This window comes from Pseudomonas sp. PD9R (genome assembly GCF_019200975.1).
In the GTDB taxonomy this organism is placed as follows: Bacteria; Pseudomonadota; Gammaproteobacteria; order Pseudomonadales; family Pseudomonadaceae; genus Aquipseudomonas.
In genome coordinates this window covers 1-95,897 of the sequence record NZ_JAHTMR010000019.1, presented here as the reverse complement: position 1 = coordinate 95,897, position 95,897 = coordinate 1, and the positions used below count along the sequence as shown (strand labels likewise).

Genomic DNA, 95,897 nt, shown 5'->3' with positions numbered 1-95,897 from the left:
GATCCAGCAGGCTCAACTGCCACCCGGCATCGACGCTGTCCGTCAGCAGCGGCTGAGCGCTCAAACCATAGACCGTGGCCAGATTCGGTTTCAACGCCGTACCCCACAACCGAGGGTCCCATGACTCACTTAACCGCCCCGCCGCATCAAAGCGTTGCCGGGTGATGCGCGGATCAATCACCGGGCTATCGGGATGCCGGCAATAGCCCACGCTGCGGATCGCGAGGGTGCGCGGATCGATGACCGACAGTGTTGGCGTGGCTGCGTGGTGGTTAGCGTTCACGGTATGGACGGTCCTTCGCTCTGGACGAGGGAAGACTGAGCCTTTTTCATGCTGATCGATACTGTAAAAAATAACAGGTCGGTGTTTTTGAAACCGCCAAGATCAACAGATCGCAGCCTTCGGCAGCTCCTACATGGGTAGGCGTGCAACTGTAGGAGCTGCCGCAGGCTGCGATCTTTTGAAGCGCGAAACCGCTTATAGTCTGCACATCTCTTTTTCCCTGCGCAGCCGACCATGAAACAGACCCCCGACGACCTCCAGCAGATCACCGCCACGACCCTGGGCCACTACAACTCGGTGGCCGAAGGTTTTCGTGAAGGGACGCGCGATCATGATGTCAGCCAGAACATCGATGCGCTGCTTCGGCATATTCAAGGCCAAGCGCCATTCGACCTTCTCGATTTTGGCTGCGGACCGGGTCGCGATTTGCAGACGTTCACGCGCATGGGCCACACGGCCGTCGGCCTCGACGGTTCGGAAAAATTTGCGCAGATGGCGCGTGAGGACAGCGGTTGCGAGGTCTGGCAGCAGGACTTTTTGAAACTCGACCTGCCGGCCGAACGCTTCGACGGGATTTTTGCCAACGCGGTGCTGTTTCACATTCCGCGCCAGGAGTTGCCTCGGGTGTTGAAGGAGTTGCGCGAGGCGCTGAAGCCGGATGGCGTGTTGTTCAGTTCCAATCCCCGTGGCGAGAATCAGGAAGGCTGGAACGGGCCGCGTTATGGCGCGTATCACGATCTTCAGGCATGGCAGCAATTACTGACTGAAGCGGGGTTTGTGGAGCTGGAGCATTACTATCGGCCGGCGGGGCTGCCGCGTGAGCAGCAGCCTTGGTTGGCGAGTGTCTGGCGGCGTGTCGAGATTGGTTGAAGATCAAAAGATCGCAGCCTGCGGCAGCTCCCACAGAGTTTCGTGTTGGCGCACATGCTCCATGTAGGTGCTGCCGCAGGCTGCGATCTTTTTTTGCCCTTATTCTTTCTTCGGCTCGCGAATCTTGTACCAGGCCACATAAAGCGCCGGCAAAAACAGCAGCGTCAGCAGGGTGGCGATGATGATCCCGCCGATCATCGCGTAGGCCATCGGCCCCCAGAACACTTCCCGGGCAATCGGGATCATGCCCATGCTCGCGGCCGCCGCCGTCAGCAGGATCGGCCGACGCCGGTGTTCCGTGGCTTGCACCACGGCCTCCCACGGTGAAAGGCCCTCCTTCTCCATGGCATCGATCTGGGTCACCAGAATCACCGAGTTGCGGATGATGATTCCAATCAGCGCCAGAATGCCGAGGATCGCCACAAAACCCATCGGCGTGCCGGTTGGCACCAGCGCCAGCACCACGCCGATCAGGCCCAGCGGCGCGACGCTGGCCACCAGAAACATCTTCTGCACGCTGTGCAATTGAATCATCAGGAACGTCGCCATCAGGAACAACATCAACGGCACAACCTTGGCGATCGGTCCCTGGGCCTTGCCGCTCTCCTCCACCGTACCGCCGGTGGCGACCTTGTAGCCTGCCGGCAAACCGGCGGCGAATTTTTCGATGTCCGGTTTGAGGATGGTCACCAAATCGGTTGGCTGAATCTCGCCGACCACCGCGGCCTTGATGGTAATCGTCGGCCTGCGGTCGCGACGCCACACCAGCGGCTGCTCCAACTCATAACGCACGGTGGCAAACGCGAGCAGCGGAATCGAGGTACCACCGGGCGTAACGATCTGCAGGTTTTGCAGGGTTTCCGGCGAGCCACGTTCGGCGTCTACAGCACGGCCAACCACGTTGATCAGGTAGATATCATCGTCGACCTGAGTCACGGTCGAGCCGCTGACAATGCTGTTCATCAGGTTCGCCACGTCTTGGGAGGACAAGCCTAGCTGCCGCGCCTTGTCCTGGGCGATGTCGATGCGCAGTACCTTGCCCGGTTCGTTCCAGTCGAAAATGATCTCGCCGATGTGCGGGTTTTTGTCCAGTTCGCTGGCCAGGTCGATGGCGTGCTTGCGCACTTGATCAATGTCCTTGCCGCTGACCCGGTACTGAATCGGCCGCCCGACCGGCGGGCCCATCTCCAGTGCTTGCACGTAACTGCCAATGCCGACGAAGTCTTTGCGCAGGCGTTCACGCAGCCGGTCGCTGAGACCCGTTCGCTCCTCGAAGCCTTTGCTGACAATCACCAGTTGCGCGTAATAGGGGTTCTGCAATTGCTGGTCGAGGGGCAGGTAGAAACGGATCGCGCCCTGGCCAATGTAGGTGCTCCAGCGCACGATGTCCGGGTCGCCCTTGAGCGTGGCTTCAAGCTTGTCCACGGCTTTGCGGGTTTCATCGATGGAGGCGTTTTGCGGCAGGTTCAGGTCCACCAGGATTTCCGGTCGATCCGAGGACGGGAAGAACTGGTTCTGCACAAACCCCATACCGAAAATCGACAGCACAAACAGCAACACCGTAATGCCGATGGCCCACCAGCGATTGCGCATGCTCCACAGCAAACCACCATTGAAAGCCCGCCCGAGACGCCCCGGCTCCGCCGAATGCGGCTTCACATTGGCGCTGAGGATGTGCACGCCTATCACTGGGGCAAACAGCACCGCGACAATCCACGAGACGATCATGGCCACCGCAATCACCGCGAACAGGGTGAAGGTGTATTCGCCGGCAGAGCTGGCGTTCAGACCGATCGGCACGAAACCGGCGACGGTCACCAGCGTCCCGGTGAGCATCGGGAACGCCGTCGAGGTGTAGGCAAAGGTCGCGGCCTGCTCCTTGGTGTCGCCCAACTCCAGGCGCGAGACCATCATCTCGACGGTGATCATCGCGTCATCCACCAGCAAGCCGAGGGCGATGATCAACGCGCCGAGGGAGATCCGTTGCATGGTGATGCCGCTGTATTCCATGAACACAAACACCATCGCCAGTACCAGCGGGATCGAACACGCCACCACCAGCCCGGCGCGCACGCCAAGGCTGATGAAGCTGACCACCAGCACGATCACCACGGCCTCGAACAATGCACTGGTAAAACCGCCGACGGCCTCTTCCACCACCACAGCCTGATCGGACACGTTGTGCACGCCGACACCCACGGGCAGGTCGGCGGTCAATTCATTGATGCGCTGGTGCAGCGCCTTGCCGAACACCTGAATGTTGCCGCCCTTCTGCATCGCGATCGCCAGGCCGATGGCTTGCTGGCCGTTGTAGCGAAACTCCGGTGTCGACGGGTCGACATAACCGCGCTGGATGTCGGCGATATCGGCCAGGCGATAGAAGCGATCGTTGAGTCGCAGGTTGACGTTGGCCAGATCTTTTTCCGAGATGAATTTCCCGGACGTGCGCACGGAAATCCGTTCCGGGCCGGCCTCGATCACCCCGGCCGGGGTCACCGCGTTCTGGGTTTGCAGGCTCTGCACCACTTGCTGCTCATTGATGCCCAGTGCCGCGAGTTTGCGTGTCGAGAAGTTGAGGTAGAAGACTTCGTCCTGCTGGCCGACCATCTCGATCTTGCCCAGCCCCGGCACACCGCGTATCTCGGCGCGGGCCTGCTCGACGTAATCGCGTAGCTGACGCATGGTCAAGCCGTCGGCGGTAAAGGCGTAGATCGAACCGAATACGTCACCGAACTCGTCGTTGAACGACGGGCCCTGAATGCCCTGGGGGAACGAGCCACGAATGTCGTTGATCTTCTTGCGCACCTGGTACCAGATTTCCGGAATGTCCGCAGCCTTGGTGGTGTCGCGCAGGTACACGTATACCGTGGACTCGCCGGGTCGGGTGTAGCTTTTCACGTAGTCGAGCGAATCCAGTTCCTCGAGTTTTTTCTCGATGCGGTCAGTGACCTGCTTGAGGGTTTCTTCCTGGGTCGCGCCGGGCCAGCGGGTCTGGATGACCATGGTCTTGATGGTGAACGAAGGGTCTTCCTCGCGGCCCAGGTTCATGTAGGAGAACACGCCCATCAGCAGCGCAACGAACATCAAATACCAGACGAATGACTGATGCTTGAGCGCCCATTCCGATAAATTGAAACTCCCTTTCATTGCGGGCTGCCCTCGTCGACTTTTACTTTCTGCCCCGGTTTGAGGCTATTCACGCCGGCAGTGACGATCCGCTCGCCGGACTTCACACCACTGGCCACGACCACCGTGCTGTCCGTGCGACTGATGATTCGGACGTCACGCGGGGCAACGGTTTGCGTGCGCACATCGACCAGCCAGATACGCGGTTTGCCTTCGACCTCCTGCAGTGCGCTCAGGGGCAGTTCGATACGCGGCTTGATCGCGGAGCTCAAGGTCACGCTGATCGCCGTGCCAAGACGAAAGGCGGCCGGTGTTTCGGTCAGGGTCAGGCGGGCGCGTCGGGTGCGGGTGGTGCTTTCGGCCTGCGGCTCGACTTCGCGAATAGTCGCCGTGGTGGTGATTTCCGGATTCAGTTGCGAGGCGACCTGGAACACCACGTCCTCAGGCAACTGGTCGACCAAGGTGTCGGGCAGGTCGATCACCGCTTCCTTGATGTCGGGTTGTGCGAGGGTCACTACCTGCTGGCCGGCGGTGACGACTTGCCCGGCTTCGGCATTCCAGGCGGTGACCACGGCCTTGTGGTCGGCGCGCAACTCGACATAGTTGAGCTGGTCCTTGGCCTGATTGACCGCGGCCACGGCCTGATCGAGGGAAGCCTGGGTGGTTTTGAGGTCGGTCTGCGCGCTGTCGAGCTGCGCCTGTGAGCCTACGCCACGATCGAACAATTCCTGCTGACGCCGGGCGCTGGCCTGGGCGTTGATGAGTTGCGCCTTAATACTCGCCAGATTGCCCTCCGCCGAGCGCAACTGGTTCTGTTGGTCGGTGGGGTCGAGCGTGGCGAGCAAGGCACCTTTATCGACTTCGGCACCAACGTCGACGCTGCGGCTGGCGATGCGCCCCGGCACCCGGAATCCGACATTGCTTTCGTAACGGGCCTGGATATTGCCGGCGAAACGCCCGAGGTTTTCCTCACCCAACGCCTCGACCTTGATCGACAACACCGGGCGCACGGGCTCCGGCGCAGGTTCTTGTTTCGAGCAGGCCAGCAGCATCACACCGGCGAAAACCAGTAACAGGCGCTTCATGGCTGGCTCCCCACGGACAGGTCCTTGTAGGTGTTTTCGGCGATGTCCACCTTCACACCGGGGTGCAGCAACTGGCCGCCAGCGATCACGACTTTTTCCCCGCCATCGAGCCCGGAGCTGATGATGACTTTACCCGTTAGATAGCGGCCAACCGTGACGTTGTGCAATTGCGCTTTGCCCTCGTCATCCACCAGCCAAACGGCCGGATCGTGGAGTTTTTTAGTCAAGGCTGACCACGGCAATTCCACGGCTGATTTGCTCCGGCTATGGGCGGTGGCACTGACTACCGAGCCCAATTGCATGCCTGGCGGCAGACTGTCGAGACTGACTTTGACTTGCACCGTGCCGGTCTGCTCGGAGACTGCCGGCGTCACTTCGCGAACGGTTCCCCTGGTTTTGATCTCCGGGTTATCGAGCAGGCTGACCATGACCGACTTGTCTTCCGGCGGTTCAGCCAGCAGCGCTTCGTAGACATTGAACACCGCATCGCGCTCACCGTCCCGGGCCAGGCTGAAAATCGGCACCGTGGCCTGTACCACCTGCCCGACTTCGGCCTGACGCGCAGTAATCACACCCGGGGCGTCGGCAATCAGCGCGGTGTAGCTCAGTTGTTCACGGGCATTGGCCAACTGCGCCTGGGCTGCCGCCAGCGAGCTTTGAGTGCTGCGCAAGGCGGCCTGCGCGGAATCGAATTCGCTTTGACTGGTGTAGCCCTTGGGCAGGAGTTTCTGCTGGCGCACGAAAGCGGCGGCGTTCTGTTTGACCTTGGCCTGTTCGGCGACGACCTGAGCCTCGGCGGAGTCAACGTTGGTTTGCAGGTCCTTGGGGTCGAGCCTGGCGAGCACTTGCTTGGCGGAAACCCGGTCACCGACATCGACGGTGCGCTCGATGATCTTGCCGCCCACACGGAATGACAATTCGGTCTGCACCCGTGCCTGAACATCACCACTCAAGGTAACGCTGATGGCATAGTCGGCCGGCTTGACCACTTGCACGAAGACCCGTGGCAGGTCCTTCTCGACCGGCTTTTTTTCGTCGCAAGCGCTCAGTAAAACCAACATGCTCAAGCCAAGCGCTATTTTCAATCCGGGACCAGCCATGCAGACTCCTTTGCGTTGTGCGGGCGTAATACGCCTGTCAGCTTAGAACAGGCTTGCACCTTCGCCCACGCATTTCACCTGTAGGAGCTGCCGCAGGCTGCGATCTTTTGCTTTTAATGGATCAAGATCAAAAGATCGCAGCCTTCGGCAGCTCCTACCGGGTCGGTCACAGGGAACGTTTTTATGCTCAAGATCCTTGCGGTGGCCAACTACCGCTCGATCAACAAACTGGTGATCCCGCTGGGTCGGTTGAACCTGATCACCGGCCCCAACGGCAGCGGCAAATCCAATCTCTATCGCGCGTTACGCCTGCTGGCTGAAACCGCTCAGGGTGGCGTGGTCAATGCGCTGGCTCGCGAGGGTGGGCTGGATTCCACGTTCTGGGCTGGCCCGGAAACCATTACCCGGCGCATGCGCAACGGTGAGGTGCCGATCGAGGCCAGCGTGCGGCACGGTGTCAAACGCCTGCGCCTGGGCTTTGCCGGCGAGGATTTCAGCTACTCGATCGGCCTTGGGCTGCCTGATTCCAATGGCCACTTCATGCTACCCGAGCACAGCTCACCCATTCCCTCACGCTTCAGCCTCGACCCACAGATCAAGCGCGAATGCATCTGGTCCGGGCCTTTCTATCGTCCGGCGGCCCTGCTGGTAGACCGCGATGGCCCGATGATTCGCGCCCGAGCCAATCGCAGCTGGGACGTGCTGGCGCAGCACACACCGAACTTCGACAGTCTGTTCGATCAGGTCGGAAGCCTGCGCACTTCGCCTGAGGTGCTGGAGCTGCGCGAATTCATCCGCCGCTGGCGTTTCTACGATCACTTTCGCAGCGACGCCGATGCCCCGGTGCGTCAACCGCAACTTGGCACCCGCACGCCCGTGCTACACCACGACGGTCGCGATCTGGCGGCAGCCTTGCAGACCATCATCGAAATCGGCGACGCCGATGCATTGCGGGCGGCGATCAGCGACGCCTTTCCCGGCGCACGATTGAACATCGCACCGCTGCCCGGCGGACGATTTGCCATCGAGTTTTATCAGGAGGGTTTGCTGCGACCGCTGTCGGCAGCCGAGTTGTCGGACGGGACATTGCGTTATTTGTTATTGGTGGCAGCACTGCTGACGCCTCGGCCACCGACATTGATGGTGCTGAACGAACCGGAAACCAGTCTGCATCCGGATCTGCTGCCGGCGCTGGCGCGATTGATTATCCGCGCGTCGGGGCAATGTCAGGTGTGGGTGGTGTCCCATGCACGGCGGTTGATCTCGGCGTTGCAGCAGGACCCGGAATGCAATTGCATTGTGCTGGAGAAGATTCTTGGGCAAACCGGGATTGTCGGGCAGCGCACGCTGGATGAGCCGGCGTGGTATTGGCCGGATTGATTTAAACGCTGAAAAGATCGCAGCCTCGTTTCACTCGACAGCTCCTACATCGAACGCATTCCCCTGTAGGAGCTGCCGCAGGCTGCGATCTTTTAGTCGTTACCGACTGTTGAGATTACTCACCCCTGCCACTTCCCACCCTCGACAATCACGCTCTCAGGCTTGGTGTCGTCGCTCAGTTCCTTGCGCACGTACTGGTCGTACAGCTTGAGCAGATACTTGTCCTCACCCAGCTTCGCCAACTCGGCATTCACCCAGTCGCGCAGTTCGATATTGCCCTTCTTCACCGCTGGCGCGATTGGCGCTTCGGCGCCCAGGGTCTGGCTCAGTACGCGATAGCCAGGGTTCTGCTTGGCCCAGCTGAACAGCACCAGATTGTCTTGTGCATAGGCATCGCCACGACCATTGGCCAGGGCTTGCAGGGACTCGGAGTTTTTCTCGAACTTCAGCAACTTCCAGTCCGGGTGATTCTTGGTCAGCCAAATGTCGGCAGTCGTACCGGTGGTGACGATAGTGGTGCGGGTCGCCAGGTCATCGAGATTTTTCACCCCGCTTTTCTCTGGCACCAAGGCCTGCACCGCAACCTTGAGGTTCGGGTTGGTGAATTCCACCGCTTCTTTGCGTTCTGGCGTCACGGTCATGTTGGCCAGGATCAGATCGACCTTGTCACTTTGCAGGAACGGAATCCGGCTCGCCGGCTCCACCGCTACGAACTCGACCTTGTTTTCATCACCCAGCAGATCCTTGGCGAATTGCCGGCCGATGTCGGTATCGAAACCGACGTAGCGCCCGGCTTCATTGACGAACCCGAACGGCGGCTTGTCGGTGAACACACCCACGATCAGCTTGTCCCGCGCCTTGATTTTTTCCAGATAACCGGACGGTGCGGTGCTTTCGCTGGCGACTTTCGGTTTTGCAGGTTCTTCGGCTTTGTTGCAGCCGGCCAACAGTGCAAGGCCCAGCAGTGGGAGTGTCAGCAAGAGTGAAGACTTGGCAGTTTTCATAGCAGTTCCAGTTCCTTTGTTTGAGTCGTTTTGGGTAGTGCGGCGACGTAGGAGAACTTCTCCAGGAACTGCTGCGCTCGTGCGGTTTGCGGGTTCGTAAAGAAAATCTCGGGCGGGTTTTGCTCAAGGATACGTCCGGCATCCATGAACACAATGCGGTCAGCCACTGCGCGGGCGAAAGCCATTTCGTGGGTGACAATCAGCAGGGTCATGCCTTCGCGGGCCAACCCTTGTATGACTTCCAGCACTTCCTTGACCATCTCAGGGTCGAGGGCAGCGGTGACTTCATCGAAAAGCATGACCTTGGGGTTCATGCACAACGAACGGACGATGGCGATGCGTTGCTGCTGACCACCGGAGAGCTGGCGCGGGAAGGCATCGCGCTTGTCCGCCAGGCCCACGCGTTCGAGCAAGGCCTCAGCCTGGGCGCGGGCTTCACGGGGTTCGCGTTTCTGCACTTTGAGCGGGCCGAGCAACAGGTTGTCGAGCACGCTCATGTGCGGGAACAGGTGATAGCTTTGGAACACCATGCCGATCTGCTGCCGCACTTCGCGCCAGTCGGTGCCCTTGCTCAGCAACTCGCGGCCGGCAAATTGGAGGCTGCCGCTGTGGGCGACTTCCAGGCCGTTGAGGCAGCGCAGCAACGTGCTTTTGCCGCAGCCGCTGGGACCGAGAATGACGATGACTTCGCCCGACTTCACCTGCAAGTCGATCTCTTTGAGGACCTGCTGTTCACCGAAGAATTTGTTGAAATCCTTGAACTCGATCAATGCGCTCATGCTTGCGTCCAGCGCCGCTCCAGCACGCGCGAGGCGGCCGACAGCGGGTAGCAGATGAAAAAGAAAAACAGGAAAAGAGCGCCGTAGATCAGCACTGATTCGTAGGTGCGCTCGATGATCTGCTGGCCGACCTTGATCACGTCCACCACGCCGATCAGTACCGCCAGGGAGCTGGTCTTGATGATTCGGGTGTAGACGTTGATGGTCGGCGGCGTCATGCGTTTCAACGCTTGCGGCAGCAGCACGTAGCCGTAGAGTTGCGGATCGTTCAAACCAATCGACAGCCCTGCTTCACGCTGCCCGCGTGGCAACGAATGCAAGGCGCCACGCACCACCTCGCCGACCTCGCTGACGCCCCACAGCGACAACACCAACACCGCGCACCAGAAGCTCGGGATGCTCAGCCCGAAGAAGATCGGAAGACCGAAGAACAACAAGTACAACCAGACCAGTACCGGGATCGCCCGGAACAGCTCCAGATACACCCGCAGGATCGCGTTCAGCCACTTCACATTCAGCGTGCACAACACGCCGTAGATCACGCCGCCGACGGTACTGATCGCGATGCTCAAAAAAGAAATCGACAGGGTTTGCGCAGCGCCCTTGCCCAATTGCGGCAACGACACCCACAGCAATTCAAGACCCGAACTGGCCATGCTGGAGCCTCCTTTCCAGACGGCTGAGCAGCAGCGACAGCGGCAAAAACAGCAGCACGCAGATCAGCGTCAGCACGGCGAGCATTTCGTAGGTTTTGTAGTAGAGCGCGATGTAGCTCTTGGTGGTGTAGAGAATTTCCGGCACCGCCACCGCCGAGACCACGGTGGTCTCCTTGAGCAGGAAAATGAAATTGGCGAACAGCGACGGCAGGCTGAGAATGCCGGCTTGCGGCAGGATCACGTAGCGCAGCAATTGCCCATGGGACAGGCCGATGGAGCGGCCGGATTCGAGTTGCGCCTGGGGCACGGCGTCCACGCCAGCGCGCAGCACTTCGGTGAGGTAGGCGCCGCCGAGAAAAGTCATGGTGATGATTGCCGCCGCAAATCCCGAGATTTTGATACCGAGTGCCGGTAAGGCGAAGTAGACGAAGAACAGTTGAATCAGCAGCGGCGTGTTACGCGCCAGTTCGACATAGAGCCCCACCAGCCGCTGCAAGTACGGTGTGCGAAACACCAGAATCGTCGCGTTGACCAGTGCCACCAGCAACGACGTGCCGATGGCGATCAATCCGACCTCCAGCGTGACGCCCACGGCCTTGAGAAACGCCGGCAGGGTGCTGAGGATAAAAGCGTAATCGAAGTTCATTGAACATCCTGGACGCCGCTCGGTAAGCGACGGTGGCGCAGTCCAAGGGCCGTGGATAACGACCCTGCAAGCACCGACTTTAAAGGTATAAAAACAAGAATTTAAATACCGTTAAAGCATATTGATATCACGCAAAAAACTATCCCGTGAATTTGCCGAGGCGACGGAAGACGACTATTTTCCTTTGCGCCGTAGGAAGGATCTTTTTTTCAAAATGCCCCTCCAAGGACGGACCGCTTTTGGCCAGACTCCCGGCCGAACCATCACAAGGACGAAAAAATGGCAGACGCAAAAGTGCTACAACCCATGAATCCGCAGGACATCGTGAAGTTATTGGTGGCGTTGCGCAGGGCGTTGAAGGCCAGGGTGGCTTAACCCCCTAAATCAAAAGATCGCAGCCTTCGGCAGCTCCTACAGAGATCAATGTAGGAGCTGCCGAAGACTGCGATCTTTTGATCTTCTGACGTATAAAAAAACGCCGACGCTGTATCAGCCGTCGGCGTTGGAAACCTTGAAAGGGTTTACCTCGCGAATCAGAACGCAGGCAGTACCGCGCCTTTGTATTTCTCTGCGATGAATGCTTTCACTTCAGGGCTGGTCAGGGCTTTGGCCAGTTTCTGCATGGCAACGCTGTCCTTGTTGTCTGGACGAGCCACCAGGAAGTTCACGTAAGGCGAATCGGCACCTTCGATAACCAGAGCGTCTTTAGCCGGGTTCAGACCCGCTTCCAGCGCGTAGTTGGTGTTGATCATGTCCAGGTCGACCTGATCCAGCACTCGCGGCAGCATCGCGGACTCAAGCTCTTTGAACTTGAAGTTGTGCGGGTTCTTGGCGATGTCTTTCGGGGTGGCCAGGGCGTTTTTCGGGTCTTTCAACTCGATCAGGCCAGCCTTCTGCAGCAGGATCAGGGCGCGGCCGCTGTTGCTGCCTTCGTTCGGGATGGCAATGGTCGCGCCATCTTTCAGCTCAGCCAGGGTTTTGACTTTCTTCGAGTAGCCACCGAACGGTTCAACGTGAACACCAATCACGGTGACCAGGTTGGTGCCTTTGCCTTCGTTGAAGCTTTTCAGGTACGGCAGGGTCTGGAAGTAGTTGGCGTCCAGACGCTTCTGGTCGACCTGCACGTTCGGCTGAACGTAGTCGGTGAAGACTTTGATTTCCAGGTCCACGCCTTCTTTGGCGAGGGTTGGCTTGATCAGTTCAAGAATCTCGGCGTGAGGAATCGGGGTTGCCGCAACCACCAGTTTCTCGCCAGCCTGGGCCAGGCCCGCAGCCAGGGCAGCCGCCAGTGCGGTGAACAACAGAACCTTTTTCATGCAGTGTCCTTATCGACATTCGCGATCGTCATCGACGACGGCTTCAAGTGAGGTGCCAGTGAAGTGCTATCGCTGGCGTGACGCGGACAATACCGGGATTTTTTATTCCCGGACAATAACGTTTATTCAGCTTCATATTCCATTTTGCTCAGGTAGGAGCTGCCGAAGGCTGCGATCTTTTGATCTTGGCGGATTTAAGGCCGCCCAAAAAACCAGATCAAAAGATCGCAGCCTGCGGCAACTCCTACAGGAGCGAGGCGTTTTTGAGCAATTGTTTCAAGGCTGTTTGCTCAGCGGCTGATCCACTGCCCAGGATCTTTTTTATCTGGTCAGCGATCTGCGACAGCGAAACAGGCGCCTCCGGCAAATTCAAATGCTCCGGCAAAATCTCCTCACCGGTGCTCACCAACAGCGCAAAGTGAATGACGTTTTCCAGCTCACGGGTATTGCCGGGCCAGGTGTGTCGCTCCAGCGCTACTTGCGCGGCTTCGCTGATCAGTGGCACCGGCAAGTCCAGGCGTTGGCTGTAGATGCCGAGGAAGTATTCGGCCAGCGACAGAATGTCGCCGACTCGCTCACGCAAGGCCGGCAGTTCGAGCTGACCTTCGCTGAGGTAGTGATAGAGCCGTTCATGGAATTTGCCGGCGGCCACCGCTTGTGCCAGATCGATGCTGGTAGCCGCGACGAGACGCACGTCCACCGGGCTTGGCTGGTGGGCACCGACGCGGGTCACTTCGTGGTTTTCCAGGGCAGCGAGCAATTTGATCTGGATCGGCAACGGCAGGTCGCCGATCTCGTCCAGGTACAGCGTGCCGCCGTTGGCCGAGCCAAACCAGCCTGCACGGCTGCTGGCTGAACCGCTGTAACTGCCGGCAGCATAGCCGAACAGTTCCGCGTCGGCGTAGGTTGGGCTGATCGCCCCGCAATTGACCGATACAAACAAGCCGCCGCGATCACTGGCTCGGTGGATGTGCCGCGCCAGCAGTTCCTTGCCGCTGCCGGTTTCGCCGCGAATCAACACCGAGATCGAGCGTGGTGCCAGTTGTTCCAGTTCCTGGCGCAATTGCCGCGAACGCGGATCGACGAACACCAGCGCCTTGGCGCGGATGCTCAGGGGACTTTTTTCGGCGTCGGGAAAGGTCAGCAGCGGCTGACCGAAGGTTTCAAAGCTCATGGCAGACTCCCGCCCAAAACCGCCGGTAGACGGGGGCGTTGAAAAAATAAAAGACTTCAGGCGCGGCGCAAGGCGTGATGTTCCATGCGGTTTTGCAGGCGATAGAGATAGGCAAAACCCTGCTCCCAACGCTGATGACCTGACTTCACATTGATGTGCCCGGCACCCGCGAGAATCCCCGCCTCGGCGCCCCAGTTACGTGCCAGTTCCAGAGCGCGTGGTGCGCTGACGGCGGCATCGTTATCGGAGCTGACGACCTGACTCGGGAAGGGCAAAAGAGTCGTCGGGATCGGCGCGAAATTGCGCAGGGCGGGCGCACAGGCCGGGCGTTCGACGTCCGCCGGTGCGACCAGCAACGCACCGCGAACCTGACGCAAAAACTGCACGGGCGCGGTCGCGGCCCAATGCGCGACGGTGATGCACCCCAGGCTATGGGCGATCAGAATCACAGGAGTGCTGTCGGCAGCAATCGCCTCGGCCAATGCAGCAACCCAGTCTTCACGACGCGGCGTCAGCCAGTCGGCCTGCTCCACTCGTGCGCTGTTTGGCAGGCTGTTCTGCCAGTGGCTTTGCCAATGATCTTCTGGCGATCCTTGCCAGCCCGGCACAATCAGGTAGCGAATTGATTCGTTGCGCATGGGGGAGCTCTCCTGCTGCGTGTCTGTTCCTGAACGAGTATAGGGACGAGAGTTATATTCGTTAAGGAATAAGAAGCTATTTATTAATACCCATATCGAATATCACATATCGCTGTAGGCGCTGCCGCAGGCTGCGATCTTTTGATCTTGATTCTAAAAAACAAGATCAAAAGATCGCAGCCTTCGGCAGCTCCTACAGGGTTGCGGTAGAGGGTGGGTGTTGTAGGCAATGGGGGTTTGTGTTTTCAGGAATAAAAAAGGGGCCGCACCCTGCCAAGGAGACGGCCCCGGAAAATCGAAAATCTGTCAGCGCGCGGTGATCACCGACAACTTGGTAATCCCTGCGCGCTCAATCGACGCCATGGCCCGCGCCACTTCGCCGTAATTCACCCCATCGTCCGCCTGCAGTTGCACCCGCACTTCGGGGTCCTTGGCCTTGGCTGCCTGTAGCTTGAATTCCAGCAAATCCGGCTGGATTTCATCCTTGTTGATAAACAGCTTCCCGGCACCGTCGATGCTCACCACCAGTGGGTCTTTCTGCTCCACCGGCGCCACGGCTTCGGTCTTGGGCAGGTTGATCGGGATCGCGTTGGTCAGCAGCGGCGCGGTGACAATAAACACCACCAGCAGCACCAGCATCACGTCCACCAGCGGTGTCACGTTGATCTCGCTCAGTACCTCATCACTGTCTTGCGTGGAGAAGGCCATATCAGGACGCCTCCTTCACTTTCTGCGCATTGCCCTGGGCGGCCACTTTGTGTGCAGTCGGGTGGATCAGGACGCGAAACGCACTCTTCTGCGCCAGGCTGTAGAAGTCATGGGCGAAGTCGTCCAGATCCGCCGCCGTCAACTTCAGACGCCGCAAAAAGTAGTTGTAAACCAGCACCGCCGGCACCGCGACGGCGATCCCTACGCCGGTGGCGACCAGTGCCGCACCAATCGGTCCGGCCACCGTCTCCAGGCTTGCCGAACCCGCCGCGCTGATGCCTTTCAACGCTTCCATGATTCCCCACACCGTGCCGAACAAACCAATGAACGGCGACGTACTGCCAATACTCGCGACCACCGCCAGCCCGGTTTCCAGCGAGCGGCGTTCACGCACGATCTGCTGACGCAAGGCCCGCTCAAGGCGATCCTGATGATTGATCGCCTGGCTCAAGTCCGCAGCTTGCGGCGCCTCGCCCACCTGAATCGCTGCATAACCGGCCTGCGCCACCCGCGCCGCAGCGCCGGGTTGCGTATCAGCCAACTCCGCCGCCGAATCCAGACTCGACGCGGCCCAAAATTGCTTGTGAAACTTTCTATCCTGAGCTTTCAGGCGGCCGAACTGCACACCCTTGAGCAACGCCAGGCCCCAAGTGGCGACAGAAAAAACCACCAGCAGCCAGATCACCGCGCTTTCGATGGATTCAAGTGGAGATGCCAATAACGTCATGATGGATTCCTCGTGTAAACGTTTCGCGCGAAATAGGTTTCGGTTTAATGAATCTTGAAATCGATGGGCACGCTGACCCAGCCGTCCTGGGCGACATCACCCTGTTTGGCCGGCACGAAACTCCAGCGTTTCACGGCGCTCAAGGCCGCTTCATCGAGGGCCTCGCGACCACTGCTCTTTTGAATCTGGATCTCGCCTGGCTTGCCGCTGGCGAGGACATGCACCCGCAACAACACCGTGCCCTCCCAACCGCGACGCTGGGCCAGCGACGGGTATTCCGGCGCCGGGTTTTTCAGGTACGCAGCGTTGGCCGAGGCCGGTGTCACAGGCGTGGGTGCAGGTGGTGCCGGAGCTGAAATCGGTGCGGCCGGTTGAGCTGGCGCGGGCGGTTGCTCGACCGCTTTCGGGGCCGGTTTCGGAATCGGCTTGGCCACCGGTTTCGGTTTGGGAATTGGTTTGGGCGGAGCCGGTTTCGCTGCCAGCTCATCGACCACTGGCGGCGGAGGCTCGACCACTGGCGGTGTCGGTTGCGGGGGTGGCGGCGGTGCGATGACTGGCGGTGCCGGGCGCGAAAACTCGATGGTCATCGGCGGAATCTCCGGCGGTACGATCGGCAGCACTTTGGTCGGCTGCTGATTGACCCAGTAGATCACCGCGCCGTGCACCAGCAACGCCAGCACACCGAGCAGAATCGCCTCGCGTCGGCTCAAAATGCTTTTGGGTGCACGCTGCAAACGCAACTGGCCCAAAGGCACGCGGTGTACCCGCCCGAGGTCGACCAACTCGCCACTCGGTGCCTGGCGCCACAGCACCTCATGTGCACTGGCGGCGGTCTGGACATTGCCCATTGATTTACTCCCTGCGGTCTCTTTGCGAATAACCCGGTACGCCGAACCCGACATCCCCCGAACGACGAATCGGTAGATGAATCATTGGGCTAGACGCTTATCTCCGAAAGTAATCTTTGATGTTAAAAATAGACCGAAAACGAATATGCAAATTATCCGTTTCGCTGGAGCCCTTGCTCTCCAAGGGCTGTGGCCTATCGGCCGAAAACGCATGCATTCGAGGCATTGAAAGTATTCGCGGATGGCATGGTTTCCAGCGCTTCTGAGCGTTGATCAGCGACTGGCGCTGGTCTGCTGCACGCCCGGTACGGGCGCAAGCACGGCGGTTTCCGAGCGCGGCGTGTCTTTCGGCACCCACTCGTAACTCACCGGCAAGGCGCGGTAGACCCAGTTGCTGATCGCGTCACTGCCCGGTGCTTTACCCAGGTACGGGCTGACGTATTCCCAGACGTTTTCACCGCTGGCGGTCACTTGGAAAAATCGTCCGTTCATACCTTCGTCAATCAACGTATTGCCGTTCGGCAAACGTCGGGCACTGCTGATGAACGAGCTGTAAAACGCCCAACCTGGTTGCTTCGAATTGGCGGCGCTGTACTGCCAGACGACTTCATTTTTAACCGGGTCGATTTCCAGCACCCGCGAGCCGGATATCAGTCCCAGCGTGACCGACGGATAACCCGCCGAACCCTGGTTATCGAACACCAGCAAATTGCCCGCGCCCGGCAAGCCGGCGGGGATAATGTGGGCGTCGTGCTGACCGACGAACTGGTCTACCGGACGCGGCAGTTTCTGCGCGGTTTTCGGGTCGATCAGCGGCAAGTTCGGCCCCAGTTGCCAGACCACTTTGCCGCTGTGTTTGTCGATGATCGCGATGAAGTTGGCGTTGCGTGAATCGAGCAGCAGGTTGTCCGGGTTGAAGCGTTTGTCGCCCGCATCAAACCACTTGTTGGGCCCTACCAGGCTCAGGTTGTTGATGTGCAGGTAGTCCGGGTTGTCGCTGGCATGTACCAGTTTCAACTGCTCGGGTGTGAAGCCGAATTCGTCGAGATGTTCCGACGCCAGCCACTGCCATTTCACCTCACCTTTGGGGCTGACTTCATAGATGGCGTCGTCAATGACTTCGGGCACTTTGAACCCCGCCACTTTGTGCACCTTGTTTGCCAGTATCACGGTGTTGCCGTTGCTCAGGCGACGCTGGTCATGGTGTTGCTGTGCGGCACCGCCGGGCGCCTTGTCGCCCCATTGCCAGACCACCTTGCCGTTCCAGTCCAGCTCACCGACACTTTGATTGCCCAGGCCATTGCCGGCCGAGCCGAGCTTGCCAGGGTCCTTGTCGCTCAGTTGCAGCAGCACATGACCGCGGGAACCGCCCACCAGTTTCGGGTCGATGATTGCCGAGGGGAAACCCGCCTGCGGCCAGGTTTTCACCTCGTTGCCGTTCATGTCGATCAGATGCGTTTGCTTGTCGGCACCACTGAAAATCACGTACTGATTGAAGGCTTTCTCCGGGTCGTAGCGGGTGACGCCGGTTGGGTAGACGCTGGGTGCCGCGAACGTCCCCGCACTGAATACCGCGCCGGTCAGTAACACCGGTAAAGCTGTTTTGATGCTGAACATGATGGAACTCCTTGAAGGTCAGATCAGAAGTCGTAACGGCCGGTCAGGCCCAGGGTTCGTGGCGTGCCGAGCAAGCCTTCGTAACCGCCGTTGGAAGCGGTCCAGAGCGTCGTGTAATAGGTTTTGTCGAAGGCGTTTTTCAGCCACAGCGAAACGTCCCACTGGCCTTGCTTGAAGTCGCCGCGCAGGCCGGTGGACAGGTTGATCACGGCATAACTCGGGATCTGACCGAAGTCGGAATCCTCCACCGTGCCCACCGCTTTGGAGCGGAACGCATAGCTGCCGGTGACGTACTCTTCCAGACCGTTGGCGAGGTTCCATTTGTATTCGCCGTTGGCGTTGCCGATCCATTTCGAAGCACCCACCACTTGGTGGCCGCTGAGATCGCAAGAGGCTGGAGCTCCCGGCGCCAGGCTGACTTCCGGCGGGCACGGCGCATCTTTGTACGAGAGGTAGCTGACATCGTTGTAAGAGCCGTTGATGTTCAGCGTCAGGCCGCGCAACGGAATCAGCGTGCTTTCAAACTCGACGCCACGCGAACGCACCGAACCGGCATTGGTCAGGTATTGCACGCGGTTGACGTCGTCGTAAGCGTTGGTCTGGTAGGCGTTGACCTGGGTCCAGAACACGTTGGCGTTAAGCTGAAGACGGCGGTCCCACAGCGTGCTTTTGAAGCCGAGTTCGGCGTTGTTGGCGCGTTCGGTGCCAATCAGCAACGAGTCGGCGCCAGCGACCGGGGCCGTGCCGACAGCCAGATTCACACCACCGGATTTCTCGCCATGGGACAGGGTGGCGTAGCCGAGCAGGTTATCGTTGAAGTGGTAGCTGAGGTTCAGCAGTCCGGAAGGGCTGGAGCTGTACTGGTTCAAATCGCCGGAATCGTAAATCCCGGCACGACCGCGCCTGGCGGTGGCGGCCGCGCCGGTCACTGCCGCGCCACCCACAGGCGCATCTCGGGTAACCCAGGCGTTTTTCTCTTCATAAGTGCCACGTACACCGGCGGTGAAATCCAGTTTTTCGGTGAGGTGCCAGGTGCCTTGGGCAAACAACGCAAAACTGTTGGTTTGGATGTGACCATTGCCGATGCTGTCGACGTTGGCCAGGGCACCCGCTGGCGTGCCGTTCCAGATGTCCGCTTGCGGGCCGTAATAAGCGAAGGATTTGTTGTCCAGATCGTTGCCGAAGTAATAGGCACCGAGCACATAGTCGAAGAACCCGCCTGTGGGCGAGGCCAGGCGAAATTCCTGGGAGTACTGTTTGTCCTCCACCGAGACCCCGGCGTTGTACGTCGCCGAGACGTTCAGACCGTCGTCGTTGCGTGGGGTGAAATTCCACCAGCGGTAGGAGCTGATAGAGGTCAGGGTGAAGTCGCTCGGCAGTGTCCAGTTCGCCTCGACCGACGTGCCGCCCTGATGCACCGTGACGTGTTGATCGTTGTTCAGGTTGACCTTGCGGTGCGTGCCATCGACCAGCGTGGCGCCAGCCGCATTGGCCCGGGCCTGGTAAAGGTTGACGCCATTGATGGTCGGCCCGGTATTGAACAGCACACGGGTGCCGGCGCTGGAATCTTCTTCGTTGTAGTCGCCGATCCAGCGCAGGTTGAACGCCTCGTTCGGCTTGAACAACAACTGGGCGCGGAAGCCGTCGCGGGAACCACCGTTCAGATCATGGCCGTCGTATTCGTTCTTGATGTCGCCATCGCTGCGGGTGCGGTAAGCGGAAAAGCGCCCGGCGAGTTCATCATTTAGCGGGCCGGAAATCGTGCCCTTGGTCTGGAAGTAACCGTCCTCGCCCACCGACGTTTCGATGCTGCGTTCCGGGGTAAACGTCGGCGCCCGCGTGTTGATGTTGATCACGCCGGCAGTGGTGTTCTTGCCGAATAACGTGCCCTGCGGACCGCGCAGCACTTCGAGCTGTTCGATGTCCATCAGGTCGAACACCGCCATGCCCGGACGGCCGAGGTAAACGTTATCGATGTACAGGCCGACGCTGCCTTCCAGGCCATCGCTGGCCGGGTTGTTGCCCAGGCCACGAATAGACACGCTGGACTGGCGCGCATGCATGTAGGCGACGTTGACGCTGGGCACCAGTTGCTGCAAATCCTGGATGCGATAGACCCGCTGGGTTTCCAGGGTCTGGCCGCTGACCACGCTCATAGGCGTCGGCACGTCTTGCGAGCTTTCTTCGCGACGGCGAGTGGTCACGGTCACGGTTTCCAATTGCGAACTGTCGGCCGTGGTTTTTCCGGCGGGTGGCGCTTCGGCGGTGACGGTGTCGGCGGCGTAAGCCTGGGCACTTCCCGCCAACAACAGAGCCAGGGGCAGGCGTTTGAGCCGTCGGGGTGTAAGGGGTGACGCAAGGTTCAACGGACTCATAAAGCGGCTCCTGGTCAAAAAACACACAGCGACTAGTCAGCAGTGCATATTCTTTAAAGTTATTTATTTATGTTTTTACAAACTTTTACTGCATAAGAGATAGCCTTTATAAGGAGTCGACCTAATGCATATCCAATGCATTTCCCCGATATTTTTTATGTGAAAAATGCATATCGATTTGCGCCAGCTCCGACACTTCATCGCCCTCGCCGACCAGCGCAGCTTCGTCGCGGGTGCCATGGCGGTGAACCTGTCGCAATCAGCCTTCAGCCGCAGCATTCAGGCGCTGGAACACAGCGTCGGTTGTCAGTTGGTGGATCGCGGGCGCAAGGATCTGGCGCCGACCAAACAGGGCCAGGTGTTGCTCGAACATGCGCGGCGGCTGGTCAGCGGTGCGCAGCAGATGGCCAACGAAATCAGTCAGTTCAATGGCCTGGAGGCTGGCGAATTGCGCTTCGGTTGCGGCCCGGCACCTGCAGCAGGGTTGATCCCGCGGGCCATCGGCAGCTTCATCGGGCGTTACCCGAAAGCACGTGTGCAATTTCAGGTGGATGACTGGCAGAGCTTGAGCAAGCGGCTGTTGAGTGAAGAGTTTGAATTTTTCGTCGCCGACACCCGACAGTTCGAGGCCGACCCGGACTATCTGACTCAACGACTGCGCCCGCGCAAATGGCATTTCTGCTGCCGCGCCGGACATCCCTTGGCGGATCGCGAAACCGTCAGCGCCGCCGAATTGATGAGCTATCCGATGGCAGTGACCATCCGCCCGCCGAACCTGCGCAAGGTCATCGTTGACTTGAGCGGGCGGCCGGATTTCACCCCCAATGTGGAATGCGAAAACAGCTACAGCTTGTTGAGTGTGGTGATGCGTTCGGATGCGATCGGCATCGTCGGCGCTTACTCGGATGCGCTGCACCATGCCAAGGGCGAGCTGGTGTGTTTGCGGATCGAGGGGTTGGCGGATGACCTGGAAGAGCTGTACACCCGCTATGGGATTGTCAGCCGCGCCGGGTATCGGTTGTCACCGCTGGCCGAGGCGATGATTGCGCAGATCAAGGAGGTGGATGCGGTGGATGACGAGGTATGTTCGCTGGACAATTTTGCTGTCTGATCCGACCTCATCGCTGGCAAGCCTCGCTCCTACAGGTCACGCACAAAACCTGTAGGCGCGAGGCTTGCCAGCGAAAGCTTCGGCTCAAACGCCGATGCAGCCCCTGCATAAAATCCATTCCCCAAACGCACTTGCCTCATACCCTCCAAACAGCGAAAAACCTCGCCTGTCTTCTGATCGGTGAACCCCATGCCCAACCCTGAAAACCCCGTGCGCAATGTGCTGTACATCATGTGCGATCAACTGCGCCGCGATTACCTGTCGTGCTACGGCCACCCGCACTTGCACACCCCCAACATTGATCGCCTGGCCGCCGCTGGGGTCCGTTTCAGCCGCGCCTACACCCAAGGTACAATCTGCGGCCCCTCGCGGATGTCGGCCTACACCGGACGTTACGTCAGCAGTCATCAAGTCACCTGGAACGCCGTGCCGTTGCCGCTGGAGGAATTGACCATCGGCGACTACCTGCGGCCCCATGGCATTCGCACAGCGCTGGTGGGCAAGACCCACGCCACGCCGAATCTCGACGCCTTGCAACGACTGGCTATCGACCCGCTCAGCGATCAGGCATTGGCGTTGAATGAAGCTGGTTTCGAACCGTACTTTCGCCATGACGGCATCTTCCCCGACGCCCCATTGTTCGATGAAAAACGCGAATCCGCGCCCTACACCCATTACCTGCGGAGCCTCGGCTTCGAAGGCCGTAATCCCTGGCACGACTGGGGCAATGCTGCCGAAGGTGAACAGGGCGAAATCCTCAGCGGCTGGAAAATGCGCAACGCCCATTTTCCGGCGCGCATCCCCGAACAGCATTCGGAAACCGTCTACACCACCGACCGCGCCCTCGACTTCATTGCCGAACAGGGCGAGCAGCCGTGGTGCCTGCACCTGTCGTACATCAAACCGCACTGGCCCTATATCGCGCCGGCGCCGTATCACGCGCTGTATGGCGCAGAACAGGTGATCGAACCGGTGCGCGCGGCCGTCGGCGAGGCCAGCGATCACCCGGTGTACAACGCGTTCCGCCAGCACGAAGAAAGCCTGAATTTCTCCAGGGATGAAGTGCGCTTGAACGTGATTCCGACGTACATGGGCCTGATCAAACAGGTCGATGACCAGCTCGGGCGGCTGTTCGATTTTCTGCAAAGCAGCGGGCGTTGGGACGACACCCTGATCGTGTTTACCAGCGACCACGGCGACTTCCTTGGCGACCATTACCTGGGGGAAAAAGAGTTCCTGTTGGAGCAATCGGTGGGTATTCCGCTGATCGTTCGCGACCCGCGCCCGGTAGCGGATATCACACGTGGCTCGGTGGATGAGCGACTGGTGGAAACCATCGACGCATTGCCAACGTTCCTTGAAGCGCTGGGGCTGCCAAGCGCTGAGCATCGGCTTGAAGGGCGCTCGCTGATTGCGCTGCTGCACGGTGTAAAAACCGACTGGCGCCGTTTTGCGATCAGTGAATACGACTACGCTTTTCAAGCGCCGGCGCGGGAGCGCCTGCAACAACCCATCGACCGTTGCCGCATGACCATGGTGCGCAGCGAGCGCTGGAAATACCTGGCGTACGACGGTTTTCGGCCACAGCTGTTCGACCTGCTGAATGATCCGCAGGAATTGCGGGATTTGGGCGCGGACCCGGCCTACGCGTTGGTTCGCGAAGCGCATGCGGGGTATTTGTTTGAGTGGGTGCGCGGGTTGAAGCGGCGGACGACGATCAGCCATCAGGAGATTGATTGGCGTGGGCAGCGGTTTCGTTATGGCGAGCCGGAGACCGAGAAAATGGTGCAGATCGGCGTTTGGTAGCAAAAAGCTTCGCGGGCAAGCCTCGCTCCTACAGGTCACGCACAAAACCTGTAGGAGCGAGGCTTGCCCGCGAAAGCGTCAGATCAGACGCCGCCGATATCCGGCCCCTTCACCGTCTGACTGCGCTGCCCCGCCACCCCGACTGGCACCTCACCCTTGAGCGTCACGCGTCGCACCACACGGTCCTGGGTTCCATAGTCATCCACCGCGTAGTGCTGGGTAGAGCGGTTATCCCAGATCGCCACATCACCGGCCTTCCAGCGCCAGCGCACGGTGTTTTCCTGGCGAATGACATGGCTTTGCAACAGGCCGAACAAGTGCGCCGAATCGCCCTGTGAATAACCCTTGATGCGCTTGACGAAATGCCCCAGCAGCAAGCTTTTTTCACCGCTGATCGGGTGCACGCGAACCACCGGGTGTTCGGTCTCGTAAACGGTCGAGGTGAAGATTTTGCGGTAGCGTTCGAGCTTCTCCGCCGACACGTCAGGCTTGGCACCGGCGTAGTCGTACTCGTTGCTGTGCACGGCCACGAGTTTGTCCGCCAGCTCGCGCAACTCTGGCGCCAGTTCGTTGTAGGCGGTTGCGGTGTTGGCCCACAGGGTGTCGCCACCGAAGGCGGGCGCAACCACCGAGCGCAGGATCGAGGCTTTCGGGTAGGCCTCAACAAACGTCACGTCGGTGTGCCAGGAGTTCGCGCGCTGGCCTTCAGCGCCGTCCAGTTCCAGCAGGTATCGAGTGCCTTCACGGGACGGCACGGTCGGGTGCGCCACCGGTTCGCCGAGCAAATGGGCGAAAGCTTCCTGACGCTGATCGTCGAGATGAGTCTGCTCGCGGAAGAAGATCACTTTGTACTGCACCAGCGCCTGCTGGATTGCTTCGACGGTAGCGGCGTCCAATTCACCGGAAAGTTGCACGCCACGAATCTCGGCGCCAATCCGGCCGGCCACCGGATGGATTTCCAGCGCGTGAACAGCGGGTTTTACAGCTAAAGCGGCATTGCTCATGGGTAGACCCTCGATCGGACTGCTGACGGTTGAGCGGCAGCGAAACAACGCTCTATCTATATTCACTTTAGATCTAATAGATATTCACATGCTTCGTTGACGGAATAAGAGCTTGCATTTAAAACCTCAATCAACCCTCGTCGCAAATGCCTTCGAGCTATTTTTAGGATGCCGGAAAAGCATATGGATCTTCGCCAGTTACGCTACTTCATCGCCCTCAATGAACACCGCAGTTTTGTCCGTGCGGCAGACGCCATGGGCATCACACAGCCGGCCTTCAGCCGCAGTATCCAGGGCCTTGAGCAAGAGTTCGGCTGCGTACTGGTGGACCGTGGCAACAAGGACTTGCGGCCCACGCCCGAAGGCCAGGTGGTGCTGCAACACGCCCTCACGCTGGTGCAAGGCGCGGCACTGTTGAGCGCCGAAGTGACTCAGATGACCAAGCTCGATGCCGGCGAATTGCGCTTCGGTTGCGGCCCGGCCCCGGCCGTAAAACTGGTGCCGGACGCGGTGGCGCAATTCATTAATGCGCACCCCAAAGTGCGCACCTGTTTTCAAGTGGATAACTGGGAAAATCTCAGCCGTGCGCTGAGCCGCGAAGAAATCGAGTTCTTCATCGCCGACATCCGTCATTTCGAAGCCGACCCGAACTTCCAGACCCAGGCCCTGACCCCCAAACGCGGGGTGTTTTTCTGCCGCCCGGGGCATCCGCTGCTGGCCAAGGAAAGCTTGTCGACCAACGACATGTTCGACTATCCGTTGGCGACCACGCTGATTCCGCCAGGCATTCGCAAACTGCTGGCGAACCTCAGTGGGCGGATGGATTTTTCCCCGACCATCGAGACCGAGCATTTCCCGGCGCTGGTGAAAATCGTGTTGCAATCGAACGCCATTGGCGTGGGCACGGAAGAGGCGTTTGTCGAGGACATCGCCAAGGGTTCGCTGGCGTTGCTGCACTGGCGCAACCTGCCGCAGAACATCGAGAGCATGAATGCGCGGTGCGGGATCGTGAGTCGTACCGGGTTTCGTTTGTCGCCGGCGGCGCGGGAGATGATTGAGACGTTGGTGGCGGTGGATACTCAGCAGGTCGCTGTAGCCATTTGAAGATCAAAAGATCGCAGCCTCCGGCAGCTCCTACAGGGATCAATGTAGGAGCTGCCGAAGGCTGCGATCTTTTAAGGTTTTAGAGCTTTGCCGCAGCCAGTTCAGGTGCCACCCAATCGCTCACCTTGAACGGCTTGCGTATCAGCTTCTGCTGCGAAGCCAGGTCCACCGCGTCCTGCAATTTGCCGAGGAACACCGGGTCCAGTGTCGATGGGAACACCTCGCTCAATTTCTGATCCTTCAAATCCTGGGTAAGGATCACCGGCGGATAACTCGCCAGCCCCGACACCAGCTGAATATAGGCATCCTTGTTGCCGTCCTGAGTCAGCCACTGCACCGCTTGCTGCTGGGCCTTCAGCAGTTTCGCCACGACCTCCGGGTGCTCGTCGACAAACTTGCCATTGCCCACCAATACGGCCTGAACACTGCCCGCGCCGTTCAGATCCTTGGTGTTCAACGGTAACTCGGCCAGCCCTTTGGCTTGTAACGCCGTCAATGTGGAGCCGCCCCACGAGGCATCGATCTGCTTGGCCGCGAGCGCCGCAACAGCGCCGCTGAAGTCCAGGTTGATGACCTTCAGATCCTTCTCGCTCAACCCCTGACTGGCCAGCGCCGCGTCGAAAGACAACTGACTGGCGGTGCCGCGAAAGATCGCCACGCGCTTGCCTTTGAGGTCTTGCAGCGTCTTGATCCCTGAGCCCGGCACCACGCCCAGGTAATGCTTCACTCCACGCGCCGAGGCACTCAGCACTCGCGTATCCAGGCCATTGGATTTGCCGATGATCGCCGCGAGGTCGCCGAGGTACGCCAGGTCAACCTGACCGTTGGCGAAAGCCTCATTGATCACCGGCCCCGCACCTTTGAAGAAATTCCACTGAATCTTGATGCCTTGATCGGCGAAGGCCTTTTCATAGATCTGTTGATCACGAAGTACGTCCACCACACCGCCCCCGCTGTGTTGAGTGCCGGCACTGAGGTCGGGCACGGCGATGCGGATTTCCGTGAGATCAGCGGCGTGGGCGCTGAACGCCAGTAACCCCGCCAGGGCCGGGGCGGCGAACAAGCTGATGACGCGTTTGAAGGGAATGCTCATGGGTGCGGCTCCTGAAGGCGACGGCGTTGAGGAGCAGAAAGTAGGCCGATTGTTGACCATTGTTTAAATACTATAAATTCACATTTTTATATCTTTTAGATCTAAACCAGTCAGTCCGGACCTCTTGGGGCGGTATGCATAGCCAGCATCGAAAATATTCTTCGAATGCATTGGATGCGTATTGGCTGGAGGCCTTAAATGGTCTCGCTTATCTCTTATTAGTATTTATTTAATTATTTATAGATCAATTGTGCATATATCAATATCTCTGTAGGAGCGAGGCTTGCCCGCGAATAGGCCATCACATTCAACACTGATTTGACTGCCACATCGCCTTCGCGGGCAAGCCTCGCTCCTACAGGAGGTAAAACAACGGAGGTCACCTTATGGCCCGTGTTTCCCTGCTCAGCCTGCCGCTGGCTGCGCCGCCGCTCAACGGTCGGCATCTATGGCCGACGCTGAGCCAGCGGCTGTTGCCCTGGCTGCTGCCCCTCAGTCTGTTTGCCCTGTGGTGGCTCGCCAGCCGCAATCACTGGATGAGTGAACAAATCCTGCCGGCGCCATCGCTGGTCTGGACCAGCGCAGTGGAGTTGGCCCACGGCGAGTTGTGGAGCCATTTGTGGATCAGCCTGCAACGGCTGTTCTGGGGCCTGCTCGCGGGGATCACTGCGGGGGCGGTGTTGGGTGCAGCACTGGGTTTCAGCCGCCCGCTCGAACGCCTGGTGTTCCCGACATTCGCCGGGTTGTCGCAAGTCCCGACGCTGGCGTGGATACCTTTGTTCATGGTGTTTTTTGGCATCGGCGAAGTGTTGAAACTGGTGGTGTTGATCAAGGCCATTGTGGTGCCGGTAACCCTCCATACACTTGTTGGCGTGCGCGATGCCCAACCGAAACTGCGCGAAGCCGCTGCGGTGTTGCGCCTGCCCCCACGGCTGCTGATTCGCCGACTGGTGCTGCCCGCTGCATTGCCGGCGTTCATGGCCGGCGTTCGCCTGGCGCTGGCCGCCGGTTGGACCTCGCTGCTCGCCGTTGAGCTGCTCGCCTCCAGTGAAGGCATCGGCTACCTGATGGTTTGGGCACGTCAGCTGTTCATGCTCGACATCGTGTTCGTGTGCATTGTGGTGATCGGCGTGATAGGCGTGGCAATGGATCGCGGCATCGGCCTGCTGGACAAAAAACTGGTGCACTGGCCGCACCCCGCCACCGCCGAAATCCGTCGTGGCCCGAGGTATCAAGGCTGGCAGCGCCTGCAACCCTGGCTGCTGCCGCTGGCGTTGCTGCTGTTGTGGCAATTGGCGAGCAATCAGCAATGGGTGGACGCCAACATATTGGTCAGCCCGTTGGCAGTGCTGGACACCACGTGGAACGGCTTGCTCGACGGCACGTTGATCGGCGGAATGGCTTTGAGTCTGGGCCGCACCCTCGGTGGGCTCCTGCTGGGCGGCGGTCTCGGATTTACGCTGGGCTTGTTGCTGGGGCTGTCGCGCACCAGTGAGCGGGTTTTAGGCCCGACCCTCGCCGCCATCCGGCAGATCGCGATTTTCGCCTGGGTGCCGTTGCTCACCGCGTGGTTCGGGTTGGGTGAACTGGCCAAGTGGGTGTTCGTCGCGCTCGCCGCATTTTTCCCGCTGTTCATCGCCACCCAACGCAGTGTCGCCAACCTCTCGCCGCAACTGAATGAAGCAGCGCGGGTGCTGCGCCTGAATCTGCGCCAACGCCTGACTCGCCTGGTACTGCCGGGCGCTGCACCGGGGATTTTTGCCGGGCTCAGGTTGAGCCTGATCTACGCCTGGCTCGGCACCATCGGCGCTGAATACTTCATGCCGTCCAACGGCGGCATCGGCAGCCAGATGATCGGTGCCCAACAACTGCTGCGCATGGACCTGATCATGGCCGGCATGTTGCTGGTCGGCCTCACTGGCGCCCTGCTCAACCTCATTGGCCAACGCCTGGAAATCCGCGCCACCCGCTGGAGACACGCATGAACGCACCCATCGTCAGCTTTAACCATGTAGGCAAATCTTTTGACGTCGACGGCTTTGAACTGGAGGCCATTCGCGAATTCAACCTGGACATCGCCGAAGGTGAGTTCGTCGCGATTGTCGGTTCCAGCGGCTGCGGAAAGTCCACCTTGCTGCGGTTGCTGGTGGGCCTTGATACGCAGTTTCGCGGGCAGATCACTGCCGACGGCAAAGCTGTCAGCGGCATCGGCGGCGAACGCGGCATCGTCTTTCAGGAACACCGTTTGTTCCCCTGGCTGACCGTGGCCGACAACATCGGTTTGGGGCTGGTCAACGAGCCTTTGAGCGCTGAACAAAAGCACAAACGCATCAATGATTTCATTGAGCTGGTGGGCCTGCGCGACTTCACCCGCGCCTATCCGCACCAACTCTCCGGCGGCATGGCACAACGGGTGGCAATCGCTCGCGGCCTGGTGGCCAGCCCACGGATTTTGTTGCTGGACGAACCCTTCGGCGCCCTCGACGCGCTGACTCGCCAGCAGATGCAGGACGAGCTTTTGGCAATTCGCGCACGGGCAAAAATCACCACCATTCTGGTGACCCACGATGTCGAGGAAGCGATTTTCCTCGCCGACCGCGTGGTGGTGATGGAGCCGCGTCCGGGGCGGATCAAGCAAGTGGTCGACATTGCCCTGCCCCATCCGCGCCAGCGCAGCAGTTTCGACTTCCACCAACTGCGTGAAGAACTGCTTCACGAACTCACCAGCGACGACCACTACCAGCCACCGGTCCCGGTGCAGGTGCGCGATCTGCCGTTGTCTTTCATTGCCTGCTGAACAGGAGATTTTTGATGCCGCAACGTCCCAACTTTCTGGTGATCCTGGCCGATGACCTGGGCTTTTCCGATCTCGGTGCCTTCGGCGGCGAAATCGCCACGCCGAACCTCGATGCCCTGGCCAACAACGGCTTGCGCCTGACCGACTTTCACACCGCGCCGACCTGCTCGCCGACTCGCTCGATGCTGCTGACCGGCACCGATCATCACATCGCCGGCATTGGCACCATGGCCGAAGCATTGACCCCGGACCTGATCGGCAAACCCGGTTACGAGGGCTACCTGAACGACCGCGTGGTCGCCTTGCCCGAACTGCTGCGCGAGGCCGGTTACCAGACCTTGATGAGCGGCAAATGGCACCTGGGCCTGACCGCCGACCTGGCACCCCATGCACGAGGTTTCGAGCGCTCGTTTTCGCTGCTGCCAGGCGCGGCCAACCATTACGGTTTTGAGCCGACCTATGACGAACACACGCCGGGCCTGCTCAAATCCACTCCGGCGTTGTACATCGAAGATGACCAATTCATCGACGAGTTACCGAAGGATTTCTACTCCTCCGATGCCTTCGGCGACAAGCTGCTGCAATACCTCAAGGAGCGCGATCAGTCTCGGCCATTCTTCGCTTACCTGCCGTTCTCCGCGCCGCACTGGCCGTTGCAGGCACCGGCCGACGTGGTCGACAAATACCGCGGCCGCTACGACGCAGGCCCTGAAGTTCTGCGCCTGGAGCGCCTGGAAAAACTCAAGGCGCTGGGGCTGATCGAGGCCGATGTGGAGCCGCATCCGCTGATCCAGCTCAGTGCCCAATGGGACGCCTTGAGCGACGAACAACGGCAGGTATCCGCACGGGCCATGGAGGTGTATGCGGCGATGGTCGAGCGTATGGACTGGAACATCGGTCGCGTCGTCGATTACCTGCGCCAGCAAGGGCAACTCGATAACACCTTCATTCTTTTCATGTCCGATAACGGCGCCGAAGGTGCGCTGCTGGAAGCTTTCCCGAAATTCGGCCCGGAGCTGCTGACTTATCTCAATCAGCACTACGACAACAGCCTGGACAACATTGGCCGCGCCAACTCTTACGTCTGGTACGGGCCGAGCTGGGCGCAAGTCGCCACCGCGCCTTCACGGCTGTTCAAGGCATTCACCACCGAGGGCGGCATTCGCGTTCCGGCGCTGGTGCATTACCCGCAACTGCCGCTACAAGGGCAGATCAGCCATGGGTTTGGCACGGTGATGGACATCACGCCGACCATTCTCGATTTGGCCGGTGTGCGTCATCCGGGCAAGCAATGGCATGGCAAGGAAGTGGCCGAGTTGCGCGGAAAATCATGGCTGGGGTTTCTGTCCGGCGAGACCGCGCAAGTGCATGACGAACACACGGTTACCGGGTGGGAGTTGTTTGGCCGGCGGGCGATTCGTCAGGGGCAATGGAAGGCGGTTTACATTCCGGGACCGGTGGGGCCGGCGACCTGGCAGCTGTATGACCTGGGCAGTGATCCAGGGGAGATTCATGATCTGGCGTTGAGCCAGCCTGACAAGCTCAATACGTTGATTGAGCATTGGCAGCGGTATGTGGATGAGACTGGGGTGATTTTGAGTGAGTCGCCGTTTCAGCCGGATTGAGGCTGCCGGATCCACCGCTTTCGCTGGCAAGCCTCGCTCCTGCAGGATTTTCGTCAATCGTGAGCACGACGATCACCTGTAGGAGCGAAGCTTGCCCGCGAAGAGGCCGTCAGACCCGAACACCCTCCACGGTTTGCCCCTCAACCGCGTCCTTGCGCACAAACCGGTTCGCCCGGCCAAACGTGCCGAAATCATTGAACCGCACACCCATCTCGCGCATCACCTTATGCCCCACCGGCACGGTCATCTGGCGGATGTAAAACGGTTCCTTCACTACAAAGTGATGGATCCCGTGGCTGCTGCCGAAGTTGAAGCAGAACGCCTGCAACGGCCACAGCCACCACGCATTCAGCACCTGGCATTGCTGCATCACGTTGCCCGGTTCCACATCGCCGTAGTAGTGCATGTTCGAACTGATGAAGTGCAGGCAGAAGGTACGCAACACGTTCGGGCCGATGATCACCACCGCCGCGATATCGATCACCTGCATCACCGACAAGGTGGTTGCCGACCATTCGATAGGTGCGCCCATCAAATGCGCGATGCCGTTCGCCGCGTGAAAGCCGAGAAACACATACCAGGCACCCCAATGCACGAGTGCCAGCGGCGCGTAGACCTTCAGGGTGCGCTTGATGATGCTGAATTTATGGGCCCAGGTTTTCGCCCGCAACATGCGGATGAACGCCGACATGATGTTGTCGCCGATCATCAGAAACCGCGCGACACCCCAAGGCTCGCCATTGGTGATAGCGCGTTCTTCCATGTCGGTTTCCGTTCCGGAAACCTTGTGATGATTGAGGTGCAGATGGCGGCGAATCCACGGGTTGATCGTGCTCGGCCGCGCCAGCCAGACCAGGCCCATCATCAGATTGTGCGGCACCCGTTGTTTGCGGAAATACATGCTGTGGATCAGGTCGTGTTCGAGCTCGTGGGTCAGCGAGGCGAAAAAACCGTTGAGCAAAAGACACGCCCACCAGGCCATGTGGCCCGTGATGTAGAGCGCCGCCGAACCGATCATTCCGGCCAGCGCAAAGGCCAGAATGCCCGCGCCGAGGGCGTCTTGATGCTTGAGAATCGGGTAGCGCTGTCGCAGTGCGACGCCCTTGGCCAGTACCACTTCACGAATATGTGCTGATCGCTGAGCTGCATTCAGTCGCTGGGGACTTGCAGAAGTACGGTCCATGCTTCCATCCTCTGGTTATTGATGTTTGCATCCTGCCTTGTGAATCTTCACAACGTGGTAGCCGTGAACGCCAACCTGTTGACCGGAAGCGCCAATCAGCATGACTGAACCGACCTCCCTCGCCAGCTGGACCCGCGCCCTGCGCAAGCAACTCGATGCCCTGGGCCTCGACAGCACAGCCCTGTGCCACCAGGCCGGGCTCGACCCGCAACTGATGGACGACCCGAACGCCCGTTATCCGTTGTCCGCCACCACGCGCCTGTGGGAAATCGCCGTGCAGGTCAGCGGCGACCCGGCGATTGGCCTGCGCGTTTCGCGCTTCGTCAGCCCCACGACGTTTCATGCGCTGGGTTATGCGCTGGTGGCCAGCGGCAGTTTGCGCGAAGTGTTCGAACGCATCGTGCGTTATCACCAAGTGGTCAGCGATGCCCTGGAACTGGAACTCACTCGCGCCGAGGATCGCTACCACTTCCGCCTGAAAATACCCCAGGGCACCCCGGCCCCGGCCTTCGAAGCCATTGACGCCTTCACTGCGATTTATGTGCGCACCTGCCGCAATCGCCTGGGCCGTGACTACGCCCCGCTGGCGGTGTACCTGCGTCGCCCGGAACCTGAGGACTCACATCAATGGCACAAAGTCTTCCGCTCGCCGGTGTATTTCTCTGCCGATGAAGACCGGCTGGAATTTGCCTTGGTCGACTTCGACAGCCATCTGGACGACGCCAACCCGGAACTGGCGGAACACAACGAAACCGTGCTCAAACGCACCCTGGCGCAGCTCAAGCCACTGACCTGGGAACGCAAGGTTCGCGATGCCATTGAAGAGCAATTGCCCGAAGGCGAACCCAGTGCCGAGCACATCGCCAAGGCGCTGCACCTGAGCTTGCGCAGCCTGCAGCGGCATCTGGCGGATGAAGGTTATCGGTTCGATACGCTGCTCAACGAGAGCCGCGAAAACCTCGCGCTGCTGCACCTGCGCGATCCGCAATGCTCGTTGAGTGAGATCAGTTATTTGTTGGGGTTTGCCGATACCAGCAGTTTCAGTCGAGCGTTCAAGCGCTGGACCGGGATGACGCCGGGGCAGTTTCGGGATGGGTTGCGGTGATAGATCCGAGAGATCTATTGCCTGATCTGGCCCCTTCGCGGGCAAGCCTCGCTCCTACGGGTTAATGTCGCGCTCACGACTGGCGAGATCCTGTAGGAGCGAGGCTTGCCCGCGAAGGCGATAGAGCAGACACCCAAAAAACCTCAGCGCCCCTGCCCCCGCCGCAACAACTTGCGCACCCGCGCCACCAGTTCACTCACGACAAACGGCTTGAGCAGGTAGTCATCCTCATGCAGCTCCAACCCACGCAAGCGATCCTCGATTCCGTCTTTGGTGGTGAGAAAAAGCACCGGTGTTTCACCGAGCTTGCGGATCTGTTGCAGCAACTGCCAGCCATTGAGCCCCGGCAGCATGACGTCGAGAATGATCAGCTCATATTCGCCCGACTCGATAAAGCGCCGGCCGTCCATGCCATTGACGGCTACATCCACCGCATAACTCGCTTCGCTCAGGCCATCGGCCAGGCGTTTGGCGATCTCGGGTTCGTCTTCCACTAACAGCACACGCATGGCACACCTCGATTGTCGTGGTCACAGGCTAAGCGCCTTAGACCCGGATGCCCATTACAATTTTTCTTCTCGACCTGTCGTGCGTCCTGAAACCACCACAAATCAACTGTAGGAGCGAGCTTGCTCGCGATTGGGCTGTCCAAGGCATTGATGTCAGCTGACACACCGCTATCGCGAGCAAGCTCGCTCCTACAGGGATTTTTTCAACAAGTCAGATTGTGGCCAGCGCCCGCAATCGCTCGGCATCGAGGATTTCGATCTCGCCGTAACCCAGATTCAATATCCCCTGCCCCTGCAAATCCTTGAGGATCTGATTGGTGGTCTGGCGCGACAGTGACAGCATTGAAGCAAGCTGTTCCTGCGGCAGTTGCAACACGCGACGAGGTTCTTCGAGTTCGCCATAACCTTCGGCGATCATCAGCAAGCGATGCGCCAGCCGTGCCGGGGCCGGCATCAGGCTCAGTTGTTCGAGATTGATGAAGGTCATGCGCAGCTTCTGGCTCATCAGTAACGCCAAATGTCGCCAATGCGCCGGCTGTTCATTCAACAATGCCAGCAACACGGTTTGCGGGATGTGCAGCAGCGTGCATTGGCCCAGGCCGAACGCATCGTGGGTGCGTGGCAGGCTATCGAACAGGCAGATTTCGCCGAACCAGTGCGGCGGCTCCACCAGGCTCAGCAACGCCTCTTTGCCCTGCTCGCTCACGGCGCCGATACGCACCGCGCCTTCGAGCACCGCGTACAAACCACACGGCGGATCGCCGCGCTGGAACAATCGCTGGCCCGGCCCCAAGCGCCGCACCCTGGCGGCGGCCAGCAGACTATCCTGTAAGGAAACAGGCAGATGGCTAAACCATTGGCCGCGCATCAGACGCGGACGCCAAACCTGCATATCCATGAAAACTCCTAAAGATTGTCGCCTGGCTGACAGAGCGAGAAGTGGCCCCCGAGGCATGATCGATCACCCTACAGGAGGAATAACAATGAAAAGCCTCGTTGACCATCTCAGTCAATACGCCGCGTATCACCGTGACCCGCGCAACATCGCTACGCATTTCATCGGGATTCCGCTGATTGTGGTGGCGGTGGCCGTATTGCTGTCGCGGCCAGAATGGTCGCTGGGTGGAGCCTGGATTTCACCGGCGGTAATCGCTTCACTCGCTTCGGCATGGTTTTACCTGCGTCTGGAATTGCGCCTGGGTGTGTTGATGACGGTATTGCTCGGGTTATGTGTGTGGGCAGGGCATGTGCTGGCGCAGCAAAGCACGCTGGTGTGGTTGAGCAGCGGCGTGGCGATGTTTGTGGTGGGCTGGGCGATTCAGTTTGTCGGGCATCACTACGAAGGGCGCAAGCCGGCGTTCGTCGATGACGTGACAGGCTTGATTGTCGGGCCGTTGTTTGTGGTGGCTGAGCTGGCGTTTTTGGTCGGCATGCGGCATGAACTGAAAGAGCAGATCGAGGCGCGGGCGGGGGGGGTGCGGGTCAATCCGAATCGCGCAGCAGCGTAGATCGCCTTCGCGGGCAAGCCTCGCTCCTACAAGGGATCTGTGTCATTCACAAATCCCTTGTAGGAGCGAGGCTTGCCCGCGAAGCTTTTGCTTTAGATGTTGGCGAGTTTCTGCCAGACCTTGGGCTTGAAGAACAACGTCTCGCCCTTCGCCAAGCCGATCAGGCTGTCGTGGTCCTTCACCACTTCGGCTTCGATCAAATCAGTCTGCCCTTCGACCTTCAACGTCACCCGGGTCGTCGCGCCCAGCGGACGGATGTCCCGCACTTCGGCCGCATGGTGGTCCTCCAGTTCATGCCGCGACAGCGACACTTCGTGCGGACGGAACAGCACATGTTTGTCCTCGCCCAGATGCAGACGGTTCGAATCGCCGAGGAAGTGATACACGAAATCGCTGGCCGGGTTTTCGTAGACATCGCCCGGTGAGCCGATCTGCTCGATCACGCCCTTGTTCATCACCACGATGCGGTCGGCCACTTCCATTGCTTCTTCCTGGTCGTGGGTCACGAATACCGACGTCAGGTTGATGTCTTCGTGCAGGCGTGCCAACCAGCGACGCAACTCCTTGCGGACCTTGGCGTCGAGGGCACCGAACGGCTCGTCGAGCAGCAAGACTTTTGGCTCCACCGCCAATGCACGGGCCAGGGCAATACGCTGACGCTGACCACCGGAGAGTTGCTCCGGGTAGCGATCCGACAGCCAATCCAGTTGCACCATGTTCAGCAGTTCGTGGACTTTCACCGCGATCTGGCTTTCGCTCGGGCGCTGGTTTTTCGGCTTCATGCGCAGGCCGAACGCGACGTTGTCGAACACCGTCATGTGACGGAACAAGGCGTAGTGCTGGAACACGAAACCGACGTTGCGATCACGCACGTCATGGCCGGACACGTCTTCACCATGGAACACGATGTTGCCCTGGTCCGGGGTCTCCAGGCCGGCAATGATCCGCAGCAGCGTGGTTTTGCCACAGCCGGACGGGCCGAGCAAGGCCACCAGCTCGCCGCTTTGAATATCCAGGCTGATGTTGTTCAGCGCCTTGAACGCATTGAAATTCTTGCTGACGTTACGCACTTCGATCGACATGAATTATTCCTCCGCGGCGCTGGCGCGCAGGCGGTTAATACGGTTTTCGCTCCACTGCTTGAGCAGCAGGATGAAGAGCGCCAGGATCAGCAACAGGCTCGCCACGGCGAACGCGGCCACGTGGTTGTATTCGTTGTAGAGGATCTCGACGTGCAGCGGCAGGGTGTTGGTCACCCCGCGAATGTGCCCGGATACCACCGACACCGCACCGAACTCACCCATGGCCCGCGCGGTACACAACACCACGCCGTAGATCAGGCCCCATTTGATATTGGGTACGGTGACGTGCCAGAACATTTGCCAGCCATTGGCCCCGAGCAGACGCGCGGCCTCTTCTTCCTGGGTGCCTTGCTCTTGCATCAGCGGGATCAACTCGCGCGCCACGAACGGCACCGTGACGAAAATCGTCGCCAACACGATGCCCGGCAAGGCGAAGACGATCTGGATGTCATGGTCCTGCAACCACGGGCCAAAAATGCCCTGGGCGCCGAACATCAGCACATACACCAGACCAGCGATTACCGGCGATACCGAGAACGGCAAGTCGATCAGCGTGACCAGCATGCTCTTGCCGCGGAACGAGTATTTACTCACGCACCACGCGGCGCTGACGCCGAACACCAGGTTCAGCGGCACCGAAATCAGCACGGCGATTACCGTGAGTTTCAGGGCGGATAAAGCGTCCGGTTCAAAGATCGCGGTGAAGAACGCACCCAAGCCGTTTTTCAAGCCTTGGGACACGACGATAAACAGCGGCAAGACCAAAAACAGTGTGAAGACCAGCCAACACAGGCCGATCAGGATCCGTCGCGACGTAGCACTGCCACGGCGCGCGGCATTGGCCGAGGAGGCCGCTGCAATAGACGATTGGGACATGATTCGCGCCTCCTTATGGGGTTTCGATGCGCCGCTGCAACAAGTTGATCAGCAGCAACAGGACGAAGGAAACCACCAGCATCAGTACACCAATGGAGGTAGCGCCGGTGTAATCGTACTGGTCGAGTTTGACCATGATCAGCAGCGGAAGAATCTCGGTTTTCATTGGCATGTTGCCGGCGATGAAAATCACCGAACCGTACTCGCCGACCCCACGGGCAAAGGCCAAAGCGAAACCGGTCAGCCACGCAGGAAGTAGCGCCGGCACCAGAATATGGCGGAAAACCTGCAATGGTTTGGCACCCAGGCACGCCGCTGCTTCTTCGACTTCACGAGGAATATCAGCCAATACCGGCTGTACGGTACGTACTACGAATGGAAGGGTCACAAAAGTCAGGGCAAGCGTGATGCCCAGAGGGGTATAGGCGATCTTGAAACCCATGTCCGCTGCAAACTGACCGACCAAACCGGTGGGGGTGTACAACGCGGTGAGCGCGATACCCGCCACGGCGGTGGGCAATGCGAACGGCAAGTCGATCATTGCATCGATGATTTTCCGTCCCGGGAAGGTATAGCGCACCAGCACCCAGGCGAGCAGCGTGCCGATGATGCCATTGATGACTGCGGCATACAGCGCGGTGCCGAAGCTCAACTTCAACGCCGCCAGCACCCGTGGTGCCGAGATGATTGCCCAGAACTGATCCCAGGTGAGTTGAGAGGCGTGCACGAACATCGCCGCCAGTGGTATGAGCACAATCAGGCTGAGGTACACCAAGGTGTAGCCCAGCGTCAGCCCGAAGCCGGGTATGACGGGGGAGATACGACGCGACATAAAAGTCCTTGGTTGAGAACGCACGAAGCCCCGAACGTAAATCCGGGGCTCGTTGATGGCTATTTAAGATTACTGCGCCTGGTAGATCTGGTCGAACACGCCACCATCATTGAAGAATTTCGGCTGTGCGGTTTTCCACCCACCGAAGTCCTTGTCGATGCTCACCAGCTCCAGTTTCGGGAACTGATTGGCGTACTTGGCGGCCACGTCCTTATCACGTGGACGATAGAAGTTTTTCGCCGCGATTTCCTGGCCGGCCGGGCTGTACAAGTGCTTGAGGTAGGCTTCGGCGATCTGCTCGTTGCCCTTTTTCTCGGCGTTCTTGTCGACTACGGCCACCGGCGGTTCGGCGAGGATCGACAGCGAAGGCACGACGATATCGAACTTGTCAGCGCCGCCATCTTCTTTCAGAGCCAGGAAAGCTTCGTTTTCCCAGGCCAGCAACACATCACCCTGACCGTTGTTAACGAAGGTAATGGTCGAACCGCGAGCGCCGGTATCCAGCACTGGCACGTGCTTGAACAGCGTTTGTACGTATTCTTTGGCCTTGGCTTCGTTGCCACCATTGGCTTTCAGGCCGTAGGCCCAGGCGGCGAGGAAGTTCCAGCGTGCACCGCCGGAGGTTTTCGGGTTTGGCGTGATCACCGATACGTCGTTCTTGACCAAGTCGCCCCAATCCTTGATGCCTTTAGGGTTGCCCTTGCGCACCAGGAACACGATGGTCGAGGTGTAAGGCGTGCTCGCTTCCGGCAGACGCGTCTGCCAATCGGCTGGCAGGGTTTTGCCCAGCTTGGCGATTTCGTCGATGTCACCGGCCAGGGCCAGGGTCACGACGTCGGCGCGCAGGCCATCGATCACCGCCCGGCCTTGCTTGCCCGAACCGCCATGGGATTGCTGGATTTTCACGGTGTCGCCGGCGTGGTCCTTCTGCCAGAACTTGACGAATTCGGCGTTGTAATCTTGGTACAGCTCACGAGTCGGGTCGTACGACACGTTGAGTAACTCGTAATCCTTGGCAACCGCAGAACCAGCAAAAAGGGCACTGGCCAGGGCGGCCAAAGCGAAATGACGAATCGACGACATGGTGAAAGCTCCTGGAATTCTTGGTGTGATGGCTTTTTTTTATGATCTGGAATCGGGTTGCCTGCTTAAAGATCGCAGCCTTCGGCATCTGCTGCATTTGAAACGCTTTCCCCTGTGAGCTGCCGCAGGCTGCGATCTTTTGATCCTCGGCTTCAGCCCGGCTTGTTACCCGGCTGCTGCAAGCGGAATTTTTCTTTGCGCTCGATCTGAACCACCTGGGCGTTGTGGACGGTGATTTCCACGGCACCGAACCGCAGATCGCGCAACGCGCTCTGGATCTCACGCAGGATGGTTGCTTCGTCCTGGCCGTCAACGCTACGTAGGGATGCGCTCATGGTGCTGCTCCTTCGACTGAGAGGTTGCCTGGCAGTGGCGGCACTGCTTGCGGCGTGAGACCAATAGTAGAGAGGCGCGGATATTCTTAAAAAGACTATTTAAGAATGTTTATATAACCAGAAGACATTATTTGATGGAGTAAGGGTTTGCGGCGTGGTTGGGGGTTTTAAGATCAAAAGATCGCAGCCTTCGGCAGCTCCTACAGGTGATCGCGTCGTCAAGGAGCTGCCGAAGGCTGCGGTCTTTCAGCTTTTAGCGAATGATCGGAGCATGCACCCAATCCAGCTGCAACGCCGGCACCGGCCGCCCGAACCAGTACCCCTGCCCTTGATGGCTGCCGTGTTCGAGCAAAAAAGCTGCCTGCTCCACCGTTTCGATGCCTTCAGCCTGCACCTGCATCCCCATGCTCTGCGCCAGGGCGATGATTACCCGAACGATGGCCGCGTCATCCTCGTCCCATGGCAGTCCGGCGACAAAACCCTGATCAATCTTGAGCTTCTGCACCGGCAGCCGCTTGAGCCTCAGTAGCGACGAGTAACCGGTGCCGAAATCGTCAATGGCCAGCCGCACACCCAATTCACGCAGCCGGTGCATTTGCTCCAGCGCGACTTCCGGGTCTTCCATCACCGCGCTTTCGGTGACTTCCAGCTCCAGATAAACCGGCTCCAGCCCAGTTTCACGCAGCACCTGTGCCACCTGCTGATACAACTCGCGGCGAGCAAACAAACGCGATGACACATTCACCGCGACAAACGACAACACCACGCCAGCCTGCTGCCATTGGCACATCTGCTGACACGCCTGCTGCATTACCCAGGCGTCGATTTCTGCGATCAGCCCGGTCCGCTCGGCCACAGGAATGAACTCTGCCGGCGACACCAAACCGCGCTTCGGATGCTCCCAGCGCACCAGCGCCTCGACACCGATCAAGCGGCTGGTTTGCAGGTCGTGAACCGGTTGGTAATAAACCCGGAACTGCTGCTGATCCAGCGCACGACGCAATTCGAATGCAATCTCGACCCGTTGTTGAGCATGGGCTGTCAACTCTTCGGTGTAGAGCGCGTAATCATTGCGGCCGGTGCTCTTGGCCTTGAACAGCGCAGAGTCAGCATTGCGCAACAACTGTTCCGTGCTCAGGGCATCGCTGGGAAAGAGGCTGATACCAATGCTGGCATTGATAAGCAGCTGATGACCGTCGATAAAAAACGGCTCTTTGAGGCCATCGATAATCCTCTGGGCCAGCGCTGCCGCCTGCACCAACTGCGGGCAGCTTTCAGCCAGCACCGCAAACTCATCGCCACCCAGGCGCGCCAGCGTGATGCCCGGACCGAACATGGCTTTCAAGCGCTCAGATACAGCTTTGAGCAGTTGGTCTCCGATGGTGTGCCCGAGGCTGTCGTTGATTATCTTGAAGTGATCAAGATCGATCAGCAGCAGCGCGCAGCCACGCTTGTGGATCTGCGCCGAAGCCAGGGCCTGCTCGGCGCGATCGGTGAACAGCAAGCGATTGGGCAAGTCGGTCAGCGGATCGTGGTGCGCCAGGCGCATCAATTCGTGCTCGGTGTTTTTAATTGCGCTGATATCGGAAAACACCGCCACGTAATGGCTAAGCTGCCCGTGGTCGTCGCGAATGATGCGAATGGTCTGCCACTGTGGATAGATTTCGCCGCTTTTGCGACGGTTCCAGATTTCGCCACTCCACTCGCCGCTACTGTCGAGCGTGGCGAACATCGCCTGATAAAAATCTGGAAGATGACGGCCGGACTTGAACAGACTGGGCCGCTGACCCAGCACCTCTTCACTTTGATAGCCGGTGATCTGCATGAACGCCCGGTTCACATGAACGATCAAGCCTTCGCGATTGGTGACCAGCACGCCTTCACGGGTGCAATCGAACACGGCGGCAGCCTGGCGCAGGCGCTCACGATCTTCACTGCGCTCGCGCAGTTTTGCGCCAATTCCGAGGCAGCGGAGTAATCGCGTGCGGGCAACAAAGATCAACCCGGCACTCAACATCACCCAGACATAACCGTTGATCAGTTGCCATCGCAATAGCTCAGCCGAGCTATCGAAGATACTGTTCAATAAATAGCCACTCATCTGCAGCCAAAGTACAGAAAGCAACAGATAAAGCAGCGCTGCGCGCAAGGCGTCGCGATAGCTGGCAGACATAAGGCGGTCCATGTCCCTATAAAAATATTGGGATTATAGGTTAATGACACATCCAGCCACTCTTATCTGAAAGGGCGACTGGTTTTCTCTGTGCGCTTAGTGATAATGCAACGGCTGTTTTTTTCTTTATCGAGGGCCCTATAGCCTATGTGGTACGAAGGTTTTCTCGGCTTGTCGCCCTGGTCACTGGTGGCAGTCACCCTGCTGATGACCCACGTGACGATCGTCGGCGTCACGGTCTATCTGCATCGTTACTCAGCCCATCGCTCGCTTGAGTTGAATGCTGGCCTGAAACACTTTTTCCGTTTCTGGCTGTGGCTGACCACGGCGCAGAACACCCGCGAGTGGACCGCTATCCACCGCAAGCATCACGCCAAATGCGAAACCGTCGATGACCCGCACAGCCCGGTCATCAAGGGCTTGTCCACCGTCCTGCGCAAAGGCGCCGAGCTGTACCGCGCCGAAGCGGAAAACCCCGAGACCTTGCGCATCTACGGCAAAAACTGCCCCGAAGACTGGATCGAACGCAACCTCTACAGCCGTTACCCGCTGCTGGGTGTGGCAATCATGGGGGTCATCGACTTGCTGCTGTTCGGCACCATCGGCATCACCATCTGGGCCATCCAGATGATGTGGATCCCGGTGTGGGCTGCCGGCGTGGTCAATGGCCTGGGCCATGCCATCGGCTACCGCAACTTCGAATGCCGCGACGCGGCGACCAATCTGGTGCCTTGGGGCATCCTGATCGGCGGTGAAGAACTGCATAACAACCATCACACCTACCCTAACTCGGCAAAACTGTCGGTGAAGAAGTGGGAATTTGATCTGGGCTGGGCCTGGATTCAAGTGTTCAGCTTCCTGCGCCTGGCCAAGGTTCAGCGTGTTGCACCGATTGCCCATCGCGTCGAAGGCAAGGGCAACCTGGACATGGACACCGCCATGGCGATCCTCAACAACCGCTTCCAGATCATGGCCCAGTACCGCAAATTGGTGATTGGCCCACTGGTCAAGCAAGAGCTGGAAAAAGTCGATCACTCGGTCCGCCACCAGTTCCACCGCGCCAAGCGTTTGCTCTCGCGGGAAACCAGCCTGCTGGATGACAAACACCATGTGCGCATCCAGAACATGCTCGAGCATAGCCAGGCGCTGAAGGTAATTTACGAGAAACGCCTGGCTTTGCAGCAGATCTGGGTCAAGACCAGCTCAAATGGTCACGACATGCTGGCCGCCATCAAGGACTGGGTACATGAAGCCGAAGCTAGCGGGATTCAATCCCTGCGTGAATTCGCCGATCAGTTGAAAACCTACTCCCTGCGCCCAACCGCCGCCTGACAGGGCCTTACCTGTGACGGTGCGTTTTAACTAAAAAGCGCACCGTCAATACCGCCCGGCGGGAGCCAGCACCCTCGCCACAAAAAGCGGGAACTTCGCTCCAAATCCCTCCTCTCAAAGACACTTCGCCACCCCGGCGGGCTTCGTTATGGCCGCTTTCGAACCTCAAGCGGCGCACGCCCTTTGAGATTTCGCCAATGGTCCATAGAAACCAGCAAGACTCATCCCCTTCGCAGTGGCCTGAGGCCGCTCAAACCCTTCTGGCGCTGATGCACGCCCAAGGCGAAGTAGCGCGTCTGAGCGAACGTGAACAGCTGTTCAGCACCCTTCTGGTGAGCGTCAACGCGGTACTTTGGGCATTCAACTGGGAAACCCGTCAGGTGCTGTACGTCAGCCCTGCCTATGAACGGATTTTCGGGCGCCCCGCCGACCTGTTGCTGTCCGACTACAACGAGTGGCGCGACAGCATTTACCCTGATGACCTGGAATATGCCGAGCGCAGCCTGGCAGACGTGCTGGTCAAAGGTGCCGTAGAAGACCGCGAGTATCGGATCATCGACGGCGATGGGCAGATACGCTGGCTCAGCGACAAATGCTTTATCAATCGTCAGACCGAGCCCGGGCAGCCGGTGATCATCGTCGGCATCGCTGAAGACATCACCGACAAGAAGCAAATGGAAACCGAGTTGCAACGCCTGGCCACCACCGACGCCCTGACCCAGAGCAGCAACCGCCGACATTTCTTCGAAGGCGCCCGCGAGGAATTCGAAACGGCCAGGCAACTGGGGACGCCGCTGTCGTTCCTGATGCTGGACATCGATGACTTCAAAGTGATCAACGATACCTATGGCCACCAGGAGGGCGACAACGTGCTGCAACACATCGCCGAAAGCGGTCGCGCGGCTTTACGTCGCGGCGATCTGTTCGGGCGGATCGGCGGTGAGGAATTCGCAGCCGTGCTCCCTGGCTGCCCACCGGACATGGCGCTGCAAGTGGCCGAGCGTTTGCAACGGGAGATTCAGCGCTTGAGCTTCAGCCATGGCGAGCAAACGTTCGGCATCACCGTCAGCCAAGGGCTGACCAGCCTCACCGCCGGGGACGAAAACGTGGAAAGCCTGTTTGCCCGCGCTGATGCAGCGATGTATCAAGCCAAGCGCGAGGGCAAGAACCGCATCATCTCTGGATGACAGCCTCAACACAAAACCCTGTAGGAGCGAGCTTGCTCGCGAAGGTGTGTCAGTCGACATCAACTTTGACTGGCAGACCTTCGCGAGCAAGCTCGCTCCTACAGGGGGTTTGCATGAAGTCTTACTTTTTGCGCATCCGCATCAACTCCGGCAGCCCGATCTTGAGCAAACGCGCCGTGCGACTCTTCGCCAGTTCCTCGATGCCATCATGCTCGGTCAACCGCGCCATCTGAGCGGCCATGTTCATCACCAGCGCCTCGCGGGAATAAACCCCGCCACCGAGCTGGTAGACCGCCGCAATCAGCTCTCGCAGCTCCAGCGGCAGGCGCCAGCGGGTGCGCAGGGCTGAACCGTACGCCGCGCCGAACTGAGCCAGCGCCTCGCCTACCGCTTCCTGCTCATCCAGCTCGCCACCGGCCTGCTTCCACTCCTGCAAACAGCGCAGCAGCGCCAGGTCGCCGAGGCAATGCAGCATGCCGGCGCAGTAGCAGCGCGCCTGATCGAGATCGAGCAAACGCGCCAGCGTTCGTGCGTATTCGGCGGTGTGCAGCGACAAGTCCCAATAACGCTCGGCGTAGTCCGACAGGTACGGATCACTGAGGCGCGCACTGCGCTTGAGAGCAAGCCCCAGAATCAGGTTCATGCTTTGCCCGGTGCCCAGCCTGTGCAGCGCCTGGGACACGGTTTGCACCGCCGCGCCATTGTGGTGGGCCGCACTGTTGGCGGCGGCGATCAGCACGGCAGTCACCTGCGGATCAATACGGATTTCGTCTTCCAGCGCGGTCAAATCGAGACCGTCAGGGTTGAGGCTACGCTTGACCGCCAACTGCACGTCGGTCATCAGTGGCGCACCTTCCGCCAGCTCACGACGACGCTCCAGGTACACCGACAACGTCATGCCCGGTGCCAGCGTCGGCACCTCGCACGACACTTCTTCGCCAGCGGCCAGCAGCAAATCCTGCAGACGGTGGGTCAGGCTTTCCATGTTCAGAGGTTTGGTCAAATACGCTGCGGGTGCGAGCGGCAGGGCTTCGCGCACACTTGCACTGTCACTGCGGCTACTCATCAAAATGAACGGCAGCGGCGGATTGCGTTTGCGTTGGCGGACGCTGCGCAACACATTCAGGCCATCGACGCCGGGCAATTCCCAGTCGACGATCACCAGGTCATAAGGGTTGGCTGCCAGCAGCTCAAGCGCCTGTTGTCCGTCGGCACACAGGTCCAGACGCGCGTCGCAGCGTACGTTCAACAGCACCTCCTTGAGCATGTCGCGAGACCATGGGTCGGCCTCGGCGATCAGGACTCTTGGGACGGCGGGTAAATTGACGACAGTCATACAGCTCTCCCTGGCAATAGCTGAACCTTAGCGAATGCTGCTCAATCGTTACAGCGCTATCGCGTGGGATGCGTTTGCGCAGGCGTAAAAAAACCCGCCGAAGCGGGTTTTTTGTCGATCAGGTCACACTCAGAGCTCAGAGAAGCACTCTTCGATGATCGCCAGGCCTTTGTCCAGTTGCTCGTCCGGCGAAGTCAGCGGTACCAGCACGCGCAGAACGTTGCCGTAGGTGCCGCAAGACAGCAGGATCAGACCCTTGTCGCGAGCCTTGGCTACAACCGATGCCACTGCAGCAGCGTTCGGCTTGTGGCTGTCGCCGTTTTCGAACAGCTCGACCGCGATCATCGCGCCCAAGGCACGGACTTCACCGATTACCGGGTACTTGGCCTGGATGGCCTTCAGGCCCGTTACCAGACGCTCGCCAACCGACTTGCAGCGATCCAGCAGGTGCTCTTCTTCGAACACTTCCATCACGGCCAGGGCCGCGGCGCAAGCAATCGGGCTACCCGCGTAGGTGCCGCCCAGGCCGCCTGGAGCAATGGCGTCCATGTAATCGGCTTTACCGCAAACGCCGGCCAACGGGAAGCCGCCAGCGATGGATTTGGCGAAGGTGGTCAGGTCGGCAGCAACGCCCATCTGTTCCATGGCGAAGAACGTACCGGTACGGCCAGCGCCAGTCTGTACTTCGTCAGCGATCAGCAGGATGCCGTGCTGGTCGCACAGTGCACGCAGACGCTTCATGAATTCTTTCGGAGCGACGTAGAAACCACCTTCGCCCTGAACCGGCTCGATGATGATGGCAGCGATGTCACGCGGCTCGGCGTCGTTCTTGAAGATACGCTCGATGCTGGCGATCGAATCGTCGATGCTCACACCGTGCAGCTCGTTCGGGTACAGCGCGCGGAATACGCCGCCTGGCATCAGGCCCATGCCGGCCGAGTAAGGCACGACTTTACCGGTCAGGCCCAGCGTCATCATGGTGCGACCGTGGTATGCGCCGGTGAATGCAATCACGCCAGCACGGCCAGTGGCGGCACGAGCGATTTTCACGGCGTTTTCTACGGCTTCGGAACCGGTGGTGACCAGCAGGGTTTTCTTCTCGAAATCACCTGGGACCTTGGCGTTGATTTTTTCGCACACTTCTACGTACGGCTCGTAGGCCAGAACCTGGAAGCAAGTGTGGGTCAGCTTGTTCAACTGCTCGGTCACGGCGGCGATGATTTTCGGGTGCACGTGGCCGGTGTTCAGCACGGCGATACCGCCAGCGAAGTCGATGAACTCACGACCTTCAACGTCGGTCACGGTAGCGTTCTTCGCGGACTCGGCGAAAATCGGGTGAATCTGGCCAACACCACGTGGAACAGCAGCGGTACGGCGGGCCATCAAAGAAGCGTTAGTCTTGCTCATACATTCCTCATTCGCCGCTCATCGGGCGGCGTGGTTCAAGGATTAAGCGGCGGGGAGGCAACTGCGACAGCATGCGATGATCGACTGTCACAGCGCTCCCGGCCACCGAGAAAATTCCGGTTGAAACACACAAGGGGACAGCGCTCTCGTGCCCCTTGCGTTTGAAGCAATGCCTTGCCGGGCTTATTAGATGCCCAGGCAGAGGTATTTGATTTCCAGGTAGTCTTCGATGCCGTACTTGGAGCCTTCACGGCCCAGGCCCGACGCCTTGATGCCGCCGAATGGAGCGACTTCGTTCGAGATCAACCCGGTGTTGACGCCGACCATACCGTATTCCAGGGCTTCCGCCACACGGAATACACGACCCAGGTCGCGAGCATAGAAGTAGGAAGCCAGACCGAATTCGGTGTCGTTGGACATCGCGATCACGTCGGCTTCGTCTTTGAAGCGGAACAGTGGGGCCAGAGGACCGAAAGTTTCTTCCTTGGCCACGGCAGCGTTGTTCGGCACGTTGGTCAGGATGGTCGGCTCGAAGAAGTTGCCTTCCATCGACTTGCCGCCGGACAACACGGTGGCGCCTTTGGAAACGGCGTCAGCGATGTGCTCTTGAACCTTGGCTACGGCTTTTTCGTCGATCAGCGGACCAGTGGTGGTGCCGTCTTCCAGACCGTTGCCGATCTTGAGTTTGGCCACGGCCACTTTCAGCTTCTCGGCGAACGCGTCGTAGACCGAATCCTGAATGTACAGACGGTTGGCGCAGACGCAGGTCTGGCCGTTGTTGCGGTATTTGGAAATGATCGCGCCTTCGACGGCCTTATCCAGGTCCGCGTCGTCGAACACGATGAACGGCGCGTTGCCGCCCAGTTCCAGGGACACTTTTTTGATGTCCTTGGCGCATTCCGACATCAGTTGACGACCGATTTCGGTCGAACCGGTGAAGGACAGCTTGCGCACGATCGGGTTGCTGGTCAGCTCGGAGCCGATGTCGCCAGCGCTGCCGGAAACAACGCTGAACACACCGGCAGGAATGCCAGCACGTTGAGCCAGCTCAGCCAAAGCGAACGCCGAGAAGGGCGTTTGCGAAGCAGGCTTGAGCACCATGGTGCAACCGGCTGCCAGGGCCGGGCCGGCTTTACGGGTGATCATCGCAGCCGGGAAGTTCCACGGGGTGATTGCAGCGGTCACGCCGATAGGCTGCTTGATCACGATCAGGCGCTTGTCTGGCTGGTGGCCCGGAATCACGTCACCGTAGATGCGCTTGGCTTCTTCGGCGAACCACTCGATAAAGGAAGCGGCATAAACGATTTCGCCCTTGGCTTCGGCCAATGGCTTGCCTTGTTCCATGGTCATCAGGCGAGCCAGGTCATCCTGGTTCTCGATGATCAGTTCGAACCAGCGACGCAGCTTGTTGGCGCGGTCCTTGGCGGTCAGTGCACGCCAGGCCGGCAGCGCTTTGTCAGCGGCTTCGATTGCACGGCGGGTTTCGGCAGCGCCCATTTTCGGCACAGTACCCAGAATTTCGCCCGTTGCCGGGTTGTTGACCTTGATCGTCTGACCATTGTCCGCATCAACCCAAGCGCCATCAATGAAGGCTTGTTGGCGGAACAACTGGGTGTCTTTAAGCTGCATGTCGGCTTTCCTTAACAGCACCGCGCACGCGCGGGGCAAATTATGATTGTAGAAAGGCGCCTCAAAAGGCTGCCGTCAGGGAAATCATTCACCGGGCTGAAGCACAAAATAGCGCACGGATTGGACTCGCGCGGTTCAGCACCCAGACAAGAGCGTTTGAAATCTCAAACGAATCCTAGGTTCAAAGGGGTTAAAGGACAATAGGGCGTTCGAAAAAAAGAACGAAAACGTCTTTTTTGCTGCATTTTTCTGATCAACGTAGCAAACACAGGTTACGCTTTGGAAAACCGCATGCGATTCAGCAGCATGGACGCCTGCAATGCATATGAGTATCATGGCGCCCGCATTGCACCAGTAGCTCAGCTGGATAGAGTACTGCCCTCCGAAGGCAGGGGTCGTGGGTTCGAATCCCGCCTGGTGCACCATCTTCTAGTTTCTGCCCGTTTCAAACTGCTTGAAACCGCGTGAAATTGCCTCAATCAAACGCCCCGACATGTTCGGGGCGTTTGCTTTTGTACGCGAAGCATATTCGGACAAGGCTTCAGGCCATCACCGACGCCATGCGCACGTTAGCCACGCCCTTCAGTTAATAGACTTTTCCCATCAAGACCTCCCTGCCGGGGATCCTCTGAGTCCAACTCTTCCCTTGAGGGCCTGCCGTAAGGTACGGCAACCGAAATAATGGGAGCTGCTATTCGCTACGTCGGTACCAAGCACCTGCTACTGATACAAGAATTGTAGGACTATTCCTATTTTCCGTTGAGGTATTGAATATAGTTATTTAGTGCGTAACCTTGTCGCGGCCTCCATAGAGGCCTTTTTAAGCGAGCTTACAGGGCACTTACCGATATATTTCGTTAAGCACATTCAACGAATCAGCTACCTGCATGAATTAATGTAAAACCAATTCAGAACTGAACAGCCTCACGGCTTTCTCATTACGGCATCTTGTCGTCTTTAATAATGTGTGCCACAGGTAAAACGTGTCGATTTATATTGACCGAGCAGGCTCGGCATTATTTTCAGGCTACAACCAAGTTAAAATTGACCCCGTTGGCACGTCCTATTAAGGGTTGATTTTGTTTTGAAGAATTTTAATACATATCCCGACGCCATGCCCCGCGCACAACTCAATAATCTCAAGCTGGATAACATCGATGACATGGCGCCCTTCTTTCTATCCTGCATTTAACCTGACTGACCAGAAGCGCATGATAAACAGAATACTCGGAAGGGAACATCGGCATCCCCATCAGAAAATAAAGCCGGTTTTATTTGTCATTGCATTTTTTTTGCTGCTGCCAGTTTTTTTTCAGCTATCAAATGGCATCTTCACAGATGCATCATTTTACTTCAGCAGCGGCGGAATACTTAGCATATTGCCAATACCATTCTCAATTATCATGTGCGGTATCGGGATTGTGTATTTGGGTGAACTTACAAAAGCACGCTTAACCATAACGATATTGCTTTTGACTTGCCTAAGCGTGTTACTGACCACTGTACTGCTTGGCATGGATTTCAAAAGTATAGAAAATTCAAAACTCATATTGTTGGCGCAATACATCCTGCCGATGTGTGCTCTGGTTCTTGGGCAGCAGTATGGGTCCAGGCCCGGTGCCATAACGATTATGGCAAAAGCCTTTACTCTAATTCTGTTATTCACCGTTCCTGCCCAGCTAATGACGACGTGGGCACACGGTATGAATATCCTCTCACCCTCCCTCTTTCTATTTAGTGCCTATCAACATTTGCAATACATCCCGGTCATCTTTGCTGGAGCGTTTTTAGTCGCTATTTTTACGTTATGGGAATTTCCTACCTACCGCTTGCTATTATCGGCCTTGGCCGGATTGATGGGCGCTTATATCTCACTGTCTCACTCGATACTTGCTATTGGGCTTCTAACTTTTGGGTTGGTATGTTTTTCTGGACGTACTATTTTACTGCGTAAAAACCGCCTTCATGCCTCCGTCACCACGATGCTCGCGGTTTTCATACTGATTGTTTCCGCCTCCTCAAATGACTCGAAACTTTCCAAAGAAAAGCTTGGTGTTGACACTCCTTCAACAGCGCAAATGAACGAGTCTGACACCACAGATACAATCGACAATGCAGTACTTCAAATCCCATTGGATACCCACCTGGAAATACCCAATATTGTTAACAAGCCAGAGGAGGAAGTACTTCAGACCCCGCGAAATCTCACTGAGCGCGCCACGTATCTAAAGTTTTATATTAATGAAATTTTTCAGACCCCAAACTCTATTTTACTTGGCCACCATGAACCACCGGACAGAAACGTCTATCCGAGCGCGCACAATTACTATCTGGATTTCATTTATAATTTCGGGGTGCTGGCGATAGTTCCGCTGCTGGGGCTCGCCACATTTACTATCTACTCAGTTATTCGCAATTTTCCAAGAGTTTTTTCTTCATCAAAAATTGTTGGGATAGTAGGTGTTGTCTTGTTCCTGGTGTTCGTAGACAACATGTTTAAAGTAGGTATGCGCCAGCCGTACCCAGGCATCATGACTTTCTACTTGTGGGGAGTGTTGCTGGCACTTTTGCTGAAATTGAAGAAACGACGGTTATAGATGGTCTCTTTCAATGTACAGAAGTTCGCTTGTGGCAGCGAGGCCCGAGCCTGCACCAGACCTTCGGGAAGTCCCAGGCCGCATACCAGTCCACTGATTGCTGAATCAGTTCGAGTACGGTTTGCGCATTCTTCTTGCGCTCCCGCGGTGGGAGATGTCCAGGTGCGGGGCGCAGTAGCGCAATGGGTATTTGGCTGTTTGCTCTCGCGCTCTCGACCAGGCTGTAATGCTGAGCGCTGGCACGCGATATCCTTCGAGCAGGCGCGACACAACCTCCTGCGCCCGCCTGTTCGAATAGTCAAAAAGCAATCCAGCCCGAAAAATGCTTTCGGGGCATGGATAGCTGAAGGTGATGAGCCTCACGGTCGATTAAGGGCGGGCGGTCGGAGGCCAAATATGACCGAAAACCTCGTAGTTAGGCGACGTCGGCGGTAGTTCCAAGCCCTTAAAAAACGCATTGCCTTGAGTGACATGGGCACCAGTGCGTTTGGCGTGTAAAGCAAACTCATTGAAAAGCGGCATAGTCTCGCCCGCAATTTCCAGTTTGGTGGAAGAGTCCGCCGGCCCCCAATAAGAAAACTGATAGAAAAGTCGAGTGGGTTGTCGCTCGTCTACTTCAATTGCGAACGCGGGCACATTTCCAATCCGAGCCTCGCTTAAACAGTCAGCTGCGCGCTGACACGCTTCAGGTGTGGAGAAAAAAGCGTGCCCATCGTTCGTCATGCACTGTTCTACTCGTACCGGTTGCAGGCCAATACGTTGCAAAAACCCTAATGGATTAATTTGTCTGTAGCAAAAAAATGCATCCTGGCTAACATTTTTTTGCGTAAATGCGTTAAGCAAGAGAACGCGTTGGCTACCCGAATTTTTGTCTAGCAGTATTCCTAAAATACGATCTAGAAAAGAAAACACCGCGCGCGCACTATCGTCGATGTCGTCAGCGCTCTTCCAATCGTGGTGCTGAAAGTGTGCAATCAGGTTCAAAAATATGAAACAAACACTAGGATCATGCTTTTTCCTGAATTTGAGAAACAATCGAGTCGAAAGCAACTCAAATGCTCCGAAAAGAAAACACGTATTAAGTTTGGCCCCACGCACTTGACGAAGAACGAACAACAAGTCTTTCCACAAAGTGCTAATTGGCAATTGCCTAAACGTCGCTACCAATGTCGTGAGTGCTGCTTTTGCAGCCTTAGCCCACGAAAGATCCATATAGTTTTTTGAGTAGTAAACCGGCAATGCAAAGAAACCTGCAACACTGTCTGGAAATGGCCGCTCCGTAAAATTCCAAGGGTCTGTCGTGAAAAAAAGATTTTCAGGAGCACTATTTCGCCTAGCGTTCATTACTCCCCAAACCCCAGTACTAACGCCGTCTTCTCCCAGACGTTCCCAAATTTGAGGATGTCTGAGCTTATCGACATCACCCAGTCGAATCACATTGTGGGTCGACGAGGGTTGCTCAGTATGAATGGAAACCCACTGACACCAGGGATCCAGTCCATTGTGCTCTTGATCATGGTCAGCCTGCGTTTCGCAGTGCCGCCAACTTAGAACCGTTTTAATGTTTTCCAAACCAAAACGCTTAGCTGCTTGTTGCAGTAGCACTTCGTTGAATTCATTGAGCTCAATGACTAGTGTGCGCTCCACAGTATTCATATCAAGTCCTTAAGATATCCCGTTTCGGGCGATTGAGTTTAGAGAAATTCCCGCCATTATTAACGCTGATGATGCAACGTTGACCCAATCAAATTTTTCCGAGAAAAACAACGCGCTGGCTATTGGAACCAATAAGAATGTAATGGACATCATCGGATAGGCTTGGGATAGAGGGACATGCTTCAATACGTATATCCAAACCAAGGAGGACACTCCGTAAACGGAAAATGCCAACACTAGCCAGGAAAAAGTACGGACGCTAAACAAGGAGCCTGTTTCGTTCAGAGATACGCTTGCTACCTTCATAAGCACTTGGCCCACCGCAACTGCAACGGCGCAACCGAGGCAAATTAGAATATTGGTTTGATTCATGTTTGTATGTGGCCGCCAAATAATGGTAATTTTTTAAAAGTTAAAGCATTGCTGCCCTTAGCGTTGGATAGAGCTTCCAGCATTGAAAGCAGGCTTATACGTTACTTACAATACATGGAGTATTTTGCTTACTCCTCCAACTCCCGAATACTCCATTACTGAATCGGATATATTTTTTATAAAATATGGACCTGGATTTTTGTTGAAAACTATATCAGATTTTTTTTCAATTAAAACCCGATACCGTCCAGATTTGTCTGCGGGCACAAAACCCGCCTGCCCCTGACCGTCCATACCCGCAACCCTTGACACCATCCACAAGCCCCTCAGCGCTTTACCGTGCAATTCGGGTGATCCGTTGCCTCAGAACCGTCCGATAAGCTATCACGCAGAAATTTAGCCGGCTTTTTTCGTGCTGAGGTGCTTTTCCCAGCCTTGAAGCCCAGTTCAACCGGAGAAGTGAGTCGTCGATCGATTTTCGGAAGTCGACAGGTTTGGGGTTAGAGGTGGACTTTTTCGACTTTTGCGTTGGGTGACTTCATAAGATGCTGGCTCCGGAAAGGAATCGGGAGCACAGCATCGGGGGAGATCAAGTGGTGACTTTATTCACCACCTGGTTGGTCAGCGTGATGACGTGATGGCTCTGGAGCGTAACGGCATAACGGGGCTCATGGAGCCCCTTGCGGTAAGTCTGCACGTACGGATCGGTGCGGAGGAGGGAGGTGACTACCATTCCTCTCGCGACAATGTATTTAAGCCATGCTTATCAACTTCATTTGATTTCTTGAATCTCGATGACTCCATTCTTCTCGTTGATTTCATATGCTCCTGATTCCTTACCTTGTGAGTCTGCCGCAAAGTACTGCGAGTTATCCCGCCAAAATTGCTCATCCGCATGATAAATCACTAAATACTTATAACCAGACAATAAGCCAGGAAGACTTTTTTTACAGGTCCAAACATCTGTAGGAAAGTACAAGTCGCCTACTGACCAGCACCACCACACAGAATTATTGGGGATCATTTCGTAATTAAAAGCGTATTTTTCAAATCCAATTGAGTTTTGACTAATAAAGTACGCTTTCTCTCCTGGCTTGATTCTATTCTTAACTGCGCTAGATAACGACTCAACTTTTAACCGTACATTGAGAGGTTCTGGCGGGCTGTCGATAAGAATCATATCCGAGTAAAATTTCAATGGAGAAAAAAGGATAATACACATGATTGGCACTGCGCCAATAATCTTTAAACATCTCGACTTGATGTTGTCGACAGAAGCCGAATAGCACGCCAGCACTATGAGCGTCCAAGCTAAAAAGTACGAACTGACATACCTTTCAAATGATGCCAATCGAACCCCTTCATACTCCGAAAAAAATACGAGATAGCATATTAACAAGAATGCGAGGTAGCCAACGGCTCCGACGGCAAGGCAACCAAAGACTGATAGATTTTTCAGTCTTTCTGCTTTTTTCGACAGCAGTACACAAACAGTGCTGCAGACTAAGAGTGATCCGAGTAGCCCCGCTACGGAGAGAGCTATCGCTTCCGGGAGATTCTTAATAATGAGGTAGCTAGCGTTAGGAAATACATCTATTTTTGCTAGCACTGCCCTTATAAAGTCTGGAGTATAAGATGTGTACGCGTCAGTGTGCAAACGCCTGATAAACTCAATTGACGTAGTGCCTAACCTTTCCAACATTGGTGTCTGCAGCACAGTTGTAAAGTCAGGCAATAAAAATGACGTGTATGCGTTTATTGATTTTACGTACCAACCCCAGGTTTTAAACGTGAAATATATCGCTGCAAGGCACACCAGAGCGGAAATGGATTGCTTAAGTAAAGAGCTGAAATGAAACTTTAAATCATCGCTCTCCGCTCGCTCCCTGAATACAGACGCCAAGAAATATACTGCAATCACTACTAACGAAAGGATCAATCCAATTTGCTTGGCGATCACTAATAACGCTACGCTAGCTGAAACAATTAGCGTCCCTTTAATCCCTCTATTTGTCAGCGCCAACGAGATGGCAGCCGCAAACATCAGCCCTAATATCCCATCTATAAAAATATGCGCAAAATCAAGCCCGAAATAGTAAATCAAGGCACAGGACGCGAAATAAGTAACTATCGATAGTGGGGTGATTTTTTTGTGAAGGCTCCCTGTGACGCATATCAGGCAAGACAGCATGAATATAATCTGAGCCAGCAGAACATTTTTTTCCGACCAGGCTGTGAGATAGGTAAAGTAATATTGGAACAACTGCTGGCCGGGCGGGTAATACTTGAAGGCCACCGGAGAGCCTTCCACGTATAGCGCGTTAGTTTGATATATAACCTTTATACTGGATGCCCAAAACGAAAATTCGTCCCATCCAGTAAAAAGAAATTTTGACGAAATCGAAGCGTAGAATATTAAAACGGGAATAAAATAAAAACCACTGCAGACGACTTCACCACTCGGACGCTTATTTAAGCTCTTGATTTTCTCGAAGTGCCTAAACAGAACAACCAACAGTAACGCTATACCACCCCCAAGGGATAACGCTACACCGACCTGCAGAAAGCCACCAATAGCGCAGAAGTAAAGTATCAATGTAATACACATAATGTATACAAACTGCGCAGAGCTGAATTTCAACTTATGTTCTAAGGTAAAATACGAAACATAGCCTACAGATGATAAAAGCAACAATATGAACAACATGAGTTCGCAGCGCCCTATTGATTTATATTATTTACAACTTAACCGCAGTTACGACACCGCAAAATATTAGCAGACCACTCAGAAAGCCCTGAACTTCAAACCTCTCCCCAAGCATAAACGGGCGTTCTACCGGAACCAATATAATTCTTCCAAAGAAAAGATGCGCGCAACTTGATACTATGGCTGCACGCAATTCCAACATCACCTATTATCACTAACAACTGAATCACTTCTTCTTCCTTAACCTATGAAACGGCCTCTTTGGAACAGATGCTATATCATAACCGATGAAGGCAAGTAAAAATTGAACGCCAAGGATCAAAGGAAGTGCGGCCAGCATTACCGTACCTGCAGACGTTGAGATGCCGGTGTGGATTGATCCAATTAAATTTGCAACGCCATAAATTCCGCCGGATAAAACGAGCACAACACCCAGCGGCATTTCGATTGACGCTAGTGACATGTCGCGAAGATAGTAATTGTAAAAAATTCTTTTACTGAAGTTTCTTATATGCTTAAACAAAAACTCAAAAACTATTTTTGACGCTTTCAAATTGCTAACTTCATCCCCATATTTCGCATCCATAGGCACATCGACAGACACAGCCCTAAGTATATTAAGACGAAACAACATATCTGTTTCGAAAAAATACCTGTTACTAATTTTGTCAAAGGGCAAATGTTTTGCAACGTCCGAATGTATCGCCGTAAATCCATTGGTAGGATCAAAAAGATTCCAGTACCCAGAGGAGATTTTAGTCATGAACGAAAGTACAGCATTGCCAAATAATCTAACTCGTGGCATTGATCTAATTTGTTCTAAGTCAAAAAAGCGGTTACCTTTAGTATAATCAGCCTCGCCCAAGATTATAGGAAGTATAAAGTCCGAAATCAGGGATGGATCCATCTGCCCATCACCGTCTATTTTTACAATGATTTCCATTCCATCATTAATAGCAGCTCTGTACCCTGCCATTACAGCGCCACCTACGCCGAGATTTTCTTTGTTCTTTAAAACTACAACTCTATCGTCGGAACAATTATTTAATACAAAATCGCCAGAGCCGTCAGGACAACAGTCGTCCACAATATAAATACGAGCGACTTCCGGACCTATAGCGGAGACCACATCTAGAATATGAGCACAGACCTTGTAGGAGGGCACTACTACGGCCACTTTCACATTCGTCTCTATATTTGCTCCTATATGCATTATGCTTTCAACTGCACTCACTCTTTTTACTTCCTTTATTCGGCTAGAGTTTATATAAAACACTATATAATCTTGACGCTTTAATATTTTTATCGATCCTGAAGGCTCGTGAGGCCCACTGCTGTACGGGATCGTAAGTGTTAATCTAAGTCGGCACATACTACGCGATGATGATGGCGCCGTCAGTAATCGTCCGTAAAACACGCCCTCTTGACACCGCCGCGCAGGGTGATGGCGTCCACTTTTTTTGGATACCATTTTTGGCCAAAACAATCAATTTGCCTTGCGCCAGCCAACTTCTTATCTCAAGACGTCCACAGTTCAAAACGCTCAGGAACGCCAGCAAAGGGCACCTCTAACGTCAAAGTCTCGCCACATCACGGTATCAATGCCATTGCTGTGCGCAAAAAGCTGTCGCTTTTTCAGTTGTGACCTGTTTTGAAAAAAATGGAAGCAAACTGCGACGGAATCGAATTTTGCAACTAACTCTCACTAACGTATTGATTTTAAACGTCAGTTTCCAGGAATTTGAAGGCAGAGGGCGCGGGTTAAAATCCCGCTTGGTACAGCAAACGCAAAAAAGAGAACGCCTTAAATTCTAAGGTTTATGGGGGGGTTAGAGGGAAGGCGGATTCAAATGTTGAGCATCAAGGTGGTTCGTTTTATCTGAAAAATTTGCAATAAAACACGGTCGCGGCAATTTTTTACTCTGTCGTCCAATCAAATTCGTCGTACTCATCATCCTCGTCGTCATCAAACACTTCTTCGAGAACGTCCTCTTCATCGGACTCATCCGCTTCCGGCTGATTCAGCAGAAAATCCTTACGACTCTCAGTAATCGCTCGCCGCAGTTCCTCGCCCTTTTCCGGGCAGTTGAGCATTTGGGCGATACGGTCGATTTTTTTTGTCACGGCATCCTCCAGCGCATCGACTATGGCCAGATAGTGCGCGCTTTCAGGCTTTGATGCCAAATTGTCGGGCATATGGCGATTAGTTTCTCTGCAAATCCTTGAGTCGCGCGGTGAGGTTTTCGTCGCGATAACGCGCCAGCAGCGATTCGTCGCTGCTGGCGTAAGGGCTGCCTGCAGATGCGAGCAGCTGGCTGATGAAGCCTTTTAATCGGCTCACTATTCAATCCGTCGGTCAGTGGCCGTCGGGTTGGACGCGGTGGTCGTGCGCAAGCTTTGCGCCAGTTCCACCAGTTGCACGAACTCGCCGCGCAGGCCGAAGCGGTCATCGCCCCGTGCACCACGGGCCAATGCCTCAGTGTCTTTCAGGCTGAAGTCGCCGGTATAGCGACCGTCCTTGAGTTGTTGGGAAAACGCCGCCACCGCCGCCGCAAAGCGTAGGTCGTCGCTGGCGTTGCCGGCCGAGGCACCATCGATTGGCCGCTCGATCAAGCGACTATTCCCACCTTCAGGCAACTGATAACGCACACGTAACATTGCCAGTTCCCCGATCTTCTCAGAAGCAGCGGTGCCCGATTTACCGTAGCGCAACGGCTCCAGCCAACCCTTCTCGCCAACAGGGACAATTTCGTACAACGCCGTCACCGTATGCCCTGCACCAATTTCACCGGCGTCTACCTTGTCGTTGTTGAAATCCTCACGCTTCAACGCGCGATTTTCATAGCCCAACAAACGATATTCACTGACCTGCGCCGGATTGAACTCCACCTGCAACTTCACATTCTTCGCCACCACCGCGAGGGTCGAGCCGAGTTGATCCACCAACACCTTGCGCGCCTCGCGCAGGTTATCGATGTAGGCGTAGTTGCCATTGCCAGCGTCGGCCAGTTGCTCCATCAGATGTTCATTGTAGTTATCCACGCCAAAACCCAGGGTGGTCAAGGACACGCCTGTCTTGCGCTTATCCACAGCCATTTGCTTGAGACGGTCGAAGTCGCTGATGCCGACATTGAAGTCACCGTCAGTGGCCAACAGGATGCGGTTGATGCCGTTGGGGATAAACGCCTGCCGGGCCATTCGATAGGCCAGCTCGATCCCCGAGGCACCGGCTGTGGAACCGCCAGCGCTGAGTTGATCGATGGCTGAGCGAATCTTCTCTTTTTCCCGCCCGGAAGTGGGTTCCAGCACGACACGGGATTCGCCGGCGTAGACCACCAGTGACACCCGATCCTGATCACGTAACTGGTCGACCAACAATTTCAGTGTGCTTTTAACCAAAGGCAAGCCCTCGCGGCGATCCATGGAGCCGGATACATCCACCAGAAACACCAAATTCGCCGGGGCCAGTTCCGCGACCGCGCGGTCCGAGGCCTTGATACCAATGCGCAGCAGACGGGTATGCGGGTTCCACGGCGATGGCGCCAACTCGGTGGTTACGCCGAAGGGCGAGCCATCCGTAGGCAAGGCGTAGTCGTAAGGGAAGTAATTGACCATTTCCTCCAGCCGCACCGCGCCTTCAGGCGGCAGGCGTCCCTGGTTGAGCAAACGGCGGACATTGGCGTAGGCACCGGTGTCGACGTCGGCGCTGAAGGTCGAGACCGGCGCTTCGGCAACGCTGTGGATCGGGTTATCCGCCAGCGCTTGATACTGTTCGCGCGGCTCATCTCGATAACCCGGTAGCGAACCCTCTGGCAACGGCGCAAACGAGGCCATGGGCGCTGCACGCACACTGCGTTTGGCCAATGAGTCATCGGCGCCCACAGAATCGGCTAAAGCTGCCTCGCGTTGCACCAAGGCTTCGATTTGCAGCTCAGACTGGGCGGGTGGCGGCACATTGGCGGATTCAGGTTTGGACGAAACGCCGCAACCGCCGGCGGCCAGCAGCACCCCGGCGGCGAAACCCTGGGCGGCGGGGCGGAGGACATGCAGTGGGAGGAGCTGTAGAGGAAAAAGCATGGGGCTGACCTCAGGAGGAAATTGATCCATTCATCCTCTGAGACGGGCAGCCCAACCGGTTCGGGTTAAACCTCGCTAAAAAATCTTCAGCGGTGATAACGCCGCACCACACTGCTGTTTTTCAGCACATGACCTTTGATTCTTTCCAGCAATTGCTCACGGCTCAGGCCGGCGGGCAATGCTTCGGGGGCCAGGTCCAGGGCGTAGATCTGGATGATGTAGTGGTGGGCACTGTCGTCAGCCGGCGGGCAAGGGCCAACATACCCTGGGGTGCCTTTGCTGTTAATGCCAGCCACGCCTTCAAGGGTGGATTTTGCGCCGACGCCGGCCGGGATCTGATGGGTAGCGGCCTTGATGCCGTAATGCACCCAATGATCAACGCCCTGGCCTTTCTGGCCATCCGGATCGTGCATGACGACGGCGTAACTGAGCGTGCCCGCCGGACCTGCGTTCCAGCTCAGCGCCGGTGAAACATTGTGCCCGCCGCAACCCTTTGCATCGCTGGCAGCGGCGGAAGTGAACAGACGGTCATCCGACACACCTGGGATGTTCAGGGTGAAACGTTCCTGAGCCGCCTGCGCCGGAAACTGAACGCAAAGGGCAACTGCTACGGCCGCGAGCCAAGGGTTGAGAGAGGTCAATCGGGTCATGCCGGAGTACCTTGTGCGTGTGGGGCCGTCGTCGGCGTGCAAACTATAGCTGGACCGTTCACGCCGTGGCAGTGGGAATTGGCTGAACCTCGAGAAAAGCATCAGACTCTTAAGGGAAACGACAGCTTGGAGAGCGATCATGACCCTGCATCGCGTCGCCCGTTTCGCCGATGTGCCCGAAGACCGCGGCCTGGAAGTCAGTCTCCAGGGCAGCAAAATCCTCCTGCTGAAAGTCGGCGATCAATTACGCGCCTATCAAGGCGAGTGCCCTCATGCCGGGGCGCCGCTGGCCGAAGGTGCGCTGTGCCACGGACGCCTGACCTGCCCATGGCACAAAGCGCAGTTTCGAATCGAGGACGGTGGCTTGTGCGAGCCGCCGGCGCTGGACAGCCTCAAGCGCTACCCTCTTGAAGTGCGTGATGATGAGGTGTGGGTCGGCGATCAACCTTTGTCGGACGCCCATACCCCGCCGAACGACGATGAGCGCACTTTCGTGATCGTCGGTGCCGGCGCCGCTGGCACGGCAGCTGCAGCGGCGTTGCGCGAAAAGGGTTTCGGTGGCCGCGTGCTGCTGATCGACCGAGAAACCGGTGCCGGTTACGACCGTACGGTGCTGAGCAAGTTCGTGATTTCCGGGGAGACACCACCCGATGAAATCCCGTCGCTGCGTGACGAAGACTTTTACCGTGAGCAGCGCATCGAGCGAATACAGGGCGAAGTGACGAGCCTGGACGCCGCCACCCAATCGCTACGCCTGGCCGACGGTCAATCGCTCATCTATGACGCCGCGTTGCTGGCCACTGGCGGCGTGCCCAACTCGCTCAAATTGCCCGGAGCAGATCTGCCGCAGGTATTCGTTTTACGCTCGAAAGCTCATGCGCAGCAGATTCTCGACAGCGCCAAACCCGGCCAACGGGCGGTGATTATCGGTGACAGTTTTATCGCCATGGAGTCCGCGTCAGCCCTGCGCCAGCATGGCCTCGACATCACCGTTCTGGCCCGGCATCCAGTGCCTTTTGCCAAACAGTTCGGCGACAGCGTCGGCAAGGCGATTCTCGCCCTGCATGAGGCCAATGGGGTGATGTTTCATGCGAACGGCGAAGTTGAACGGATCGAAGGCTCAACCCATGTCGAAGCGGTGTGCCTGGATAACGGGCAACGGTTTCCAGCGGACCTGGTGTTGGTAGGGATTGGCGTAAGCCCGGCGACCGGGCCGTTTGACGGTCTGCCACAGGAAAAGGACCATTCACTGCGCGTCGATGGCGGCATGCGCGTGACCGATGGGCTCTGGGCCGCCGGCGATATCGCCACCTTCCCGCTCAACGGCCAGCCGCAACGCATCGAACACTGGCGACTGGCGCAACAACAGGCGCGGATTGCCGCCGCAAACATGCTCGGTGGCGACGAGCATTACCTCGACGTCCCGTATTTCTGGACCTGGCACTTCGGCAAAAACTACGACTACCTCGGTCATGCCGAAGCCTGGGACGAGGTCGAGTTCAAGGGTGACCCTTCGCAACCACCCTTTATCGGGCTGTTCGGCAAAAATGGTGTGGTGACGGCGGCCGTGGCCTGTGAGGAAGAGCGAACGATGGCGATGCTGGCTGAAAGGATGAAACAGCCGCTGCCGATGGACGAGGCGTGGCGCTTGATCCGAGGCTGAAACGCGACTCCATGCAGGAGCTGCGGCAGGCTGCGATCTTTTGATTTTCAAAAGTCACAAGATCGCAGCCTGCGGCAGCTCCTGCAGGTGAGTGCCGTGCTTACTGAGTCGGGCCAGCAAACTTGCTCATGACGAAACCGACAAACTCCTCAACAGTCATTTTCTGGCCGTTGAATTCCACCTGATTGTTGGCGTAGTGCAGTTTGCTGATGATGTTATTACCGTCCAGTTTCGCCAATTGCGTGCCGACCGCCATGCTGCCGAACATGTCGGCGGTGGCAGTCGCCTGATCAGCAATGAGCTTGGCGTCGGTCTGGCCGTCGATTTGCGACTGCACGGTGAACACGTCGACCAACATCGGCTTGGACACTTGCAGGTTGATGTCCAGCAACGCGATCAACTGCCTGATCAGTTGCTCCGTTGGCACCTCGATCGATGCTGGCTTGGTCAGGTCCAGCACCAGGTTGGCGCGGCTTTCACCGTTGGTGGTTTTGAACGACAGGTTTTCCAGGGCCACCTGCGGACCGGCAGCGAGCAATTGCTCCAGGTTGCTTTTGAGCTGCGCCTCTTCGGCTTCGGTCAGCTTCAGCTCTGGCGCGGGTTGACCCGCCTCGGTGGCCTCGGCGACGGCCTGTTCGTACGGTTGCAGTCTGGTCTGATAGATCTGCATCAGCGCCATAGTGGCCGGGATGTCGAGGTTCTTCAGGCTCATGGCCATTTGTGCCGAGCCAACAGCCTTGCCGTTCAAGGACACTTCGCCCACCTTGTAGTCGGCACGCCCGGACGCGCTGGTGCCCGATTCTTCGGTCTGGTTTTTCATTTCGAAATTCTTGAAGCCCAGCACCGATTGTTTGGCGCCGAACGTGGTTTTGCTGTCGCTGAGCGCGACGGTGTTCTCGCCGGTGTAATAACCGTAGGTGCTTTTGGTCAGGTTGCTGGCCAGGGTCAGGCCGTTCAACTCGACCTGTACCGGCGCCTGATCTTCGGAAACGGTGGTCAGCTTCAGGCTGTCCATGTAGCCGTCAGCCTTGACCTTCTGCGCCTGGGCGCTAGCCGCAACATCGACCTTCAGGCCGGAAAACTTCAGGCTGGATTTGTCGTCCAGTGCGGTTTCCAGCGGCAGCAGTTCGAGCGTGCCGTTGGTGGAGTTGTCGTAGCCGATATTGACCACGCCTTTGAGTGGCGATGCGCCCTTGGTGGCGGCGAACCATTTTTCGGTGAGCGGAGTCTTTTCCAGTTCGTAATGACTGGTGGCCATGACCGGCAACCACTTCAGCGACACCAGGCGCGAGAACGGCAGCGGGCCGTGTTCGATGTGATCGACAAACAGCAACTCGATTGGCTCTTCGCCAAACATTTCACCGTCGCCCTTGAGGCGATAGTGCGCGGTGCTGCTGAATACATGACGCTCCAGCGACACCAGCTCCAGCGTCGCCGTGCCTTTGTGACCGACCAGCGCGGCTTGCAGTTGCTGGTTGGCATCAATCAGCGAGGCATTCACCACGCCTTCGATTTTGGTGCCGGTGTACCAGGCACCGCCAGCGCTGATTGCACCGATGGCGACAACAATTCCCAGAAGCACGCCTGCTGATTTATTCATGAATGACCCGATCAATGTCCGTTGTTGAAAGTGTGGTCGTCTTCCCTGAACCCATGTCGGGTTGTGGTCACGACTGCGCTGAAAGTGGGGTGCAGATTAGCATCAGGCGCGCGGGGCGACTTAATGATTAAAGGTGAAGAGTGTCGTCGGTTTTAAAAGATCGCAGCCTGCGGCAGCTCCTACAGGGGTACGCATTCCCATGTAGGAGCTGCCGAAGGCTGCGATCTTTTTGCGATCAGGAATACTGAACCTCAATCTCATCAAGCTGATGATCAAAGGTTTTCAGTCGCGCGGTCCAGGTATACACCAGCACTTCAAAATCCCGATTGATCACCGCCCCGCCCGTCACCTCCGCCCGCGGGTCGCAAAAGTCCAGTTGATAACGCTCGCGGGCCATGGCCGTGGCGACGTCGGCCAACTCCCGGGCGTTGTTGAGCCAGTGCCAGCCGTCGGCGGCGACCTGTTTATCCAGCTCCAGGCACTGTTTTTTCAAGGTTTCGAGGCTTTTTTCCAGCGGTGTGCCGGTGAGTTCGCCCATCACTTCCTGGAACGTGCGCCCCGGTTGCCAGTAGCTGCCCCAGAAATATCGATCGAACACCGTTTCGACACGGCGCAGCGCGACCTTGGTGTCCCAGATCAGCACCAGGGTCTTGCCTTGTTCGAGTTGTCTTTTTTTGGTCCGCTGGTTCTGGACCGACGCCCAGGCCACCGCCGCGATGGACATCACGGCGATCAACGCGGTGGCACTGTCGAGGAACACCAGAGCCTTGTCGATCTGGTAGGCCAGCATGATGCCGTAGAAATAGGCGGCCGAAAGCAGCACCAACGCCACAACGGCGCACCAGAAGCCGAGAGCATAAGGGTTTTTCATTATTGGTTTCCCCATGACCTGCGCGAGCTTTGTGCGAAGCAGGGGCGCTTTTCACGAGTGCCCCCCCAACACTTCAAAGCATAGCAACGGCCTCAGGGTTTGCTGGCGTTCGACGCTTGCGTTCGTCCGCTTTCCCAACCGCCGCCCAACGCCAGGAACAAATCGATCTGACTCGCGGCCACTTGCGTGTTCGCCGCCGCCAGTTGCGCCGTGACATCGATGTAGGTGCGGGTGGCCTGCAAGTCCGCGAGGAACGACGCGCGACCAGCCTGAAAGAACCGGTGAGTCTGGTCTGCCGCCAGTTTTGCTGACTGCTCGGCATCCGCCAACGCATCGCGCCGTTGCAGCAACGCCGAATATTGGGCCAAGGCGGTCTGGGTTTCACGAATGGCGTTGAGCACCACACCGTCGAAGTGTGCCAGCGTACCTTGGGTCACGGCTTCGGCCTCGCGGATCCGCGCCCGCGCACCGTTGGTCGGCACCGTCCAGGTCAGCGACGGTCCGAAGCCCCAGCGGTTGGTGGACGGGTCGCCGAGGTCATCGAGGATACCGACGGTGCCTACGGTCGCACCGATGCTGATGTTCGGATAAAGCTCGCCGGTGGCGACACCGATCCCGGCGGTCGCAGCGGCCAGTCGACGTTCGGCCTGGCGCACGTCGGGACGGCGCTTGAGCAATGCAGCGCCATCGCCTACCGGCACTAGTTGAGTGATTTTCGGCAGTTCAGCGCAGCTGTCGGTGCCCGCTGGCAGTTGATTCACTGGCTTGGCCAACAACATCGACAAACGGAACAGCCCCGCCTGGCGCGCCGCTTCATAACGCGGCATGTCGGCGCGCAAGGATTTGAATTGAGTTTGCGAGCGGGTGACCTGGGTTTCGTCGCCCCGCCCGGCATCGCGCAAGCGCTGGATCAGCGTGGTGCTCTGGGATTGCAGGTCAAGGGAATGCTGGGCGATTTCCCGCTCTTCATTTGCCGCGCACACTTGGGTGTAAGCGCGAACCACGTCGGCCACCACGGTGATGCGAGCGATGTCGGCGGCAGCCTGCGTCGCATCGGCATTGGCCTTGGCCCCTTCGATACCACGCTGCAACGTGCCCCACAGATCGAACTGATACGACGCGGAAATGCCGATATCGCCGATGTTGGCCACCGGGACTTTTTCCGGCAGCAGGAACGCCTGACCGGACTCCTGCAAACGCTCGGCCCCCATCTTCACACCGGCGCTCCAGCCACCCGCCGCCTCGGCTGAGTCGACTTGCGCGCGAGCCCGGGACAAGCTGGCCGCCGCCACACGCAAATCAGTGTTGGTGGCCATGGCTTGCTGGACCAATTGGTCCAGTCGCGGGTCTTGATACAGGTGCCACCAATCGGCGGGCACCGGCGCCGAGACGACCGGTTTGCCATTCACCGCCAACTCGCCCTGCAAGTCTTCACGGTGGATGGCCGCGTCGTCCGGCAAGTGATAATCCGGCCCGACCATCTGACACGCCGACAGCAGCAAACCTAATCCGGCGACCGCCAAACCCGAGGCTTTGCTCATTGCTCCGGCTCCCGGGGCTGATCGTCAACGATCGATACTGTGGCGGTGCGACCGGCAATCATGCGGAAGTCCGCCGGGACGTCATCGAAGGCGATCCGCACTGGAATCCGCTGCGCCAAGCGCACCCAACTGAATGCCGGATTGACGTTAGGCAGCAGGTTATTGCCGCTGGTGCGGTCGCGGTCTTCGATACCGGCAACGATGCTTTCCACGTGCCCGCGCAACCGCGCACGGTCGCCTATCACCCGGATGTCAACGCTCTGCCCGATATGAATGCCGTCCAGTTTGGTTTCTTCGAAATAGCCGTCGATGTGGAAGGAGTTGCTGTCCACCACCGACAACACCGGCCGACCGGCGCTGACAAATTCCTGGGCACGCGGCGCGCGGTCGTTGACGTAGCCATCCACCGGGCTGCGGATCACCGAGCGGTCGAGGTTGAGCTGTGCGCTGTCCACCGCTACCTGGGCTTCCATCAACGCGACTTGGGCGCGGGCCACTTTGGATTGGCTCTCTTCGAGTTGCTCGCCCGGCACCAGATTGCCCAGGCCCTTGTTACGCTTGGCTTCGCGCTGAGCCTGGGCGAGGGTTTCTTCCCGATCAGCGACCGCCGCTTTCGCTTGGCGCAGGGCCAGTTTGAAACGGTCCTGGTCAATGCTGAACAGCACCTGGCCGCGTTTCACCAACTGGTTGTCACGCACTTGCACTTGCTGGATCAAACCGGAGACGTCCGGCGCAATCTGCACGATGTCGGCACGGATGTGCCCGTCTCGGGTCCAGGGGGCGAACATGTAATACATCACCATGCGCCAGACCGCGACGACCGCGAAGCTCACGATCAACAGGGTCAGGACCACGCGGCCGATGGTCAATAAAGGTTTTTTCATGTCATCAGGTATCGACTGAGTGAATCCACGGCGCCAAGCAGCAAGGCGTAGAGAGCCACGTTGAACAATGCCCGGTGCCAGACCAGACGGTAAAAGTGCAAGCGCGTCAGCACCCCGTGCACCAGCAGGTAAATCACATACGTAATGCCCATCAGCACCAGCAGCGTAGGCAGGAACACCCCACTGATATCCAGATCACCGATCATAAAGGCGCTCCATCGATGCCTTGGGGAAGCGGTTCTTCGAGCTCGGTCGAACCGACAAATTCGACGCCAGGCAACAACGCCAGGCGCAAGCCGCTCAAGGCGTGCAGCAGGTGCCGACGGGTTTCATCGTCGCCGGCACCGGCAAGGGCGCGACGGGTACGATCAAGGGTCATCAGCAGCGGGCTCGGCGCCTGCAAGCGCTCGCCAGCCTTCAGGCACGCCTTGAAGTATTCGCCGACCTCGGCCACCACTTGGCGCAGCAACGCATTTGGCACACCGTGGATGCGCGGTGCATAGGCGAGCAGGTCCAACAGGTTCAGCGCCACACGCACTTCTCGCAGGGCGATGCCCGTGTCCTGGCCGGTCATGGCCAGACGCGGCAGATGCTGCATCAGCCGATCGAGCATCTGCACGCCCAAGTGTCGGTGCTCGGCCAACGTGGCCGGCTCGGTCAGGCTGACAATGTCACGCCAGCTGAAACGGGTCAGGCGCTTGGCCGCCAGTTCGGCACCGAATGGTCGGGCGATCAGGGTCCAGACAAACGCAAAGAGCAAACCGATCGGGCCGGCCAGGTTGGAGTTGGCGAAGCTTAAGAAATCCGCATCGTAGGCACCTTGAATACTGATGAACGACGACGTGTTAACCAGGGTCAGCAACATGCCCAGATAAAACTGCGGCTTGACCGTCAGGGTGCCGACGCAGATAAACGGCACGGCGAATGCCAATACCAGCATCGGAAAATCATGCAGGTTAGGCAGCACCAGAAACAGGTAAAGGCTGGCGAATAACACCGACATCGCCGTCCAGAAAAAAAACCGGTAGATCTGCGGCGCCGGGTCGTCCATCGAGGCGAAAAAGCTGCACGCCACCGCTGCCAGAATCACTGCGGCACCACCGTCGGTCCAACCGAGGAGAATCCACAGCACCGAGGCGACGATGATCGCGGTGACGGTGGATGCCGCCGAATAAAACATCAGGCCGCGATCCAGGAATGGCGTCAAACGACCAAGGCGCCAATGCCGATACACCGCGCGCCAACTGTCCTGGCTTTCGCACTGGATAGCGATTTGCAGGCTGCGGCAGTCCTGCCACAAATCGATCCACTCGCCGAGGCGATACAACGCGTTGGAAAACAGCAACTGCTTGCGATCTCCCAGCGCCTCGGAACTCGGTTGCAGGGCTTCGAGCTGGTCTTTCAGCGCCTGCCAGCGATCGATGTCCGCGTCCTTGTGTTGCAGCCATTCGGTGGCGGCGGTGAGCAGCGGGGTGAACTTATCCACAAGCTCTGGCGTGCGCCGCTCCAGGGCGTAGAGCGCGTCGTCGAGGGCATCGACCACCGTCATCAGGTGGATCATGCGCCCGCGCAGTTCCTTGGTATTTTTTACCGTTTGCGGCCGCGCGCCTTCGTGGGGCAACTGGCCGATCATCAATTCCAGGCTGTTGAAGGTCGCCACCATCGAGGCGCGCAATGCACTGACTTCGCTCGGCTGCACATTGCGACTGAGGAACTGCAGGCTGTAGGTCGAGGCGTCGGCGAACCATTTGCTCACCGAGTCGTTAAACACCGGCGCCAGCCGTCGCGGCCAGAACATCGCACCGACGACCGCCGCGACAGCGATGCCGAGGAAGATCTCTTCCGTGCGCGCTTCAGCCACGTCCCACACCGCCAATGGGTTATCCACAACCGGCAAGGCGATCAGCGGCAAGGTGTAACCGGCGAGCATCAAGGCGTAGTTGTTGGCTGTGCGCAGGTGCAGCGACAGGAACAGCAGGATTCCGGTCCACAGCGCAATGACCAGTACCAGCACATAAGGGCTCTGGACGAACATCGGCACGAAAAAAACCGCCGCGGCGGCGCCGAGAAAGGTGCCGACCGCACGGTACAAAGCTTTTGAACTGGTTGGACCGACAAACGGGCTGGAAACGATATACACCGTGGCCATCGCCCAATAAGGACGCGGCATTTGCATGAGCATGGCGATGTAAAGCGCAATCATCGATGCGGCGAACGTGCGCACACCGAAGAACCAGTCCCGCGCCGGAGGCATGCCGGTAAAAAAGCCGCTCAAGGCGTGGGCACCGATTGATGATTGGCCCCTTCAAAGGCTTTCAGAACCCGTAAAGTCGCTTCCAGATCGCGCTGGTCGATCCCTTCAAGCACCTCATTGCGCAAACGCACCAGTTCGACTTCGACGGCTTGCACCAGCGTGCGACCGGTGTCGGTCAGGCTCAAGCATTTTGCGCGGCGATCCTGGGCATCTTCGGTGCGGCAGACGTAGCCGGCATGACACAGCTGATCGAGCAAACGCACCAGGGACGGGCTCTCCATCCCCGCCGCCTGCGCCACCGTCACCTGTCGCACACCCTCGCCCAAGCGCCCGATCATCAATAACGGGACGGCACAGGCTTCGGAAATTCCATAGTTGACCAGCGTGCTCTGGCAGATCTTCCGCCAATGCCGGGCGGCCACCACCATGGAGCTGCTGATGCTCATCTGAAGAGCGTCGAGATTATTCGGCACGAGGAAGGCACACTGTTAGTTTGCTAACTATCAATATGGCATTGGAGGGGATTTTTCGTCAAGTTTTGAAACAAATTGCCTGGCCGATATATTTGCTCAGCGGAAACAGGCCAAGTCGGCTGGACGCCATCAACCACTCCTTGCGTGCGGACGGCAGGAATTCGAGCTTATAGGTCATCCAGGGATACCGGGACCGGTGTTTCATGGCGACGGGAACGAACGATTTCCGCTAACGAAATATCATCAAGTCGTTCCATCATGGCCTCAAAAACGTCGGCTGGGACCATGTAACCCATGACGCGATTGTGATTCAGCACCGCGACGGGCCCTCCATGGGCACCATTTAAAACGGCAGTCGGGTTTTTCTTTAATTCGGACACGCTGACAGCCATATCGGCCAGGACACTTTGCATAATATAGACCTCAAATAAGGTCGTAATTCTGGTCTATTTTTACTGCATCAGCAATCTTGAAAACTGCTCTCCATCGGATCGCTACACCCCACGCCCCTTCCTCAACATCACATCCAGCTGATCAACCACCTCCGCCCAATCGGCGTCATCGAGCACCTCATCGCGCAAAAAATCCGCCTGACACTTGGACCAGAAAAACGCATCCGCCAGATGCAGTTCCGGTTTGAGCGGTGAATGGGTGGCGATGAATTTGTCGATGCTCTCGGCGTCGTCGGGCAGCCCAAGTTGTTTGAACAGGGATGGGAGGCTGTGGGTTGGGTTCTCCATGTCGGGCTCCTTTGGAATGTCCAGGAAGGTGACCGCTGCGCGGTCAATCGCGGGCAAGCCTCGCTCCTACAGGACTGCACAAACCTGTAGGAGCGAGGCTTGCCCGCGAAGCGATGCCAAAGGCACCAACGTCATTAATGACTCAACTCCCGCACCTCCGCATGCGGCACCATTTTCAGGAACTGCGGCATGTCCATGTGCAGCAGGTTGATGTGGTTACCGGCTTCCAGGTAGATGTCTTTCTGCCGGGTCAGCAGCGGGTCGATGACTACATCCAGCCCATAGGCTTCACCCAGGGCAGGCACGGCACCGCGTTCGCAATCGTCAAACAGGTGCGGCAGATTGCTTTCGCGCGAGACCTGCCATTCGCCGGTGCTGCGGACTTTGCTCAGGTCCAGGTGACGACTGGCGGGCAGAACGGCCATCAAGTAATGACCGTGGTGGTCGTCGAGGAGTACCGATTTGGCCACCCGCTCGGCAGGAATGCCGGCAACACGCGCCGTTTCGAGGCTGCTGGCCGAATGTGGATGGGTGACGATGTCATATTCGCATTGAGCCTTTTCAAGGCTTCGCTGCACGGTTCTTGCCATACGCATGATGCACCTCGGTGTCCGCGATAACGTCTGGCGGACGATGTGGTTAACGCTTTTCTCCGTAGTCAAAGTCTAGGCCGGTCGAGCGAATCCGGTGGGAAATCCGCCCATTGGACACGTCGACACCTGAGCAAAATTCATACAATCAAACGGTCAACTAAACTGTATACAGAACCACCTATGACTCTCCCGGAGGGTCACGTGAATACGCGTTGTTTTGCCGTTGCACTGCTGCTGGCGACAAGCGGATCAGCTCTGGCCGCAGACACAGTTGGGCTATCGACTCCCGACCCCATCGGGATGTGGCTGATCACCTTCGGCATCGCGTTCCTGATCGCCGAAGCCGCCGTGCCTAATTACGGCGTGATCGGTCTGGGCGGGATTGTGATGTTCGTGATTGGCGCAGTGATTCTGACCAATGCCCAATTGCCCGTTCCGCTGATGATCGGCCTGGGACTGATCAGCGCGTTGCTGCTGATTTTCCTGCTGATCCGTGCCCTGAAAACCCGACCGCGCCACACCGTCAGCGGCGATGCCGGACTCGTGGGCAGCGTGACCGCTGTGATCTCGCTGCAGTCGGCCGATGCCTGTCACGGCTGGGTGCATTTGCAGGGCGAACGCTGGCAAGTGACAAGCGCCAAGCCGCTGCACATCGGGCAACGAGTGCGGGTGGTGGCACGCAAGGGATTAATGCTGGAAGTGGCCGCGACTGACGCGGTGCCGGTTGGAGAATGAACATGGGCCTGCAACTGGGTTTTGTCGCGCTGCTGCTACTGCTGATCGCACTGGCGGGGGCGACTTTCCGCATCCTGCGTGAATACGAGCGCGGGGTGGTGTTCCAGCTCGGGCGCTTCTGGCAGGTCAAAGGCCCCGGCCTGATTCTGTTGATTCCGGTGGTTCAACAAATGGTTCGTGTCGACTTGCGCACCGTGGTGCTCGACGTGCCGGCGCAAGACGTGATCACCCGTGACAACGTCTCGGTCAAGGTCAACGCCGTGCTGTACTTCCGCGTGCTCGATCCGCAGAAGGCGATTATCCAGGTCGAAGACTTCCTCATGGCCACCAGCCAACTGGCGCAAACCACCTTGCGCGCGGTGTTGGGCAAGCACGAACTGGATGAACTGCTGGCCGAGCGCGAACGGCTGAACATCGATATCCAGCAAGTGCTCGACGCGCAGACCGATGCCTGGGGCATCAAGGTGGCCAACGTCGAGATCAAGCACGTGGACCTCAACGAATCGATGATCCGCGCCATCGCCAAACAGGCCGAGGCGGAGCGCGAACGCCGGGCCAAGGTGATCCACGCCGAAGGCGAATTGCAGGCCTCGGAGAAACTCATGCAGGCCGCCGAAATGCTCGGCCGTCAGCCCGGCGCGATGCAGTTGCGCTATATGCAGACCCTGAGTTCAATCGCCGGTGACAAAAGCTCGACCATCGTCTTCCCGCTGCCGATCGAATTGCTCAAGGGCATGGCGGATTTGTCGTCGAAACCTTGAACCCCGCCATTCAGTGCGAGTCAGCGCCCGTGATGAATAGCCGTGCCCGATTGTTGCCCGCGGCGGTTTCAGCGACTTTGTGCCAACCGCCGGGCAGCGGGGCGAACTCATCAGGTTGATCGGCCGTGCTGATCAACCACACGCGCCCCGTTCCCCCAGGCAGTTGACTGAGGTGATCGAGGTAGATTTTGTAGGCGTCACCATTGACCAGCGTACCGAAACCGTAATCGTTCGGACGACTCGACGCTCCGCTGGCCAAGGGCGGGGTATAGAGCAGCGGTGCCGTATCCGTGCGGTTGTAATAGACGTAACTCATGTACCAGAGCATGTCGCTGATGACGATTCGGTCGCCAGCCACGTAATGCTGGTTGACGAACTCGACCATCACACTGGTCTGATCATTCACATCGACAGTGGAATTGGTTTTCAACCCTACCAGTTCGGTGCCGACAAACAGCACCAACAGCCCCAGCGCCGCGACACGAAAACCGTTCAGCAAGCGGTCGATAGCCAGCCCCATGATCAACGGCAGCCCCAGGGCATAGGCGTTCAAGTAACGCTCGATGAACACCGGCGAAATAAATGAAACCCCGTAAACCAACATCATCGGCAGCAGGGTGTAGAGCGCCAGCAGAACACTCCAACGATAATGGCTGCGATCACGCAATACCGTCAGCACGATCACGGCCAGCAACATTATTGGCAGCGCACTGAACAGCAACCCAGGCAGGTGTTCCCCATCGTCCTGGATCATAAAATCCCAGACCATCGACGGCAGGGAACTGAGGGTGACCGGCAATTCCCAGCCCACATCGCCGTTGGCCTTGAGCTGGTCCATGTGCTGGATCAGATCGACCAGGCTGGGAAGCCAGGGCGCAAACATCAACACGATCACCCCATTGGCCAGCCACCAGGCCGGACGCGTGATGTGTTTAATGGGTTGGGTCGATTGCAAGCGCAGGCCCAGCAACCAGGCCCAATGGACGATCACACACAGCGCGGTGAAATAGTGGGTGTAAAACGCGAGAGTCATCAGCAGCGTGTAGATCACCAGCGCATGGGTGTGGCGGGGTTGCTTGACCCAATACACCAGTGCAATGGTGGCGCCGAGCAACCACATTCCCAGCCACGAATACATCCGCACTTCCTGGCTGTAGCGCACCGCCGTGGGCAATAACGCCAGCATCAACCCGGCCAGCAACGCAGCACGCGGGTTGGCGATCAAGCGGACCAGCCACATGCCCAGCATGACGGCGGCGACACCCGGCAGTGCACTCAGGCTGCGTATCGAAAAAATGCCATCGCCAAACAGCCCGATCCAGCCATGCAGCAACATGAAATACAGCGGTGGATGCACATCGTGGGCGGCGTGAAACCAGATGCCGTCCAGGGAGTACCGGCTCATCATCAGGCTCGAGCCTTCATCACCCCAAATAGCGGAAGCGGTCAGACCATAAAACCGGGCCAGGATGGCCAACGCCAGGATCAGCGATCCGCCGCCCCACCATAGCAGCCGCTCCCTTGTGCCGGTCGCTGTCAAGTTTGCGAGCGATGGGTGGGGTTTGGCCAACCACTCTTTTCTCTGCGCCTCCACGACCACTCTTTTCACCTGCACTGCCGGAACGTTCAGCTCACTTTAGGCCAAACGCTGTCTCCACGGCCAGCGGATACACCGATTCCCACCCACCACCCAGCGCCTTGTACAACCCGACCATCGCGAGTGAGACGCCGGTCGAACTTTCCACCCATTGCTCCTGGGTCGCCAGCAACGCACCTTGCACGGTGAGCACGTTGACGAAGTCCACCACCCCTTCCACGTACTGCTGTTGCGCGGTACGCAGGGCGATCTGGTTCTGGCGCACGGCTTCGGCCAAGCTGTCGCGGCGCAGTTGGCTGGCGTTGTAGGCGCTCAATTGGTCATCGATTTCATGCCAGGCACGCAGCACGGTTTGCTGGTAGGCGATGGCGGCTTCCTGCTGCTGGGCTTCGCGCAAGTTCAGCACGCCGCGCAAACGGCCGCCGTCGAACAGCGGCAGACTGAACTGCGGGCCGATTCCAAACGCGCGCGAGCCCCACGAACCGAAATCGCTCAGTTGCATGGCTTGCGAACCGACATTGCCGGACAGAGTAATGCGCGGATAGAAATCACCCTTGGCCACGCCGATGCTCGCGGTGGCGGCATGCAAACGAGCTTCGGCCTGGCGGATGTCCGGGCGACGTTCGGCCAGTTGCGACGGCAGGCCAATGGCAACCTGACGCGGGGTTTGTGGCACCGGTGCGTCTGTGGATAACTCAGCCGTCAGCGCCTGCGGCGGTTCGCCCATCAGCAAGCTCAGGGCGTTGATCAGTTGGGCCTGGCGTTGCTCTAACGCGGGCAGGCGCGATTCGATGGCCGCGACCTGAGCGGCGGCTTCGGCGACATCCAGATCGGTCGCCACACCGTCACTCAGGCGCAGCTGCGACAGTTTCAGGCTGTGGCGGGCCACGTCGAGGTTTTGTTCGGTGACGGCGCGGGTGTTTTGCACGCCACGCAACTGGATGTAGTCCTGGGCGGTTTCGGCGAGGACCGACAACAACACACCGCGACGGTCGTTTTCCGCTACTTCCAGATTCGCATCGGCCGCTTCGGTTTCACGGCGCACCCGGCCCCAGAAATCCAGTTCCCAGGAGGCAGAGAAACCGGCATCCCAAAGGTTGAACGCTGAATTGCCGTTGTGCCCCGAAGGATCGATCAAGCCTTTGTTGCTGCTGAGTTCACGGGCGTAACTACCGGTGGCGGCGGTCGTCGGGGAACGGTCGGCGGTGATCACCTGGCGCACGGCACGGCTTTGTTGCAAGCGGCTGCTGGCAAGTTTCAGGTCGAGGTTATCGGTCAGGGCACGCTGGGTGAGGGCCGAGAGTTTCGGATCGTTGAAGACCTCCCACCAGCGCTCGTTCATGGTGTCGGTGACGGCTTGGCTGGCGGCTGCTTTCGATGGCTTGGACCATTCACTGACTTGCTGAGCCTGAGGTTTGTGAAAGTCCGGGCCGACGGTGCAGGCACTAACAGCAAAAACGCTCAACATCAAAACCACTGATTGAATAGAACCCTTGTGGCGAGGGGACTTGCGCCCGTTGGGCCGCGAAGCGGACCCGAGATCGGCGAGTGCTGCGCACTCGAACGGGAGCAAGCTCCCTTGCCACAAGGATGAGTGATCGCTGAAGTTCATCGCTGCGCAACCTCATGCTCGACGCCAGTACCGGCCGTATCAATACTGGCCTCCACCGACATCCCCACACGCAACCGCTCAGCCAATGGCTGACCCGGTTCCAGCACAATTTTCACCGGAATACGCTGCACAACCTTGGTGAAATTGCCGGTGGCGTTATCCGGCTTGACCGAGGCGAAGGTCACGCCAGTCGCCGGGGCGATGCTCTCGACACGCCCGCTCAGCGTCGCGCCGCCAAAGGTGTCGACACGCATTTGCACGTCCTGGCCCGGCTGCACATGCGTCAACTGGGTTTCCTGAAAATTGGCCACCACATAGGCCTGCGCCAGCGGCACGACCGCGAGCAGTTTGCTGCCCGGCGTGACATAGGCGCCAACGCGTACGGCGCGCTCGCCGACCATGCCGTCCTGCGGCGCAACGATCCGCGTGTAGGACAGCTCATAACGGGCGATTTCCAGTTTCGCTTGCGCCCGTTTCAAGCCACCTTCGGCCGCATCACGCTGGGCCGTGAGGATGTCCACTTGCTTGCGTTCCGCCGCCAGCACTGCGCTGACGTTGGCCAGCCGAGCGCTGGCCTGATCGATGCGCGTGCGCGCTTGCTGAGCGTTCTGCACCGTACCCGCGCCGACTCCGGCGAGGTGGTCATAGCGGTTCAGTTCATGTTCGGCGAAGGCCATTTCAGCCTTGGCCGATACAACCTGCGCCTGCGCCTGCGCAATCATCGAGGCCTGGCGTTCAAGGGTCGCCCGGGCATTTTGCAGCTGCGCCTGGGCCACCAGGCTTTCGGCAGCCGCGGCATCGGCGGCCGCACGCAAATCCCGGTCATCGATCAGCGCCAGCAGCTGCCCGGCCTTGACCTGCTGGTTGTCTTCCACCAGCACTTGCTTGATAAACCCTGCCACGCGCGGCACCACCAGCGTGTAGTCCGCCGAGACATAGGCGTCATTGGTGCTTTGTTGCGTGCGTTTACCGAACAGGCCGGGCGCCAATAAACAAATCAGCACGCCCACCGCGATCACGACGGCGATGCCCACAGCCAGTTTTTGCTTTGATTGAGTCGTCATAAAACCTTCTGTTCCAGTGAGGCGTTCAAGTCGGTGCGCGCGGCGGATACATCCGCGTCGGCAACCAGAAAATCAGCAGGATCAGCGCCACAGCGATGCCGGCCATGCACAGATAAAGATCTGCGGCCGTCAGCACCACGGCCTGTTCATGCAGCCGATGGGCAAGGCCTGCACTGTCAGCGTCGGCCAGAGGCGAATTGCCGAGGCGGTCCACCAGCATCGTCGAGTGAAAGTGCAGGCGCGCGGTGGTCAGTGTCTCCAGCACACCGGTGGCGATCACCGCCGCCAGGCCTTTCACCGTGTTGAACCAGGACGACGCGAACGGCCCGTCCATCGGGTTGATGCTGCCGGTGGCCAGCATCAATAGCGGCAGCACCGCCATGGGCTGGCCGAAGATTTGCAGCAGTTGCAGCGCATAGAAGTCGTCGCGAATCCACGCCGACGTCAGTTGCGAACCGCCGAGGCAGGACAGCGCCAGCATGCTCAGGCCGATGCCCAGCACCCAACGACAATCGACCCGGCGCAGGTTGCACAGCGCCGCCACCAATGGCAGCGCGATCAATTGCGGCAACGCCGCCAGCAACGTGACCGGCGCGGTCTGCACCGGGCGATAACCCTGGACCTGCGCCAGGTAACTGGACGGAATAATGATCACCGCCAGCAACACCACCAGCACTCCGGCCAGTGTCAGCAGGGCGAACGACAGGTTGCGGATGCCAAGCATCTGCATCTTGAAAAACGGAATCGGCTGCGACCACTCATTGATCAGAAACAACACCAGCAGTAACGACCCGCCCACCAGCAATCCGCTGATCAGATTCGATTCGAACCAGTCCAGCCGATTGCCCTGCAGAATGCCGATCACCAGCATGCAGATCGCCGGAAAACCCAGCAGCAAGCCGCGCCAGTTGAACTGCTTGAAGCGTTCCAGTCGCAGCGGGTCCTGCGGAATCCCGTAGCCCACCGCGACCATCGCAATCAGGCACGGCGCAACGACTTGCCAAAAGGTCCATTGCCAGCCGACATACTCGGTCCAGAGCCCGGCCAACGGCGTGCCCAGCCCCGGACCGAACGTCGCCGTCAGGGCATAACCGGCCAGGCCATACAGCTTGATGTTGGCCGGCAGAAAACGCAGGGCAACGGTCATCAACATCGGCGGCAGCGCACCGCCAGCCAAGCCTTGCAAGGTACGCAAGACCAACAGGCTTTCGTAGTTCGGCGCCAAAGGACACAACACCCCCAACAGGGTGAACGCGCTGATGGCGCAGAGGGTGAAACGCCGTAGGGAAAACGTCATCGCGCACCACGGCGCGAAGGCCATGGCGGCCACCGATGTCGCGGCGTAACTGGCGACCAGCCAGGTGCCTTCGTCGTAGCCTATGGCCAAGCCACCACGAATATCGGCGAGGGCAACCTTGGTCACCATTTCGTTCAAACCCGAAACCAGCACCGCCAGCAACACGCCCACCAGGCCAATAATGATCCGCAGGCCGAAGATGGGTGGTGTGGCGGTTGCGCTGGTCGCAGCGAGAGGTGCCGGGACCGTGAGGGAAGTCATGTACTGCAAGCTCCGGGTGTCATTAGCGGAGCATTCTATGAAGGGCGTAGCCTGACGAAAACTGACTTATTGGCAGTTTATAAGTGCGCTGAACACAACTATCAGCTCAAAAGATCGCAGCCTTCGGCAGCGCCTACAGGTGATCTATGTAGGCGCTGCCGAAGGCTGCGATCTTTTGATCTTTAAACCGGCTGCGAAGCCTGCCAGGTCTCATCGCAACAAGCCTTGACCGTCTCGCGCATCCAGCGATGAGCCGGGTCCTTATCGAAACGCGGATGCCAGGCCTGGGTCAGCATCAAGGTAGGCAATGGGATCGGCAAGGTGAACGAGCGCAGCTTCAATCCCAGGCGCCGCACGCTCAACAACGCCTCCTTGGGCACCGGCAAAATCAGATCGGAATCCGGCAAGGCAAACATCGCCGCATGGAAACTCGGTGCAATCACCGCCACCCGCCGCTCCAGCCCCAAGGCATTGAGTGCCGTATCGATAGGGCCTCGGGCGATCCCGCGACGGGACATGCTGATGTGGGAAAAACCGGCGTAACGCTCGGCGGTTATCTCTTCATCGAACAGCGGATGATCCTCACGCACCAGGCCCACAAAGTGGGTAGAGAACAGGTTCTGGATCTTCACTTCCGGGCTCATCGGCCGGGTATTGCTGATGTTCAAGTCGATGCGCCCTTCTCGCAGCGCTTCATCATCACCATCGCCTTCGGGGACAAAACGCAGCTCGCAATGCGGTGCCTGGCGGTCCAGGGTGTCGAACAACCGGCCACCGTAGACACCCACAAAAAAGTCATTGGCGCGAATGCTGAAACGCCGTCGCAATGATCCCAACTCCACCGCATCAGCCGAACGAAACACAAGCGCCGCCTGCTCCACGACATCACGTACCTGCTCGCGCAACGCCAGTGCCTTGGGCGTCGGCACCAAACCTCGACCGGCGCGTACCAGGATCGGATCGCCAATGGCCTCGCGAATGCGCGTCAGCGTACGGCTCATGGCCGCCGGGCTGAGGTTCATCCGCCGCGCCGCGCCCACCACACTGCCCTCATCGAGCAAAGCGTCGAGGGCGACCAACAGGTTCATGTCCGGTAGTTGCATGGCAAGCACTCATGTCTGATCAGCAATGATTCAGACGCAATGCTAGCAGATCAAAAGATCGCAGCCTTCGGCACCTCCTACATAGATCACCTGTAGGAGCTGCCACAGGCAGCGATCTTTTACTCAATCACACATGAATTCAACAGATTAACGCTGCATCCCCCAACGCTTCACCGTCACCCGCTCCAACGTATCAAACACCAGGTTCTCCACCAGCAACCCGATCAAAATCACCACCGCCAACCCGGCAAACACCTTGTCGGTGTACAGCTCATTGCGATTCTGAAAAATGTACCAACCCAACCCACCTTTCCCGCTGGTTGCACCAAACACCAATTCAGCAGCGATCAACGTGCGCCACGCAAACGCCCAGCCGATTTTCAGCCCGGCGAGGATCGACGGCAGCGCTGCCGGAATCAGGATGAACAGCACAAATCGCATGCCCTTGAGGCCGTAATTGCGGCCGGCCATGCGCAGGGTTTCCGAGACGCCGAGAAATCCGGCATAAGTGTTCAGCGCCAACGCCCACAACACCGAATGCACCAACACGAATATCAAACTGTTCTGCCCCAAGCCGAACCACAACAACGCCAGCGGCAACAGCGCAATCGCCGGCAACGGGTTGAACATTGAGGTCAGTGTACTGAGCAAGTCGCGGCCAAACTGCGTCGACACCGCCAGCGTGGTCAGGGCAAATGCCAGGACGATGCCGATCAAATACCCCTTGAGCAGCACCACCAGGGAAATCCACACCTTGCTCAGCAACTCGCCGCTGATCAGGCCGTCATACAAGGCGTGGCCGGTTTGCAGGAAACTCGGCAGCAGCAGGTCGTTGTTCGTGTAACGCGAGGCGGCTTCCCACAGCACCGCGAGCAAAATCAGGATCAGGCTTTTGCGCAGCCAGCCCTGTTGCCAAAGGCGCTGGCCCAGCGGCAGTTCACGTTCCAGAGGCACGCTGGCCAGCGGTTGCAGGACGGTTTCGAATTCTTGACGCGGTGATGATGAATGGCTCATCGGGCACTCCTCACAATGGGCTCAATAAGCGATGCGGATGTCGGCGAAATCCAGCTCACGCTCGGTTTCCGGCGACTGACCTTCATCAAACAACAACCGATGGATGCGCCGCGCCGATTCCTGGAACGCTACGCCGCCTAGGCTCTGCAAATCGTATTGATGACTGTGGACTTCCGCCCGCACCCGCCCCGGATGTGGCGACAACAACAGGATGCGGTTACCGACCACCAACGCTTCTTCGATGGAGTGCGTAACGAACAGCAACGTGAAGCGCACCTCTTCCCAGAGCAGCAGCAATTCTTCCTGCATCTTGCGTCGGGTCAGTGCATCGAGGGCGGCGAAAGGTTCGTCCATCAGGAGGATTTTCGGCTGCATCGCCAGTGCCCGAGCGATGGCAACCCGCGCCTTCATGCCGCCCGATAATGTGTGCGGGTAAGCATCGGCAAACGCCGCCAGGCCGACTTTCTCCAGATAGTGCAAGGCTCGCTCTTCTGCTTCGCGGCGCTTGAGGGTTTTCGAAGCCAGCAGCGGAAACATCACGTTCTGTTTGACGGTTTTCCACGGTGGCAGTTGATCGAACTCCTGGAACACCACGATGCGGTCCGGCCCCGGCGCATCGACGCGCTGGCCTTGCAGGCGGATCTCGCCCTCGACGGGCTGAATGAAACCGCCGACGGCCTTAAGCAACGTCGACTTACCGCAACCGGAGGGGCCAAGCAGGACAAAACGGTCCGCCGGGTCGATTTCAAAACTGACTTGATGGGTCGCCCGCACCACTCGCTGCGGTGTGCGGTATTCCAGGCTGACATTATCGACCGACAGCAGCGCTTGGGCTGCCGCGTTCGGTTTGCTGACCGTGTGGCCTTGCAAAGGGGCGTTCATCTCGGTCAGCTCCCTTGCAGCGGTTTGGCGTCCTGGAAGAAGTAATCCTTCCACGAATCCGGTTTGTTTTTTATCGCGCCCACTCGGTAAAGGAACTCGGCCAGCGGGTAGGTATTTTTTGGTGTGACGCTGAATTCGAACTGCGGGTTGTCGATGATTTTGAGCAACGCGGCGCGGTCGATTTTGGCCTTGGTGACGCGGATGTAAGTGTCCGCCGCCGCGCCTTTATCGTTCTGCGCGAATTGCGCGGCCTCGGTCAACGCTTCGACAAAGGCTTTGTAGGTTTTCGGGTTTTCGTCGCGGAATTTCTCGGTGGCGAACAGCACCGTCGGCGAATTCGGGCCGAGCACGTCATAGGAATTGAGCACGATATGGACGTTCGGGTTTTCCAGCGCCTGATCCTGGAACGGCGGGTTGGAGAAGTGCCCGGTCAGTTCGGTGCCACCCGCGATCAGCGCGGCCGTAGCGTCGGGGTGCGGAACGGCGATGGTGTACTTGTCGAGGCGGTTGAACTCCTTGTCGCCCCACTGTTTGGCGGCCGCGTATTGCAGGAACCGCGACTGCACCGACACCCCGACTGCCGGCACCGCGATGCGGTCCTTCTCGGTGAAGTCGGCGATGGTTTTAACCTTCGGATTATTGCTCACCAGGTAGTACGGGAAATTACCCAGGGACGCGACGGCTTTGACGTTCTGCTTACCGTGAGTGCGGTCCCAAATGGTCAGCAGCGGGCCGACGCCGGCACCGGCAATGTCGATGGAGCCAGAAAGCAACGCATCGTTGACCGCCGCCCCGCCGGAAAGCTGCGTCCAGTCGACCTTGATGTCGATGCCTTCCTGCTTGCCGTACTTCTCGATCAGATTCTGATCGCGCACCACGTTGAGCAGCAGGTAAACGATGCCGAACTGTTCGGCGATGCGGATTTCACCTTCGGCGTGAGCCACGGTCGGGGCCACCAGGCTGCCGGCGATCAGGCTGAAACCCAGGCCGATGGCCGCGGCCAGCGGTGCAAAGGGAAGACGTTTGGACATGATCAATCTCCGACAAATCAGAAAGGCGCGTCGCCCTGAATGGTGGTGCGATAGAGCTTGCGGCGCAGATGGCTGGGGCAGCCGGCGGCGAGGTGGATCAGCGAACGGTTGTCCCAGAACACCAGGTCATGGGCCTGCCATTGATGGCGGTAGATGTTTTGCGGCAGCACGCTATGGGCGTAGAGCTCGTCGAGCAGTTGCTTGCTCTCGTCGTCCGGCAAACCGACGATGCGGGTGGTGAAGCCTTCGCTGACGAACAACGCCTTGCGGCCGTTTTCCGGGTGGGTGCGCACGACCGGGTGAACGACTTCGGCGACTTGCGCGAGCTGCTCCGGCGTCAGGGTCGGACGCCAGTTACCTTCGAATTTGGTTTCGCTGTAGCGCGCCGTGTACGAGTGCGCAGCCGATCGCCCTTCGACGGCTTTGCGCAGCGCTTCGGGCAGGTTTTCCCAGGCTTTGTGCATATCGGCGAACAGCGTGTCACCCCCTTCAGACGGCAACTCTTGGGCATGCAGCATCGAACCCAGGCTCGGCAGTTCTTTATAGGAGAGATCGGAGTGCCAGAACTTTCCAGCGTCACCGAGGCCGATGGATTGGCCGTTTTCGATGATGTTGGAAACGATGAGAATTTCCGGGTGCCCAGTCAGCAGAAACTGCTTGAGCACATGGATCTGCAACACGCCAAAACGACGGCTGAAATCGATTTGCTGCTCGGGGGTGATGCGTTGGTCGCGGAACACCACCACGTGATGATCCAGGTGCGCGCGGTGAATGCGGGCGAAGTCCTGATCATTAATCGGGCGGGATAAATCGAGGCCTATGATTTCGGCACCGACGGCGCCACTGAACGGGCGGATTTCAAAAAGTTGTGGCGCGATGCTTGAAGAGGCTGAAGCTGCGGACATAAATCACTCCCACGCACGGCACGCTCAAGGGCGCGCGCGTCGATCAGAAACTCACGGATGTCGTGTTGGTTCGTGTCGTGCGGCGCGCCGATTGGTCGGCAGGTACGCAGGGGATTAACTTTATAGGTATAAGAACGCGAATTTAAATACCGTTAGCGAATAACCATATGGCTGAATTCGCCTATGCTGCTGACAGCATGACGCCGTTCACTTTTGAGGGATGCTTAATGTTCTACGTGCAACGCAATACAGAGGGACAACTGATGCGCGTGGAAGCCGAGGCCTACGCAGAGTCTACGGAAACGCTGCCGGCCGACCACCCAGAACTCCAGGCCTGGTTCGCCAATGAAGTCATGGCCACCAACCTCAAACAACTGAAGCAAATCAAACAGCTCAAGCAACTGCGCCAGAGTGACCTGGAGATGATCCGGGTACTAGACGACTTGATTGAGGTGCTGATCAGCAAAGGCGTGATCCTCGTCACCGACCTGCCGGCTCCGGCACAAGCCAAACTGATGGACCGTTCCCAGGCGCGGGAGGCGTTGGGCGGGTTGAGTCATTTGGTTGATGATGAGGAGGAAGGGTTTATCTGAGCCTGGCCTTATCGTAGCCCGAGCTGACGCCTTCGCGAGCAAGCTCGCTCCTACAGTTGATCGGTGTTGGTCACAGGATTTGCGTTCGACACAGGTCCCATGTGGGAGCGAGGCTTGCTCGCGAAGGCAATCTTCAACTCACCACCGGCTTATCCTTGAATAGAAACGCCAACAGCTCCGGCGATTCCAGGTGATCCAGGGCTCGTTCGACCAACAAATGAACCCCGTCGGCCATGCGGCTGATTGCCAGTGCGACAGAACGGCGCGAACCGTCTACGTCATCGGCCAGGTCGGCGGCGATGGCGCTGATGGAGAGCAGGTCTTCGGAGGCGTTGGCTAGAAGGGCTTCGATGTTGATGTCGTCGGCGACGGTGAAGAGGTGGTTACTGCGTGATTCGGTTTTCGAGGTGCCAGAGTCATCTGGCGGATTCGGAGTAACTTTAAACATATGACATACCCTGAGTAGTATTGGGGCCATCACCGTTCGTTTGCACGCGAATGGGGTGGCGGCCGTGCGCAGGTGTGCAAAACCGGGCCTACTCAGACACCCAGCAGATCCGAGGATCTCCTGCACGCAGCCGCCATAAAGCAGTGAGCATACCAATGCTCATTGAAAGGCAGTACGCGAACTAAGTATTTGGCCGGATTTGCACGTCCGAGTCACTGCTTATTCAGTGACAAACTCAGACTAGGCCTGAGCATTGGCCCGAACAAGTTCACCAACACCGCCACGGTTTGAAGGAAATCTCCGACGCTGCTGTCCCCTCTCAGATCATTCCCACACCATTGCAGCGATGGTACTGACTGACAGATCAAAAGATCGCAGCCTTCGGCAGCGCCTACAGGTGTACGCATTCCCCTGTAGGAGATGCCGAAGGCTGCGATCTTTTTCGGCCTTGGGCTCACCCCCAAGGCTTCGGCTCACCCACCAACTGCCCCTGAACCCCATAAACCCCCATCTCGCGGATCACCGACAACTCACCTTCAGTCTCAACCCGCTCGGCAATCAATGGCAGGTCAATACTGTGGGCCGCTCGCTGGATCGCTTCGATAAACAGGCGCTTGTCGCTCTCCAGATCAATCGCGCGGATGTAACTGCCGTCGATTTTCAGGTACGCCAACCCGAGCCGCGCCAGGTTGCCGATCATGCTGAAGCGACCGCCAAAGTGTTGCAGGCTTAACGAGAATCCAAGCTCACGCAAACGTCGCGTCAGGTCTTCGAGCGTGGCTTGCTCCGGCAATTGCTCTTCGCCGATTTCCAGGGTCAGCCGTGGCCCGAGATTGGAATGTGAACGCAGCGTCTCGAAGAGCGCATTCAATGCCTGCGGGTTTTCCAGGGTTGCCGAGGACAGGTTCAGCGCCAGCGATTCTTCGTGTCGGGTCATCTGATCCAGCACCAATTCCAGCATCAGCCGGTCCAGTCGTGCGGCCCAGCCAAAGCGTTCGAGCCACGGCAGGAAACGTCCGGCCGGAATGCTCTGGCCCTGGTCGTCGATCAGGCGTGAAAGCACTTTGTAGTGCAGCACCAGTTGTGTGTCCTGACTGGCCACGACTGGCTGAAAGTACAATTTGAATCGACGCTGATTCAGTGCCTGATCAAGCAGGCTGTGCCAGGCATGATGGTCCTCGCCGACGCCGGCCAGGGCACTGCGATCCAGACAGACCCAGTTCGAATCGGTCTGGCCTTCGGCCTGCGCCAACGCCTGATCCGCCAGCCCGAGCACCGCTTGCGGGGCATCGCCATGAACGAACGGCGCCAGCCCGATGGCGGCTACCGAGGCCACGTCAGTCGCGCCGGTCGCATGCAGGCTGGCCAAAGCGACATCCAGGTGCTGCGCCAGTTGCAGCGCTTCCTCACGCACCAACCCCGGCGCCAGCACGGCAAATTCGCCGCCACGAATCCGCGTGACGAGGTTTTGCGTTTCCGGGTATCTGGCGCACTCGCGGGACAACTGCTGACCGACCGCCTGAAGCAACGCATCGGTGCGTTGACCACCCAGCCGCTGGTTCAACCCCGCCAGATCCTGCACCCGCAACAGCAGCAGGTAACCGGAACTGGCCTGCTCGGGGTTGCTCACCCGTGCGTTCAATTGCATCTCGAAATAACGTCGGTTGGCCAACCCCGTCAGGTTGTCCTGATAGGACTCCACCCGCAGTTTTTCACTGCGCTCGGCTTGCTCCTGAAACAGCGCTTTGAGCTTCTCGACCATCTGGTTCATGGCCTGCACCACTCGCCGCAATTCCGGCGTGCGCGGCAGCTCCGGCAGGCTGAGAAACTCGCGGCGAGCAATGGCGTGAGACTGCTGGACCATGTAATCGAGCGGCTTCAATTGCCGACGCAACAACAGCGCGCCCAATATTGCGCTGACCACACCACACAACAGCAACCAACCCAAACTCCCCAACGCGCTCTGCCACAGCTTCGCCAGCGCGAACATCGGGTGACTGACCACCTCGACCCGCGCAGCCTGCTCCCAACCACGGCTGACAATCGCGTCGCCACCGGCGGGTTCCAGGCCGATCAGTTTGACGAACCACTCCGGCACGCGGGTATCGGCCGGGATACCGCTGCGTTCGACCAGGGTTTTGTCGTTGGATAAATCGACCAAGCGAATGCTCGCGTAATAACCGCTGTCGAAGATTGAGCTGACCAGCAATTCGGTCATCGCCGGGTCGTCGATGTTTGGCGTCAGGGACAGCGCCAGCGCGGTCGCCGCATCCTGCGCGTGGGAGCGCAACTGGTTGACGTACTGGGTGCGCGAGCTCTCCAGGCTGACCATGAAGCTGCCGGTGAAGGCGATGACCAGGAACAGACAGATAGCGATCAACAACTGTTTGAACAAAGACATCGGTGGGCGTGCTCCTAATGGGTCGTCTCGACCGGGAAACCTTCGGCCTGCATTTTTTTCAGCACATCCTGCCAACGGGACAGGCGCTTGGTGTCACCGACCTTCTGATTGCCTTTGGCGCCGGGCAACCACAATCCTTCAGCATTAAAAGAGTAGACCGGCAGCAAATCGGTTCGTTGGCTGGCCGGCTGGATCGTGTCGATCAGACTGTCGAGCACCAGCGGCATGGCGTCCGGACTGGCGTAGTAAGTCAACACCATGTGCGCGCGATTCAGGCGCAATGCCTTTACGTAAGTGATGCGCAGCTTGTCACTGGAAACCCCGAGATGGCGCAAGCTGAAATACTTGGCGATGGCGTAGTCTTCGCAGTCGCCGGCGCCTTTCCACAAGGCTTCGATTGGCGTTTCCCAATAATCGACCTGGTGCCACAGATCGATGTCCTCGACGTAGCGCAGTTGTTTGTTGAAGAAGCGGTTGACCACGTTGAGCTGTTCCAGCTCGCTGACCTGCTTCTGGGTCGCCAGCAAGTGTTGCCAATCATCAATACGCTGCTGACCTTCGCCCAAAGGCCCGTACAATGCCTGCGCCCGGCGGCTGATCAGGGAAAAATCCCAATCGGCCTGCACACCGCCCAGCAGCACGCCGGCCAGTAGCAACGCGCCGCACAGCCAGCGCAACATCCGGGAGATCGGGAGACGTACCGCCAATGCAAGGCATCCAGGGTAGGCAGGTGGAAGTCGGTTGATGGTGTAGGTTAGTCCGACAAAAAACAATGGCACGCTGAGATCACCGGCGGCACGCTAAACTGTGGAAAAGGCGTTCCGTCCGGCGTTTGACAAGGCGTCAGGCAGTTACTAGTGTCAGTTGGATCCAAAACTTCAGTCAAACAGGGTGCGTAGTAGTGACACAAAAGCCCAACCCCCTCAGCAGTATCAAGGTCAACGGGCCAATTCCCGCTCACCTGGCACGCTCGGTGATCGAAGAAACCCTGCGCTCGGCCATTCTCGACGGGCGCATTCCCTGTGGCACCGCCTTGCGCCAGCAAGACCTGGCCGACCTGTTTGGCGTCAGCCGCATGCCCGTGCGCGAAGCCTTGCGCCAACTCGAAGCCCAGGCGTTGCTCAACGTGGTCGCCCATAAAGGCGCGGTGGTCGCAGCGCTGGTCCAGGGTGATGCTGCGGAAACCTACGCCCTGCGCATCCTGCTGGAGTCCGAAGCGCTGCGATTATCCGTTCCCTTGCTTGACGCCTCGGATCTCGAACAGGCTGCCGGCTACATCGACGCATTGGAAACCGAAAACGATTTCACCGAAATAGGCCGGCTAAATCGTCTGTTCCATATGTCGCTCTACATCAAGGCTCCCAATCGTCGGCTCTTGAAACTGATCGAAGACGGGTTGAACGAAGAAGAGCGCTTCCTGCGTTTCAACCTGGAGGCCATGGGCCTGGGCAAGCTGTCCCAGGAAGATCACCGGGCACTATTGCGGGCGGCCGAAGACCGTGATGTCGAAAGCTCGGTGAAGTTGCTCGAATACCACCTCAACCGAGGGGTCGAGGTCATCACCCGATACCTCAACAGCCCTGCAGCCCTCAATAGAAAAACCCTGTAGGAGTAGGGTTAACCTGCGATAGCGATCTTAGAGGTCGCCATCGCGGGCAAGCCTCGCTCCTACAGAGAACAGTTCCGCGAACCATTCCCCTCCTCTACATCCTCCTCCCAATTCCTACGCCCCAGTGATGGCGGCTGCCTTGATTTACGCTCACTCTTGGTTGCCGACGAACAATGAACGGGCGACGCATCGCAGCAGTGGCGCAGTCCTCGCACCAAGGACCTATGGAAGGAGTCTTGCCACCGGGAACGGAAGAATCGGCGCGACCGTCGGCCAACTTCCCCCCTTAAATCACCTCAACGAGTTCAACTAGAAAGTTGCTTCGAGTGAGGCATTCACTCTTCATTAAAATTCTGACTTATATAAGACGGAAGGAGCAACTACGCCAAAATAAAACTTAATATAAAAGTCTTATTGGAACTGTTCACGCTCGCGAAAGTTAAACTTTAAATTTTATGCAAAATAACTTGCCCGACACTTTATTTATGTACTAATTTTTCTGCGTCACCCATGACCGCCGGCCGAAAGCCGCTCACCACTTAATTGCAAGCGACCAAAATCGATCAATTCGTTTGAGGCAGCCGCTCGCCAAAAGAAAACTTCGACAGCAGGCAGTGATTATTCATAACTCACTCACGTTCATTTAAAGGTTCACCCATGAAACCAACTAAAGACCGTCTCGATCAAAAAAAATCAGAACTTAGTTCGCACCCGATTTTCTCCGAAATACATTCGCTATCGGTATTGCAACGTTTTATGGAAACCCACGTGTTTGCCGTGTGGGACTTCATGTCGCTGACCAAGCGCCTGCAACAGGAGCTGACGTGCACCCACCTTCCATGGCTGCCACCGCGAGACCCGCAGGCCGCACGGTTGATCAACGAAATCGTGCTGGGTGAAGAATCCGATGACCGCCCGTCTCATGGTCACTACAGCCATTTCGAGTTGTACCTGGATGCGATGCGCGAAGTCGGCGCCAGCACGGTGGCCGTCGAACGCTTCGTAACGCTGCAACAAGAGGGCGTGAGTTACGACGTTGCACTGCAAAGCGTGGACGTTGATCCCGCGGCGGCGCAGTTTGTGCGCCATACGCTGCACACCGCGCTGCATGCGCCGGGTCACAGTGTGGCGGCGGCGTTTCTGCATGGTCGTGAGAGCGTCATCCCACAGATGTTCCAGCGCATTCTTGATGACTGGGGCATCGGCATCGATCAGGCCCCGACCTTTCGCTACTACCTCGAACGGCACATTGAAGTCGACTCTGAAGACCACGGGCCGGCCGCAGAAAAACTTCTCGCACGGCTGGTCGATGGCGATCCGCAACGGGAAGAAGACGTGTATGCCAGCGCCATCGCCGCGGTGGAAAGTCGCATCGCCTTGTGGGATGGCCTGCGCCTCAGCATGGCCGAATCCCTCGCGGAGGTGAACGCATGAACGCCGCCGACTACCTGTCGTTCGCCGATGCATGGGAGAGCCGCGCCACCATCCGCACCCGCCCGCGCCGCGTGCTGGAGAACGACGAGAAATTTATCTACCCCTTGAGCCGCCAGCCGCTGGTGCTCAGCGAAACCTTTCTGCGCGAGTGCCCCGAACAGCGCGATTTTGCCCTGGTGCAGACGCTCTACAAATTCATTAACGACGTGGTGATTTTCGAAACCGAGATCGTCGACAAGACCGCCCGCAGCATCGCCAAGAATCGCTTTGCCGTGACCTTCCCGTTCGCCTGTCGCTACGACGCGATGACCGTGGTCGTAGACGAGGATTACCACGCGCTGGTAGCCATGGATTTCATGCAGCAAACCGTTGCCATGACCGGCATCACACCGATCGAACTGCCGGACGAAATCGAGTTGAGCCGGGCAATTCCGGCGGCCGTCGAGTTGGCGCCGCAACACCTGCGCAGCGCCATGGAACTGATCTGTGTGGCCATTGCCGAGAACACCGTCACCGGCGATGTCGCGGCGTTCGCCAAGGACGACACCGTCAAGCAATCGATCAAGGGTTTGATGGCCGACCACCTCCTCGACGAAGGCCGTCACTCCGGTTTCTGGTCACGGCTGGTGCGCATCTACTGGCATACCGCGAGCGAAGCCGACCGCCAGTGCATCGCGCAAATCCTGCCGGTGTTCATTGGCCATTACCTGACCAACGACATCCAGAAGTCCTTTGATTTCCGCCTGATCGACGCCTTGCAGATCAGCGACGCAGCTAGGCGCGAGCTGAAAAGCGAAGTGTCAGGGCTGGCCTTCCCGATCAATCGCCATCATCCGCTGGTTGCCAACATCGTGCGGTTTTTCCGCAGCAGTTCGTTGCTGGATTCGCCGTGCGTGCAAAGCGCCTTGAGCGACTACCTGACTTGACGAGGAGCACCTCATGAGACGTCTCGACATTCTGCTCGTTGGACACAGCCAGGCCCTGACCGACCTGGCGCTGGAACTCGAACAACACGGTCATGCACTGACGCGGCTGACAACGCGCGACGAAATGACGGCGGTTCATGCGGATCTGCTGATCGATGACACCAGCCTGCCGTTTCAGGGCTACGACGACGTACCGCGACTGTCGCTGCAACTGGGCATTGGCTTGCCGGGCATCTGCGGCCTGCCAGCGCTGGATCTTCTGTGCCTGCACAATTCGACGTTGCTCAGTCGCGTGCCGATTGCCGATGAGCCGTCGGGAAATGGCCAGACGCTGCGCCTGCGCGCGGTGGCGGAACTGGTGGATCACGTGGCGTTGCTGGTCAGCCGCTACTCGCGGGATGCCGAGTATTTTCTGCTCGCTGAACCGGCTTCTACAGCGCCATTCGAACGGGTGGACAATCTGCGATGGCTGGAGAGCCTTGCGTTCGTGCATCGCCTGAACGCGACCGCTGACACAGCGCTACTGCAAGTGGCGCAGACGCCGATGATCGAACGTCTGGAGCAGAGTCTCATCCGGTGCGCCGAACGCCCGGCGCTGAGCATCGCTGGCAACTCACTCTCCTATCGCCAATTGCACGCCCACAGCCGCGCCATTGCGCAGCGGTTGCAGCCGCTGCTGGATCAGCATCAAGGGCCGGTAGTAGTCGGGATCTGCCTGCCAAAATGCGCCGCGTTGTATGCGGCGATTATGGCGATTCTGGGCAGTGGCGCGGTGTACCTGCCGCTGGAGCCCAGTCATCCACTGCAACGCCAGCAATACATTCTGTCGAACGCCGGTGCAGTGCTGCTGTTGCATGACGGGCAGCATCCGCTCGCGTCAGAAATGCCTGCGCTCGACATCACCCGCATCGACTTCGACGAGGTGGACCTCAATCAACCGTTGATGCGCCAACCTCTCGATCTCGATGCGCCGTGCATGGCGCTCTACACCTCGGGCACCACCGGCCATCCCAAAGGTGTGCTGTTGAGCCAGGCCAACCTCGCCCACTTCACCGCGTGGTACGCCGACTACGTGCAACTGAACGAGCAGAGTCGAGTGCTGCAATTTTCGTCGTTGAGTTTCGACTCTTCGCTGATCGATATTTTTCCGACCCTGCTGCAAGGTGCGCAGCTGATCGTGCCCAGCGATGACCAGCGCCGCGATCCACTGCAATTGGTGGAATTGATCCGCGAACAACACTTGAGCCACGCCTTTTTACCGCCGGCGTTGCTGAGCATCCTGCCGCTGGAGCCACTGCAAAACCTCGATCACGTGATGACGGGCGGCGACGTCTGCGAGCCCTGTGTCATCGAGCAACTGACAAGGCACGGCAACCTCTACAACCTCTACGGCCCAACCGAAGCCACCGTGCTGATCACCGCACGACAACTGCGACCCGGCGACAACAACCGCACCCTCGGTGCACCAATCGCCAACAGTCAGGTGCTGATTCTCGATGAGGATTTGCAACCGGTCGCAGAGCAAACCGTCGGTGAGTTGTACATCGTCGGGCCGGGTGTGTGCCTGGGTTACCTGAACAACCCACAGCAGACCGCCGAGCGCTATCTGACCTTGCCGCTGCCCGATGGCCAGAGCCTGCGCGCCTACCGCAGCGGCGACATGGCGAAGTGGACCGCTGACGGAATCGAACTGTGCGGCCGGCGAGACAATCAGGTGAAGATTCGTGGTTTTCGGGTCGAGCCGGAAGAGATCGAACGCTGCCTGCGCGACGGTCAGTTGTACCGTCAGGTAGTCGTCGTCATCGACAGCCATCGACGGATTCTGGCCTTCCTCGCTCAGCCTCAGGAACCTCAACCCGGCATCGCTCGTGAAGCATTGAAAGCCCACGCGATGCAGTACCTGCCGGACTACATGCAGCCCATCGCCTGGACCGAGCTGACGAGCATGCCCTACGCCAGCAACGGCAAGGTCGATCGCAAGGCGCTGCTGGCGTTGCCGGTCAGCGTCAGCGAAAACATCTCGCGCCGCTTACCCACAAACGCCGATGAAGCGCTGTTGCTGGATCTTTGGACCGAGCTCCTGGAGTTGCCGGCCAGCGATATTTCCACCGATGAAAGCTTCTTCAATCTGGGCGGTCATTCGATCCTGCTGTCGCGCATGCTCCTGCGTTTGCGCGAGGAATTCGGCCGCAGCATTTCGATCAACCGCTTCATCGAACAGCCCACTATCGAGAAACTGGCGACGTTGGTGCGCGGCTCCGGCAGCGAAGAAGTACTGAGCGAACAAGCGATGGCCGACGTGGTGCGCGAACTGGAATTGCAGCCGTTGCCGGACAGCCGCATAGGGGATGTGCATAAGGTGATCGTCACCGGGGCCAACAGTTTTGTCGGCGTGCACATCGTCGAAGCGTTGCTGGCGTGGGGTGCCAGTGAAGTCGCGTGTCTGGTGCGCGAGGGCAACGGGCAAACGGCGGAGGAGCGTTTCGTTCAGGCGTTGCGCGAGAACCGTCTGGAGCATCTGGACCTGAGTCGAGTGCGGATTTACGCGGCGGACATTACGCGCCCCGAACTGGGGTTGGCTGCCGAGGTTTACGAACGCCTGGATCGAGAGTTCGGCGCGCTGGTGCACAACGCCGCCAACGTCAATCACGTGCTCGATTACGCGTCACTGGCGCGGGACAACGTCGAGCCGATTTTCGAGTGCCTGCAGCTGTGCGAAGGGCGTTGTAAAAAGATCTTCAACTTCGTCTCGACGCTCTCGGCGTCCAGCACGGTTTCCGCCGATGGCCGGGTGCTTGAATTGCCCGCCGCGCAGACCCCGCCGATCTACATCAAGAACGGCTACAACCTGTCCAAGTGGGTGGGCGAGCGGATCCTCGAGCGCGCACGGGAGCGCGGTGTGCGGGTCAATATTTATCGCCCCGGCAACATCAGTTTCAACAGCCTCACCGGCGTGTGCCAGCCGCACAAAAATCGGTTGATGCTGATGCTCAAAGGCTCGATCCAACTCGGCCAGGTGCCCGAATTCGCGCTGAATTTCGACCTGATGCCGGTGGATTTCCTCGCCCGATTCATCGCCTTCCATGCCAGCCGGTATCAGCCGGAAAAAGCCGTATTCAACCTGCACAACCCCGAGCCGCTGAGTTGGGACAACTACGTGGCGTCCTTTCGCGAAACGGGCCGGGAGTTTTCCCTGGTCAGTGTTGCCGACTGGCAGCAGCAACTGGGTCGAGTCGACAGCGACAACGCGCTGTTTGGTGTGCTGGGTTTCTACCTCAACGGCTTTGAGGAAGACATCGGCGATATCTCGATGATCGGCCACGACAACGCTCAGGCCGGCGTGCGGCAGATGGGCGCGCGCTACCCGGAAAAATCCCCGGCGCTGCTGCGTCGCGGCTGCGACTACCTAAAAGAAATCAACTTCATCTGATTCAACCCAACGGAGCAAAACCATGAACACAATGCAACCCGATACCCTGATCAAAAACCCGCAAGGCTGTCACGTCGTGTCCTCGGTGCAAGTGCCGGCCGATGCGGCGCAGGTCTGGGCGGTGGTCGGCAACTTTGCCGGCTTCGATCGATTCATTCCGGCGCTGTCGCACATCGAGATGACCGGCGAGGGCGTGTCGTCTCTGCGCAAGAAGTTCTTCAAAGACGGCAACCTAGTGGTCGAGCAACTCAACTCCCGGGACGACCAGGCGCTGAGCATGACCTGGACCACGATTTACAACACGCTTGGCGCGGCCAATTTGTGGGCGGCGATGCAGGTGAAACCCGTGGGTATGGGCAAGTCCGTCGCGACCTGGACCATCATCGCCGAACCCGCCCAGGGTGGCCCCGAAGCGCTGCCAGGTTTCACGGATTTCGTGCAGGGCTTTGCCGATGACGCGATGAACAATGTGCTGAAGTTGTTTGTGTAAGGCTTTCGTTTGGCGGTGAGTGATCCACCGCTATCGCGAGCACGCTCGCCCCCACAGGGTTTCCAGTTATTCACAAAGGGTGTGATCACTGAAAATCCACTGTAGGAGCGAGCCTGAACTGGCGATTGGATGATGATCCGGAGGTGTCAGTAGCGGTTGCAAAATCCACACCCCGTGATGCCAACGCGACTAATTAACATTTGTGACGTCCGAGCTGTCGCGTTCATGTCCTCACCTGAGTTTGCAGTACAGGCGCTTTAGAGTAGCCATCATGGTTGGCTCAACACGTGACTGCGCACACGGTTGGGCAATGCCGCCGACTCGGCAGACCTGGCCCGGTGCGACCCACCGTTATGACTACGCATTCGACAGCGTAGTGCTGATGCCCTGCGACTGGGTGGCGCGGCGCGGTACGTCGGTTATAGCTGGGCCGATGCGGAAAACACCATGAAGGTGCCGTCATATACCTTGTTTGATGCCTCTATCGGTTATGACTTGGGCAAGGTGGGCTTGAAGGGTATTGATGTGTGTTTGAACGCGAACAACCTGACCAACGAATCCTATGTGGCCTCGTGGCCAGCCTGAATTTCTGCTACATGGATGAGAGCCTAATGTCGCCGCGACGGTGAGCTACCAGTTCTAATCGTCCTCAGCAATTACAAAAAAGCCAGCCCCTGTATCCAGGGGCTGGCTTTTTTGTGTCTACGACTTTTGGTAGCCCTATAACGACAAAACCCCTGTCTGCGTATGCAGACAGGGGTTTCGGAATTCAATCTTGACGATGACCTACTCTCACATGGGGAAACCCCACACTACCATCGGCGATGCATCGTTTCACTGCTGAGTTCGGGATGGGATCAGGTGGTTCCAATGCTCTATGGTCGTCAAGAAATTCTGTGTGCCGGTTCGTCTGTAGTGACGTGCCAGCGAATTCTTGATGTTTCTACTTTAAAGACAAAACCCCAACTGCTTTCGCAATTGGGGTTTCGGAATTTAATCTTGACGATGACCTACTCTCACATGGGGAAACCCCACACTACCATCGGCGATGCATCGTTTCACTACTGAGTTCGGGATGGGATCAGGTGGTTCCAAGGCTCTATGGTCGTCAAGAAATTCGGGTACTGAAGCGTCTTTCAACGTTTCAGCAAATTGGGTATGTAATAGATTTGTGTGT

At 58.0% G+C, this 95,897-nt stretch carries 81 protein-coding genes, 1 tRNA gene, 2 rRNA genes and 2 pseudogenes; 24 read left to right on the top strand and 62 right to left on the bottom strand.

All coding sequences use genetic code 11. The features are described 5' to 3' along the window. A pseudogene (locus KUF73_RS27170) lies at positions 1 to 283 on the bottom strand (RHS repeat protein); the annotation flags it as partial. 234 nt (positions 284 to 517) lie between these two features. Here KUF73_RS27170 and KUF73_RS27165 point away from each other — a divergent pair. Continuing rightward, a complete protein-coding gene (locus KUF73_RS27165) occupies positions 518 to 1,153 on the top strand; it encodes a bifunctional 2-polyprenyl-6-hydroxyphenol methylase/3-demethylubiquinol 3-O-methyltransferase UbiG (RefSeq protein WP_218441055.1) in 636 nt (211 codons plus the stop codon). A 99-nt stretch (positions 1,154 to 1,252) separates the two neighbouring features. Here the strand turns inward: KUF73_RS27165 and KUF73_RS27160 are convergent, their stop codons facing one another. Genes KUF73_RS27160 through KUF73_RS27150 form a run of 3 tightly spaced genes read right to left on the bottom strand, consistent with a single transcriptional unit; the run spans position 1,253 to position 6,464 of the window. Next, positions 1,253 to 4,300 (bottom strand): efflux RND transporter permease subunit, encoded by a 3,048-nt coding sequence (locus KUF73_RS27160; RefSeq protein ID WP_218441054.1) that lies wholly within the window; start codon positions 4,298 to 4,300, stop codon positions 1,253 to 1,255. Then, positions 4,297 to 5,364 carry an efflux RND transporter periplasmic adaptor subunit gene (locus KUF73_RS27155; RefSeq protein WP_218441053.1) on the bottom strand — a complete coding sequence of 356 codons (1,068 nt, stop codon included), beginning with the start codon at positions 5,362 to 5,364 and terminating at the stop codon, positions 4,297 to 4,299. The genes KUF73_RS27160 and KUF73_RS27155 overlap by 4 nt, the downstream gene beginning before the upstream one ends. Beyond that, positions 5,361 to 6,464 (bottom strand): efflux RND transporter periplasmic adaptor subunit, encoded by a 1,104-nt coding sequence (locus KUF73_RS27150; protein WP_218441052.1) that lies wholly within the window; start codon positions 6,462 to 6,464, stop codon positions 5,361 to 5,363. Before KUF73_RS27150 ends, KUF73_RS27155 begins: the two co-directional genes overlap by 4 nt. 183 nt (positions 6,465 to 6,647) lie before the next feature. Between KUF73_RS27150 and KUF73_RS27145 the strand changes: the two genes are divergently transcribed. Then, positions 6,648 to 7,844 (top strand): AAA family ATPase, encoded by a 1,197-nt coding sequence (locus KUF73_RS27145; RefSeq protein WP_218441051.1) that lies wholly within the window; start codon positions 6,648 to 6,650, stop codon positions 7,842 to 7,844. Positions 7,845 to 7,963: 119 nt separating this feature from the next. Here the strand turns inward: KUF73_RS27145 and KUF73_RS27140 are convergent, their stop codons facing one another. The 12 genes from KUF73_RS27140 to KUF73_RS27085 all read right to left on the bottom strand — a co-directional run bounded on the left by KUF73_RS27140 (position 7,964) and on the right by KUF73_RS27085 (position 20,332). Then, positions 7,964 to 8,848 (bottom strand): transporter substrate-binding domain-containing protein, encoded by an 885-nt coding sequence (locus tag KUF73_RS27140; RefSeq protein WP_218441050.1) that lies wholly within the window; start codon positions 8,846 to 8,848, stop codon positions 7,964 to 7,966. Beyond that, positions 8,845 to 9,627, bottom strand: coding sequence for an amino acid ABC transporter ATP-binding protein (locus tag KUF73_RS27135; RefSeq protein WP_218441049.1), 783 nt, complete (start codon positions 9,625 to 9,627; stop codon positions 8,845 to 8,847). Before KUF73_RS27135 ends, KUF73_RS27140 begins: the two co-directional genes overlap by 4 nt. Beyond that, positions 9,624 to 10,283, bottom strand: coding sequence for an amino acid ABC transporter permease (locus KUF73_RS27130; RefSeq protein WP_218441048.1), 660 nt, complete (start codon positions 10,281 to 10,283; stop codon positions 9,624 to 9,626). The genes KUF73_RS27135 and KUF73_RS27130 overlap by 4 nt, the downstream gene beginning before the upstream one ends. Then, entirely contained in the window at positions 10,264 to 10,929 is a 666-nt protein-coding gene (locus KUF73_RS27125) for an amino acid ABC transporter permease (RefSeq protein WP_218441047.1), read from the bottom strand. Before KUF73_RS27125 ends, KUF73_RS27130 begins: the two co-directional genes overlap by 20 nt. 533 nt (positions 10,930 to 11,462) lie before the next feature. After that, positions 11,463 to 12,245, bottom strand: a complete 783-nt coding sequence (locus KUF73_RS27120) for a MetQ/NlpA family ABC transporter substrate-binding protein (protein ID WP_218441046.1) — start codon at positions 12,243 to 12,245, stop codon at positions 11,463 to 11,465. Positions 12,246 to 12,489: 244 nt separating this feature from the next. Beyond that, entirely contained in the window at positions 12,490 to 13,419 is a 930-nt protein-coding gene (locus KUF73_RS27115) for a sigma 54-interacting transcriptional regulator (protein WP_218441045.1), read from the bottom strand. Positions 13,420 to 13,475: 56 nt separating this feature from the next. Next, positions 13,476 to 14,057: an alpha/beta hydrolase gene (locus KUF73_RS27110; protein WP_218441044.1), complete on the bottom strand. Its 582-nt coding sequence runs from the start codon at positions 14,055 to 14,057 to the stop codon at positions 13,476 to 13,478. Between the two features lie 306 nt (positions 14,058 to 14,363). Next, complete coding sequence (locus KUF73_RS27105) at positions 14,364 to 14,765, bottom strand: biopolymer transporter ExbD (protein WP_008055381.1); 402 nt, start codon at positions 14,763 to 14,765, stop codon at positions 14,364 to 14,366. Position 14,766: 1 nt separating this feature from the next. Then, entirely contained in the window at positions 14,767 to 15,492 is a 726-nt protein-coding gene (locus KUF73_RS27100) for a MotA/TolQ/ExbB proton channel family protein (RefSeq protein ID WP_218441043.1), read from the bottom strand. Between the two features lie 44 nt (positions 15,493 to 15,536). Next, entirely contained in the window at positions 15,537 to 16,340 is an 804-nt protein-coding gene (locus tag KUF73_RS27095; protein ID WP_218441042.1) for an energy transducer TonB, read from the bottom strand. 273 nt (positions 16,341 to 16,613) lie between these two features. After that, a complete protein-coding gene (locus KUF73_RS27090; RefSeq protein ID WP_218441041.1) occupies positions 16,614 to 17,957 on the bottom strand; it encodes an aryl-sulfate sulfotransferase in 1,344 nt (447 codons plus the stop codon). Positions 17,958 to 17,980: 23 nt separating this feature from the next. Beyond that, on the bottom strand, positions 17,981 to 20,332 hold the full coding sequence (locus tag KUF73_RS27085; protein ID WP_218441040.1) for a TonB-dependent receptor: 2,352 nt from the start codon (positions 20,330 to 20,332) through the stop codon (positions 17,981 to 17,983). Positions 20,333 to 20,498: 166 nt separating this feature from the next. Here KUF73_RS27085 and KUF73_RS27080 point away from each other — a divergent pair, with 166 nt between their 5' ends. Next, positions 20,499 to 21,443 carry a LysR family transcriptional regulator gene (locus KUF73_RS27080; RefSeq protein WP_218441039.1) on the top strand — a complete coding sequence of 315 codons (945 nt, stop codon included), beginning with the start codon at positions 20,499 to 20,501 and terminating at the stop codon, positions 21,441 to 21,443. A 189-nt stretch (positions 21,444 to 21,632) separates the two neighbouring features. Beyond that, positions 21,633 to 23,249: an alkaline phosphatase family protein gene (locus KUF73_RS27075; protein WP_218441038.1), complete on the top strand. Its 1,617-nt coding sequence runs from the start codon at positions 21,633 to 21,635 to the stop codon at positions 23,247 to 23,249. Between the two features lie 83 nt (positions 23,250 to 23,332). Here the strand turns inward: KUF73_RS27075 and KUF73_RS27070 are convergent, their stop codons facing one another. Beyond that, complete coding sequence (locus KUF73_RS27070) at positions 23,333 to 24,253, bottom strand: TauD/TfdA family dioxygenase (RefSeq protein WP_218441037.1); 921 nt, start codon at positions 24,251 to 24,253, stop codon at positions 23,333 to 23,335. A 183-nt stretch (positions 24,254 to 24,436) separates the two neighbouring features. Here KUF73_RS27070 and KUF73_RS27065 point away from each other — a divergent pair, with 183 nt between their 5' ends. After that, positions 24,437 to 25,357: a LysR family transcriptional regulator gene (locus KUF73_RS27065; RefSeq protein WP_218441036.1), complete on the top strand. Its 921-nt coding sequence runs from the start codon at positions 24,437 to 24,439 to the stop codon at positions 25,355 to 25,357. Positions 25,358 to 25,436: 79 nt separating this feature from the next. On the opposite strand, the gene KUF73_RS27060 is transcribed toward KUF73_RS27065, so the two are convergent. Next, positions 25,437 to 26,450: an ABC transporter substrate-binding protein gene (locus tag KUF73_RS27060; protein ID WP_218441035.1), complete on the bottom strand. Its 1,014-nt coding sequence runs from the start codon at positions 26,448 to 26,450 to the stop codon at positions 25,437 to 25,439. A 386-nt stretch (positions 26,451 to 26,836) separates the two neighbouring features. Between KUF73_RS27060 and KUF73_RS27055 the strand changes: the two genes are divergently transcribed. Genes KUF73_RS27055 through KUF73_RS27045 form a run of 3 tightly spaced genes read left to right on the top strand, consistent with a single transcriptional unit; the run spans position 26,837 to position 30,872 of the window. Next, positions 26,837 to 28,435, top strand: coding sequence for an ABC transporter permease (locus tag KUF73_RS27055; RefSeq protein WP_218441034.1), 1,599 nt, complete (start codon positions 26,837 to 26,839; stop codon positions 28,433 to 28,435). Then, entirely contained in the window at positions 28,432 to 29,247 is an 816-nt protein-coding gene (locus KUF73_RS27050) for an ABC transporter ATP-binding protein (protein WP_218441033.1), read from the top strand. Before KUF73_RS27055 ends, KUF73_RS27050 begins: the two co-directional genes overlap by 4 nt. A gap of 14 nt (positions 29,248 to 29,261) precedes the next feature. Next, positions 29,262 to 30,872, top strand: coding sequence for an arylsulfatase (locus KUF73_RS27045; RefSeq protein WP_218441032.1), 1,611 nt, complete (start codon positions 29,262 to 29,264; stop codon positions 30,870 to 30,872). A 109-nt stretch (positions 30,873 to 30,981) separates the two neighbouring features. Here KUF73_RS27045 and KUF73_RS27040 read toward each other — a convergent pair whose 3' ends face one another. After that, positions 30,982 to 32,055: a fatty acid desaturase gene (locus KUF73_RS27040; RefSeq protein ID WP_218441031.1), complete on the bottom strand. Its 1,074-nt coding sequence runs from the start codon at positions 32,053 to 32,055 to the stop codon at positions 30,982 to 30,984. A gap of 100 nt (positions 32,056 to 32,155) precedes the next feature. On the opposite strand from KUF73_RS27040, the gene KUF73_RS27035 reads away from it, so the two are divergent. After that, the gene (locus tag KUF73_RS27035) at positions 32,156 to 33,160 is read left to right on the top strand and encodes an AraC family transcriptional regulator (RefSeq protein WP_218441030.1); all 1,005 of its coding nucleotides are present in this window, start codon (positions 32,156 to 32,158) and stop codon (positions 33,158 to 33,160) included. A gap of 143 nt (positions 33,161 to 33,303) precedes the next feature. On the opposite strand, the gene KUF73_RS27030 is transcribed toward KUF73_RS27035, so the two are convergent. Then, positions 33,304 to 33,669 carry a response regulator gene (locus KUF73_RS27030; RefSeq protein WP_218441029.1) on the bottom strand — a complete coding sequence of 122 codons (366 nt, stop codon included), beginning with the start codon at positions 33,667 to 33,669 and terminating at the stop codon, positions 33,304 to 33,306. Positions 33,670 to 33,880: 211 nt separating this feature from the next. Next, on the bottom strand, positions 33,881 to 34,567 hold the full coding sequence (locus tag KUF73_RS27025; protein WP_218441028.1) for a Crp/Fnr family transcriptional regulator: 687 nt from the start codon (positions 34,565 to 34,567) through the stop codon (positions 33,881 to 33,883). An 85-nt stretch (positions 34,568 to 34,652) separates the two neighbouring features. Here KUF73_RS27025 and KUF73_RS27020 point away from each other — a divergent pair, with 85 nt between their 5' ends. Continuing rightward, entirely contained in the window at positions 34,653 to 35,177 is a 525-nt protein-coding gene (locus tag KUF73_RS27020; RefSeq protein ID WP_218441027.1) for a DUF962 domain-containing protein, read from the top strand. A gap of 92 nt (positions 35,178 to 35,269) precedes the next feature. Here the strand turns inward: KUF73_RS27020 and KUF73_RS27015 are convergent, their stop codons facing one another. From KUF73_RS27015 to dibA, 6 genes are all read right to left on the bottom strand, one after another. Beyond that, positions 35,270 to 36,259 (bottom strand): sulfate/molybdate ABC transporter ATP-binding protein, encoded by a 990-nt coding sequence (locus KUF73_RS27015; RefSeq protein ID WP_218441026.1) that lies wholly within the window; start codon positions 36,257 to 36,259, stop codon positions 35,270 to 35,272. A 3-nt stretch (positions 36,260 to 36,262) separates the two neighbouring features. Then, positions 36,263 to 37,135, bottom strand: a complete 873-nt coding sequence (cysW, locus tag KUF73_RS27010; RefSeq protein ID WP_218441025.1) for a sulfate ABC transporter permease subunit CysW — start codon at positions 37,133 to 37,135, stop codon at positions 36,263 to 36,265. Positions 37,136 to 37,148: 13 nt separating this feature from the next. Then, positions 37,149 to 37,967 carry a sulfate ABC transporter permease subunit CysT gene (gene cysT / locus KUF73_RS27005; RefSeq protein ID WP_218441024.1) on the bottom strand — a complete coding sequence of 273 codons (819 nt, stop codon included), beginning with the start codon at positions 37,965 to 37,967 and terminating at the stop codon, positions 37,149 to 37,151. 69 nt (positions 37,968 to 38,036) lie between these two features. After that, entirely contained in the window at positions 38,037 to 39,050 is a 1,014-nt protein-coding gene (locus tag KUF73_RS27000; RefSeq protein ID WP_218441023.1) for a sulfate ABC transporter substrate-binding protein, read from the bottom strand. A gap of 152 nt (positions 39,051 to 39,202) precedes the next feature. Continuing rightward, positions 39,203 to 39,385, bottom strand: a complete 183-nt coding sequence (gene oscA / locus KUF73_RS26995; protein WP_007975618.1) for a sulfur starvation response protein OscA — start codon at positions 39,383 to 39,385, stop codon at positions 39,203 to 39,205. 253 nt (positions 39,386 to 39,638) lie between these two features. Beyond that, entirely contained in the window at positions 39,639 to 41,558 is a 1,920-nt protein-coding gene (gene dibA, locus KUF73_RS26990; protein ID WP_218441022.1) for a phosphodiesterase DibA, read from the bottom strand. Positions 41,559 to 41,705: 147 nt separating this feature from the next. On the opposite strand from dibA, the gene desA reads away from it, so the two are divergent. Both desA and KUF73_RS26980 read left to right on the top strand, forming a co-directional pair. Then, on the top strand, positions 41,706 to 42,890 hold the full coding sequence (gene desA, locus KUF73_RS26985; RefSeq protein ID WP_218441021.1) for a delta-9 fatty acid desaturase DesA: 1,185 nt from the start codon (positions 41,706 to 41,708) through the stop codon (positions 42,888 to 42,890). Between the two features lie 197 nt (positions 42,891 to 43,087). Continuing rightward, positions 43,088 to 44,077: a sensor domain-containing diguanylate cyclase gene (locus tag KUF73_RS26980; RefSeq protein ID WP_218441020.1), complete on the top strand. Its 990-nt coding sequence runs from the start codon at positions 43,088 to 43,090 to the stop codon at positions 44,075 to 44,077. 121 nt (positions 44,078 to 44,198) lie between these two features. Here KUF73_RS26980 and KUF73_RS26975 read toward each other — a convergent pair whose 3' ends face one another. The 3 genes from KUF73_RS26975 to gabD all read right to left on the bottom strand — a co-directional run bounded on the left by KUF73_RS26975 (position 44,199) and on the right by gabD (position 48,449). Then, entirely contained in the window at positions 44,199 to 45,413 is a 1,215-nt protein-coding gene (locus KUF73_RS26975) for an HDOD domain-containing protein (protein ID WP_218441019.1), read from the bottom strand. 129 nt (positions 45,414 to 45,542) lie between these two features. Next, the gene (gabT, locus tag KUF73_RS26970) at positions 45,543 to 46,820 is read right to left on the bottom strand and encodes a 4-aminobutyrate--2-oxoglutarate transaminase (RefSeq protein WP_218441018.1); all 1,278 of its coding nucleotides are present in this window, start codon (positions 46,818 to 46,820) and stop codon (positions 45,543 to 45,545) included. A 186-nt stretch (positions 46,821 to 47,006) separates the two neighbouring features. Further along, positions 47,007 to 48,449 (bottom strand): NADP-dependent succinate-semialdehyde dehydrogenase, encoded by a 1,443-nt coding sequence (gabD, locus tag KUF73_RS26965; RefSeq protein ID WP_218441017.1) that lies wholly within the window; start codon positions 48,447 to 48,449, stop codon positions 47,007 to 47,009. 348 nt (positions 48,450 to 48,797) lie between these two features. On the opposite strand from gabD, the gene KUF73_RS26960 reads away from it, so the two are divergent. Further along, positions 48,798 to 48,874, top strand: a tRNA-Arg gene (locus KUF73_RS26960). A 732-nt stretch (positions 48,875 to 49,606) separates the two neighbouring features. Then, the gene (locus KUF73_RS26955) at positions 49,607 to 51,046 is read left to right on the top strand and encodes a hypothetical protein (protein ID WP_218441016.1); all 1,440 of its coding nucleotides are present in this window, start codon (positions 49,607 to 49,609) and stop codon (positions 51,044 to 51,046) included. Between the two features lie 369 nt (positions 51,047 to 51,415). On the opposite strand, the gene KUF73_RS26950 is transcribed toward KUF73_RS26955, so the two are convergent. From KUF73_RS26950 to KUF73_RS26915, 8 genes are all read right to left on the bottom strand, one after another. Next, positions 51,416 to 52,702, bottom strand: a complete 1,287-nt coding sequence (locus KUF73_RS26950; protein ID WP_218441015.1) for a hypothetical protein — start codon at positions 52,700 to 52,702, stop codon at positions 51,416 to 51,418. Positions 52,703 to 52,711: 9 nt separating this feature from the next. Beyond that, entirely contained in the window at positions 52,712 to 53,008 is a 297-nt protein-coding gene (locus KUF73_RS31880; RefSeq protein ID WP_371135566.1) for an EamA family transporter, read from the bottom strand. Between the two features lie 838 nt (positions 53,009 to 53,846). Continuing rightward, positions 53,847 to 55,781 (bottom strand): hypothetical protein, encoded by a 1,935-nt coding sequence (locus tag KUF73_RS26940; RefSeq protein WP_218441013.1) that lies wholly within the window; start codon positions 55,779 to 55,781, stop codon positions 53,847 to 53,849. Positions 55,782 to 56,007: 226 nt separating this feature from the next. Beyond that, positions 56,008 to 56,994, bottom strand: coding sequence for a glycosyltransferase (locus KUF73_RS26935; protein WP_218441058.1), 987 nt, complete (start codon positions 56,992 to 56,994; stop codon positions 56,008 to 56,010). A 704-nt stretch (positions 56,995 to 57,698) separates the two neighbouring features. Then, positions 57,699 to 57,965 carry a hypothetical protein gene (locus KUF73_RS26930; protein WP_218441057.1) on the bottom strand — a complete coding sequence of 89 codons (267 nt, stop codon included), beginning with the start codon at positions 57,963 to 57,965 and terminating at the stop codon, positions 57,699 to 57,701. 19 nt (positions 57,966 to 57,984) lie between these two features. Further along, on the bottom strand, positions 57,985 to 58,122 hold the full coding sequence (locus tag KUF73_RS26925) for a hypothetical protein (RefSeq protein ID WP_256345698.1): 138 nt from the start codon (positions 58,120 to 58,122) through the stop codon (positions 57,985 to 57,987). Continuing rightward, a complete protein-coding gene (locus KUF73_RS26920; protein ID WP_218441012.1) occupies positions 58,122 to 59,858 on the bottom strand; it encodes a VWA domain-containing protein in 1,737 nt (578 codons plus the stop codon). Before KUF73_RS26920 ends, KUF73_RS26925 begins: the two co-directional genes overlap by 1 nt. A gap of 86 nt (positions 59,859 to 59,944) precedes the next feature. Next, positions 59,945 to 60,508: a YbhB/YbcL family Raf kinase inhibitor-like protein gene (locus KUF73_RS26915; RefSeq protein ID WP_218441011.1), complete on the bottom strand. Its 564-nt coding sequence runs from the start codon at positions 60,506 to 60,508 to the stop codon at positions 59,945 to 59,947. A 139-nt stretch (positions 60,509 to 60,647) separates the two neighbouring features. Between KUF73_RS26915 and KUF73_RS26910 the strand changes: the two genes are divergently transcribed. Continuing rightward, positions 60,648 to 62,171 carry an apoptosis inducing factor family protein gene (locus KUF73_RS26910; RefSeq protein WP_218441010.1) on the top strand — a complete coding sequence of 508 codons (1,524 nt, stop codon included), beginning with the start codon at positions 60,648 to 60,650 and terminating at the stop codon, positions 62,169 to 62,171. Between the two features lie 100 nt (positions 62,172 to 62,271). On the opposite strand, the gene KUF73_RS26905 is transcribed toward KUF73_RS26910, so the two are convergent. From KUF73_RS26905 to KUF73_RS26860, 10 genes are all read right to left on the bottom strand, one after another. Continuing rightward, positions 62,272 to 63,771, bottom strand: a complete 1,500-nt coding sequence (locus KUF73_RS26905) for a YdgA family protein (RefSeq protein ID WP_218441009.1) — start codon at positions 63,769 to 63,771, stop codon at positions 62,272 to 62,274. Between the two features lie 235 nt (positions 63,772 to 64,006). Next, complete coding sequence (locus tag KUF73_RS26900) at positions 64,007 to 64,642, bottom strand: NADH:ubiquinone oxidoreductase subunit N (protein ID WP_218441008.1); 636 nt, start codon at positions 64,640 to 64,642, stop codon at positions 64,007 to 64,009. 92 nt (positions 64,643 to 64,734) lie between these two features. Continuing rightward, complete coding sequence (locus KUF73_RS26895; protein ID WP_218441007.1) at positions 64,735 to 66,183, bottom strand: efflux transporter outer membrane subunit; 1,449 nt, start codon at positions 66,181 to 66,183, stop codon at positions 64,735 to 64,737. Next, positions 66,180 to 67,067 carry an HlyD family secretion protein gene (locus tag KUF73_RS26890; protein WP_218441006.1) on the bottom strand — a complete coding sequence of 296 codons (888 nt, stop codon included), beginning with the start codon at positions 67,065 to 67,067 and terminating at the stop codon, positions 66,180 to 66,182. The genes KUF73_RS26895 and KUF73_RS26890 overlap by 4 nt, the downstream gene beginning before the upstream one ends. Next, positions 67,064 to 67,273: a DUF1656 domain-containing protein gene (locus KUF73_RS26885; protein ID WP_218441005.1), complete on the bottom strand. Its 210-nt coding sequence runs from the start codon at positions 67,271 to 67,273 to the stop codon at positions 67,064 to 67,066. Before KUF73_RS26885 ends, KUF73_RS26890 begins: the two co-directional genes overlap by 4 nt. Further along, positions 67,270 to 69,342 carry an FUSC family protein gene (locus tag KUF73_RS26880; protein WP_218441004.1) on the bottom strand — a complete coding sequence of 691 codons (2,073 nt, stop codon included), beginning with the start codon at positions 69,340 to 69,342 and terminating at the stop codon, positions 67,270 to 67,272. The genes KUF73_RS26885 and KUF73_RS26880 overlap by 4 nt, the downstream gene beginning before the upstream one ends. Beyond that, on the bottom strand, positions 69,339 to 69,767 hold the full coding sequence (locus KUF73_RS26875) for a MarR family winged helix-turn-helix transcriptional regulator (RefSeq protein ID WP_218441003.1): 429 nt from the start codon (positions 69,765 to 69,767) through the stop codon (positions 69,339 to 69,341). Before KUF73_RS26875 ends, KUF73_RS26880 begins: the two co-directional genes overlap by 4 nt. Positions 69,768 to 69,961: 194 nt before the next feature. Then, positions 69,962 to 70,207 carry a type II toxin-antitoxin system Phd/YefM family antitoxin gene (locus tag KUF73_RS26870; protein ID WP_218441002.1) on the bottom strand — a complete coding sequence of 82 codons (246 nt, stop codon included), beginning with the start codon at positions 70,205 to 70,207 and terminating at the stop codon, positions 69,962 to 69,964. A gap of 81 nt (positions 70,208 to 70,288) precedes the next feature. Next, a complete protein-coding gene (locus tag KUF73_RS26865) occupies positions 70,289 to 70,534 on the bottom strand; it encodes a DUF2789 domain-containing protein (RefSeq protein WP_218441001.1) in 246 nt (81 codons plus the stop codon). Between the two features lie 134 nt (positions 70,535 to 70,668). Next, the gene (locus KUF73_RS26860) at positions 70,669 to 71,130 is read right to left on the bottom strand and encodes an aminoacyl-tRNA deacylase (protein ID WP_218441000.1); all 462 of its coding nucleotides are present in this window, start codon (positions 71,128 to 71,130) and stop codon (positions 70,669 to 70,671) included. Positions 71,131 to 71,328: 198 nt separating this feature from the next. Between KUF73_RS26860 and KUF73_RS26855 the strand changes: the two genes are divergently transcribed. Continuing rightward, entirely contained in the window at positions 71,329 to 71,862 is a 534-nt protein-coding gene (locus KUF73_RS26855) for an NfeD family protein (RefSeq protein WP_256345697.1), read from the top strand. Between the two features lie 2 nt (positions 71,863 to 71,864). Further along, on the top strand, positions 71,865 to 72,623 hold the full coding sequence (locus tag KUF73_RS26850; RefSeq protein ID WP_218440998.1) for a slipin family protein: 759 nt from the start codon (positions 71,865 to 71,867) through the stop codon (positions 72,621 to 72,623). A 10-nt stretch (positions 72,624 to 72,633) separates the two neighbouring features. On the opposite strand, the gene KUF73_RS26845 is transcribed toward KUF73_RS26850, so the two are convergent. The 9 genes from KUF73_RS26845 to KUF73_RS26805 form a co-directional block, all read right to left on the bottom strand. Continuing rightward, entirely contained in the window at positions 72,634 to 74,217 is a 1,584-nt protein-coding gene (locus tag KUF73_RS26845) for a glycosyltransferase family 39 protein (RefSeq protein ID WP_371135564.1), read from the bottom strand. A 37-nt stretch (positions 74,218 to 74,254) separates the two neighbouring features. Next, positions 74,255 to 75,832, bottom strand: coding sequence for an efflux transporter outer membrane subunit (locus KUF73_RS26840; RefSeq protein ID WP_218440996.1), 1,578 nt, complete (start codon positions 75,830 to 75,832; stop codon positions 74,255 to 74,257). Then, positions 75,829 to 76,896, bottom strand: a complete 1,068-nt coding sequence (locus tag KUF73_RS26835) for an HlyD family secretion protein (RefSeq protein WP_218440995.1) — start codon at positions 76,894 to 76,896, stop codon at positions 75,829 to 75,831. Before KUF73_RS26835 ends, KUF73_RS26840 begins: the two co-directional genes overlap by 4 nt. Before the next feature lie 25 nt (positions 76,897 to 76,921). After that, positions 76,922 to 78,454, bottom strand: coding sequence for an MFS transporter (locus tag KUF73_RS26830; protein WP_218440994.1), 1,533 nt, complete (start codon positions 78,452 to 78,454; stop codon positions 76,922 to 76,924). Positions 78,455 to 78,636: 182 nt separating this feature from the next. Further along, positions 78,637 to 79,557, bottom strand: coding sequence for a LysR family transcriptional regulator (locus KUF73_RS26825; protein ID WP_218440993.1), 921 nt, complete (start codon positions 79,555 to 79,557; stop codon positions 78,637 to 78,639). Between the two features lie 147 nt (positions 79,558 to 79,704). Continuing rightward, on the bottom strand, positions 79,705 to 80,571 hold the full coding sequence (locus KUF73_RS26820; RefSeq protein ID WP_218440992.1) for an ABC transporter permease: 867 nt from the start codon (positions 80,569 to 80,571) through the stop codon (positions 79,705 to 79,707). Between the two features lie 21 nt (positions 80,572 to 80,592). Next, on the bottom strand, positions 80,593 to 81,453 hold the full coding sequence (locus KUF73_RS26815; RefSeq protein ID WP_218440991.1) for an ABC transporter ATP-binding protein: 861 nt from the start codon (positions 81,451 to 81,453) through the stop codon (positions 80,593 to 80,595). Positions 81,454 to 81,458: 5 nt separating this feature from the next. After that, positions 81,459 to 82,484 carry an ABC transporter substrate-binding protein gene (locus KUF73_RS26810; protein ID WP_218440990.1) on the bottom strand — a complete coding sequence of 342 codons (1,026 nt, stop codon included), beginning with the start codon at positions 82,482 to 82,484 and terminating at the stop codon, positions 81,459 to 81,461. A gap of 17 nt (positions 82,485 to 82,501) precedes the next feature. Continuing rightward, entirely contained in the window at positions 82,502 to 83,389 is an 888-nt protein-coding gene (locus KUF73_RS26805) for a TauD/TfdA family dioxygenase (RefSeq protein ID WP_218440989.1), read from the bottom strand. A gap of 227 nt (positions 83,390 to 83,616) precedes the next feature. Between KUF73_RS26805 and KUF73_RS26800 the strand changes: the two genes are divergently transcribed. Continuing rightward, complete coding sequence (locus KUF73_RS26800) at positions 83,617 to 83,982, top strand: tryptophan synthase subunit beta (RefSeq protein ID WP_218441056.1); 366 nt, start codon at positions 83,617 to 83,619, stop codon at positions 83,980 to 83,982. A gap of 133 nt (positions 83,983 to 84,115) precedes the next feature. On the opposite strand, the gene KUF73_RS26795 is transcribed toward KUF73_RS26800, so the two are convergent. The 3 genes from KUF73_RS26795 to lapG all read right to left on the bottom strand — a co-directional run bounded on the left by KUF73_RS26795 (position 84,116) and on the right by lapG (position 87,538). After that, positions 84,116 to 84,430 carry a DUF6124 family protein gene (locus tag KUF73_RS26795; RefSeq protein ID WP_218440988.1) on the bottom strand — a complete coding sequence of 105 codons (315 nt, stop codon included), beginning with the start codon at positions 84,428 to 84,430 and terminating at the stop codon, positions 84,116 to 84,118. Between the two features lie 454 nt (positions 84,431 to 84,884). After that, positions 84,885 to 86,831 (bottom strand): cyclic di-GMP receptor LapD, encoded by a 1,947-nt coding sequence (gene lapD / locus KUF73_RS26790; RefSeq protein ID WP_218440987.1) that lies wholly within the window; start codon positions 86,829 to 86,831, stop codon positions 84,885 to 84,887. A 14-nt stretch (positions 86,832 to 86,845) separates the two neighbouring features. After that, positions 86,846 to 87,538, bottom strand: a complete 693-nt coding sequence (gene lapG / locus KUF73_RS26785; protein WP_218440986.1) for a cysteine protease LapG — start codon at positions 87,536 to 87,538, stop codon at positions 86,846 to 86,848. Between the two features lie 194 nt (positions 87,539 to 87,732). Here lapG and KUF73_RS26780 point away from each other — a divergent pair, with 194 nt between their 5' ends. The 6 genes and pseudogenes from KUF73_RS26780 to KUF73_RS26755 form a co-directional block, all read left to right on the top strand. Further along, positions 87,733 to 88,440, top strand: a complete 708-nt coding sequence (locus tag KUF73_RS26780; protein WP_218440985.1) for a GntR family transcriptional regulator — start codon at positions 87,733 to 87,735, stop codon at positions 88,438 to 88,440. Between the two features lie 657 nt (positions 88,441 to 89,097). Then, positions 89,098 to 89,874, top strand: coding sequence for a DUF3050 domain-containing protein (locus tag KUF73_RS26775; protein WP_218440984.1), 777 nt, complete (start codon positions 89,098 to 89,100; stop codon positions 89,872 to 89,874). Next, a complete protein-coding gene (locus tag KUF73_RS26770; RefSeq protein ID WP_218440983.1) occupies positions 89,871 to 90,800 on the top strand; it encodes a diiron oxygenase in 930 nt (309 codons plus the stop codon). The genes KUF73_RS26775 and KUF73_RS26770 overlap by 4 nt, the downstream gene beginning before the upstream one ends. A gap of 13 nt (positions 90,801 to 90,813) precedes the next feature. Further along, on the top strand, positions 90,814 to 94,230 hold the full coding sequence (locus tag KUF73_RS26765) for a non-ribosomal peptide synthetase (RefSeq protein WP_218440982.1): 3,417 nt from the start codon (positions 90,814 to 90,816) through the stop codon (positions 94,228 to 94,230). Between the two features lie 22 nt (positions 94,231 to 94,252). Then, positions 94,253 to 94,720, top strand: coding sequence for an SRPBCC family protein (locus tag KUF73_RS26760; RefSeq protein WP_218440981.1), 468 nt, complete (start codon positions 94,253 to 94,255; stop codon positions 94,718 to 94,720). A 355-nt stretch (positions 94,721 to 95,075) separates the two neighbouring features. Next, positions 95,076 to 95,363 (top strand): annotated as a pseudogene (locus KUF73_RS26755) (TonB-dependent receptor domain-containing protein); the annotation flags it as partial. Between the two features lie 130 nt (positions 95,364 to 95,493). Here the strand turns inward: KUF73_RS26755 and rrf (KUF73_RS26750) are convergent. Both rrf (KUF73_RS26750) and rrf (KUF73_RS26745) read right to left on the bottom strand, forming a co-directional pair. Beyond that, a 5S ribosomal RNA gene (gene rrf, locus KUF73_RS26750) occupies positions 95,494 to 95,609 on the bottom strand. A 108-nt stretch (positions 95,610 to 95,717) separates the two neighbouring features. Then, a 5S ribosomal RNA gene (gene rrf, locus KUF73_RS26745) occupies positions 95,718 to 95,833 on the bottom strand. Between the last annotated feature and the right edge of the window lie 64 nt (positions 95,834 to 95,897).

Bases quoted from the DNA above. Each gene is read 5' to 3' on its own strand.
- KUF73_RS27165 (WP_218441055.1), top strand. From the start codon at position 518: ATGAAACAGACCCCCGACGACCTCCAGCAGATCACCGCCACGACCCTG.
- KUF73_RS27160 (WP_218441054.1), bottom strand. From the start codon at position 4,300: ATGAAAGGGAGTTTCAATTTATCGGAATGGGCGCTCAAGCATCAGTCA.
- KUF73_RS27155 (WP_218441053.1), bottom strand. From the start codon at position 5,364: ATGAAGCGCCTGTTACTGGTTTTCGCCGGTGTGATGCTGCTGGCCTGC.
- KUF73_RS27150 (WP_218441052.1), bottom strand. From the start codon at position 6,464: ATGGCTGGTCCCGGATTGAAAATAGCGCTTGGCTTGAGCATGTTGGTT.
- KUF73_RS27145 (WP_218441051.1), top strand. From the start codon at position 6,648: ATGCTCAAGATCCTTGCGGTGGCCAACTACCGCTCGATCAACAAACTG.
- KUF73_RS27140 (WP_218441050.1), bottom strand. From the start codon at position 8,848: ATGAAAACTGCCAAGTCTTCACTCTTGCTGACACTCCCACTGCTGGGC.
- KUF73_RS27135 (WP_218441049.1), bottom strand. From the start codon at position 9,627: ATGAGCGCATTGATCGAGTTCAAGGATTTCAACAAATTCTTCGGTGAA.
- KUF73_RS27130 (WP_218441048.1), bottom strand. From the start codon at position 10,283: ATGGCCAGTTCGGGTCTTGAATTGCTGTGGGTGTCGTTGCCGCAATTG.
- KUF73_RS27125 (WP_218441047.1), bottom strand. From the start codon at position 10,929: ATGAACTTCGATTACGCTTTTATCCTCAGCACCCTGCCGGCGTTTCTC.
- KUF73_RS27120 (WP_218441046.1), bottom strand. From the start codon at position 12,245: ATGAAAAAGGTTCTGTTGTTCACCGCACTGGCGGCTGCCCTGGCTGCG.
- KUF73_RS27115 (WP_218441045.1), bottom strand. From the start codon at position 13,419: ATGAGCTTTGAAACCTTCGGTCAGCCGCTGCTGACCTTTCCCGACGCC.
- KUF73_RS27110 (WP_218441044.1), bottom strand. From the start codon at position 14,057: ATGCGCAACGAATCAATTCGCTACCTGATTGTGCCGGGCTGGCAAGGA.
- KUF73_RS27105 (WP_008055381.1), bottom strand. From the start codon at position 14,765: ATGGCCTTCTCCACGCAAGACAGTGATGAGGTACTGAGCGAGATCAAC.
- KUF73_RS27100 (WP_218441043.1), bottom strand. From the start codon at position 15,492: ATGACGTTATTGGCATCTCCACTTGAATCCATCGAAAGCGCGGTGATC.
- KUF73_RS27095 (WP_218441042.1), bottom strand. From the start codon at position 16,340: ATGGGCAATGTCCAGACCGCCGCCAGTGCACATGAGGTGCTGTGGCGC.
- KUF73_RS27090 (WP_218441041.1), bottom strand. From the start codon at position 17,957: ATGTTCAGCATCAAAACAGCTTTACCGGTGTTACTGACCGGCGCGGTA.
- KUF73_RS27085 (WP_218441040.1), bottom strand. From the start codon at position 20,332: ATGAGTCCGTTGAACCTTGCGTCACCCCTTACACCCCGACGGCTCAAA.
- KUF73_RS27080 (WP_218441039.1), top strand. From the start codon at position 20,499: ATGCATATCGATTTGCGCCAGCTCCGACACTTCATCGCCCTCGCCGAC.
- KUF73_RS27075 (WP_218441038.1), top strand. From the start codon at position 21,633: ATGCCCAACCCTGAAAACCCCGTGCGCAATGTGCTGTACATCATGTGC.
- KUF73_RS27070 (WP_218441037.1), bottom strand. From the start codon at position 24,253: ATGAGCAATGCCGCTTTAGCTGTAAAACCCGCTGTTCACGCGCTGGAA.
- KUF73_RS27065 (WP_218441036.1), top strand. From the start codon at position 24,437: ATGGATCTTCGCCAGTTACGCTACTTCATCGCCCTCAATGAACACCGC.
- KUF73_RS27060 (WP_218441035.1), bottom strand. From the start codon at position 26,450: ATGAGCATTCCCTTCAAACGCGTCATCAGCTTGTTCGCCGCCCCGGCC.
- KUF73_RS27055 (WP_218441034.1), top strand. From the start codon at position 26,837: ATGGCCCGTGTTTCCCTGCTCAGCCTGCCGCTGGCTGCGCCGCCGCTC.
- KUF73_RS27050 (WP_218441033.1), top strand. From the start codon at position 28,432: ATGAACGCACCCATCGTCAGCTTTAACCATGTAGGCAAATCTTTTGAC.
- KUF73_RS27045 (WP_218441032.1), top strand. From the start codon at position 29,262: ATGCCGCAACGTCCCAACTTTCTGGTGATCCTGGCCGATGACCTGGGC.
- KUF73_RS27040 (WP_218441031.1), bottom strand. From the start codon at position 32,055: ATGGACCGTACTTCTGCAAGTCCCCAGCGACTGAATGCAGCTCAGCGA.
- KUF73_RS27035 (WP_218441030.1), top strand. From the start codon at position 32,156: ATGACTGAACCGACCTCCCTCGCCAGCTGGACCCGCGCCCTGCGCAAG.
- KUF73_RS27030 (WP_218441029.1), bottom strand. From the start codon at position 33,669: ATGCGTGTGCTGTTAGTGGAAGACGAACCCGAGATCGCCAAACGCCTG.
- KUF73_RS27025 (WP_218441028.1), bottom strand. From the start codon at position 34,567: ATGGATATGCAGGTTTGGCGTCCGCGTCTGATGCGCGGCCAATGGTTT.
- KUF73_RS27020 (WP_218441027.1), top strand. From the start codon at position 34,653: ATGAAAAGCCTCGTTGACCATCTCAGTCAATACGCCGCGTATCACCGT.
- KUF73_RS27015 (WP_218441026.1), bottom strand. From the start codon at position 36,259: ATGTCGATCGAAGTGCGTAACGTCAGCAAGAATTTCAATGCGTTCAAG.
- cysW (WP_218441025.1), bottom strand. From the start codon at position 37,135: ATGTCCCAATCGTCTATTGCAGCGGCCTCCTCGGCCAATGCCGCGCGC.
- cysT (WP_218441024.1), bottom strand. From the start codon at position 37,967: ATGTCGCGTCGTATCTCCCCCGTCATACCCGGCTTCGGGCTGACGCTG.
- KUF73_RS27000 (WP_218441023.1), bottom strand. From the start codon at position 39,050: ATGTCGTCGATTCGTCATTTCGCTTTGGCCGCCCTGGCCAGTGCCCTT.
- oscA (WP_007975618.1), bottom strand. From the start codon at position 39,385: ATGAGCGCATCCCTACGTAGCGTTGACGGCCAGGACGAAGCAACCATC.
- dibA (WP_218441022.1), bottom strand. From the start codon at position 41,558: ATGTCTGCCAGCTATCGCGACGCCTTGCGCGCAGCGCTGCTTTATCTG.
- desA (WP_218441021.1), top strand. From the start codon at position 41,706: ATGTGGTACGAAGGTTTTCTCGGCTTGTCGCCCTGGTCACTGGTGGCA.
- KUF73_RS26980 (WP_218441020.1), top strand. From the start codon at position 43,088: ATGGTCCATAGAAACCAGCAAGACTCATCCCCTTCGCAGTGGCCTGAG.
- KUF73_RS26975 (WP_218441019.1), bottom strand. From the start codon at position 45,413: ATGACTGTCGTCAATTTACCCGCCGTCCCAAGAGTCCTGATCGCCGAG.
- gabT (WP_218441018.1), bottom strand. From the start codon at position 46,820: ATGAGCAAGACTAACGCTTCTTTGATGGCCCGCCGTACCGCTGCTGTT.
- gabD (WP_218441017.1), bottom strand. From the start codon at position 48,449: ATGCAGCTTAAAGACACCCAGTTGTTCCGCCAACAAGCCTTCATTGAT.
- KUF73_RS26955 (WP_218441016.1), top strand. From the start codon at position 49,607: ATGACATGGCGCCCTTCTTTCTATCCTGCATTTAACCTGACTGACCAG.
- KUF73_RS26950 (WP_218441015.1), bottom strand. From the start codon at position 52,702: ATGAATACTGTGGAGCGCACACTAGTCATTGAGCTCAATGAATTCAAC.
- KUF73_RS31880 (WP_371135566.1), bottom strand. From the start codon at position 53,008: ATGAAGGTAGCAAGCGTATCTCTGAACGAAACAGGCTCCTTGTTTAGC.
- KUF73_RS26940 (WP_218441013.1), bottom strand. From the start codon at position 55,781: ATGTTGTTCATATTGTTGCTTTTATCATCTGTAGGCTATGTTTCGTAT.
- KUF73_RS26935 (WP_218441058.1), bottom strand. From the start codon at position 56,994: ATGCATATAGGAGCAAATATAGAGACGAATGTGAAAGTGGCCGTAGTA.
- KUF73_RS26920 (WP_218441012.1), bottom strand. From the start codon at position 59,858: ATGCTTTTTCCTCTACAGCTCCTCCCACTGCATGTCCTCCGCCCCGCC.
- KUF73_RS26915 (WP_218441011.1), bottom strand. From the start codon at position 60,508: ATGACCCGATTGACCTCTCTCAACCCTTGGCTCGCGGCCGTAGCAGTT.
- KUF73_RS26910 (WP_218441010.1), top strand. From the start codon at position 60,648: ATGACCCTGCATCGCGTCGCCCGTTTCGCCGATGTGCCCGAAGACCGC.
- KUF73_RS26905 (WP_218441009.1), bottom strand. From the start codon at position 63,771: ATGAATAAATCAGCAGGCGTGCTTCTGGGAATTGTTGTCGCCATCGGT.
- KUF73_RS26900 (WP_218441008.1), bottom strand. From the start codon at position 64,642: ATGAAAAACCCTTATGCTCTCGGCTTCTGGTGCGCCGTTGTGGCGTTG.
- KUF73_RS26895 (WP_218441007.1), bottom strand. From the start codon at position 66,183: ATGAGCAAAGCCTCGGGTTTGGCGGTCGCCGGATTAGGTTTGCTGCTG.
- KUF73_RS26890 (WP_218441006.1), bottom strand. From the start codon at position 67,067: ATGAAAAAACCTTTATTGACCATCGGCCGCGTGGTCCTGACCCTGTTG.
- KUF73_RS26885 (WP_218441005.1), bottom strand. From the start codon at position 67,273: ATGATCGGTGATCTGGATATCAGTGGGGTGTTCCTGCCTACGCTGCTG.
- KUF73_RS26875 (WP_218441003.1), bottom strand. From the start codon at position 69,767: ATGAGCATCAGCAGCTCCATGGTGGTGGCCGCCCGGCATTGGCGGAAG.
- KUF73_RS26870 (WP_218441002.1), bottom strand. From the start codon at position 70,207: ATGCAAAGTGTCCTGGCCGATATGGCTGTCAGCGTGTCCGAATTAAAG.
- KUF73_RS26865 (WP_218441001.1), bottom strand. From the start codon at position 70,534: ATGGAGAACCCAACCCACAGCCTCCCATCCCTGTTCAAACAACTTGGG.
- KUF73_RS26860 (WP_218441000.1), bottom strand. From the start codon at position 71,130: ATGCGTATGGCAAGAACCGTGCAGCGAAGCCTTGAAAAGGCTCAATGC.
- KUF73_RS26850 (WP_218440998.1), top strand. From the start codon at position 71,865: ATGGGCCTGCAACTGGGTTTTGTCGCGCTGCTGCTACTGCTGATCGCA.
- KUF73_RS26840 (WP_218440996.1), bottom strand. From the start codon at position 75,832: ATGAACTTCAGCGATCACTCATCCTTGTGGCAAGGGAGCTTGCTCCCG.
- KUF73_RS26835 (WP_218440995.1), bottom strand. From the start codon at position 76,896: ATGACGACTCAATCAAAGCAAAAACTGGCTGTGGGCATCGCCGTCGTG.
- KUF73_RS26830 (WP_218440994.1), bottom strand. From the start codon at position 78,454: ATGACTTCCCTCACGGTCCCGGCACCTCTCGCTGCGACCAGCGCAACC.
- KUF73_RS26825 (WP_218440993.1), bottom strand. From the start codon at position 79,557: ATGCAACTACCGGACATGAACCTGTTGGTCGCCCTCGACGCTTTGCTC.
- KUF73_RS26820 (WP_218440992.1), bottom strand. From the start codon at position 80,571: ATGAGCCATTCATCATCACCGCGTCAAGAATTCGAAACCGTCCTGCAA.
- KUF73_RS26815 (WP_218440991.1), bottom strand. From the start codon at position 81,453: ATGAACGCCCCTTTGCAAGGCCACACGGTCAGCAAACCGAACGCGGCA.
- KUF73_RS26810 (WP_218440990.1), bottom strand. From the start codon at position 82,484: ATGTCCAAACGTCTTCCCTTTGCACCGCTGGCCGCGGCCATCGGCCTG.
- KUF73_RS26805 (WP_218440989.1), bottom strand. From the start codon at position 83,389: ATGTCCGCAGCTTCAGCCTCTTCAAGCATCGCGCCACAACTTTTTGAA.
- KUF73_RS26800 (WP_218441056.1), top strand. From the start codon at position 83,617: ATGTTCTACGTGCAACGCAATACAGAGGGACAACTGATGCGCGTGGAA.
- KUF73_RS26795 (WP_218440988.1), bottom strand. From the start codon at position 84,430: ATGTTTAAAGTTACTCCGAATCCGCCAGATGACTCTGGCACCTCGAAA.
- lapD (WP_218440987.1), bottom strand. From the start codon at position 86,831: ATGTCTTTGTTCAAACAGTTGTTGATCGCTATCTGTCTGTTCCTGGTC.
- KUF73_RS26775 (WP_218440984.1), top strand. From the start codon at position 89,098: ATGAAACCAACTAAAGACCGTCTCGATCAAAAAAAATCAGAACTTAGT.
- KUF73_RS26770 (WP_218440983.1), top strand. From the start codon at position 89,871: ATGAACGCCGCCGACTACCTGTCGTTCGCCGATGCATGGGAGAGCCGC.
- KUF73_RS26765 (WP_218440982.1), top strand. From the start codon at position 90,814: ATGAGACGTCTCGACATTCTGCTCGTTGGACACAGCCAGGCCCTGACC.
- KUF73_RS26760 (WP_218440981.1), top strand. From the start codon at position 94,253: ATGAACACAATGCAACCCGATACCCTGATCAAAAACCCGCAAGGCTGT.